Genomic DNA, 107,314 nt, shown 5'->3' on the forward strand with positions numbered 1-107,314 from the left:
CCGCTGAAGTCACTGGTTTACGTTGCCGCTTTTGCGCCGGATTCCGGCCAGTCGACGGCAGAACTGGCAAATAGCTTCCCTGCTCCGCCAGGGAGCGCCAGCCTCGCTAAAACGGCAGAGGGGTATTTATATCTGCCGACAAAAGCGGTCAGCGAGAATTTTGCCCTTGACGTGAAGGACGTTGAGCGCAGCGTGATTGCCGCGACGCAGAGCCCCATTAAGGCCAATGCGTTTGGGGAGAAAGTCGCGCATGCCGCCTGGCATGACAAACCGAGCTGGTATGTGGTCAGCAAAAATGACCGGATGATCAATCCTGAGCTTGAGCGCGCAATGGCGAAGAAAATCAACGCCAACACCACGGAGGTTGCGGCAAGCCATGTATCGATGGTCAGCCAGCCGGACGTTGTTACCCGTACGATTGAACAGGCGTTATCGGGTCAACAGTGATAAAAAAAGCCCGCATGATGAACGGTCCGACTTCGGGCCACGCCATCCTATGGGCTTTATGTACTTCCGGCTCCTGTAACGGGGTTATGTGCGGTTTTGTCACAAACGCGCCTTCGCCCTCACTGAACCATCAGAAGCTATACGTCACCTTCAAACTTCCCACAGGAGACGTTTTTCGCTGAACAATGGGGCTATCGCCCGCCTCTCCCGTCAGCTGCGTAACGCCAGCTGCGGCAAGCAGGCTCCAGCGGGAGGTGAGCTTATGGGTCCAGTCCAGGTTCAGCGAATAGGCGTATATGCCCGATCCGGCATCATGTCGGGCAAATCCCGATGCGGCCGACTGGGCGGCGCTGACCCCGTAGTACGTTTGCATGTACTTGCTGGATCCCCAGCTGCCGGTCAGCGCCAGCGTCACCGAGTTTTCAGGAGAGGTGTAGAGCGGGCTGGCAATGCCAAAGTGCACAGCCTCACCGTTGTCTCTTTCCGAAACCGGGACCTCAGCCTGCAGCTGCACGTTAAGCCAGTCAGTTATCCTGTACCCCAGCCCCGGCACAACGACGACCGAGCCTTTGATGTCACCCATCCCCCGCAGGTAGTCGCTGCCGGAGGCGATTGAATCGCTGCTTACGTCGCGATCCTTACGTCCTGCGCGATAGCTCAGCGCAGCGCTGTAATCCAGGTTGCCAACGCGGTTGCCGTAGCCGAGCCCGCGGGTGGTACTGATAAAGAACCCATTTGCCATCGCGTAATCAACCACCTGAGCCGCAGTAACGCGGCTCTTATCCGAACCGGAATAGCGTGGCGCAACATCCACGCCGCCCCCCAGGGTTAAAACGTTGCCCTGGCGCTGCCCGGCCGCCAGCGCCGGGGTAGCCAGTAACGCCAGGACGGCCCCCGACAGGATGCTTTTCACGCTGCGACCGATGAGTGAACGGGGGAACCTGTGACGCAGTTTGCAGTTTCTCATTAAAGAAGCCCTTTTGGATTCAGATGGTTACGATTCAGGCGGTGTTAAACGCCAGCGCGCTCATTCTGAATACCCTCCCTAAGGTTCTTATGAGCCGAAAATGAAGAAACGCTGAAGCACGTGCTGGTTATGTAAAGCTAAATGATTTCCTGATACCGTTTTTTTCTTAAGCTGTTCCTCATCCACTGCTGATACCGTTACCTTTGTGAAAATTCTACTAATTGAAGACGACCTGGATCTCGGCAACGGCGTACGTTTCGCCCTTGCAGATCAAGGATTTGATGTCATATGGGTACGCCGGAAAGAGGATGCGCTGCATCAGCTTGAGCTCTGCGTGCCGGAACTTATTCTGCTCGACCTGGGGCTGCCCGATGGCGATGGCATGAGCCTGATGACGCGCCTGCGTCAGCAACTCCGGGGGATGCCCGTCATTATCCTGACGGCGCGAGGCACGCTGCAGGACCGCCTGTGCGGGCTGGACGCGGGCGCGGACGATTATCTGGTCAAACCTTTTGTTCTCGCCGAGCTGCTGGCACGCGTGAGAGCCCTTGCGCGACGCAGTTACGGTTTTGAAAATGAGGCAATAGAAATTCGCGGTTTGTCGCTTCATATTCCGACGCGTCGCGTAACGGTGAGCGCACGCCACGTTGAGCTGACGGCAAGCGAATATGCGCTGCTTGAAACGTTAATGCTGCGCGCCGATCGCGTGCTTACGCGGCGGTATCTGGAAGAGAGGATATTCGGCACGAAAGAAAATCTCAGCAACGCGCTCGACGTGCATATGGGTAACCTGCGGCGAAAAATTGGCGATGGCTTTGTGCGAACGGTGCGGGGCGTAGGGTACGTCATTGATACCGTACCGGTTCAGAAGGCGGCAGGTTGATGCGTAATTTTTGGTACCGCCTCAGGCTCCCTACGCTGGTCAGGCGAATGCTGGTCGCCCAGATGCTGCTGCTTACGTTGCTCTGGTGTTTCTTTTTAACCTTCATTTTGCTGGAGGACCTGCGCAGCCCTCCAATACTCACGGGCAGTGAGACTTACGAAACCCTCTTTTCCCTGGTTGAGAGCATGGAGGATAGGCCGCAGGCGCGTAATGAGGTGCTGGCCGCGTTCAGCAAGGCGCTGCGGGAGGGGTATGGCGGCGGTGAAGATCCGGAACTCGCTATCAACCTGATCGTTCGCAAGCATAATGAGATTATTTTTTCTTCGCGTGGCGCGCCAACGGAGGTGAAAAATAGCCGCCTGGGGGAAATGCAGCGCGTCCGGACCGGAGACCACACCTGGACGAGCCGCACGCTCAAATCTGCGCGCTCCGACTTGGAGGTCACCCTTTTCACCCCGGCCGGCAGCTGGAATTTCTTTATCTACCTGAACTCGCGCGGCTATTACGTCATGCCGCTGCTGGTATGCATCCCTTTTCTTCTGTTTCCCGCGTGGCTGTCAATCCGCATCGCGATGCGCCCCTGGAACAGGGTAGTGAATGAAATTTCATTGCGCACGCCAGACGATCTCTCTCCCTTAAAAGCCGTTCCCAGGCACAGGGAGCTGCGCCAGACGGTGGACGCGATTAATGACTTTCTCGCCAGGGTGCGGGAAAGCGCCGAAAGGGAAAGGGTGTTTATTGCCGATGCCGCGCACGAGCTGCGTACGCCGCTGGCCGCGATGCGAATCAACGTCGAGGCGCTGCAGTCCTGGGTCATCAGCGAAAGCCAGCAGGAGCTGCTTGCAGGCATTGTTCGCAGCAATAGCCGTGCTGCTCGTCTCGTCAATCAGCTTCTGCTGATGAAGCACAGCGAAGCGCACATCGACACGGTAATGGAGCCTGTGCCGCTGACAACGCTTATTCAGGAGCGAATGGCCGCACTGGAGCCGCTGGCATCGGCACGCGGGATTGAGTTTGAATTCTTCGCCGACGATGAAATCCATGTCGCAGGCATTCGGGAACTTCTGGTGTCGCTGATCGACAATTTAATTGAGAATGCCGTGAAGTACAGCCCTGAGGGTGGACGCATTGAGGTACAACTGCAATCGCGTGATACGTCCGCTCAGCTGCGCGTCTCAGACGCGGGCCCCGGTATCCCGGTTGAACTGCGGGAGCGCGTGTTCGACAGATTTTTCCGCGATCCTAATCAGACCCAAAGCGGGAGTGGACTGGGGCTTGCCATCGTCAAAGCCGTTACGCAGCAACACAACGGCAGGGTCAATCTGAGTACGTCAGCCGAAGGTGGTCTTATGGTGACCGTTGATTTCCCGAATCCGTCGTTCGCATGAACGTAAACCCGGCGCTACACGTCCTGACATGTGTCAGCGCAGCGTTACTTCACGTATGCCGCAGATTGCTTCAATAAAATTACCGTATTTGTTATATTGTTACTTACTGATTATTCACCTCTGCGGTGCCAAAAAGAACAAGATTCACCGCAACCCAGGACAGAAAAATGTTAGATTACCGCTTCCCGACAGCTTTGCAGATGGTTCTCAGCGTAGCGATGGCGGAGCAATCGGGTGAACGTTCGACGAGTGCAATCCTGGCTTACGGCCTGGAAGCGAATCCGAGCTTTATCCGCAAATTAATGGTTCCTCTCGCCCGCGACGGCATTATCGTCTCCACGCTTGGCCGCAACGGCTCTATTCACCTTGGCCGCCCGGCTGAAGAGATCACCCTGCGTGATATCTACCTTTCCGTCACTGAAGATAAAAAGCTGTGGGCGTCCCGTCCTGACGTCCCGGCCCGCTGTGTGGTCAGCGCCAACGCCTGCTGGTACTTCAAATCAATCGCTGATGAAGCGGAGCAGGCTTCGTTAGCGGTTTTAGCGCGCCATACCGTCGCCAGCGCGCTGGAAGAGGTGAAAAAAGCCGATACCAGCGGGTGCGATCCGGTGCCGGAACTCTGTACGCAGCATAAAAAAGCGCCTTAATCCTGACGGATTGCGAAAAAAAAGCCGCCTTCACAATGAAGGCGGCTTTTTGTTATCTGCTACGTCCTACGCAGGCAACACCTCTCTTTCCGCTTTGCCGCGCGTCACGAACTTACGCAGCGTCACGTAAAAGACCGGCGTCAGGAACAGACCAAACAGCGTCACGCCCAGCATCCCGGAGAAGACGGTGATCCCGGTGACGCCGCGGACTTCTGCCCCTGCCCCGTGACCTAGGATCAGTGGAATGGTCCCGGCAATAAAGGCGATAGAGGTCATTACAATCGGGCGTAAACGCAGGCGGCACGCCTCCAGCGCAGCCTCCATGATGCCTTTGCCCTGAATTTCCAGCTCGCGGGCAAACTCCACGATAAGTATCGCGTTTTTACAGGCCAGCCCCATCAGCACGACCAGCCCCACCTGCACGAAGACGTTGTTATCGCCCCCGGTCAGCCAGACGCCGAACAGCGCGGAGAGCATCGTCATCGGCACGATAAGGATCACCGCCAGCGGCAGCGTCCAGCTTTCATACAGCGCCGCCAGCACCAGGAACGCCAGCAGCACCGCGACCGGGAAGACGATCAGCGCCGTATTGCCCTGGGTGGCCTGCTGGAAACTCAGGTCCGTCCATTCAATATTCATCCCGTTCGGCAGGATCTGCTTAGACATGGCGTCCAGCTGCGTCATCGCCTGCGCGGAAGAGAGCACGCGCGGGTCAGCATCACCAATAAGATCCGCCGCCGGGTAACCATTATAGCGGATCACCGGGTCCGGCCCGTAGGTGGTCGTGATTTTCACCATACTGCCAATCGGCACCATTTCGCCCTGGTCATTGCGTGTGCGTAAATTCGCGATATCTTCCACGCTGTCGCGGAACTGCCCGTCGGCCTGTGCCATTACGCGCCAGGTCCGTCCAAACTGGTTAAAGTCGTTTACATATGACGAGCCCAGATAGGTTTGCAGCGTGCCGAAAAGATCGGTAAGCGATACGCCCTGCGCTTTCGCTTTATCACGGTCAACCTGCACATCCAGCTGCGGAACGTTAGCCTGGTAGGTTGAGATGGGGAAATGCATACCCGGCGTCTGCATAATCGCCCCGGACATGGTGTTCACCGCGTTTTGCAGCGCGCCATAGCCCAGACCAGCACGGTCCTGAATGTACAGCGAATAACCGGACCCTTGACCCAGCCCTAAAATCGGCGGCGGCAGAATCGAGAAGCCAAAGCCCTGCTGGATTTGAGCGATTTTCGCATTGATCTCCGCGTTAATTTCCGCCGCACTATGTTTACGCTGGTCGAACGGCTTCAGGCCAAAGAAGACCGTCCCGGTGTTCGGCGTATTGGTGAACTGGAGCGCGTTCAGGCCAGGAAACGCGACCGCATAATCCACACCTTCGGTATTCATCCCGATTTCGCTCATTTTGCGGATCACCGCATCGGTACGCGCCAGCGACGAGCCTTCCGGCATTTTCACGCCGCCGATCAGGTACAGCTTATCCTGCGTCGGAATAAACCCGCCGGGTACGACTTTAAACATCACACCCGCGGCACAAAGCAGCAGCAAATAAACCGCAAAAACTGCACCGCGTCGGCCAAGCGTTTTCCCTACCAGTCCCTGATAGCCGGTCGAGCTGCGATGGAAAAAGCGGTTAAACGGACGGAAAATCCAGCCGAACAGACGATCGATAAGCCGGGTCGGGAAATCTTTCGGGGCACCATGCGGCTTCAACAGCAGCGCGGCCAGCGCCGGAGAAAGCGTCAGCGAGTTGATCGCGGAGATCACCGTGGAAATAGCTATCGTTACCGCAAACTGTTTGTAGAACTGGCCGGTCACGCCAGAGAGGAACGCCATCGGCACAAACACTGCACACAGCACCAGCGCAATGGCGATAATCGGCCCGGACACTTCACGCATCGCCTGATGCGCCGCCGCAAGCGGGGCGAGCCCCTCTTCGATATTTCGCTCGACGTTCTCCACCACCACGATGGCATCATCCACCACGATACCGATGGCCAGCACCAGCCCGAACAGGCTCAGTGTATTCAGCGAGAAGCCCAGCAGGTAAAGAATGCTGAAGGTACCCACGACCGATACCGGCACCGCGATCAGCGGGATGATCGACGCGCGCCAGGTTTGCAGGAACAGGATCACCACCAGCACGACCAGCACCACCGCTTCCAGCAGCGTTTGTACAACCGCACGGATCGAGTCGCGCACAAATACCGTTGGGTCGTAAGGTGCCGCCCACTTCATATCGTCCGGAAAACGGGTGGACAGTTCGTCCATTTTGGCGCGCACCGCGTTAGACAGATCGATGGCGTTTGCCCCCGGTGACTGGAAGATACCAATCCCGACCGCGTCTTTATTGTTCAGCTGGGAGCGCAGCGCATAGCTGCCGGAACCCATCTCGATACGCGCCACGTCGCGCAGGCGGACGACCGTGCCGTCCTGCGTTGTTTTCAGGACAATATTGCCAAACTCTTCTTCGGTATGCAGACGGCCCTGGGCGTTAATGGAGATCAGGAAATCGCTCTCTTTCGGCAGCGGCTCGGCGCCAAGCTGCCCGGCGGAGACCTGTACGTTTTGCTCCTGCATCGCCGTCACCACGTCCGAGGCCGTCAGTCCGCGCGCCGCCACCTTGTTTGGATCCAGCCAGACGCGCATCGCGTATTCACCCGAGCCGAAAATCTGGATCTGACCCACGCCGGGCAGACGCGCCAGCTCGTCCTTCACCTTCAGCGTGGCGTAGTTACGCATATACAGTGAATCGTACTTACCGCCAGGCGAAAAGAGATGCACCACCAGCGTCAGCGTTGGCGACTGTTTCTGAGTCGTGATGCCCAGACGCCGAACGTCTTCCGGCAGACGCGCCTCGGCCTGTGCAACGCGGTTTTGCACCTGTACCTGCGCCTGATCCGGGTCGGTACCCGGACGGAAGGTGACGGTAGTCACCAGCACGCCGTCGGAGCCCGCGACGGATTTCATGTACATCATGTTTTCAACGCCGTTGATCGCCTCTTCCAGCGGCGTCGCCACGGTTTCGGCAATCACTTTCGGGTTGGCGCCCGGGTACTCGGCGCGCACCTGCACGCTTGGCGGCACGACATCAGGATATTCGCTCACCGGCAGCAGCGGGATGGCGATTAATCCTGTGATAAAAATCAGAATCGACAGTACGGCGGCAAAAATCGGCCTGTCGATGAAAAAACGGGAAAAGTCCATGGATTGGATTCTCAGGTAAGGGATCAGTTGAGGGCGGCGCTGGCGGTCATGGCAACGGTTTTCGCGTTAACCGGCATACCCGGCATAAACACTTTTTGTAAACCATCGACGATGACTTTATCCCCGGGTTTCAGCCCCTGCTGTACGATACGTAAACCGTCGGCCAGACGCCCCGGCGTAATGTCGCGGCGCTGCGCTTTCCCGTCTTTATCAACGACATAAACATACTTACGATCCTGATCGGTCAGCACCGCCTTATCGTCAACAAGCGTGGCTTTAAATTCCGCACTGCCCGGCAGGCGCACGCGTGCGAAGAGTCCCGGCGTGAACTGACGCTGTGAGTTATCCAGCAGCGCGCGCATGCGGATTGTACCGGTACTCGGCGTGAGCTGGTTATCCAGGAAATCCACTTTGCCCTGATGGGGATAGCCCTCCTCACCCGTCAGACCAATCTCCACCGGCAGCGCCGTGTGGTGACTGGACGCCCCCTGCCCGCTGCGGGCCAGGTTCTGATAGTGAAGATAGGTGGACTCGTCCACGTCGAAGTAGACGTAAACCGTCTTCTGTGAGACCAGGGTGGTGAGCACGCTGGCGCTGTCACCCGCAGTCACCAGGTTACCGCTGGTGATCAGCGCCCGGCTGGCGCGACCGTCGATAGGCGCGGTCACTTTGGTGAAGTCGAGGTTGAGCTGCGCGGCATCAACCGCCGCCTGCGCCGCGCGAATATCGGCCTGCGCCTGGGTAGCGGCGGAACGGCGCTGCTCCCACTCTTCACGAGATACCACGTTGGTATTGACTAATTTATCGGTACGGTTAGCCTCGCTTCGCGCCAGGCTGGCCTGCGTTTTGGCTCTCGCCAGGTTCGCCTGCGCCTGTTCCAGCGCCGCGCGATAGGTTCGGTCATCAATCGTGAACAGCACCTCGCCCTTTTTCACCTCCTGGCCGTCGGTGTAATTCACTTTATCAATGTAGCCGGAGACGCGTGGGCGCAGCTGAACGCTTTCCACCGCTTCAATGCGACCGTTAAAGCTGTCCCACTGGCTAATGGATTTCACCACCACGTCAGCTGCGCTGACGACGGGCGCTTGCGGTGCGGCATTTTGCGCGACGCTGTCATCGCACCCGACGAGAAGCGCGGAGAGTAAAACCACCCCCGTCGCGCTCAGATGAAAGTAACCCCAGGTTTTTTGCAGGCTCATTATTTTTATTCCGGTTATTGTAGCCGCCGGGCAAGACGCAGCGGGAGGCGCCGCGCCACTTCCTTTGTCCGGTCTGGCTTAAGGCCATTTGTGTCGTTCATCGCCACAAAACTGTAACAGTTGCGAATACACTATCGCGGCGATTGTAGGAAGGCGCTTAATTAAGTGCAAGAATAATTGTTGCACTTTATGTGCTATTTGCGGCGAAGGTAAATCACGGGTTTTGAGAAGGGATTTAAATGTAACAATAAAACTTGCAATTAATATCAAAACGGGCCACCTTTAAGTGCAACAAACAAAGATGCTTTTAATGCGTGGCGTAGGGGGAAGCAAGATGAACACGGGTGCATTCATTCACGATTTGCTCGACTGGATCGACAACAACCTTGATAGCCGCCTGGACATTGAAACCGTCTCCAGGCGAGCCGGCTATTCGAAATGGCATCTCCAGCGGATCTTCAAAGAACATACCGGCTCCCCTCTCGCCGAATATATTCGCGCGCAAAAGCTGCAAAAATCGGTTGAGCGCTTAGCCCAAAGCGATGAACCGATTCTGAACGTGGCGATCGCGCTGGGCTTTGACTCTCAGCAGTCCTTCAACCGCAGCTTTAAGCGTCAGTATGGTCAGGCTCCAGGGGCATGGCGACGCAGTATCGGCTGCCGTGGATCCCGACAGATGAGCCAATAATTCACGTCCCGTTCGGATATCAGTTACAAAAGAAAAACCCTCTGTAAAAGGGGGGTTTATCAGTCTTAACTGCTTATGACTTGCAGAAAGGTTTACGGGCTTATTCCTACTCAATCATATCAGCTCAGTCCTTGCATTTTGGCTTTACGCTATTCTCGATAATCGGCTTTCTTATATATTGTCCTTAATCTCGTTACGTCGAGATTCCGAGCACAACTGTAGGGATGATTTTTGTCGGGATTATCTGTGGAACTTCACTTTATATTTTTATGAACACATCCCTTAAAACGATCTACTATCGGGTGTAGCTGTAAAATTGATATAGATCTACTTTCCAAAGGCAAGCCAACCTTTTTTAGAGTAAAATAATTAAATGCGCACTTTATGTATATTTTATTTTAAAAATACACGCACTATATGCAGATAATTTTCATAAGCATCTATAAAGAAAAGAGAGATACATGACTTTGCATGGAAAGTTTATTATAAATGATGCTGATTACTCACCACTTGAATTTGATGGTGTTGGAGTCTTTATGGCTTTTTCTGGTAACGGTGCATACAGAAACAAAGGAGCATGTGGCATCATTCCTAACGTTGGACCGCTACCAAAAGGTAAATATTATATAGTAGACAGGCCTAAAGGAAGTATGGCTAACAGATTTAGAGCCTGGGGAGTCGATACATATAAAAGCACTTTTAGTTATCATGTTGATCATTCTGAATGGTTTGCTTTATTTCGCGACGATGGGAATATAGATGATTCTACATTTTACAAAAGCGTAGCCAGAGGTGGATTTAGGCTACATCCCGGTCAGGTATCAGAAGGGTGTATAACTTTACCAAGCCAATCAGATTACAATAGATTAAGAAACGCACTATTAAGAACAAAGACAGCAAAGGTTAAAGGTCTTGATTTAGAATCCTATGGAACAATTGAGGTCATTATTGGTGGTTATCAGAAAACTTGTCCTTAGTTCTGTTAGAATGGTTCTTTTCATCGGCATATTCGCTATTGTTTCATGGTTAGATGTTTGCTACTTAACTGAACATCCATTAATAAGTCACGAAACAGCTATTAGAATTTCCTATTTAATTAGCAACAACCCAACACCCGAAGATATCTATTATAGTTATGATTATGTATTAATTTCATTCAACACTCTTACCTCTCTCTTTTTCTACATCATAACAATGAAGTTTATTAAACTAATAAGGAGTAAATAAAATGCCTATCCCTCCCTATCTTTGGCTAAAAGATGATGGTGGTGCAGATATCAAAGGCTCTGTAGATGTTCAGGATCGTGAGGGCTCTATCGAGGTAATCAGTATGGGTCATGGTGTTAACCTTCCCGTCGATACTGCCAATGGAAAGATCACCGGAACACGCCAACATTCATCATTTAATTTTGAAAAAGAAGTCGACAGTTCCAGTCCCTATCTCTACAAAGCAGCAGCTACAGGGCAAACATTAAAAAGTGCAGAAGTAAAATTTTATCATATCAATGATGCGGGCCAGGAGGTGTATTATTACACCGTATTAATGGAAAATGTAAAAATAACGGGTGTTAATTGTGGTGTGCCCAATGTTAAATTATCAGGCAATGATAAGTTAAATCATATGGAATCCGTCTCTATGCAATATGAAAAAATCACATGGCGTATTGTAGATGGGAATATCCAATTCTCTGATTCATGGTACGAGAGGCCAACAGCATAAATTTCTGTTACTTTCTGCGCCACAGTGCGTTCTGAAATTATGCTCTTCGTTGCTAACGCTGCCAGAAAGTGCCAGACATAAAAAACAAAAAAGCCCGCAGTTACGCGGGCTTAGAGATACTTTACTGCATTTACCTACAGGCTGTAGCCAGACGCGAAATCATTCCCACTCTATTATCAATAGAGTGATATTTCCCTTATACATCAAAAACATGAATATCACCAACATCATGATACCATGGAGAATACCATGAAGTATAAGCCACAGCCATATTCTCCCCTTTAATGCCTTAACCGACGACGGATACCGGCTTCAGTATCGTGTTGCTCAGCTTCACGCTCATACGTATTGACCATCGACATCAGCAACGATGACGCCACGAAGGGATGCGTAAATTGCAAGGTGTCGGCCCAGACGCGATACTTGTCTGCAAGCTCCCGCTCCTGACCACCGCCTTCCCCGCGCCAATGGACGCCGCGCGCGTTGTATAAACCCGTATGTGCGCCGCTGCTGATGTCCTCAGACCGTAGATCCTCCATCACATCGCGAACAGCTTCGTTCGGCCACGCGCCATCCTCGCCAGCCGGTGCGTTAGAGAATAGCTTTCCAAGGCACACGTCCGCGATCTCCGCGCGGTCAAGTTCAGCACAAGACCGCCTTACCGTTGCCACCCATTCTGCGAGCTTTTCCTGCTGTTCCTCTTTAGTTGCTTTATCTTGACCAGGGATACGTTCAATGGCTTCAAGGAGGCGGTACCCGCGCTGTGCCATATGCTCGCGACCTTCTGTAATGCGAAACTCGGCGGGATCTTCGCCACGATCCTTGCGCTTATAGGCCCACACTACAGCCTGCACGAATAGTTCAGGATGTTCCTCAATGTAGCGCTCAAGGTTTGGAATCTGCTGCTGGTCTCCCCCTCGGAAAGAGCGAGCCAGAACCTCTAAATATGCGAATTCCAGTCCAGCTTTTTCCTCTAGAGTGAGGTCTGAGTTGCGATTGAGAAGCTGGAAGGCGCGCCGCACATCGTAGTCGTGCAGCTGGTACTCCCCAGCTTTATCCTGACTATTTTTCGCCATGGCAGATAGAGTCTGCACTAGGAGAGATGGGTGTATTTCTTCAAGCTTGAAATGTATTGATGCGAAGGCTGCCCTCGGACGTTCGACTTCAAGCAGGCGGCGAACGCTCTCATTGTTTTCCTCAGGCGAGTCAAAAACATATTGTGGAACTACTTCAACCCAGTAACGACTCCGAGCTTCAGCCGAAAGTTGATCTACAAGCACCCACGTAGAAACCCGGTAAGGTGAAAGCAACAAGAGACGGAGCGTTTCCTCTTCGACCACTTTATCCCGCAGGCCCGCATATATGGCCTTTCTCCTATCCTCGTCCAACGACCAGAGCGCGCCGGCGACAATGCCATCACGACCCGAATAATTTTCTGCCGGACGCAGGCATTGCAAGATCAAATCTTCAATCTGCTCGTCGGTAAGTATGCCGGACACCAGGTGAGCACCGATTTGGCGTTGGGAATTTCCTTTTTCAGAGAGTGCGAGAATGCCCGGAATACCTCGTTCTTGCACAATGTCTGTCAGGGCTTCAACGCGGAGCTTTTCTATGCGTTGCTCACGCGCTCGGAAGTCCATCTCGTCTCCTGCGAGTTCGTCTGCCGACTCCTCAACCCATCCCTGCCGAAACAGCCATTCATACTTATTCACAATGTCCTTGGGCTGCAACTCCGCATAGACTGCCTTGGCTTTCTCCGTCAGGCTCGCTTGGCCTTCCTCATTGACCTTTTTACGCCCCCGGCGAGAGAGAACAGTCACACGAATTTTCTCGCGGATCTTCGCAACTTCCTCGTCAAGCGCGCCCGAGTTGCGCCACTCGTCGATAATCTCCCATACGCGCGCCTGATCCTCCGCCGCGAGTGCATGCAGCCTTGACACAAGGTCGCATAACATCTCGACAGTGTAGGACGGCCTGCTTAGCGCGACTTTTACCATCTCTCTGACGAATGCATGGATTGGTCCCCATGTTTTGAAAGGCTCCCCAAACCCGTAGCCGTCAGGACGCCACTTCGGCTTATGGCTATAGCCGCCGACGCCACTGCCGTAATCACCGAACTGCTGGAGGCAAACCCTCCACCCGACCGCCGGGTGCTTATCCAAAAGCATGCTGACCGCCTTCAGGCGCATCTCGTGGTTTGCCGCCGTCTGCGGCATCCATGCACGAAGAATGGAGCCAAGCGATTCGATAGGCTTATTTGCCCAGTTATCGTTAATCTCTACCTCAGAAAGCTGGCCCAGAATCTTCACTACCCGCGGAAAGGTGGTCGGATTCCAAGCAAGTCCTTCGAGAGCCCAAAGCAGTCCAGTGCGCGGACATGAGCCAAAAAGCCCGGTATCGGTAGGCCTCAGCAAGCCCATGACTTCGGACTTTTCTGCTCGCAGATCACGCTCGATGATATCAAGAAACTCGGCGGGAGCAGCTTCTGCATAAAGTGGAAGGTCGCGCCCATTAGCCTCTAGCTTTCTAGTCGTTACAGGCACAAGAAGATCACGCACGATTTTCGCGGCTTCAAATTCCCCATCAAAGCCAAGGTGCTTCCCGAAGAGATTCTTGCCGTACACAGCCAGCAAAACCAAAGTCTCGGAAACGCCTTCTCGCACAGCCCCCGAGAACTCTCGTCTTTTGCCATGAATGGCCGCCGCCCAACGATCTTTCTCGGGCAAGTCGAGGGCAGGATCATCTTCACCCAGTACAGTCCGCGCAACGTCAAGAAAGCGGTCAAGATCAGCCTTGGAGACCGTGCCCGCAATTGCGAAGAGGGAGTCAATTTTCGAAATCACCCCCCGATACCCACCAATTGACCAGACTGGAGAATCGTTGAGCCGCAACAAATCAAGAATGCGCTTTTCCAACACCTCAAAAGGTGCCTCAGCCAGATGGGACAGGATAGTTTGATCCGCCTTGTTCTGAGCGTCCCATGCGCCGACAAGAACAAGCGGAACAATCCCCGATGCGATTCTTGGATCTTCAGCCCAAGCAGGTGTGTGGATTGCCGGAATATTCGAGAGTTGACGTCGAAGAACCGTCAACGAACGCCCCGAGGCGTTAGTTAGTTTCGCTATGTCATCGCGCGATTTTCCCATCGCTTCCAGAGCTTTAGTGAACGGCTCGAACCCGAGCGGCTCCAACACGACATGAGGCTCCACGCTAGTAGCATTGCGGGGATAAACAACAATGGTTCGCAGCGATGTGCTGTAGGGCCCAAGCTCACGCTCCACTTCCCGCGTATGGGCTACTGCAATGAAATCGGTAGTGCCTTGGGCGAGTTTCGGGAGTACTCCTGCCTTGTCAAATACCAACACCCGATCCCTATACTGTTCAAACTCGGGGGGGGCCAAGACTTGATTTAAAAACGCCAGCGCCTCTTCAACGGAGTCAGCCGCTATTACTAAGGGATTCGCATCGTCTTTCGCCAGGAAGGATTTGATCTTGCCGTTCCACGCCTCATTCGCCGTAGTAAAAAGAGAAGGATGAAGCGCGGGGGCCGCTACGTTTGCCCAATCGCTCCAGCAACGCTCTAAGGTTCTGACACCATTAGAAGGACGATCCGTCTGGTTCGCAAACCAGGTCTGGGCCGCGAGTGATTGCTCCATCCACTGCTCAAGATCACTGGCGTCGTATGCACGAATGTCTTTCCAAAGCTTTTTGCTCTTCATATCCGCGACCCAGGCCGTCTTACCCGGCCACCGCCTTGGAGTGACAAAGACAAACGTAATATTTGCCCTTTCAGCGCTCTTGATAGCCCGGACGCTTTTTGCAAAATCCCCGTCTGCCTTGGCCTTGATGTCCGCGGTGACACCGAACTCCCACCCAGAGGCACCAGAAGGTATCCAAGGTGTGCCGGAACTGGCCTCAATGAAGCCATCCCAGCCGGCACGCTCGGCATCGTCGTTACCGGGGAAATCTACTTTCTGAAGATCACGTCCCGTGGAGTGAATGAGCGTTCGCAGCAGCACCGACAGCTTAGTGCGCGCAAGAATTGTCGTTGTGAACCAATTTACGAGATCGTTGGCTTGGACATTTAAAAAAGAGGGCACGTAAGTACGCGCCTTTTGAGCTGCGCCTGCCGTTTTATCACCCTGCGCGTCATATTCTGTCTGCAAATCGAGAATGGCCTTGGCGGAAATCCCGAAAGCACGTTCAAGACGTGCTGCCATATCGGGCGTTGCAGATACCTTCCCATTGAGAAAATTCGATAGGCCCGGGCGGCTAACGCCGATCAACTTCGCCACCTCAGTAACCGTGAGCCCACGAGGATCAAGGACGTTTTTCCGAACATAGGAACCGGGATGAAGGGGGAGGGAATCATCAGTCATGGTCGCTGCCTCTATGTAAAGTGTGACGTTACACTTTACACATTAAGTTCAAAAACGGTTCATTGCAATGTCTTTATGCAGCTCTTCCCGTAATCATCCTCCAAGATAGCGGCTCGCCAGCGTAGCTTTTGCCCATTCGATAAGCAGCAATGCCTTCCTTACTTACGTATCGAGCATGTCCCACTCATCACCCAAGACCCATCGCAGGGCAGAAAGCTTCCCATTGAGCACCCCCCATTCAAAGTCGCTCCAAGGCCCAGTATCTTCATATTTATCCCTGACTCGTTGAGCTGCAATTTTTGCTTGGTCGAGGGTATCTTCGTGAATCACATCATTGCCGTGGCGTTTTGTGCCAGCGGGGATTACCTCTATATCACCATTATCTAGGTGATACATCATGTTCATATGGCGGTTGTACCAAACTTTATCGAAGAGCTCGTCCATCGCAGACATGATTTCCTGAAGCCCACGAGTTTCGTCCTCCCAAGCAAAGCTATTCTCATAGTGAAATTCTTCAAGATCGAGCAGATCCTCGATGGCAGCGCTCGTGGCGTTAAAGAATAAAGAGCTGTTGCCGTCAAAAATATCTGCGAAATCGTCGTGTGGCTGCCTGTGGTCTTTGCCGGAAAAATCCGTCACATTGTGAGTGACAAATCTAAAGGTCTCGTACTCACTTATATGCGACAGCCGAAACTCTTGGAAAGTTTCTGCTAACATTGCATCAGCCACACTATTCTTCTGCTTATGGAACGGTGCCTTCTTAGCGATAGCCCGCTCTGCCGCTCTTATTTTTGCGGCATCAGAGATTATAACTTCGTGGGCCATGTCAAAAAGTTTGGTAACACGATTTACTGTATTTTGATTAACTTCGGAAAGAATAGGCAATCTGTGATTAACATCATCTAAGGTCCTGAGCGCAGTATCTTTACCTTCACCGCCAAAAGACTCAACTACCCCTTTAATTACTCGAAATTCACTGGAGAGTCGTTTTCGCGTAGCCTCAATCACCCTTTCTTTATTTCGTTCGTACTCGGCACGTATCAGATCGGGCAGTAGTATTTTGATACTCCCATCCTCTACCAGATGCTCGATGGCAGTAAGCATTGGCAATTCAGCTTTTTTAGAGGAAATATCAAGCCAAACACATGTATCGAGCATTATTAGATGCATTAAAGCTCCCAAAAGTCATGAAAGTCAAAGACCTATACTATATAAGATCGTTACCTGATAATCGAAGGTGTTTCAAGATGCTATGACTTGAAGAACTACTGTCATGACACTTGAGGGGCTTTGGTATCGTCCATAATGCTTCACTAAAATTGATCTCGCTCCAGGTCGCGTTAGTAAGCTCGCTTTTACGTACCATCGTTAACAGCAAAAGTTTAACCGCTGCTCTGATTGATGGCGTCGTTCCTACCCGTTCCATATACCGATACATCAGACCGATTTCAACTGGCGTCAATGCCCTGTCACGAGGCTCAAATTTCGCTATGCTTGCAGGCCGTACCAGATCAGCTGGATTCTCCACCTTCTGACCGCGCTCAATAGCCCAGCGATAGACTTGCAATACAATCTCTCTGGCGTGTACAGCTGTCGCCGGTGCCCCTCTCTCGACAATGTTATCGGTTAATGCACGTAAGTCTTCATGTGTAATCTCGCTAAGTTTCTGCTGGGCAAATTTTGACTTCAACTCCCTTTGATATACCGAACGCCGCATATCACGTGTCGATTCAGCCATTTGATAACCGCGTAACCATTTCTCAGCCCACGCACCAAAAGTCTCAGCATCTTTGATACGCGCTTTATCTCTGGCTTTTTCCCTAGCAGGCGATCTTCCACTGGCAACAATTTTTTTGGCTTCATTGAGCCGTTCACGCGCTTCTGCAAGCGTGATCCCTCCAACACCATAGCGGCCAAAAGTAACGGTCTCCTGTCTTCCGTTTATTGAATAGTTATAACGAAATGAAATAGTTCCAGCCGGAGTGACCGCAACATACAGACCATCACGGTCATTAACTTTATAGAGTTTCTCCTTCGGCTTAAGGTGACGCAGCCTGGTGTCAGTCAACATGGTTTATTGTTTTCCTTTATCAAAAAATACCATGTTGTAAAAAATCCAGAAAAGTCATTTAACTCTCTGTTTTTAATTGAGTTATAAAAAACAAATACCATAACTCAACCGAAATTTATCACATGGTACTTTTTCAAACCTGAATTCAAAACCAGAGAGTACCATCAAAAATTCCATTGAAAAAACCGTGCTTCCCGTTGCTAACGCTGCCAGAAAGTGCCAGACATAAAAAACAAAAAAGCCCGCAGTTACGCGGGCTTAGAGATACTTTACTGCATTTACCTACAGGCTGTAGCCAGACGCGAAATCATTCCCACTCGATCGTCGCCGGTGGCTTGCCGCTGATGTCATACACCACGCGGGAAATGCCGTTCACTTCGTTGATGATGCGGTTAGACACGCGGCCTAAGAAGTCATACGGCAGGTGCGCCCAGTGCGCGGTCATGAAGTCGATGGTTTCCACTGCACGCAGGGAAACAACCCAGTCGTACTTACGTCCATCGCCCATTACGCCTACAGAACGAACCGGCAGGAACACGGTGAACGCCTGGCTTACCTTGTTGTACAGGTCAGCCTTGTGCAGCTCTTCGATGAAGATCGCGTCCGCACGACGCAGCAGGTCGCAGTACTCTTTCTTCACTTCGCCCAGCACGCGTACGCCGAGGCCCGGGCCCGGGAATGGGTGACGGTAGAGCATATCGTACGGCAGCCCCAGCTCCAGACCGATCTTACGCACTTCGTCTTTGAATAGCTCACGCAGTGGTTCAACCAGGCCCATCTTCATCTCTTTCGGCAGGCCGCCCACGTTGTGGTGAGATTTGATAACGTGCGCTTTACCGGTCGCGGAGGCCGCAGACTCGATCACGTCAGGGTAGATAGTGCCCTGCGCCAGCCATTTCACGTCTTCCAGCTTCAGCGCTTCTTCGTCGAACACTTCCACGAATACGCGGCCGATGATTTTACGTTTCGCTTCCGGATCGTTCTCGCCTTTCAGCGCGTCCAGGAAGCGCTGTTCGCCTTCCACGTGAACGATGTTCAGACCGAAGTGGTCGCCGAACATGTCCATGACCTGCTGGGCTTCGTTCAGACGCAGCAGGCCGTTGTCCACGAAGACGCAGGTCAGGTTTTTGCCGATGGCGCGGTGCAGCAGCATCGCGGTCACGGAGGAGTCCACGCCGCCGGAGAGGCCGAGGATCACTTTGTCATCACCAACCTGCTGGCGGATACGCTCCACGGCGTCGTCGATGATTTTTGCCGGAGTCCACAGGGCTTCACACTGGCAGATATCACGCACGAAGCGCTCCAGCATGCGCATACCCTGACGGGTGTGAGTCACTTCCGGGTGGAACTGCACGCCGTAGAAGCGTTTTTCTTCGTTCGCCATAATCGCGAACGGGCAGCTTTCGGTGCTGGCTACGGTCACGAAGTCCGATGGGATGGCGGTGACTTTGTCGCCGTGGCTCATCCACACGTCCAGCAGCGGTTTGCCGTCTGCGGTCAGGGAGTCTTCGATACCGCGCACCAGCGCGCTGTCGGTGACGACTTCTACCTGCGCGTAGCCGAACTCACGCTCGTTAGAGCCTTCTACGTGGCCGCCCAGCTGCATCGCCATAGTCTGCATGCCGTAGCACACGCCGAACACCGGTACGCCCGCTTCGAATACGTACTGTGGCGCGCGCGGGCTGTTCTCTTCGGTGGTGCTCTCCGGGCCGCCGGACAGGATGATGCCGCTTGGATTGAACTCGCGAATCTGTGCTTCCGTAACATCCCACGCCCACAGTTCACAGTAAACGCCCAGCTCACGCACGCGACGCGCCACCAGTTGAGTGTACTGAGAACCAAAATCGAGGATGAGGATGCGATGTTTATGAATGTTTTCCGTCATTGACGCTAATTCCGAGGCAAGTGAAACAGATTAAATAAATCGCCCGACACGAGGTCGGGCGAAGAAAATCATGATCCCAGACGGTAGTTCGGGGACTCTTTGGTGATCGTCACGTCGTGCACGTGGCTCTCCTGGATACCCGCACCGCTGATGCGTACGAATTCCGCTTTGGTACGCAGCAGGTCAATGGTACCACAGCCGGTCAGACCCATACAGGAACGCAGGCCGCCCATCTGCTGGTGGATGATCTCTTTCAGACGGCCTTTATAGGCCACGCGGCCTTCGATGCCTTCCGGTACCAGTTTGTCAGCGGCGTTATCGGTCTGGAAGTAACGGTCGGAGGAACCTTTGGACATCGCGCCCAGGGAGCCCATACCGCGGTAGGATTTATAAGAACGGCCCTGGTAGAGTTCGATTTCGCCCGGGGATTCTTCGGTACCAGCCAGCATGGAGCCTACCATCACGGCTGCGGCACCTGCGGCGATCGCTTTGGCGATGTCGCCAGAGAAGCGGATACCGCCGTCCGCGATAACCGGAATACCGGTGCCTTCCAGCGCTTCAACCGCGTCAGACACCGCGGTGATCTGCGGAACGCCCACGCCGGTGACGATACGGGTAGTACAGATAGAGCCAGGGCCGATACCCACTTTCACCGCGCTGCAACCGGCTTCCGCCAGCGCGCGAGCACCTGCGCCCGTAGCCACGTTACCGCCGATGATCTGGAGATCCGGGTATTTAGCACGGGTTTCACGAATACGTTGCAGAACGCCTTCGGAGTGGCCATGTGAGGAGTCAATCAGCAGCACGTCAACGCCCGCGGCAACCAGCGCGTCAACGCGCTCTTCGTTACCTGCGCCCGCGCCAACCGCAGCGCCGACGCGCAGACGGCCATGCTCGTCTTTACAGGCGTTCGGTTTACGTTCTGCTTTCTGGAAATCTTTAACGGTGATCATGCCACGCAGGTGGAAGTTCGCATCCACAACCAGCGCTTTCTCAACGCGTTTTTCGTGCATTTTCGCCAGCACCACGTCGCGGGTTTCGCCTTCGCGAACGGTCACCAGGCGCTCTTTTGGTGTCATATAGACGCTGACAGGCTGGTTCAGGTCAGTCACGAAACGCACATCACGACCGGTGATGATGCCCACCAGCTCGTTGTCTTCGGTCACAACCGGGTAACCTGCAAAGCCGTTACGCTCGGTTAGCGCTTTCACTTCGTGCAGGGTGGTGGTTGGCAGAACGGTCTGAGGATCGGACACGATACCGGATTCATGTTTCTTCACGCGGCGAACTTCTTCCGCCTGACGCTCGATAGACATGTTTTTGTGGATAAAGCCAATGCCGCCTTCCTGTGCCAAAGCGATAGCCAGACGCGCTTCAGTCACGGTGTCCATTGCTGCGGAGAGCATAGGAATGTTCAGACGAATGGTTTTCGTCAACTGCGTGCTGAGGTCGGCAGTATTCGGCAGAACGGTGGAATGAGCGGGAACGAGGAGGACGTCGTCAAACGTCAGTGCTTCTTTAGCGATACGTAGCATGGGCAATATCTCTGACCTGGGTGGTTAAATATTGCCGTGGCATTATACAGAGCGTAACCGATTGCATCTACACTTTTTTGAAAAAAATGCTTGCGATCGCCTCTCAGCAGGTTACTATCGACTGAATAACTTGCTGATTTAGAATTTGATCCCGCTCACATGTTATCCTCTCAATCCCCCTCAATTTATACTGTCAGCCGCCTTAATCAGACGGTGCGTTTGCTGCTTGAGCAGGAAATGGGACAGGTCTGGATCAGCGGTGAAATCTCTAACTTCACACAGCCTGCTTCCGGTCACTGGTACTTTACGCTAAAAGACGACACCGCTCAGGTGCGCTGCGCGATGTTCCGCAACAGCAATCGTCGCGTGACGTTCCGCCCTCAGCATGGCCAGCAGGTTCTGGTTCGCGCCAACATTACCCTGTATGAGCCGCGCGGCGATTATCAGATTATCGTCGAGAGCATGCAGCCCGCCGGTGAAGGCTTGTTGCAGCAGAAGTACGAGCAGTTAAAAGCCATGCTTTCGGCTGAGGGATTGTTTGACCAGCAGTTTAAAAAGCCCCTGCCCTCACCTGCCCACTGTGTTGGAGTTATCACCTCGAAAACCGGCGCGGCGCTGCACGATATTTTGCACGTCCTGAAGCGCCGTGACCCTTCCCTGCCCGTCATTATCTACCCAACTGCCGTTCAGGGTGACGATGCGCCGGGGCAGATCGTGCGCGCGATTGAGCTGGCGAATGCGCGTCAGGAGTGCGATGTCCTGATCGTCGGGCGCGGCGGCGGCTCGCTGGAAGACCTGTGGAGCTTTAACGACGAGCGCGTGGCGCGGGCAATCTTTGCCAGCCTTATCCCTGTGGTGAGCGCCGTCGGCCATGAAACGGATGTGACGATAGCCGATTTTGTCGCGGATTTACGCGCGCCCACGCCGTCCGCGGCGGCAGAGGTGGTCAGCCGTAATCAGCAGGAGCTACTGCGCCAGATCCAGAACGGGCAGCAGCGCCTGGAGATGGCGATGGACTACTTCCTCGCCAACCGTACCCGCCGCTTTACCCAGCTTCATCATCGTCTGCAACAGCAGCATCCGCAATTGCGTCTGGCGCGTCAGCAAACCGTACTGGAGCGTCTGCGTCAGCGGATGAACTTCGCGCTGGATAACCAGCTTAAGAAAGCGATATCGCGCCAGCAGCGCACGACTCAGCGTCTGAACCAGCAGAATCCGCAGCCAAAGATTTATCGCGCACAAACGCGGATCCAGCAGCTTGAGTTCCGCCTCGCGGAAAATATCCGCTCACGCCTGAGCGCCACCCGCGAGCGTTTTGGCAATGCGGTCACCCATCTGGAAGCCGTCAGCCCACTCTCCACGCTGGCCCGCGGCTATAGCGTGACCACCGCGACGGACGGCAAAGTGCTGAAGCAGACGAAGCAGGTTAAAGCAGGGGATGTGCTCACCACCCGGCTTTCTGACGGCTGGGTCGAGAGTGAAGTGAAAGAGATCAAACCGGTGAAAAAAACGCGTCAGCGTAAAAGCGGATAAATCTTCACCGGTTACAAACTATACTGCTGCTATTGCCTTTTTTAATAAGGAGAGCAGCATGCCCCATCTACATAGCGTCATCCCTCCGTATATTCTTCGCCGTATTATCGAAAGCGGTTCTGAGCCGCAGCAGCGCTGCGCCCGTCAGACCTTAACCCACGTCCAGACGCTGATGGCCCATATGCCGGGCAAGCCCGCCGCGCCGCATGTGAATAAAGCCGGTCAGCTTGAGCGTGACACCTACGATGCGAAACAGACCCAGGAGCTGCCGGGTACGCAGGTACGCTATGAAGGCCAGCCCTCCAACGGAGATGTGGCGGTGGATGAAGCGTACGATTATCTGGGTATTACCCATGATTTCTTCTGGAAGGAATATCAGCGCGATTCGCTCGATAACAAAGGGCTGATCCTCACCGGCACCGTGCACTATGGCCGTGAGTATCAAAACGCCTTCTGGAACGGCCAGCAGATGGTCTTTGGCGATGGCGACGGGGAAATCTTCAACCGCTTTACCATTGCCATCGACGTGGTAGCGCATGAGCTTAGCCACGGCGTGACGGAGACCGAAGCCGGACTCATCTACTTTGAACAATCGGGCGCGCTGAACGAGTCGTTATCCGACGTGTTCGGTTCGCTGGTGAAGCAATACCATCTTAAGCAAACCGCCGATCGGGCAGACTGGCTGATTGGTGAAGGGCTGCTGGCGGAGGGCATCAACGGGAAAGGGCTTCGCTCCATGTCTGAACCCGGCACGGCCTATAACGATCCGCTGCTCGGTAAAGATCCGCAGCCCGGGCATATGAAAGATTTCATCAAAACGCGCGAGGATAACGGCGGCGTACACCTTAACTCCGGTATCCCCAACCGCGCGTTTTACCTGGCCGCAACGGCGATCGGTGGCTACGCCTGGGAAAAAGCGGGTTATGCCTGGTACGACACGGTTTGCGATCGCAACCTGGCGCAGGATGCGGATTTTGATGCCTTTGCAAAACTGACGATAGCGCACGGCGAGAAACGCTCCGGTAGCGACGTTGGGGGGGCTATAAAACAAGCCTGGGAACAGGTAGGAGTGCTGTAATGCAGGTTCCGGAACTGACGGATGACGCCGTGGTTGAGCTGGCCCGGGAAGGCGGCGTCGCTTTTATCCCTAAGCTGAGCGGCCAGCGCACCATTGCGCTCTCCTCGCTTAATGAGGCCCAGCGCCAGCGCCTGGTGAGCATTCTGGAGCAGGCTTTCCCGCGCGGCCAGCCGCCCGGACAAGCCTCTTCCCCCGGCAGAGGTGACCAGCGCTATTTCCGCATCCAGATTATCTGGACCGGCCAAAATCAGGCGCACTACGCCGATATCATCGTGCTGGTACCCGAGCAGGAAGCACCCGAGTCGCTGGTGGAACTGTGGCAGAAAGGTGAAGGCTGCGTGTGCGATTAACCTTCAGCCCGAACAAACTCCACGCGTTTTTTAGAGATAAGACCGTGGCCGTTCTGGCAAAAGTAATCCACCGCACCGCAGGCCTTGAGTACCTGAAGCGGTTGATGGCAGTCAGGGCAGCGCGCTTCGAGGGGAATATCGTTATTGCAGCTGTCGCAGTGCGCGATACCGTTTTGCGGCTCGAGCGCTGCGTGGCAATCCGGACAGGTTATCGACATGCTCTCTCCTGTTGAGTTGGGCCGGGGCTGGATAACTGCCCCGGCAGGCTGAATAGTATCAGGCTTCGGTAGCCGGTTTTGTCTGCACATTTTCCAGCATGCGACGCACCGGAACAATGAGGACGATCAGCACCGCAGCACAAATCAACAGCGCGATGGAGCAACGGGCAAAGAGGTCCGGCAGCATATCCAGCTGGTCGGCCTTCACGTGACCACCAATCAGGCCCGCAGCCAGGTTACCCAGCGCACTGGCGCAGAACCACAGGCCCATCATCTGACCGCGCATTCTTTCCGGCGCCAGCAGGGTCATGGTTGCCAGACCAATCGGACTCAGGCACAGTTCCCCGAGCGTCAGCATCAGGATACTGCCCACCAGCCAGAACGGAGAAACCCCTGCTCCACCGTTGCTCAGCACGTTCTGTGCCGCCAGCATCATCAGGCCGAAGCCCGCCGCCGCGCACAAAATACCGATCACGAACTTGGTGATACTGCTCGGGCGAATATTATTGCTCGCCAGCTTCGGCCATGCCCAGCTAAATACCGGTGCCAGCAGAATGATGAACAGGGCATTAATCGACTGGAACCACACCGCCGGGATCTCAAAATCACCGATCATGCGGTTAGTGTAGTCGTTGGCGAACAGGTTGAAAGAGGTTGGCTTCTGCTCGAACGCGGACCAGAAGAACGCGGCGGAGACCAGCAGAATAAAGCATACCAGCAGCCTTGCGCGCTCTTTGCGATTCAGCCCGGCGAAGATGAACAGGTAGATGAAGTAGAGCGCGACGGAGGCGGCAATCACATATACCAGCACGCTGGCCACCGCGACCGGATTAATCACAATCACGCCCTGGGCAATCAACGTGACGATGATTGCAACACCCACAGCCAGCGCCAGCAGCCAGGCACCCACGCCGTTACGTTTCACTACTGGACTGTTCCAGGTGGAGTCCAGACCGACTTCGCTGTCGTAGCGCTTCATGGCCGGAACGGCAAACACGCGGAAGATAATCAGGGCGACCAGCATCCCGATACCGCCGATACCAAAGCCCCAGTGCCAGCCGTGGGTTTTAATCAGCCAGCCGGAAATCAGAGGAGCAATGAACGAGCCCATGTTGATGCCCATATAGAACAGCGAGAAACCGCCGTCACGACGCGCATCGCCCTTTTTGTAGAGGGTACCGACCATGACCGAGATACAGGTCTTGAACAGGCCGGAGCCGAGCACGATGAACATCAGGCCGATGAAGAACAGGTTGTCGCCCATAATGGCCGACAGGGCAATCGACAGGTGCCCAAGCGCAATCAAAATCGAACCGTACCAGACGGCCCGCTGCTGGCCGAGCCAGTTATCCGCCAGCCAGCCGCCCGGCAGTGCGGCGAGGTACATGGTGCCCGCGAAGATGCCGACAATCGCCGAGGCGTTTTCACGCGCCAGGCCCATCCCCCCGTCGTACACGGTGGCGGCCATAAACAGGATCAATAGCGGGCGAATACCGTAAAACGAGAAACGCTCCCACATCTCGGTGAAGAACAGCGAACCGAGCGGATAAGGATGGCCGAAGAAGGTTCGGCTCTCTTTTTGATTAACAGAGGATTGCATAATTCTCCCGAAAAGGTATGTGTCGTGCTTGTAAACACCAGCATGTACGCCGAACGGTTACGTATCCGATCGATTTTTTACATGCGGCGAAATGTTGGTTAACCATTTGATAACCAGGCGCTAGTTTTGTCTAGTACCGAACCCTGGACTTTAAGATGAAAATTCGACGATTGTCTACTTTCTTAGATATAAACATGGTTAAAAGCGAATAGTGATTGACATCACACAGGGAAGGCAGACCTTTTGAATGAGCGAAAAAAACCCGCGACAGGCGCGGGTTTTAGTGAGTTCGGTAAGAATTATTTGCTTTTCTTAATGTGCTTAATCAAACGCTTACGCTTACGCATCTGGTTCGGCGTCAGGGTATTACGTTTATTCGCAAACGGGTTTTCCCCTTCCTTGAACTGAATACGGATAGGCGTACCCATCACGTCCAGCGACTTGCGGAAGTAGTTCATCAGGTAGCGTTTGTAGGAGTCCGGCAGGTCTTTCACCTGGTTACCGTGGATCACCACGATAGGCGGGTTATACCCCCCGGCGTGGGCATATTTCAGCTTCACGCGACGGCCACGCACCAGCGGCGGCTGGTGATCTTCTGCTGCCATGTTCATGATACGGGTCAGCATCGCCGTGCTCTGGCGGCGGGTAGAGCTGTCATAGGCTTCACGAACGGATTCGAACAGGTTGCCTACGCCGCTGCCGTGCAGGGCAGAGATGAAGTGAACGCGGGCAAAGTCGATAAAGCCCAGACGGAAGTCCAGCGTCTCTTTCACCTGTTCGCGTACTTCATTGCTCAGGCCATCCCACTTGTTGACGACGATAACCAGTGAGCGCCCGCTATTAAGAATAAAGCCGAGCAGAGAGAGATCCTGATCGGAGATACCTTCACGTGCGTCAATAACCAGCAGCACCACGTTGGCGTCTTCAATCGCCTGAAGTGTTTTGATCACCGAGAATTTTTCCACTACATCGGTGATTTTCCCGCGCTTACGCACCCCTGCAGTGTCGATAAGTACGTACTCACGTTCATCGCGCTGCATTGGAATGTAAATGCTGTCACGCGTTGTGCCTGGCATGTCGTAAACCACCACGCGCTCTTCGCCCAGAATACGGTTAGTAAGCGTAGACTTACCTACGTTTGGGCGACCAACGATAGCCAGCTTAATCGGCAGATCCTGCGGGTTGAAGTCATCTTCCGGCTCTTCCTCGCCTTCCTCTCCGGCTTCAAACTGTGCCCAGTATTCGGCGTCTTCGTCCACCTCTTCCGGCGGGTTTACTTCATCAACCCACGGCAGCAGAACGGTTTCCAGCAGGCTGGTGACGCCACGGCCATGCGAGGCCGCGATAGGATAAATATCACCCAGACCTAAAGACCAGAAATCCGCAACGGCCTGATCGGCATCAATGCCGTCAGTTTTGTTCGCCACCAGGAAGGTTGGCTTTTCGCGTGAACGCAGATGTTTAGCGATAGCAGAATCCGCGGGCATCAGGCCAGCGCGCGCATCCACCATAAACAGAACCACATCCGCTTCTTCGATAGCCAGCAGAGATTGCTCTGCCATGCGGGTTTCTACGCCGTCTTCCGTACCGTCAATACCCCCGGTATCGATACAGATGAACTCGCGTCCTTCCACCTCTGCACGACCGTACTTACGGTCACGCGTCAGCCCCGGGAAATCCGCAACCAGCGCATCACGGGTGCGTGTTAAACGGTTAAAAAGAGTGGATTTTCCAACATTAGGGCGCCCGACAAGCGCGACCACAGGTACCATGTTTGAAGCCTCATAAAATTCAAAATAACGTCGCTTTCGCAGCGTTTTTAAAAATGTCAAAACGGCTCCTGAGTGAACAGGAGCCGTTTAGTATACTACAACCGCCGTGTAATTAACGCGTGATCGCGTACAGCGTGCCGTCTTTTGCCTGAATCAGCAGTTTGCCGTCAGCCACAACCGGGTCGGTCAGGAAGCCTGAGCCGTCCACTTTCTGCTGCGCCACGAAGCGGCCATTCTCTGGATCGATCCAGTGCATATAGCCTTCGCTGTCGCCCACCACCAGGCTACCGTTATACAGTGCCGGTGCGGTCAGCAGACGGTGCAGCAGATCGCTCTGCGTCCACAGCGTCACGCCACCTTCGGTGCTCAGCGCCAGCAGACGGTCGTTCTGATCCACCATATAAATACGGTTGCCGTCGACAATGAAATCGTTCACGGAACCCAGCTCACGTTTCCACATGATCTGACCGCTACGCAGGTCCAGCGCCGTCAGGTTGCCGTTATACGCCAGCGCGTAAACCACACCGTCAACGATGACCGGCGTGGTGTCCACGTCACTCAGACGGTCGATTTCAGTTGAACCGGTCGCCTGGGAAATACGCTGCTGCCAGATCATCTGGCCCTGCTGCATCAGTACTGCGCTGACACGACCGTTGTCACCACCCACAATGGCGGCGCCAAATGCAGTCGCCGGAGCAGATTCACCACGCAGAGACAGCGCTGGCATATCCAGGTTAACCGTCCATTTTACCAGACCATCGGCTTCGTTCAGCGCCTGCAACTGGCCGTTGCTGGTATGGATCAACACCAGGCCGTCGCTGACAACCGGACGTGACAAGGATTCACCGGCAACGCTGGTCTGCCATGCAACCGAACCGTCGCTGGCATTCAGCGCGTAAACCTGCGCTTTTTCGCTGCCCACATACACGTGACCGCCGGCAACGGTCAGGCCGCCAGAAAGCAGCGCAGGTTTACGGGAGAACCAGCCGTCTTTTTCCGCCAGGTTAATGGACCACACTTCTTTTCCGTCATCAGCGTTCAGCGCTTTAACGGTGCCTTTGCGATCGGCCGCATAGACCACGCCGTCAGCAAATGCCGGGTGCAGGTTGGAATAAAAATCGCCAATACCATCACCCACGGAGGTGTCCCAGGCGGTGGACGGAGTGAACTGGTTTTCAACCGTCGGCAGCGGGGACATTTTGACAACGTCTTCTTCGCCACTGAACAGTGAACAACCACTCAATAACGTAACAGAAAGCAGTCCTGGCAGAAGTAATTTACGCAATTGCATTGGGTCCCTCTCAGACGGACAAATTATTTATTTTCATCTGCATCATTTCGCTCAGCGCAGGTGAAGCTTTACTATCCACGCCAGCTTGCCACGCTTTACGCGCGCCCGCTTTATCACCCTTACTCAGCAGTGCTTCACCGCGAAGATCGGCGACAATAGCGGCAAAGCCATCACCTTTGATGGTATCAAGCGTTTTCAGCGCGTCGTCGGCTTTTTTCTGCTGAACCTGAATACGTGCCAGGCGCAGATTGATCACCGCTTTCAGATTTTCGTCACTGGCAGCAGCAAGCCCCTGAGACAGTTGCGCAGCGGCTTTGTCCAGTTCGTTTTTATCAACATACTGCTGAGCCACTTCCAGCGCAGCCAGCGCACCGTAGGTGTTTTTGTTGTCAGCGGCAAATTTCTCCGCAGCCGTCAGCGTTTGCGGCTGATCGGCACGGATTGCGCTAACGGTGTTTTCGTAGTTCAGGGATGAACCGCGAGCAGAGTCAGCCTGATGATTGTTCCAGTAACGCCAGCCAACCAGCGCACCAACACCTAAAATAACCCCTACAACCAGTGCCTTGCCGTTTTCAGCAAAGAAGCGTTTAACCGCATCAACCTGGTCGTGTTCGTTCTCGTACATTTCCACGCAGTCCTTCTCCTTAGCCCAATAGAGTGCGCAAGTGCGCCGCAACGCCATCCTGCGTTACCGTAGTTTGCTCACCAGAGCGCAGGTCTTTAACCACCACTTCGCCGTTGGCCACTTCGGACTCACCCAGCACCAGTGCAATACTTGCGCCCCACTTATCGGCACGAGCAAACTGTTTTTTAAAGTTGCCGCCGCCGTGGTTGGTCATCAGCTTTACGTCCGGCAGCGCATCGCGCACGCGTTCGGCAAGCTGCATCGCCGCAGACTGTGTATCCGCAACTGAGGCCACCAGGTATATATCGACAACAGGATCGGCTTTAAATTCCGGATTAACTGCCTGAACCAGCAAAACAAGTCGCTCAAGGCCCATCGCGAAGCCTACAGCCGGTGCTGCGCGACCACCCAGTTGCTCGACCAGTCCGTCATAACGACCGCCAGCACAGACGGTGCCCTGCGAACCGAGGCTGGTGGTGACCCACTCAAATACGGTGCGGTTGTAGTAGTCCAGACCGCGCACCAGACGCTGGTTAACGGTATAAGCAATGCCCGCCGCTTCAAGCAGCTTGCACAGGCCAGCAAAGTGTTCGCGGGAATCCTCATCCAGGTAGTCACCCAGCGCTGGCGCATCGTTCAGCAGCGCCTGTACGTCAGGATTTTTGGAATCGAGTACGCGCAGCGGGTTGCTGTACATACGACGCTTACAGTCTTCGTCGAGCTTCTCTTTGTGTTGTTCCAGGAACGCCACCAGCGCATCGCGATAGTTCGCACGCGCTTCCAGAGAACCGATAGAGTTCAGCTCCAGGGAAACGTGCTCAGAAATACCGAGCGCACGCCACCAGCGGGCAGTCAGCATAATCAGTTCGGCATCGATATCTGGTCCTTGCAGACCAAACACTTCCACGCCAAGCTGGTTGAACTGACGGTAGCGGCCTTTTTGCGGACGTTCGTGGCGGAACATCGGGCCGATATACCACAGGCGCTGCTCCTGATTGTACAGGAGACCATGTTCGATGCCGGCGCGTACGCAACCCGCCGTCCCCTCAGGGCGCAGGGTCAGGCTGTCGCCGTTGCGGTCCTCAAAGGTATACATCTCTTTTTCAACCACGTCGGTTACTTCGCCGATCGCGCGTTTGAATAACGGGGTCTGCTCTACAATCGGCAAACGAATTTCGCTGTAACCGTAGCTGCCGAGCACCTGCTTCAGTGTGCCTTCAATGCGCTGCCAGATGGCGGTTTCGCCAGGCAGATAATCGTTCATGCCGCGGATGGCTTGAATGTTTTTTGCCACGTTTATTCTCTTTCTATATACAAAAAAGAACCCAAAGAATGGGTTCAATCATACATGGGAAGCAGCCTGCTTCCCATCACGTTATTTTTCAACCTGCTGAACGCTGATGCGCTGCGCTTCGTCCATCATCGTCGCTTTTGCGCGAATGCGGGCTTCAAGCTGGTCGATCATATCACTATTATCCAGACGATCTTTACGAACGCCATCTTCATAGAGACCACTTTTCTTGTTACCGCCGGTAACGCCCAGCGTGGACACCAGCGCTTCACCCGGACCGTTCACCACGCAGCCGATGATGGAAACGTCCATCGGGGTGATGATGTCTTCCAGACGCTGCTCCAGGGCATTCACGGTGCCGATCACGTCAAACTCCTGACGTGAACAGGTTGGGCAGGCGATGAAGTTGATCCCACGCGCGCGGATACGCAGTGATTTCAGGATGTCGAAACCGACTTTGATCTCTTCCACCGGATCGGCGGCCAGGGAGACGCGTAACGTGTCACCGATGCCTTCAGAGAGCAGCAGGCCGAGACCAATTGCCGATTTTACTGAGCCGCTGCGCAGCCCACCCGCCTCGGTGATGCCAAGGTGCAGCGGCTGATCGATCTGTTTTGCCAGCAGACGATACGATTCAACGGCCAGGAAAACGTCAGACGCTTTCACGCTCACTTTGAACTGATCGAAGTTAAGGCGATCCAGATGATCGACGTGACGCATGGCGGATTCGAGCAGCGCCTGCGGCGTCGGCTCACCGTACTTTTCCTGGAGATCTTTTTCCAGAGAGCCAGCGTTTACGCCGATACGGATTGGAATGTTTTTGTCGCGGGCGCAGTCAACCACCATGCGAATGCGCTCTTCGTTGCCGATGTTGCCTGGGTTAATACGCAGACAATCGACACCGTATTCAGCGACTTTCAGCGCGATACGGTAATCGAAGTGAATATCGGCAACCAGCGGAACGCTCACCTGCTGCTTGATCAGTTTGAACGCCTCAGCGGCGTCCATGGTCGGCACTGAGACGCGAACAATGTCCGCGCCGACGCGTTCTAATGCTTTGATTTGATTAACCGTCGCTTCTACATCCGTAGTACGCGTATTGGTCATCGACTGGACGGCGATAGGCGCCCCATCGCCGATTGGCACGTTCCCAACGTAAATCCGTTTCGATTTTCTACGTTGAATAGGAGCCTGGTTATGCATGTAAAATCTCCCGCATTGCCCGTCTGTTACTGTGCTGCTGATTGTTCGGCATTAACGGTAAGACGCGCAACCTGGTTAGTTCTGATAAAGCGGCTCAGATCGACAGGTTTTCCTTGATACTGGATCTGTACCGCTGCCGGTGCGCCGATTTTAAGCTTGTATGGTGCCTGGCCCGTTAGATTTAACGTGCCATCTTTACGTTGCAGGCCGCTGAACAGCTTTTTACCTGTCGCGTCAGTCACTTCCAGCCAGCAATCAGCCGTGAAATTCATCACCAGCGCATTCGGGTCAACGGCAGGTGCCGCCGTACCCGCCGGGTCAGTTGGCAGTGACGCTGCGGTGTTATCTGCCGGTGCCGTTGCCGCAGGGGCGGTATCAACATTGGCCTGAGAAGGTGATACGACCGCGTTCTGATCCTGGGCCTGGGTGGCTGGTGCGGTATTCGCCGTCGCTTCTGGCGTCGCCGCTGGCTCGGTTGCAGGCGTGCTGGTTGCTGCCGCCTGAGGTTCGCTGGAGGTCGCAGCCCCTTCGGTGCTCAACGGCACGCTTTGCGCGCCGTTAGTACCAGATTGATTAAGCTCAGCGGAGGACTGATCGGCCATGGTGGTGATCTCTTCCTGTTGCGCTTTGTGGTTTTGCCACCACCATGCGCCCGTCAGGCCGACAACCACGAACAGGACCAGCCAGGTAAAGCTCATCAGCCAGCCATCGCGTTTTTTACGACGTTTACCCAAAGAGAAGCTTTGCATCGGCGCAACTTTTGCCGCACGCACAGGCGCCTGCTTCTCCATCATCGGCAGTAATTCGTCTTCAGGAATATGAACCAGTTTGGCGTAAGAACGGATATAACCGCGCAGAAACGTTGAAGCCAGATCGGCGGGCGCCTTATCTTCTTCAATGTCGCGAACGGTGGAAACCTTCAGGCACAGGCGTTCTGCAACGGCTTGCTGGCTGAGTCCGAGTTGTTCACGGGCGTTGCGAAGACGAACGCCAGTGGAGAGTGCTGCATTTTGATCGTGAGTGGCTTCAGTATTCATTCGCTACAACTACTGGTACGTGAAAATAAGGGTTCAGGTGCCGGTGAGTCACAATGCCACCCGCACCGCGAAACTTTAGGTCAGTTAACCTGGAACAAACAGTATAAGACTGTCGGGCCGCAGATGACAGCGCTGGCAGGCCTTCACGCTAAACTGTTGTTACGTCGTTACATACTGCCCGAAAGTCGTATGAAACGCACCGTAATTATTAATCAGTCGTGATGATTGTGGCTGGTTATTCAGTAAATTAATGCTTCACGGCGCAAAAAATGCGCCGTGTTTGCATAATAATCAAACGGTTTTAACCGCGATTGACTCACCCTGCATACGCTTACGCAGCGTACGTTTGGTACGGTCAATAACGTCACCCGCCAGCTGACCACAGGCTGCGTCGATATCGTCGCCACGCGTTTTACGTACGATGGTGGTGAAACCATACTCCATCAGCACTTTTGAGAAGCGATCGATACGGCTGTTCGAGCTACGGCCATACGGCGCGCCCGGGAACGGGTTCCATGGGATCAGGTTGATCTTACATGGCGTATCTTTCAGCAGTTCAGCCAGCTCATGTGCATGCTCGGTACCGTCGTTAACATGATCCAGCATCACGTATTCAATGGTCACGCGGCCCTGGTTAGCGTTGGATTTCTCCAGGTAACGGCGCACGCCAGCCAGGAAAGTTTCGATATTGTACTTTTTGTTGATCGGCACAATTTCGTCACGGATGGCGTCGTTTGGCGCGTGAAGGGAGATGGCCAGCGCAACGTCAATCATGTCACCCAGTTTGTCCAGCGCAGGCACAACGCCGGAAGTAGAGAGCGTAACGCGGCGCTTGGACAGACCAAAACCGAAATCGTCGAGCATGATTTCCATCGCCGGAACGACGTTGGTCAGGTTGAGCAGCGGTTCACCCATCCCCATCATCACCACGTTGGTGATTGGACGTGTACCGGTGACTTTCGCTGCACCCACGATTTTCGCGGCACGCCAGACCTGGCCGATAATTTCCGATACGCGCAGGTTACGGTTAAAGCCCTGCTGCGCCGTAGAGCAGAATTTACACTCCAGCGCACAGCCCACCTGAGAAGAGACGCACAGCGTGGCGCGATCGTCTTCCGGGATATACACGGTTTCAACACGCTGATCGCCAACGGCAATGGCCCACTTGATAGTGCCATCTGAAGAGCGCTGCTCTTCCACCACTTCCGGTGCGCGGATTTCCGCCACTTCTTTAAGCTTATTGCGCAGCACTTTGTTGATGTCCGTCATGTCATCAAAGTTGTCGCTGCAATAGTGGTACATCCATTTCATGACCTGATCGGCACGAAACGGCTTCTCGCCCATCTCTTTAAAGAACTCGCGCATCTGCTGACGGTTCAGGTCCAGCAGGTTAATTTTTCCATTTTTATTGGGAACCGCAGGAATGGCGACTTCGGAGGTATTCACTAATTCAGACATAATTTTTTCCGGCCTCGTTGTTACACGTTGTGGCCCTTGGTGGGTTGAAAAGAAACGCCCCGGTAAGCAGTCTGCTCGTCCGGGGCGTTGCATTGTACAAAGTCTGGCGCAGGGATGCCACGTTTGCACGCGGCATTTACGAAATTATTAGCGAGTGCGCGGGCACACTTCGCCTTCTGCAAAGAAGAACGCGATTTCGCGCGCAGCAGATTCAACAGAGTCGGAACCGTGGGTGCCGTTCTCGGTGAAGCTGTCTGCGTAGTCAGCGCGCAGAGTACCTGCCAGCGCGTTGTCCGGGTTGGTTGCACCCAGCAGATCGCGGTGACGCTGTACCGCGTTTTCGCCTTCCAGTACGGATACCACGATTGGGCCAGAAGTCATGAACTCGACCAGACCGTCAAAGAATGGGCGACCTTCGTGCTCAGCGTAGAAACCGCGAGCCTGTTCAACGGTCAGGTGCAGCATTTTGGTGCCAACGATCTTAAACCCTGCTGATTCAAAGCGAGCGAAGATGCTGCCAATAACGTTTTTTGCCACCGCGTTTGGTTTGATGATGGAAAAAGTACGTTCAATAGCCATTGATAACCTCTGTAAAATGTTCTGTTGTTTTTGCATACCTGAGTATGGTGTGGCGCGGATTATAAAGAGCAATAGCGCCATTGCCTATGGTTATGCATAACATTTTTTTAAAATGAGACGAAGATTAGCAACAGCTCGTATTTCGCATGCCGTACTGATGGTGAAAACAGAGCGGACACTGCTTTTCATCAGAACTAAATGACCAGAAATGGCGGTGGCACGTCAAACAAACGGCTTCATATGCCGGTATGGTCACGCTTTTCGCTGTCCCGTCTGTTTGCGTCACGTTTATCGCCGCATGCTGGCATACCGCTTCGCAGCCGCCACACCCCGTACAGCGTCCGGTTTCCACGACCAGTTCAGCGTTCTCAAACCGAATCGCGTTTTCCGTACAACTCCGCCAGCACGCGCCGCAGAGTACGCAGGATTCGGTATCGAGAGTTATCTCTGCCTCGCTAAACGCAGAAAACGCCCTGCGCCGTTCTCGCTGACCGGGCACGACGCAACAGACCCGGACATCCTCACGGGGAACGTGCATCAGCGCACGCCGGGCGGTATTTACCTCGTTGACGGGTATATGTTTAAACGCCCACGCTGCTTCACCACGTCGACGAAGCGCCAGATTCAGCCGGGCAATCGCCAGCAACCAGTCAGGATTCTGCTCCGCGTCGATACTGATAAAACGAACGTGGTGCTGCGCGTGCCACAGCAGAAGCTCATTCACCCCTGGCGCACGGTCAGTAAAAGGCCCAACAAGCGTATCGCCACACAGAAAACGTTTTCGCGGCGTGATGCCGGTGATGGCTTCAGCGGGGCAGACAAACAGGCAGTCACCGCATTCAATACAGCGGCTGTCATCAACCGAGACGCCGGTGTCGTTAAAAGAAAAAGCCTGCACGGGACAGACGTCCGCGCAGGCGCAGCAGGAAGAGTGGCGAAAACGGCGACGCACGCACGCATGCGTCACGTCCATCGCCGGGGCAAAGGTTAATCCGCCCATCAGCCAATACTGAAGAAAACAAAGCGCAGCATTAGCTCACCCACAATCAGCAAGGCGCTGCCCAACAGCATTGTGCCTCGCGCCGCTTTTAAGCCGCCCGCAGCAAAGCACAGCATACCCGCAACGGAAACGCACCAGCTCAGCAGATGCACGGTTCGCAGTTGCTCCAGCATTTGTAACGGTGCGTGTGGGAACGTCACAACGGTGTTGTCCATAGCCGTAATATCTGCCAGCCAGACGGGCTGCATCACCAGACGTGCAATCACCAGCAGCGTGATAATGACAATCGCCGTTCGCACGCGAGTCTGGGAACGTGCCCCAACGGCCATGCAGGCTGAACCGATAATTCCCACCGAACCGATAAACAGCACCAGGGTATTAATGTGATGCCACGTCACCACGGATGCATGCATGTAGATCTGCGCCATGCAGAACACATCCACCAGCCCGACAAGACCTGCCACAACCAACAGCGGCTTCCAGCCTGGTTTTTTGACAAACATCAGCAGCGTTGCGAGGCCAAGTGCCGCAAGATAAAGACTGGCAAAGATAATCTCACGGCTCAGCCAGGAGCTGGATACGTGACGCAGCGCGTTGAACGCATTAAGTGGATAGCCCATGTGCAACGCGGAGGCGAGCAGACCGAGGCTGGCCAACACAAACGCTCCGGCAGCCGGCAGCAGCACGCTGCGTTGCGTGCTTCCGAAGGCCAGCCACAGCGTAACGCCAACCGATCCTTGCAGGAACAGCGTAAAAATCAGCAGCGGTAACTCATGCATGACGTTTCCCCTCTTTCTCTGCGCCCTGATGCGCTTTGATCACCAGGTTCGGTTTGGTGATGGAGGAATCAGGCAAGCCTTTCACATCACAGACCGCACCATACTTCGCCCGCAGTTCATCAATCGGCCCGAATTTAATCGCTTCGAGAGGACAGGTTGCCACACAGACAGGCTGTTCCCCCTTCGCCTGTAGATCCACGCAGAAATCACATTTGGACATCTGCCCGGTCTGCTCGTTGAGCTGTGGCGCGCCGTAAGGGCATGACCACGCGCAGTAGCCGCAGCCGACGCACTTATCAGTATCTACGCGCACAATACCGTCCCCCGGACGCTTATGCATCGCAGTGGTCGGACAGTTTTTGGTGCAGATTGGGTCGGCACAGTGGTTACAGGAGATAGAGAGCGTGTAGGCAAAAACGTTATTGCTGACGCCACCCTGCCCGGTCGGGATAAAGCTCCCGCCATTAACTTCGTACACGCGACGGAAACGACGTCCGACCTCAAGGTTGTTTTTATCTTTGCACGCCACCTGACATGCTTTGCAGCCCGAGCAGCGAGAAGAGTCGATATAAAAACCCAGCTGTTTGTCGCTTACCGGTGCGTAATGTTTAAACTGACTCATGCTTTAGCTACCTCCACCAGCATGGTTTGATGGGAATTCCCTTTCGCAAGCGCGGTAATACGTGCGGAACTGAGCACGTTCGCGCAGCCGCCCTTATCAATACCCTGCTCGTCCGGCTGCCACCAGGCACCTGCCTGCATGGCCACAACGCCTGGAATGATGCGCGGCGTGACCTCCGCCGGGATCTCGCAAATGCCGCGCGCGTTATGAATACGCACGGTATCTCCCTGCGCAATGCCGCGTTTTTGCGCATCCTGCGGGTTGATCCACAGCTTTTGCTGCTGCGCCTCAATTAACCACGGGTTGGCGTACTGGGTGGAGTTAGCGCGGTTTTTTCCTTTCCAGGTAATCAGCTGGAGCGGGAAGCGTTTCGCCAGCGCGTCTTCCGGCCCTTCATGGGCAGGCACGTAGTGCGACAGCGCCGGAATTTCCGGGTGATGCATGTCGTACAGACGCTTCGAGAAGATCTCAATTTTTCCGGACGGCGTCGGAAACGGATGATTCTGCGGATCGCGAATGTTGTCTTCAAAGGCGACGAACGGCGCGCTTTTGAAAAGGTGCTGACGCGTCTTCTGTAGCGTCGCGAAGTCCGGCAGGTTTTCGTCAGGCATGGAAAGACGCGTCTGCTCCCAGATGTGCTCAATCCACGCTTTTTCGTCACGCCCTTCACTGAACGCGGGTTCGACGCCAAGCTTAGCGGCGACCTCCCGCAGCCAGTCGTAGTCTGAACGGCGTTCAAATTCAGGTTCAATGAGCTTTTCTGACAGGATCAGATAGCTTGCCGTGCCCCAGGTTTCGCCGATATTCCAGCGTTCCATAAAGCTGGTTTCCGGCAAAAGAAGGTCGGCGTATCGGGCGCTCGGCGTCATAAACAGATCGCTTGCGACGATAAACTCAATTTTCGACTCGTCTTCCAGGACACGGGTTGCCTGATGAAGATCCGGGTTCTGGTTAGCCAGATAATTTCCCGCCAGCGAGAACAGGATGCGGATATTGCTGTCCAGCTTTTCGGCATCCTTCAGGCCGACGTCCGCGGTGACCTGAGAGGCATCGTCGGCGGCCTGCACCCAGTTCATCACCGATATTTTGGCTTTGACCGGGTTGTCCGGCATTTCTGGTCCGGCGGCAAATTTCCGGTTTGCGCAGCCGCCATAGCCCGCTGCCCAACCGCCTTTCACCCCGACGTTACCCGTGAGCGTAGCCAGCAACGTCGAGCCGCGCGCGGTGCGCTCGCCGCAGTTATGACGCTGCGGTCCCCAGCCCTGGATCAGCGCAGCGGGTTTGGTGGTTGCGTAGTCGCGCGCCAGTTGCCGAATTGTTTGTGCAGGCACGTGAGTGATTTTCTCTGCCCACTCGGGCGTTTTCGCCACGCCATCTTTTGCGCCGCTCAGGTAAGCCATCAGGGATTCATTGGCCGGAACGCCTTCTGGCATAGTGTCTTCGTCAAAGCCCAGGGTGTAGCGCTGAATAAAGTCGCGATCGTGCAGGTTCTCCGTGACGATCACATACATCATCGCGTCCATCAGGGCGTTGTCCGTGGTGGGAAGCAGCGGGATCCACTGATCGGCCAGGGAGGAAACCGTATCGGAATAGCGAGGGTCGACAACAATAAAGCGAGTGCCGTTTTGCTTCATCTTCTGGTAGAAGTGGTTGCTGTGACCAAAGATCGTTTCCGTCGGGTTATGTCCCCAGAGGATGACCAGTTTGGTGTCCAGCAGCGTGTCCAGAGAACTGCCGCTGGCAGCGGTGCCATAGGTATACGGCGTTGCTGCCGCCGTGTTACCCATACTGACCGAGTGATAGCTTTCGAGATAGCCGCCGGTTAAGTTGAGCAGACGACGAACCATTTTATCGCCGGAAAAAGTCCCGCCGGACACAGCGGTGCCCACATGAACATAGCGTGAAGCCGCACCGTATTTTTGCGTAATAGTTTTTAATTGATTCGCAATAAGGGTGGTGGCTTCATCCCAGGTAATACGCTCGAATTTTCCTTCGCCACGTTTCCCTACACGTTTCATTGGGTATTTCAGCCGATCGGGATGGTAAACAAATTTCCGATAAGCCCGGCCACGCACGCAGGCGCGCATTACGGGCATTTGCGGATCCAATGCGTTATCCGGACGCGTAGAAATTCGGGTCACAACGCCCTCACTGACGTGAGCACGAATATCACACTTGCCGCCGCAGTCAAACGTACTACAGGTTTGCACCACTTTTTCTTCAGGCGTAGTGTCTGAAACCGCCGCGCCCTGTGCCTGTACTTTGCCGGTTTTGACGACAAAAGGCAGAGCGGCGAGCGCCGATCCTGCCTGAATAAACTGACGCCGGGATATGGCGGGAATAGTCCCCTCTCCCTGATGTTTATTTTTTTCCATTGCTCGTTCCTTAAAATAAAAACGCATTCTCGTTTTTTTTCAGGAACGGATATTGATAATTATCAAGCTAACTCTTGAGGAGTAACACTTAGCGATCTAACTCAAAATTGACCGTCGCCGTTTGTCCTGTTTCATCTAATACAACTAACTGATATTTACCCGACAAATATAATTGCAGTGAATAATTCTTCTGATGTCCGTCCAGCGGTTCTCCATTCAAAAACCACCATCGTTGCCCCTCCCCGCCGCTGGTTGAAACGAACAGGGTCATATTTTTCTCACCCGGAAGACGTTTAATTACCGCCCCTTCTCTGACGCCTGACAACATCAGCGGCGCCGCATTATGATTATCCAGCGGAGGGCAAACCGCTGAACGGGCGGGGAGACGAGCGGCCCGTTTTTCGGCAGCAGGCAGCCAGGGCTCCAGCGGCAGCGGCCAGACATCCAGCACTTTTTCTGTCGCATCAGGACAATCCGCTGCGACGCGTTTGCCTTCTTTATCCAGCCAGACCGGGAAACGGATCCCGCGAATACCCTCTTGTTCCGGCAGCAGCAGCGTAGGCGGTTCACTGCCTTCCAGCAGCCAGGTTGACAGCCGACGCCGACAGTTTTCGTTCCCTTCAGGCAGGGACTGGCCCCCCGGCCAGCAAATCACGCCCCGTCCTACGCTTGCAGGACGCGGATCGCGCGGCAGACGGGCTTCATCCACCATCGAGCGGGACTGAAGCATGTTATTGACCTGATTCAGGAGCGGAACTGCGCTGGCGAAACCAAACTGCCCGGCAACGGGCGTGCCGTCCGGACGTCCGGTCCAGATTCCAATGACATACCGGGCGTTCAGCCCGATGGCCCAGGCATCCCGGTAGCCATAGCTGGTGCCCGTTTTCCACGCCAGCGGCGCAACCTGGGGCAGCGCACTGTCCGGCAGGGGCTGTGCTTCACTGGCGAGAATGCGACGAATGATCCACGCCGCCCCCTGCGACAGGAGCGGACGTTCGATCAGCGGATCGCCCGGCTGTAAACGCAACCGGCCCGCCTGACCCTGCCGCGCAAAGGCACTGTAGGCGGCAGCGATATCAGCCAGGCGTGCCCCTGCGCCCCCCAGGATCAGGGAGAGGTTGGGCTGCGCCCCCGCGGGGAGTATGAGCGGTAATCCCGCGTTGCTCAGCATGCCTGCAAAACGTTTTGGGCCGTACGCTTCCAGTACCTGCACCGCAGGCAGGTTGAGGGAACGCACCAGGGCTTCGCTCATGCTGACCGGCCCATGGAAACCGCTGTCAAAGTTGCCGGGGCGATAATCCCCCGTTTTTCTTGGAACATCCTGTAATAACGAAGCGGGATGGATCAGGCCATCGTCCAGCGCCATGCCATAGATGAATGGCTTGAGGACCGATCCCGGCGATCGGATCGCATTGACCATATCCACGTGACTAAAGCGACTGTCATCATTGATATCTACCGAGCCTACCCAGCCACGCACTTTCATGGATGTATGATCCACGACGATCATCGCCAGTGAATTGCGGGCAGGCAGGCGCGATTTCCAGTTCATTGCCAGCTCTTCAAGCTGTCGTTGCAAAGCTGCATCCAGCGTGGTGACTATTTTTGTGTCGCGGCTTTTACTCAACATCATGCGGGAAAAGAGCGGCGCCAGCTGCGGCATCTGCCGGGGGGCCAGCCAGACCGCCTCTTCACGGGACTCTTTCACCTGCTTCTCAGACCAGACGCCCTGAGTCAGCATGCGGTCGAGCACTTTGTTCCGCGCCGCTTCGGCACGTTCCGGCCAGCGGTCGGGGCGCAGACGGCTGGGTGCCTGTGGCAGTACAGCCAGCAGCGCCGCGTCGGAATAGCTCAGCTGAGACGGCGGTTTGCCAAGATAAGTCCAGCTTGCCGCGCCCACGCCTTGCAACGTGCCGCCAAACGGGGCACGGTTGAGATACAGCGTCAGGATTTCACGCTTGGAGAGATGCCACTCCAGCTGCATCGCCCGCCACAGCTGACGAATTTTACCGCCAAAGGTACGCGGATGCGGATCCAGAAGACGTGCCACCTGCATGGTAAGCGTGCTCCCGCCAGAAACCACTCTCCCGGCGGTGAGATCCTGCCAGGCGGCACGCAGTACAGAAAGCGGATTGACGCCAGGGTGATCCCAGAACCAGCGATCTTCATACTGGATCAGCGCCTCAAGATAGCGTGGGGAAACCTCTTCAATGGTAACCGGATAGCGCCAGATGCCTTCGCTGTCGGCAAAACGCCACAACGGAACACCCTGCTCATCCACCACCACTCGCGCAGGGTTGACCTCTTTCAGGGGCAACGGCCACACGCGGTCAGCGGCGACAATCAGCCCCCCTAAAAAGAGAAGCGCTCCCGCAAGCCACAGCCAGCGGGAGCGAATCAGGCGTGCTATCTGCATCTTACGGAACAACGATCAGCGGGCCACTGGCCGCCCCCGTTGCCCGCCACTGCGGAACATACATGGACTCGACCATAGGAACAGGCACCTGGTAGGTTCCCGGCGTAACGGCACGGGCCAGGTAAACCAGCGTGACCGGCTGACCTTCATTGACCGGCACGGCGGCCACAAAGCGATCGTCGCGGAATTCCATGTGCTGAATATCAGACTGTTGCATCTGATTCAGCAGGTTTTGCACTTCACTGCCGCTGTCCTGCAAGCTGGCGCTGCTGCTCGCCAGATTCTGGTTTTCCAGCTCCAGACCTGCCGGGAGCAGATCCACCACCAGCGCATCCGGTACGTTCTGGCTTGCCTTCACTTCCAGCCACACCAGAACCAGCTCACCGCTCTTAAGTGAAGAGAGCGACTTGCTGCTGCCGTCTGTCGACAGGATATGACGTTCAATCTGCAAGACGTGAGAAGATGGCTGGGGCGCATACTCCGGATAGCCAGTAGTGTCCAGTCGTACCCACAGCGGCGTCGTGCCGGTATTCGTCACCTGCAAGGCACCAGGCTGGTCGCCGTTCAGGTTTTCTACCTGCGCTTTATCACTGCTCTGGGTCTGTTCAGAGAGGGTGGTCGTTGCCTGCCACGCGCCTGACAAGGTTTGCAGTGAACGTCCAGCCAGGAACAGCGCATTGCTCTCCTGGGTTGACAGCCAGCGCTGGCTGAACGCGTCTTCAGATAACGCGTTCAACAGCCTGTTTTGCGCATCCGGCAGCAGCTTGTACTCTTCCAGCAGGGAGAGCATCAGGGCATTATCACGCAGCTGGCTGCCGTAATCCGCCATCCAGTTTCGGCTGTCGTTACGGGGTGTTTTGAGAGCCAGATCCAGCGCCTGCTGGCTGCGCGGTGTATCCCCCATCAGTTTGAGTGCCATGCCCAGCTGCATCAACGGAAGCCCGGAAGCGGCCTGAGCGTGGCGATCCCAGATTTCACGCAATGCACCGAGCGGCGCTTTTTGCTGACGAGCCAGCACCAGCGAAGCATACGCCTGGACAGCAAATTTGCTGGCCTGGGTGTCGTCGCTGTAGCGGATGGACATCATCCCCGGATCCTGTAAATAGCGCAGCAGTCGGCTGTTGGCGTTATTCACCGCCTCGGCAGGCACGCTGTAACCCTGCTCCCCTGCCCGCACCAGGAAGTCCGTAACATAGGCGGTCAGCCAGTACTCTTCCGGGCCGTTTTTATCCCACAAGGCAAAACCGCCATCGTCACGCTGCATTTGCAGCAGACGGGAGATGCCGATATCAATGGCCGCACGGCGTTTATCGTCGGTGTCGCCTTTAATGCCCAACGCCGTAAGCTGTGCCGCGTTGGTGTAGAGGGACGGGAACAGGCCGCTGGTGGTCTGCTCAAGACATCCGTATGGATAGGCCTGAAGTTCACGAATGTAGCGCGCCAGGTTCAAAGGTGGTTTACCGCTGAGCAACAGCTGTCCCTGTAGCGTGGCAGGCGAGAAACCGTCGATATGCTGTGCTGGCGCGCTCCAGGATTCGCCAGGGTTCAGCATCGTGCCCGTATTCACCGTTTGCGCCGGGAATGCGGGGCGTACACCAATTTTCCAGCTCTTCTGCTGCGGCGCAAACGTCTCACCAGGGAGCTGAAGCCCCGTCACCTGAGCAGTTACTTCACCATCGCCATAGCCTTCCAGCGCGCGCACCGGAATAAACAGAGTGCTACGAGCGCCAGGCGGCAGCTTAACCGGCTCTGGTTGAGCACCTTCGAGCGACACCTTACCGGTTGCGGTTAACGCAATGTTCAGCGTTTGCGGCTGGTCAGTAAGGTTGGTCAGGTCCAGCGTCAGGCGAGAGGTATCGCCACTTGCGAGGAATCGCGGCGTGTTAAGCTCGGTGATAATCGGAGCCGCCACAATGATTTTGCTTTCGCTGCTGCCGAAATCGTCTTCCGTCCAGGCCTGCGCCATCAGACGCAGTTCGCCGTTAAAATCGCCAATCGGCAGCGTGATGGTGCCTTCACCGTTGGCATCAAGCCTAACCGGCTGCGCCTGCTGAGCAATAATGGTGACATGGTTCACCGGTGGCTTACCGCCGCGTTTCAGTTCATCGCCGTCTCCGCCAAAGCGCAGTGCGGCCAAACGTCCCTGACCTTCAATCACCTGGCCATAAACATCATAGATGTCCGCGCCATAGCGCTTCTGACCGAAGAAAGCTTCCCACGGATCCGGCGTGACGTAGTCGGTAATGTTCAGCACGCCGCTATCAACAGCCGAGACCAGCACGTTCACCTTCTGTGGCACAGCCCCCTCTTTTACGCTGGCTTTCACTTTCACAGAAAGCGTCTGGTTCGGACGCATTTTTTGTGGGTTATCAAGTGCGATGCTCAGGCGACGATTTTCGTCCCCCATTGGCAGATGCAGCAGACCAACCGCGCGTTTTGGCGTGGCAGATTTAGATTTATCGCCAGGACGAACCACCAGCGTGCTGAGGTAGAGATCGTGACGTTTCCAGGCCTTATCCACCGGAATGGCGAGATCCAGACCGTTAACCGGTACGTCGATCTCTTTCCACCACAGTGGCCCTTCGCTGGATTCGATCATTGCATAGCCCTTGCCTGCGGCCGGCGCTGCAATATGCAGGTTGATGGTATCGCCTGGCTGATAGGATGGCTTGTCCAGTTTCAGCGTCACACGATCCGGGCGTGCAGCACCCGTGCCATCGCTGTTATCCTGCCAGCTGTACCCCGCCCAGAAGCGCACGCTGCTGACCATGTTATCAGGGGCTTTCACTTCCAGACGGTATGAGCCCCACTCCACCGGGAAGGTGACTTTACCGGTTTCATCGGCCTTGAGGTTAAGTTCCTGCTCGCCCTCAACCAGATCTTTTTGATCAAACTGAGACTGCCAGCCCTCGCTCTCGGACCAGTTCCAGAAGTAGTCGCGACGCTCACGGACCAGACGCACCTGCAGACCAGATACCGCTTTTTTCGCCCCGCTGGCATCGGCATAGACGATGTCAAAGCTGGCGTTGCCGTTCTCGTCGACAATCGGCTGGTTGACGGTGGTATCGGTGCGGTAGTCGTACACGGCCTTGCTGGCGAACTGTGGGCGGATCCCCGGAAGTTCAGCCGCAGGCCAGATAGCCTGCTCGGCGCGTCGCGTTACCGGACGCCCGCCTGATTCCAGCAGGCTGGCTTGCAAAATCAGTTGCAGCGGCGAGTGCACCTCTTTCCACTGGCTTTCGGTGGTAACCTGTCCGCGCCCCTGTTCGTCCAGCGTAAGCTGCACTTCATCCAGGCTGCGGCTCAGGTTCTCCTCGGCAATATCACCGAACTGGAAGCCAGGCAGTGCAGGCACCGCGTCACGTAGCGGACGCAGGAAAAGCTGGCCTTGCAGAGAATTACCGTTAGCCGGCGCGCCATACAGGTAATAGCCCACAACGTTAAAGTCCACATCCTCCTGCGGGGAAACCGGCGTTTTTTGCCCGGTCAGATTCAGCGCCATACGCTCAGGCATAAAATCTTCGACGTGGAAATCCCACATGCGCTGCTGGTTATCCCCCGTATTCGCGCGAATATGCCACATGCCGGTCTGGGCGCCGCTATCAAGCGAATAGTTGAAGCGATAAAGGCCGTTCTCAGGTTGCACAACGACCGTACGCGCTACCTGGCCGTCCGAACGCAGCACGTCAAGTTTTACCGGCTGCTCGGGAAGCGGTTTGCCATCGCTGTCGCGAAGCAGGCCGTTAAGGATCACCGTTTCACCCGGACGATAGAGATCGCGCGGGCCAAACATAAAGAACTGTTTGCTGTAACCCGGGTTACCGGCGATATCAAACTCCGCCAGATCCAGCGCCGGAAGTTTGAGATCAAGAAGCGTGGTCTGGCCATCTTTACTGGCCAGGATCAGCGCGGCTTCTTTATCGGTTTCCAGTTTCGCATGACCATCGGCGTCGCTGTTCGCCTCGGCCAGGGTCTGTCCTTTATCGTTCAGAAGGGTAATGGTCACGCCTGACTGCGCCGCACCGTTTTCAAGACTCTGGGTGAAGATGTCCAGACGGTTATGATAACGATGAGCGGACAGCCCAATATCACTTAAGGTAAAGAGCGTCGCGGCGTTACTGTAGTTATAGTGACCGGCCTGATTCATCACGGCGATATAGACGCCAGACTGCTGGAGCGGCTTAATATCTTTGAGCGGCAGGAGCAGTTTTTCACGCGTGTTGCGCGCCGGGTTGAGGTCGAAACGGCCGGTGTAGACCAGTTCCGCCATCTTCAGCAGGTTGTCAGATTCCCAGTTGGTCAGCGAGTTACGGTACTCCCACTGGCTGACAAACGAGGCCAGCGACTCCGGCTTAACGCGGTAGAAGTTCACGTCCACATTGTTGACGTTGAGCGCCATCACCGGCAACCCTTCCACCACTTTACCCGGCAGCAGCGATCCGCGGCTGGCGAATCCGACCGTCGGTTCAACATCCCGGGTGGTGATCGCTTTTTCATAGTCAATGCCGAATGTCGCTTTGTTCAGCGCCAGCAAATTACGCTCGACGGTGACGACCAGATTACGATTCGGCTCCAGATGGCGCAGGCGCAGCTCTTTCAGATTGGGGGCCAGTTCCCAGGCGCCGTCCACTTTGCCACTTTTTTTATCCACCACATGCACCGTTTTCGCAAAATCCTGGCTGGGATCCAGCGGTACAGAGAAGGTCAGAACCAGTGTCGCAGCACCGTCGAGTTGCACTTCAGAGGCATCCAGCAGCGTCAACGCCTTACCCTGACTCTGCGCGGCCAGCTTAGCCAGCTTTTCAGGATCCGGTTTTGCCGGGGTTTTCTGTTCTGATGTAGTAGACGCTGCGGGGGCAGCGGCCTGAGGTTTGTCATCGCTGTTATCACAGCCGGCAAGCGTAAAGGTGGTGAGCAGCGCGAGAGAGATCGCAGCTAAGCGAAACGGTTTCATCCTATGTCCCTGGCCTGAGGGGCCTGTTGGTCGTCGTCCGGATAAGTATTATCCGCAAGTTTCGTTAATACAAAAAGTCCAATTTTATAATCTGGAAAGCGCCTCGCAGAATGGCATCGTACTCGCATGCGAGGGTGGAACCGTGATCACACAGCGTAACGTAACATGTTACCTTTCGCGTCATTTGTTTTTAAAACAAGAAGATAGCTGGATAAGCTCGCATCATGCCTGCTAGTTTTATGACCATGACGCACCCCGAGTGCGCGGTTCAATAAGAGAGAAAGCCATGAAACGAGCCGTGAACGCCCTACAAAATTTCGGAAAATCACTTTACGGACCTGTACTTATCTTACCCATCGTCGGTCTGTTTATCGCCTTTGGGAATGTGCTGGGTAACGGCAATCTGGCCGAGTACCTGCCGTTTCTCGGCCATCCGCTGATCCAGAGTGTCGGCCAGCTGATCGCCAAATCTGCCGTGTCGGTGCTGGTCAACCTGGCGCTGGTGTTTGCCGTCGGGATCCCCATTGGCCTGGCAACCCGAGACAAAGGCTACGCGGCGCTGATTGGGCTGGTGACCTTTATCGTATTCATTAACGCGATGAACGTGACGTTACAGCTTCAGGGAGAACTGGCCCCTGCAGAGCAGATGAAAGCCGCCGGACAAAGCATGGTTCTGGGCGTCCAGGTGCTGGAGATGGGCGTTTTCGCCGGGATCCTGACCGGGGCGCTCTCCGGTTATCTGTACAACAAATATTCCGGTGTCCAGTTTAACGGCGCGATGGCGATATACTCCGGCCACTGCTTTGTCGCGATTGTGATGTTGCCAGTCTCTATGCTGCTCGGCGTGGTCATGAGCGAACTCTGGCCGTACGCACAGCATGGAATAAGCGCCCTGGCGCTGGCGATCAAAGGGTCCGGTCCGTTTGGGGTGGCGATCTACGGTTTCCTTGAACGCATTCTGGTGCCGACGGGCCTGCATCATCTGGTCTATACGCCGTTCCTGTATACCGAACTGGGCGGTACGCAGGAGGTGTGCGGTACGGCTTACCAGGGCGCGCGCAATATCTACTTCGCCGAGATGGCCTGCCCGGACGTGAAGCAGCTCAGCAGCACCGTGGTGTGGGATGCTCGCGGCATCAGCAAGATGTTCGGCCTTCCCGCCGCCGCGCTGGCGATGTACATGACCGCGAAGCCAGAGCGTAAAGCGATTGCGAAAGCCATTCTGATCCCGGCGGCGCTGACCTCGCTGCTGGTCGGCGTAACCGAGCCGATCGAGTTCTCTTTCCTGTTTGTCGCCCCGCTGTTGTTCGTGGTGCATGCGGTGCTGACCGGCATTGGCATGATGCTGTTCACCCTGTTTGGCGTTCACGCCATCGGCGCCAACGGAATTATCGATTTTATCCTCTACAACCTGCCGCTCGGCACGGAAAAGTCCAACTGGCCCATGTACATCGTGGTCGGGCTGATCATGTTCGCCCTTTATTTCGTGGTGTTCCGCTTCCTGATCCTGCGTTTCAACATGAAAACGCCCGGTCGTGAAGATGACGATCGGGAGACGCGCCTCTACAGCAAACAGGAATACCAGGCGAAGGGAAATAACGACGGGCTGGGCGAATCGATCGTCGTCGGTCTGGGCGGTCGGGAAAACATTCAGGTGGTTGATAACTGCTACACCCGCTTACGCGTCACGGTGAAGGACGTCGCCATCATCGACGAACCGCGCCTGAAAGCGACCGGCGCGAAAGGGATTATCAAACAAGGTAACAACGTTCAGGTGGTCTACGGGCTGCATGTCAAAAAAATGCGAGAAGCCGTTGAGACGTTTCTCTGAAAGGAGCTAAAGATGTTAACACCCCCATTCATTCTGTCGATTGCTGGCGGCGGCAGCACCTACACGCCAGGTATAGTGAAAAGCCTGATGGTACGCCTGCACGATTTCCCCCTGGCAGAGATTCGCCTGTATGACATCGACGAGGCGCGCCAGAACACCATTGCGCCCGTGGTGGAAAAGGTCATTCGCGACCACAGCCAGAGCATCAAATTCACGGTCACCAGCGATCCGGAGGTGGCCTTCAGCGGTGCGCATTTTGTTTTTGCTCAGATGCGCGTCGGACAGTACAAAATGCGCGAGCAGGATGAAAAAATTCCGCTGCGCCACGGGGTGGTCGGCCAGGAAACCTGCGGACCCGGCGGGCTGGCATATGGCCTGCGTACGATCCTGCCGATGGTAGAGCTGATCGATAGGGTGGAACGCTACGCGCACGAAAAGTCGTGGATCGTGAACTACTCCAACCCGGCGGCGATCGTCGCTGAGGGCGTGCGTCGCCTGCGCCCCAACGCACGCGTGCTGAACATCTGTGATATGCCTGTCGCCGCGATGCGCAATATGGGCGCCATTCTGGGCGTGGACCGTCATAAACTGGAGGTGGACTATTTTGGCCTCAACCACTTCGGCTGGTTTACCAGCGTGCTGGTGGACGGCGAGGACAAGCTGCCGGAGCTGCGTAAACATATCGCGAAGTTTGGCCTGCTGACGGAAGACGCGGCCAAAACCGACCCGCAGCACTCGGATCCGTCATGGGTGAAAACCTGGCGCAACATCAAGCCGATTATGGATAACTTCCCGGAGTACCTGCCGAACCCGTATCTACAGTACTACCTGATGCCGAACCAGATTGTGGAGCATCAGAACCCGGACTATACCCGTGCCAACGAAGTGATGAACGGACGTGAGAAAAAGCTGTTTGCCGCCGCCGAAGAGTACCAGCGCAGCGGGATCTTACCGGACGCCTTCCACGTAGGTGTTCACGGCGAATTTATCGTCGATGTCGCCTGCTCGCTGGCATTCAACCTGCGCCAACGTCATCTGGTGATGGTGGAAAACCGCGGGGCGATTACCAATCTGCCGTACGATGCGGTGGTGGAAGTACCTGCCTATATCACCTCCGAAGGGCCGGAGCCTGTCCGCGTGGGTCAGGTGCCGTTGTTCCACCAGACGCTCCTGCAACAGCAGCTCGCTTCTGAACAGCTGCTGGTGGAGGCAACCATCGAAGGCAGCTACGAGAAAGCGTTGCAGGCGTTTACTCTGAACCGCACCGTGCCGACCATGGAGCACGCGAAAGCGATTCTGGATGAGATGATCGAAGCCAACCGCGACTACTGGCCAGCGCTGCAAAAGGCATGGCAGGACGGTGAAGCGGTGAAAAAATAGGGGCTTGCTCGCGAGTTGAACGTGGTTAACTTGTCGGTGTCAGAAAAAACACCGACAATCCTTTTTTACGGAAAAGAATGGAGGCAACCATGTCCACCTCATATTTTGTCGCCGCCGACTGGCTGATTGAGCACGGCGACGACCCGGAAGTTCAGATTATCGACGCGCGCATGGCCCCTCCGGGCCAGGAGCATCGTGACGTTCCCGCTGAATATCGCGCAGGGCACCTGCCTGGCGCGGTTTTTTTCGATATCGAAGCTCTCTCCGATCACACCTCTCCCCTGCCGCACATGCTGCCTCGTCCGGAAGCGTTTTCCGTGGCGATGCGCGAGCTCGGCATCAGCAAAGACAAACACCTCGTTGTTTACGATGAGGGTAACCTCTTCTCCGCCCCGCGGGCGTGGTGGATGCTGAGAAACTTCGGCGTGGAAAAAGTGTCGATTCTGGCGGGCGGGCTTGCGGGCTGGAAGCGCGACGAGCTGCCGCTTCAGCAGGGCGACGTGACGCTGCCGGAAGGCGAATTCGATGCCACGTTCGACGCACACGTGGTGAAACGCCTGACCGACGTGCTGGTCGTGAGCCATGAAAAAACGGCGCAAATCGTCGATGCCCGTCCTGCTCCGCGCTTCAACGCTGAAGCGGATGAGCCGCGTCCGGGGCTGAAGCGCGGACATATCCCGGGGGCGCTGAACGTGCCATGGGGCGATCTGGTGTTTGAAGGCGAGCTGAAAACCACCGATGAATTGCGTGCCATTTTTGAACGTCAGGGCGTGGATTTGCATCGTCCGGTTATTGCCAGCTGCGGCTCCGGCGTGACGGCCTGCGTGGTGATCCTGGCGCTGGCAACCCTTGGCGCGAATGACGTGACGCTGTATGACGGCGCCTGGAGTGAATGGGGTGCACGGGACGATCTGCCGGTAGAACCGGCGAAATAATGGATAACCGCCTGGCAACGCTGTTAACACGCGGGTCGTCACTGACCCGCGCGGAATATCGCGTCCTCGCCCACCTCACTGAGCATCCGCTGCTGGTGGGCAATATCACGGTGCGCGAGCTGGCGCTGGCGACATTTGTTTCCACCGCGACGATTATGCGGCTGTGCCAGAAGCTGGGCTTCAGCGGATTTAGCGAGTTTATCTGGCACTGCAAGCAGCTGCTTTCTGACACGCCGCGGATCACCGTACAGTCTTCGCAACATGCAGAAATGCCCGCGCTTTTTGCCCGGTTCATTGCCAACTATCAGCAGACCTTCCAGTGGGTTACCCAGGACAAACGCCAGCAGTTTGCCAGCCTGCTGCGCCAGAAAGAGAGCTTCTTTCTCTACGGCGCCGGGTTTTCATATCTTTTTGCCGAGTACCTGACCAAGAAGTTGCAGGTGCTGGGAAAAACCGCGTTCATCTCCGGACCGGGGGACAGCCGGAATATTTTTCTCAGCAACGCCGCACGCTATCAGGTATTTATTGCCGTTTCGCGCAGCGGCGAAACGGAGCAGGTGCTGGATAAAGCGCGGATCGCCAAAAACGTCGGCATGACGATCGTCGCGTTTACCCGCGCGTCGGCCAATACGCTGGCAGGTATGGCCGACGTGCATTTTGCCCTCTATGACGAAGCGGTACATTTCGCCGCCGAAGCCGCAGGGGTGACGTCGTTTGAGTCGAATCTGGTGCTGCTGATGGATTTACTGTTGCTGGAAGCAACGGGGTGAAGGTCACCCCGCCGTAATCAGATAATGCGGTTAGTCTTGAGATCGCGCAGGAAGCCGCCCCAGCGACGCTCGTAGAACGGAGTGATGTGCTCGGTAATAAAGTGGCTGATGCCCTGCTCACCTTTCTTCACCTGACAGATATCAATCGGCTCATCGCCCGGGAGCGTGTCGGTCGCTACGCTTCCCGCCGCCTGGATGATCTCGTCGATATCGCCATCGGCCTCAATTCCAATCAGCAGAACAGGCTTTTCGTCAGCGCTCTCTTTGATGGAGCAGAGGAACGCGCGTTTTACCGGCTTGATGGTTTTAAACAGCGTGGTCAGGGAGTCAATCATCTGCGCGGGCGGCTCGGCCACTTCAGACAGTAGCAGCGTTTCGCCCCCTTCCAGCACCTCCTGGGTGCTGAGCGGGTTGCCCTCGTCACCAATCAGATGGCTGATTTCACGCGGAGTGAACTCTTTCCCTGTCGGCAGTTTGGCGTTGAGGAACAGCGTCTGCCCCAGGGTCATTTCGAATAGCGTGCGCACCGGCATCACCACGAACGCCTGTTCGTCTTCTACCGCTTCCTGCAAGGCCTCGAGCGAGGTAAAGAACGGGATCACCGACGTGCCGTCGTCTTTCTCCCAGTGCAGCAGATCCAGGGCGCTGTCTTCGACAACCTGCTCCCCTTCTGCTGCGGTGCCCGGCACCCAGACGGTGGATTCCAGCAGCGTGCGGAAAAAGGCCGGACGGTGGGCGGGCTCGGTCGCCGCCTGCTCCAGCAGGGTTTCTAATTCGTTTTTGGTTTCTGACATAGTTTGGCTACTTCACAATTGCCCGGCGGCGCAACGCTTGCACGGGCCTACGGGTTTTGTAGGCCGGGTAAGCGTAGCGCCACCCGGCAAAAAAGATCACTCAGCCGTCAGCAGGTTCGCCACGGTACGCACACCCAGACCGGTTGCGCCTGCTGACCACTGCTCAACCGCCGCTTTACGGTAGGTTGCGGAGCAGTCAATGTGCAGCCAGCCTTCATGGTAGTTCTCAACGAAGTGAGACAGGAAGCCTGCTGCTGTGCTGGCTCCCGCCGGGTACGCCGCGCTCGCGGTGTTGTTCAGCTCGGCGAAGTTAGACGGCAGCTGGCTGCGGTGGAACTCGGCCAGCGGCAGACGCCAGAACGGCTCGTTTTCCGCCGCCGCGCTGGCCAGCAGGCGAGCGGCCAGCTTGTCGTCGAAGCTGAACAGCGCGTGGTAGTCGTTACCCAGGGCCGTTTTCGCCGCGCCGGTCAGGGTCGCCATGTCGATAATCAGCTCCGGCTTCTGCGCAGAGGCGTCGATCAGGCCATCGGCCAGCACCAGACGGCCTTCGGCATCGGTGTTCATCACCTCAACATTTTTACCGTTGCGGTAGCGAATGATGTCGCCCAGCTTGAAGGCATTGCCACTCACCATGTTATCCGCGCAGCACAGGTAGAGCTTCACGCGCTTGTTCAGACCACGGGTGATGGCGAACGCCAGCGCGCCGGTAATGGTCGCCGCGCCGCCCATGTCGGACTTCATGGAGTCCATGAACGCGCTCTGCTTCAGGCTGTAACCGCCGGTATCGAAGGTGATACCTTTCCCGACCAGACAGGCAAAGACCGGCGCTTCTTTATCGCCGGTTGGGTTGTAATCCAGCGCCAGCAGGACCGGAGGACGCTCGGAGCCACGACCCACGGTGTGGATACCCATGTAATTTTGTTCGCGCAGGTCTTCACCTTTGGTGATGCGGTAGGACATCTTGTCGTCCGCCACGCCGCACAGCAGGTCAACCGCGCGCTGCGCCAGCTGCTCAGGCCCCAACTCTTCCGCCGGGGCGTTGATGGTGTCGCGCACCCAGTCGATAATTTTCAGGCGGCTTTCCAGCTCTTTATGACCGGCTTCATCGAGGTTCGCCCACTCAATTTTACGGGTGCCTTTCGGGCCTTTGTAACCCGCCCAGAAAGCCCAGCTGCGGTCTGTGTCCCAGCCTTCGCCAGCCAGAGTGACATGCTTAATGCCCAGGCCGTCAATTTTACGCGCGGCGCGCTGGATCAGGCCCAAATCATCGTTACCCGTCAGGTGCAGGGTAATACCGTCGTTATTGATGCTCCAGGTGGCTTTCTCGCCCCAGCGTGCGTCGGCTGGCTGCGTGGAGAGCGTAATCTTCATCGCTTCGGTCATTTTATTTGTCCTTATTAGCAAACGGGCCGCCTGAAGGCAGCCCGTTAAGTGATTTACTCTGCTTCATCTAACCAGACTAACAGAATCGCCTCCAGAATTTTTTCATTGGATGCGTTTGGATCGTCGTCAAAATCCTCTAAATCGCAGATCCACTGATGCATGTCGGTGAATCGTACGGTCTTCGGATCGAGATCCGGGTTCGCGTCGTAGAGCGCTTCGCCGATTTCACGGCTGTCTGTCCACTTCAGTCCCATATTAATGCTCGCGTGCGTGGTTGATGGTGTAGCGTGGGAATTCCACGACCAGATCTTCATCGGTCACCGCCGCCTGGCAGCTTAAGCGGCTGTCTGGCTCCAGACCCCATGCTTTGTCCAGCATGTCGTCTTCGTCTTCGGTGCTCTCGGCGAGAGAATCAAAACCTTCACGCACGATGCAGTGGCAGGTGGTGCAGGCACAGGATTTTTCACAGGCGTGTTCCACTTCGATACCTGCACGCAGGGCTACATCGAGAATGGTTTCACCGGTCTTCGCTTCCAGAACAGCGCCATCCGGACAGAGGTCCGCATGAGGCAAAATAACAATCTTTGGCATATTAAACCTCGTCCACGGACTGGCCTTTCAGCGCGACGCGGACAGATTTGTCCATGCGGCGAGCAGCGAAGTCCTGGGTTTGTTTATCAACGTTTTTAATGGCTTCTTCTATTGCGTCAGCGTCATTGCCTTCGGCGACTACGCTTAAGCGCGCGGCAGCCTCGTCAATCACCTGGCGCTCAGCGGCGCTTAACAGCGCGGCGTCGGCAGCGAGCGCGCCGTTCAGGCTCTCCAGCACGCGTGCGGCTTCCACTTTTTGTTCCGCCAGCATACGCGCCTTCACATCCTGCTCGGCGTAGCTCATTGAGTCCTGAATCATGGAGGCGATTTCGCCATCGGTCAGGCCGTAGGACGGCTTCACCTGAATGGACGATTCGACGCCGGTGGATTTTTCCATCGCCGTCACGCTCAGGAGACCGTCCGCATCCACCTGGAAGGTGACGCGAATATGCGCCCCGCCCGCCGGCAGCGCCGGAATTCCGCGCAGCGCAAAGCGCGCCAGAGAGCGGCAGTCCTGCACCAGCTCGCGCTCGCCCTGCATCACGTGGATGGACATCGCGGTCTGGCCGTCTTTGAAGGTCGTAAACTCCTGCGCGCGCGCCACCGGAATGGTGGTGTTACGGGGAATGACTTTCTCCACCAGGCCGCCCATGGTTTCTAAACCCAGAGACAGCGGGATGACGTCCAGCAACAGCATTTCGCTGTCCGGCTTGTTGCCGACCAGGATATCGGCCTGGATAGCGGCACCCACGGCAACCACTTTGTCCGGGTCGATAGAGGTCAGCGGCGTGCGGCCAAAGAATTCCCCTACGCGCTCACGTACCAGCGGCACGCGGGTTGAGCCGCCAACCATGACCACTTCCAGCACCTCGTTAGCCTCAACGCCCGCATCTTTCAATGCGCGACGGCAGGCCAGCAGGGTACGCTTAACCAGAGGCGCAATCAGTTCGCTGAACTGGTCGCGGGTGATCTCACCCTGCCAGCCTGCGACGTTCACGCTGACGGACTGCGCATCGCTCAGGGCGATTTTGGCGTCGATGGCCGCATCCAGCAGTTCACGCTGGACGCGCGCATCGCTGCGATCGCTGATGCCCGCCTGCTCGCGGATGTAGTCCGCCAGCAGATGGTCGAAGTCATCGCCGCCGAGCGCGGAATCCCCGCCGGTGGCCAGCACTTCGAACACACCGCGGCTTAAGCGCAGGATAGAGATATCAAACGTCCCGCCGCCGAGATCGTAAACCGCAATCACCCCTTCCTGACCGGAATCGAGGCCGTAGGCAATGGCTGCCGCTGTCGGTTCGTTCAGCAGACGCAGCACGTGCAGGCCCGCCAGACGCGCGGCGTCTTTGGTGCCCTGACGTTGTGCATCGTCGAAGTAGGCCGGAACGGTGATTACCACGCCGTCCAGATCGCCACCGAGCGTCGCCGTCGCGCGCGCCGCCAGCGCTTTGAGGATGTCAGCGGAAACACGAATCGGGTTCAGCAGACCGGCAGATGTCGCAATCATCGGCAGGCCGTTTTCGCTGGCCTGTAACTGGTACGGCAGATGCGGATAACGGGTCTGGATATCCGCCAGCGAGCGGCCCATCATGCGCTTAACCGAGCTGATGGTGTTAGCCGGATCGCGCGCGGCATTGGCGCGGGCATCAAAGCCGACAGCGTGACCCTGCTGCTGGTAGTGGACCACGGAAGGCAGCAAATGGCGGCCCTGCTCGTCAGCCAGCGTTTCCGCCTGGCCGCTACGCACGGTCGCCACGAGAGAATTGGTGGTGCCCAGGTCAATACCGACCGCCAGACGACGCTGGTGCGGTGCGGCGCTTAAGCCTGGCTCACTAATTTGTAATAAGGCCATAATTGCTTCCGAAATTAAAAATCGAGCAGCTTTTCTTCGAGTTGTTCAGCACTGCTTCGCAGTTTATCGAGAAAACGGAGTTTGCGCACAGTGTCTGCCGCCACGTCCCAGGTCTCGTTGTTCAGTTGCTCAACCATCTGCTGATGGCGGGTATCGAACATGCCCTTTACGCGCTGGAGAAAACGTTCCAGACGCGCTTCGTCTTTAGCCTGTTCAATTTCATCCAGCTCTTCGCGAAGCTCCAGCTGCTCCATCAGAAACGCGGTGTCGCGCACGGTATGCTGTTCGCTCGCCAGATCAAAACCGTGGAGCGAGAGCAGATATTCTGCACGCGCCAGCGGATGACGCAGCGTTTGCCAGGCCTGGTTGATGGTTGCGGAGTGTGATACCGCAGCCAGCTGCTCTGCCTGCGTCCCGCTGGCGAATTTATCCGGATGGTACTGACGCTGGAGATCCTGAAAACGGATCGTCAGCGCCTGGAGATCAATCGGGTATTGAGCGGGTAGTCCGAAGAGAGTGAAGTAATCCATAACAATCTCAGGGGTAGCCTGTTAGAACAAACCCCACGCGTAGCACAGCCACGGTGGGGTTATACCTTCTTACTTCGCGCTGCAGATGCGTTGTCTGCGCTCGTTCACCCCAGTCACTTACTTAAGTAAGCTCCCGGGGCTTCACTCGCTTGCCGCCTTTCTGCAACACGAATTAATCGGTATAACAGCGGAACGCGGTTAAACGTGGAAGCTTTCGCCGCAACCACACTCGTCTTTGACGTTCGGGTTCGTAAATTTGAACCCTTCGTTCAGGCCTTCTTTTACAAAGTCCAGCTGAGTGCCGTTGAGAAATTGCAGGCTTTTGCCATCGACCACCACCTTCACGCCCTTGTCTTCAAACACGGTGTCATCAGATGCCGGTTCGTCAACAAACTCCAGTACGTAAGCCATACCAGAACAGCCGGAGGTACGTACGCCCAGTCGCAGGCCAAAGCCTTTACCACGGTTCGCCAGAAAAGAGCTTACTCGCGCGGCAGCGCTGTCGCTAAGGGTAATCGACATACTCAAACCTCAATTATTTTGCTTCACGTTTGCTTTTGTAATCCGCAATGGCGGCTTTGATCGCGTCTTCTGCCAGAATTGAACAGTGAATTTTCACCGGCGGCAGTTCGAGTTCTTCAGCAATGTCCGTGTTTTTGATTGCCTGTGCTTCGTCCAGAGACTTGCCCTTCACCCACTCGGTGACCAGGGAGCTGGAGGCGATAGCAGAACCGCAGCCGTAGGTCTTGAAGCGCGCGTCTTCAATGATACCTTCATTGTTGACTTTAATCTGCAACTTCATCACGTCGCCACACGCTGGCGCGCCAACCATACCGCTACCGACAGATTCGTCGCTGTTGTCAAAAGAGCCAACGTTGCGCGGGTTCTCGTAATGATCGATAACTTTTTCGCTGTATGCCATGATTGAATTCTCCTTATGTACCGATTAGTGATGTGACCATTCAATGCTGTTCAGATCCACGCCCTGCTTGAACATTTCCCACAGTGGAGAAAGGTCGCGCAGACGGCCGATGGAGTTACGAACCAGTTTGATGGTGTAGTCAATCTCTTCTTCGGTAGTGAAACGACCTAAAGAGAAACGGATAGAGCTGTGTGCCAGCTCGTCAGTCATGCCCAGCGCACGCAGCACGTAGGATGGCTCCAGGCTTGCAGACGTACAGGCAGAACCGGAAGAAACGGCCAGGTCTTTCAGCGCCATGATCAGCGACTCGCCTTCAACATAGTTGAAGCTGACGTTGAGGATGTTCGGCGCGCCCTGCTCGAGATCGCCGTTCAGATAGACTTCTTCCATATCCTTCACGCCGTCCCAAAGACGGTTACGCAGCATACGCAGGCGTGCCATCTCGCTTTCCATCTCTTCTTTCGCGATGCGATACGCTTCGCCCATGCCCACAATCTGGTGAACAGGCAAAGTACCGGAACGCATGCCGCGCTCGTGACCGCCGCCGTGCATCTGTGCTTCGATGCGGATACGTGGCTTACGACGAACGTACAGCGCGCCGATCCCTTTCGGGCCATAGATTTTGTGACCGGAGAAGGACATCAGGTCCACTTTCAGCTGGCTCAGGTCGATAGGCAGTTTGCCCACGCTCTGGGTCGCATCCACGTGGTAGATGATGCCGCGCGCACGGCACATTTCGCCGATGGTGGCGATGTCCTGCACAACACCGATTTCGTTGTTAACGTGCATGATGGAAACCAGAATGGTGTCATCACGCATCGCCGCTTCGAGCTCTTTCAGGTCGATGATCCCGTTGCTCTGCGGCGCCAGGTAAGTCACTTCGAACCCTTCACGCTCCAGCTGACGGCAGGTGTCCAGCACGGCTTTGTGTTCGGTTTTGCTGGTGATGATGTGCTTGCCTTTTTTCTGATAAAAGTTGGCTGCACCTTTGATCGCCAGGTTGTCGGATTCGGTCGCACCGGAGGTGAAAACAATTTCACGCGGGTCGGCACCGACCAGGTCAGCAATCTGATTACGGGCGATATCAACCGCCTCTTCAGCATGCCAGCCAAAACGGTGTGAACGGGAAGCTGGGTTACCAAAGTTTCCGTCCAGGGTCAGACACTGCATCATTTTCTCGGCAACACGCGGGTCCACCGGCGTGGTTGCGGAGTAGTCGAGATAAATCGGTAATTTCATTGCTCTATAAACTCCGTACATCGCTTCAATGCAAGGAATCAGGCAACCGGCTGGATGTACGACCGAGTACGCGGGGTGTGACCACCCCGGCCTGATTCTGAATACTTATCTTTTTAATTACGCGCGCAGTTTAACGTCGATGGCGTCCTGCGTGCGGGTGCTGCGTTGTGAATCCTGACTGTGCTGACGACCAGAAACATCCAGAACTTCCTGGTTATTAACCAGCTCACCCAAGGTGATGTTATTCAGGAAGCCGGTCAGACGGTCGCTCAGATCGCGCCACAGCGCGTGGGTCAGGCATTTATCGCCGCCCTGGCAGCCGCCTTTGCCCTGGCAACGGGTCGCATCAACGGATTCGTCAACTGCGCTAATCACTTCGCCAACCGCAATACTGCCCGCGTCTTTACCCAGCAGATAACCGCCGCCCGGGCCACGAACGCTGGACACCAGTCCATTTTTACGCAGTCTGGAGAACAGCTGTTCCAGATAAGAGAGGGAGATCCCCTGTCGTTCAGAAATATCAGCCAACGGAACCGGGCCCGCTTCGGAGTTGAGCGCAACGTCCAGCATCGCGGTCACGGCATAACGCCCTTTAGATGTCAGTCTCATGTCTTACTTAACCTCAAACTCGCCCCTGCCCGGGGTTTTTTATTGTAAAATGGGGGTATTGCATAGCAGGGCCAAGTCTGACATTCCTGACTAAATTGGTCAACTATTTACTTGACTGTTTTAGTCAGGTATTTAACCTTCTGTGCCTTCATAACAAAGGTGCGGACTGATGCCCTCACCCCGGCCCTCTCCCACAGGGAGAGGGAGAAAACACACTGCACTACTCTTTATTCTTCTGCTCAATCGACGCCAGGATCCCGCGCAGGATGTTCAGCTCCTGGCTTTCCGGACGCGCGCGGGTGAACATACGGCGCAGCTTGTTCATCACCTGTCCCGGGTGACCTTCGCGGATAAAGCCGGTAGAGAGCAGCGTCTGCTCCAGGTGGCCGTAGAAGCGCTCAAGATCGTCCACCAGCGGGTAGGCCGTCTCTTCTTTAGGTTCGACCGGTTTTTCCTGCGTCGCCAGCCATGCCATGCGCACTTCGTAGGCAATCACCTGCACCGCCATCGCCAAGTTCAGCGAGCTGTATTCCGGGTTTGCGGCAATCGCCACGTGGTAGTGACACTTCTGTAGTTCCTCGTTGGTCAGGCCAACGCGTTCACGACCAAACACCAGCGCAACCGGCGCCTGTTCCGCTTCTGAGATACTTTTCAGGCCGCATTCGCGCGGGTCCAGCATCGGCCAGGGCAGCGTACGGGAGCGCGCGCTGGTCCCCACCACCAGACTGCAACCGGCCAGGGCTTCGTCCAGGGTGTCCACAATCTGTGCATTCCCGATCACGTCGCTGGCGCCGGCCGCCAGCGCAATAGCCTGAGAGTCTGGTTTCACCAGCGGGTTAACCAGCCACAGGTTCGTTAAGCCCATGGTTTTCATAGCGCGGGCCACAGAGCCCATGTTGCCGGTGTGCGATGTTTCGACCAGCACGATTCGAATGTTTTGCAGCATAATTTTTAGATGTCTGGATTCAGTGTCTGAAGAATATTCGGGCATATTATCATAAACGAGAGACATAATCCGATCCCGCTGCTATACTCTGCGCCGATTTTCCTGTTCTTTAACATCCAGTGAGAGAGACCGATGCATCCGATGCTGACCATCGCCGTGCGCGCAGCGCGCAAGGCGGGTAATGTAATTGCCAAACACTACGAAACCCCAGACTCCGTAGAAACCAGCCAGAAAGGCAGCAATGATTTCGTGACTAACGTCGATAAAGCCGCCGAAGCGATTATTATCGAAACGATCCGCAAATCTTACCCGCAGCACACCATCATCACCGAAGAAAGCGGTGAACATGAAGGTACCGATCAGGATGTTCAATGGGTTATCGATCCACTGGATGGCACCACCAACTTCGTTAAGCGCCTGCCACACTTCTCTGTGTCTATCGCAGTACGCATCAAAGGCCGTACTGAAGTCGCCGTTGTTTACGATCCAATGCGTAACGAACTGTTCACCGCGACCCGCGGTCAGGGCGCGCAGCTGAACGGCTACCGTCTGCGCTGCAGCAATGCACGCGATCTGGACGGCACGATTCTGGCGACCGGCTTCCCGTTCAAGGCGAAGCAGCACGCAACCACTTATATGAATATCCTCGGCAAACTGTTCACCGAATGCGCGGACTTCCGTCGCACCGGCTCTGCTGCACTGGATCTGGCCTACGTGGCGACCGGCCGCGTTGACGGTTACTTTGAGCTGTCACTGAAGCCGTGGGACTTCGCGGCGGGCGAGCTGATCGCACGTGAAGCTGGCGCGATTGTTTGTGACTTCACCGGCGGCCATAACTATATGTCTACCGGCAACATCGTTGCAGGTAACCCGCGCGTTGTTAAAGCCATGCTGGCAAACATGCGTGAAGAACTGAGCGATGCGCTGAAGCGTTAATCCAGTCTGTTAAGCCCGGTGGCGCTACGCTTACCGGGCCTACAAACCCCTCAGGTATGGCTAAAAAGGCCGCAACCCCCTTCCCACCGGCACCGCACTTATCCACATCGTGACCGCAGCCACCAGCAGAATCACCCCGCCCGCCAGCGCAAGCGTCGTCCAGCCAACCTGTCGCCACAATACCGGCGTTTTATTGCCGCTGAGTTTTACCGCCAGCTGACGGAAGCTGTGCACCAGCAAGGCTAACGAAGAGATAGTCAGAGATGTTCCCGCCGCCATCGCCAGCGCCGAGATCATGCCCCAGCCAAATACACCTATCACTTTGCTGAACAACAGCACCATGATTGCGCCCGAGCACGGACGCATCCCCATTGAGAGAACAATCATCAGGCGCGCACGCCAGTCGTCACCATTCTGTAATTGTTCCTGCGTCGGCAGATGCTGATGCCCGCACCCGCAGTTTTCATGGTGAACGTGATGCGGCGTAAAGATTTTGAATTTTGGTTTTTGCAGCAACGCGCGCAATTTTTTCAGCGCCCGCCAGCAGAGAATCAGCCCCAGTAAGCCTACCAGCGCGTAACTTCCCTTCTCCAGCCAGAAGCTGCTCATATGCAGCTGGCGGGCCGGGAGCTGTAGCAGCGAAAGGACGACCACGACCAGCGCAATTGCCACACCGCCCTGAAGTAACGAGGAAGCCAGCGTCAGGCCGATACTCGATTTCAGCTTCGACGGATGGGTGGCAAGCCAGGTCGTGATGACGATTTTGCCGTGCCCCGGCCCCAGGGCATGCAGCACGCCATAGATAAAGCTGAACGCCAGAAGAGAGCCGCCCGCTTTGGACGGATTTTCCGCCACGGCTTTCAGCAGCTCGCTCATCTGCTGATTAACTTCCCGCTGCCAGAGGATACTTTTCATCATCACCTGCGGCCATGCCTGCCACAGCCAGAGCGCGCCGCCAGACGCTAACAGCGAAAAGAGCGCCAGAGGCCAGAGGTGCAGCCAGCGACGCGGCTTACTGACGGGGGAGGAGATCACTGACATTGTAACGTCACCTCCTGCGCAAACTGTTTTCCTAATTCCATGTCTTCTGGAGGCGCATCTTCTTTATCAAGGGAAACAGCAAAGTTCAGCGTCTCTTCACTGGGCGTCGGCGTGTGCACGGCAATTTTGCAGCTTTTTTGCAATATTTCTGGCAACTGTACGTCGCTGTCCTGGGCGTAATGCATATCGACATAGTAGGTTGGGTCAAACGTGGAAAACCTGTACTTCTGCCCGGCCAGCGGCTGAGGGTGCGCCAGCGGAAGGATAAACGTCAGCACCGCCTGATGGCCGTCGCGGGTCATACCGTACTCCGTGGGACGGTTAAGAAATTTCACCTTTTGTCCGTTGTGCCAGAACTCGGTGAAGTAGTGCTGACCCAGCACGTTGGCCATGACTTCCGCCGCCAGCTTTTTCCAGATCTCGTCGCCGGGCTTTGCGTTTCCGGCATCGTACAGCAGGTCGGCGGAGGTGATTTCATCCATCGTCCAGCGCATCTTCAGGCCGCTGAGCTGTGTGCCGTCCGTCACCAGTTCGGTTTTCAGGCTGATAAAGCTGTGAGGATGTGCGCTGGCGGCGGAGGTGATAACCGCCAAAAATAACGCTGTCACGCTTTGTTTAACTGTTTGCATCAATTCCTCACGTCAAAAATTCTGTGATGTTCGCCAGCAATCCTGAATGAAAGGCCTGCCGGCGCGCTTTTCAGCGCCCATCCTTTAGCTATTCTTATCAAACATTCACACTGGATACCCGACAGATGATGACGACGCTTGAAATTCCATCTGTGCTTTCCAGTTCGCAGCGCCGTTGCCAGGTGCTTTTGATGCTTTACCTGCCCGATGCTGCCGTCACCGCACAGAGCATAATCGCTGCCAACGGCGTGGACGACGTCCTGGCACGGCAAGATATAGCCGAGACGCGCGATGAAATCCAGCGCTATCATCGGCTTGATATCGTCACGCACCATGACGGTTGCTACCGTATTGAGGGCTCCGCCCTGAATCAGCGTTTGTGCCTGCTGCACTGGCTGCGCAGGGCGCTTCGGCTGTGTCCACATTTTGTCGCCCAACAGTTTACCCCTGCCTTAAAAACCGCGCTCAAACAGCACGGCATTGCCCGCCCGCTTTATGACGATGCGAACCTTCGGGCGCTTATCAACTTTTGCGCGCGCAAGCTTCAGCGCCAGTTTGAGTCCCGCGACGTACAGTTTTTACAGCTTTATCTGCAATATTGTCTTATTCAGCATCATCTGGGCAATACGCCGGAGTTTTCACCCGTTCAGCGCAGCTGGACGCAATCGAGAGGGGAATACTTTACGGCGCAGGAAATTGTCCGTCACTGGAAACGGCGCGTCCCGCAGGGAACGCACAGTGATGAACAGCTGTTCCTGGCGCTGCTGTTTATGATGCTCCGCACACCCGACCCGGTACTGGATAAACACCAGCAGGATCAGCGCCTGCGTCGGGCCATCGTGCGTATGATTGCCCGTTTCCGGGCGCAAACCGGGATGAACTTCAGCGATGAGCAAGGGCTGACCGATCAGCTGTATATTCATCTGGCTCAGGCGCTGGACCGCTCCTTATTTGACATCGGCATCGACAACAGTCTGCCGGAAGAGATCCACCGTCTATACCCCCGGCTGCTGCGCACCACTAAAGAGGCGCTGTTTGAGCTGGAAGCCGAATTTGGCCTGCGATTCTCCGGTGAAGAGATGGCTCTGGTGGCAGTGATTTTTGGTGCCTGGCTGATGCAGGAAACCGATCTTCATGAAAAACAGGTAGTCCTGTTAACGGGGGAAGATAAAGCCTGCGAGGAGTTAATTGAGCAGCAGCTTCGCGAGCTGACGCTGCTGCCGCTCAATATTCGTTATCTTAGCCTGGAAGCGTTTAAGAAGGAGGGCGCCCCCCGCGAGGCGGCGCTGGTTATTACGCCTTATCCAACCGCCCTGCCGCTGTTCTCGCCGCCGCTCATTCATGCCGTTGAGACCCTGAACACGCAGCAGCAGGAACATATTCGCGTTATGCTCGAATCTTAGTTACGTGCGAGCAGCGACTTTAGGGCGGATGACAATGGCCGGTAAAGCGACCAGCGCCATCACCCAGAACACACCGTGGCCCAGGTGCTGATAGAGGAAACCGGCAAATACGGTCATCACCGCAATACTGCCGCCCATCGCCACCGCTGAATAGACTGCCTGAAGACGAATAACGTCACCACCCTCTCGCGCCGCGATATAGCGCATCGCCGCCAAATGGCAGACGGTGAAGGTTCCGCAGTGCAGAATTTGCGCCACAATCAGCCACGGCAGCTCCGTCGTCCAGCCCATGATGCCCCAGCGCGCTACGCCGCAAACGGCGGAAAGCAGCAGCAGGTCACGCGCCCCGAAACGACGGAACAGTTTTTGGCTCAGCGCGAAGATAATGACCTCCGCAACCACGCCGAGCGACCACAGGTAGCCTACCGCAGAAGCCGAGTAGCCCGCCCCCTGCCAGTAGATGGCGCTGAAGCCGTAATAGGCCGCATGCGCCCCCTGAAGCAGACAGACGCAGGCCAGGAAACGCCAGCTTTGCGCCACCAGCGAGCGCCAGGCGGGCCAGCCGGCGCTCTCCTGATGGCGGCTTTCGCCCTGCGGCATCACCGACGGACGCAGCAACATACCGAGCAGCATCGAGGCGATGCCGAGCGTTAACAGCGCCAGAATGGCGCGATAGTCATAGAGGCTGACCAGTTTCCCGACCAGCGCAGAGCCGATCACGAAGGCAATCGATCCCCACAGGCGCACGCGGCCATAGTCCATGGTGATCTGCTTTTGCCAGGTGTTCGCCAGGGCATCCGTCAGCGGCACCAGCGGGGAGAAGAACAGATTAAAGCCAACCATCACCACCATCAGCCAGGCAAACTGGTGGCTGACCCAGAAGCAGGCCGCAAAGACCAGCGTCAGGAGGGCCAGAATTCGCACCGCTTTAATCAACAGAGAGGGATCGCTGACGCGAGGCGCTATCAGCAGGCTACCCAGGAAACGTGCCACCAGCCCCGCGCCCAGCAGGATGCCGATGGTCTCAGGCGTCAGACCAATTCCCTTGAGCCAGACGCTCCAGAAAGGCAAAAAAATACCGTAACTAAAGAAATAGGTGAAATAGCTAAGCGCCAGCCAGCGCGTGGAATGCAAGACCATGAATCCCTCCCGAAATGGAGGCGATAGTCTGGCGTTAATCCCTGACTTTAGCAAGTCGTTAGCGCGCTATAAATTAACCAAAAATTAACATCATCACCAGCTGTACAGCGTATGGCGAGAGCGGTAAAACTGTATTACGTTTATAAGACATCGCCTGAAGAGGTCGTTTGCCATGAACAGCTTACGTTATTTCGATTTCGGATCCTCTCGTTCTCTCCTGCTTTTAATTGCCCGCATTGCTATCGTAGTCCTGTTTATTATTTTCGGTTATCCCAAGCTGACGGGGTTTAGCGGCACCGTTCAGTACATGACGTCGCTCGGCGCCCCCATGCCCATGCTGGCCGCGATTATTGCGGTGGTAATGGAAATCCCCGCCGCGATTCTGATCGTTCTGGGCTTTTTCACCCGCCCCCTCGCGGTGATCTTTGTCTTCTATACGCTGGGAACGGCGGTGATTGGACACCACTACTGGGATATGACGGGCGATGCGGTCCTGCCAAATATGATTAACTTCTATAAAAATGTGAGTATCGCTGGCGCCTTTATTTTGCTGGCGATTACCGGGCCGGGGGCCATCTCCCTCGACCGACGTTAGCCCATAAAAAAAGGCCGCATGAGCGGCCTTTTTCAGTTCTGAAACGCAGAGAATTATGCGTACACCGGGAAGCGTGCGCAGATGTCCAGAACTTTACCTTTAACGCGCTCGATAACCGCGTCGTCATTGATGTTGTCCAGAACGTCACACATCCAGCCCGCCAGCTCTTTCACTTCCGCTTCTTTAAAGCCACGGCGAGTTACGGCCGGAGAACCGATACGGATACCGGAAGTCACGAACGGGCTCTTCGGATCGTTTGGCACGCTGTTTTTGTTCACGGTGATGTTGGCGCGGCCGAGGGCTGCGTCAGCTTCTTTACCGGTCAGGTTCTTATCGACCAAATCCAGCAGGAACAGGTGGTTTTCAGTCCCACCGGACACCACTTTGTAACCACGATTCAGGAACACTTCCACCATCGCTTTGGCGTTTTTAGCAACCTGCTGCTGATAAACCTTGAACTCTGGCTCCATCGCTTCTTTCAGCGCGACGGCTTTCGCGGCGATAACGTGCATCAGCGGGCCGCCCTGGGCACTTGGGAACACGGCGGAGTTCAGCTTTTTGTACAGCTCTTCGTCACCGCCTTTCGCCAGGATCAGGCCACCGCGTGGACCCGCCAGGGTTTTGTGGGTGGTGGTGGTCACAACGTGCGCATGTGGAACCGGGTTCGGGTAAACGCCAGCGGCAATCAGACCGGCAACGTGCGCCATGTCGACGAACAGGTACGCGCCGATGCTGTCAGCGATTTCACGCATTTTTGCCCAGTCAACGATGCCGGAGTAAGCAGAGAAGCCACCGATGATCATCTTCGGCTTGTGCTCTTTGGCCTGCTTCGCCATGTCTTCGTAGTCAATTTTACCGGACTCATCAATACCGTAAGGGATGATGTTGTACAGTTTGCCAGAGAAGTTAACCGGAGAGCCGTGAGTCAGGTGGCCGCCCTGCGCCAGGTTCATACCCAGAACGGTATCGCCCGGCTGCAACAGCGCGGTGTAAACAGCGAAGTTAGCCTGAGAGCCAGAGTGCGGCTGGACGTTCGCGTAGTCAGCGCCAAAGAGTTCTTTCGCACGGTCAATCGCCAGCTGCTCAACGATATCAACGTATTCGCAACCGCCGTAGTAGCGCTTGCCCGGGTAACCTTCAGCATATTTGTTGGTCAGCTGAGAACCCTGCGCCTGCATCACGCGCGGGCTGGTGTAGTTTTCGGAGGCGATCAGTTCGATGTGCTCTTCCTGACGTACTTTTTCCTGCTCCATAGCCTGCCACAGTTCGGCATCATAATCGGCAATGTTCATTTCACGCTTTAACATCCGCATCTCCTGACTCAGCTAACAAGTAAATTTTTGGCCTGAAAAGGCAGTCCTGTTGGACGACGGGCAACAGTATAACTGAATAGTTCTGCGATAACAGGTCTTGACAAACGATTTTACGCAAACGTTTACCTCCACGCCACGCAAGGGTTTGAGCAATAAAGCTCTCGCCATTTTCAACGGATTTCTTTTCAGCTTTGTGATGCATATTTTTCACGATGCAAAGAACCATTTACATTGCAGGGGTATTTTTATAAGATGCATATAAAATACATCATTAAAGTAACATCAGAAGGAAGCTGCTATGCTCGACGCCCAAACCATCGCTACCGTGAAGGCCACAATCCCCCTGCTGGTTGAAACGGGTCCTAAACTGACCGCTCATTTCTACGATCGCATGTTCGCGCATAACCCGGAGCTCAAAGAGATTTTCAACATGAGCAACCAGCGTAACGGCGATCAGCGCGAAGCGCTGTTTAACGCTATTGCCGCCTATGCCAGCAACATCGAAAACCTGCCGGCTCTGCTGCCTGCGGTGGAAAAAATCGCCCAGAAGCACACCAGCTTCCAGATCAAACCTGAGCAGTACAACATCGTGGGCAGTCACCTGCTGGCAACCCTGGACGAAATGTTCAGCCCGGGCCAGGAAGTGCTGGATGCCTGGGGTAAGGCATACGGCGTGCTGGCAAACGTGTTCATCAACCGTGAAGCGCAGATCTACAGCGAAAACGCCAGCAAGAATGGCGGCTGGGAAGGCACGCGTGCTTTCCGCATCGTTGAGAAAACCCCGCGCAGCGCACTGATCACCAGCTTTGAGTTTGAGCCGGTGGACGGCCAGCCAGTTGCCGATTACCAGCCGGGGCAGTATCTGGGCGTCTGGCTGAAGCCTGAAGGCTTCCCGCACCAGGAGATTCGCCAGTATTCCCTGACCCGCAAGCCAGACGGCAAAGGCTATCGCATTGCGGTTAAACGTGAGGAAGGCGGTCAGGTATCCAGCTGGCTGCATAACGTCGCCAGCGTGGGTGATATCGTTCATCTGGCCGCGCCAGCGGGTGATTTCTTTATGGCGGTGGAATCGGGTACCCCGGTGACGCTGATTTCCGCAGGTGTTGGTCAAACGCCAATGCTGGCGATGCTGGATACGCTGGCAAAATCAAACCACAGCGCGCAGGTTAACTGGTTCCACGCGGCCGAAAACGGTGATGTGCACGCCTTTGCAGATGAAGTGAAAGCGCTCGGAGCGGGTCTGCCACACTTTACCGCGCATACCTGGTATCGTTTACCCACGGAAGCTGACCGCGCAGCGGCACGTTTTGACAGCGAAGGCCTGATGAATTTAGGGCAGCACGAAGGGGCGTTTAGCGCACCGGGGATGCAGTTCTACGTGTGTGGGCCGGTAGCGTTTATGCAGTATGCCGCGAAGCAGCTGGTAGACCTGGGCGTGAACAAAGACAACATTCATTACGAATGTTTCGGCCCGCATAAAGTGCTGTAATCGCCCGGCGGCGCTGCGCTTGCACGGACCTGCGAAGGGTTCTGTAGGCCGGGTAAGCGCAGCGCCACCCGGCAAGAATGTTAAATCGCCGCGTCGTCTTCTTCGCCGGTACGGATACGGATCACGCGCGCCACGTCAAAGACGAAGATTTTCCCGTCGCCAATTTTACCGGTCTGCGCCGTGCGGATGATGGTATCCACACAGGTATCGACGATATCATCGCTCACCACGATCTCGATTTTCACTTTCGGCAGAAAGTCCACCATGTACTCTGCGCCACGGTATAGCTCGGTGTGGCCCTTCTGACGACCAAAACCTTTCACTTCAGTTACGGTCATCCCGGTGATGCCTACTTCTGCCAGCGCTTCACGTACATCATCCAGTTTGAAAGGTTTAATAATCGCATCAATTTTTTTCATGGTGGGTCCTTAAACTCTTGCCAGTAAGCAGCCTCGTAATCGGTTGCTCACAGTATCATATTCAGGCGAATTTTGCGGTATTACTCTTTAAAATCGTTCGCTTCCAGCTCGTGGCGTGAGAGCAATTTATAGAACTCGGTACGGTTACGCCCGGCCATGCGCGCCGCGTGGGTCACGTTGCCTTTGGTGATTTGCAGCAGCTTGCGCAGATAGTTCAGCTCGAACTGATTTCGCGCTTCCGCAAACGTCGGTAAGGCCGTGTTTTCCCCCTCGAGCGCCTGCTCCACCAGCGCATCGCTGATCACCGGCGATGACGTCAGCGCCACGCACTGCTCAATCACGTTCACCAGCTGGCGTACGTTACCCGGCCAGCTTGCGGTCATCAGGCGTTTCATCGCATCGGTGGAGAACGCGCGCACAAACGGTTTGTGGCGGTCAGCGGCCTGGCGCAAAAGGTGATTTGCCAGCAGCGGGATATCTTCCGCACGCTCGGCCAGCGCCGGGATTTTCAGGTTGACGACATTCAGTCGATAGTAGAGATCTTCGCGGAACTCGTTGCGCGCCATCACCTTGGGTAAATCACGGTGGGTGGCGGAAATAATACGCACGTTGATATCGATATCGCGGTTGCTGCCAAGCGGACGCACTTTCCGCTCCTGCAACACGCGCAGCAATTTGACCTGCAGCGGCGCGGGCATATCGCCAATTTCATCAAGGAACAGCGTGCCCCCCTCAGCCGCCTGGAACAGCCCTTCACGGCTGCTCACCGCGCCGGTAAAGGCGCCGCGGGCATGGCCGAAGAGCTCTGATTCGAGCAGCTGTTCCGGCAACGCGCCACAGTTAATGGCAATAAAAGCATTTTTACTGCGCGGGCTGGCGTTGTGGATCGCCTGGGCGAGGATCTCTTTCCCGGTCCCGCTCTGGCCGTTGATCAGCACGCTAACGTCGGATTGCGCCACCATCCGCGCCTGTTCCAGCAGGCGCAGCATTACAGGGCTACGCGTCACGATGGATTCACGCCAGGCGTCGTCGCCGGATGGCGCTGCGTGCTCAAGGGCGCTGTCGATCGCTTTATAGAGGGCGTCTTTATCCACCGGTTTGGTGAGGAAGCTGAATACCCCCTGCTGCGTCGCGGCCACCGCATCAGGAATAGATCCGTGAGCGGTGAGGATAATCACCGGCATCCCGGGCTGCTGCTTCTGGATCTCCGTGAACAGTTGCAGGCCATCCATTTCATCCATGCGCAAATCGCTGATCACCAGATCGATTTTCTCACGGCTGAGCACCTTCAGCCCCTCCTGCCCGCTTTCAGCGGTGACCACGCTGTAGCCTTCGCTGACCAGACGCATCCCCAGCAGCTTTAACAGCCCGGGATCGTCATCCACCAGTAACAGATGGGCAGGTTTACGGCTTGTCATGGCTTCACATCCTCTTGTTTCGGCGTCTCACTGTCTGGCGTCGTGGCAGAGTTGCCTTTCGACCCATCGGGCAGATAGCTGCCTGCCGGCTTACGCGTCGAGAGCTGTCTTTCGATATCGGTCAGATTTTCGAGCTTGCGGGTGGTGGTTTCCAGCTGCTCGCGCAGCGACTCCTGCTGCTGGCGAAGCGCATCAAGCTCGCTGTCGCTTGACTGCTGCAATTTGCTGTAGCGGAAACGCTCTTCAGACAGCTGTAATTGCAGGGTTTGTCCGTCCCGCCAGAGCTGATAGACCGGGCGCACCTGCGGGGGAATATTGATCACGTAAGTATCCAGCCGCGTCACGTTGGCGCGGCGTTCGACAGGCGTGATTCTGGCATCCGCCATCACGATCCCGCGTTTAAACGCGTCCTGCCAGGTATCGTCCACCAGCATCGCCGCCTGGGCACGGGCCTCGGCGGGCGCCAGCCGCTGGGCGCAGTCTATTCCGCGCAGCCAGAACAGCGGATTGGATTCAACATCACGCCCCGACAGGCTCCAGATATCATCGCAACGTGTCGAAAGGAAATCAGCCAGCTGTTTTTGCGGCCATTTATCTTCCTGTTTGTGGCTAATTGCACTTTTCGGTGCATGGGTTACACAGCCTGCCAGCAGTAAGCAGGGCAGGCTGAGGCGCACATTTTTGCTGGAAAACACCGCGCGCAGTGCGCGGTAAAAGACGTGTGACATACTCACCAGGTTGTTATTCATTTCATTGATTTTTCCGGCTCAAGAGGCAGTTCGATACGAAAACAGACATCGGCGCGTTCATCACTCACGATGTTAAGCTCACCCTGCATGCGTCGTATGCAGTCGCGGGCAATACTCAGCCCCAGACCACTTCCTTTTACCGCACCTTTTCGCTGATGACTCCCCTGGAAGAAGGGTTCAAAGATCAGCGTTTTTTCATCATCCGGAATCGGGCTTCCGGTATTCGCTACGTCAATAAATACCCGCGAACCGTTGTTATTGCTTCTGATATAAATGGTACCGGATTCAGTACCATAGTGCACCGCATTGGAATAAAGATTATCCAGTACGCTCATTAACAGCATCGGTTCTGCAAGACAGGCTGGCGCGTTGAGTTCCACCTGGGTATGCATCATTTTAGCTCTTGCTGGCAGGCTATGGGCGGAGATCACCATGTCCACCAGCGGTTCAATCTCAACGCTTTCAAGCACCACAGCACCATCCGCCAGCTTGCGGTTATAGTCCAGCAGTTGTTCAATAAGCTTTTGTAAATTGCGGCTGCTGGCATCCAGAATCGCCACGATCTCTTTTTGCTCAGGGGTTAACGGCCCCGCCACTTCGTCGGCCAGCAGTTCCGTACCTTCACGCATGCTGGCCAGCGGCGTTTTGAGTTCGTGTGAGATATGGCGCAGGAACTGGTGGCGCTGCGATTCCAGCCATGCCAGGCGCTCTGAAAGCCAGATGATGCGTTGACCGACCGAGCGCAGCTCGCGCGGGCCTTTAAAAACGACCGTATCCCCGAGAGATTTACCCTCCCCCAGGCGGTTAATCATCCGCTGGATCCCCTTCACGGGGCCGATGATCATGCGGGTAAAGAGCAGCACCAGCCCCAGGCTGACGAGGAACAGCACCAGCGCCTGCCAGCCGAAGAACTGGCCGCGCTCGGCAATCTCCTGCTGGAGCTGCTGACCACGGGAAAAGATAACCGTACGGGTGGACTGAACCATCTCCGTATTGGCGTTCGCGAAGGCTTCAAGTCGGGCGGCGGCGGCGGCATCAGGACCGCTGTTTTTGCACTGGAGCTGCGCCAGATCGTTCAGATCCTGACGCAGCGCCTGATAGAGTTTGTCATCTGGCAGCACCCCGGCGTGGGCGTCCAGCATTTCGCTGTAGCGTTTACGCTGGTTCTGATAGACCCTCTCCAGCGTGCGATCGTCCAGCACGCAGTACTGGCGATAGCTACGCTCCATCTCAAGCGCGGCGTTGGTCATCGCCTCGCTACGGCGAGCATCAATAAGCGTGGTGCGGTTAGTCAGGGCCGCCTGTGCACTTAACGCGTTCAGGCTTTGCCAGGCCTGCCAGGCCAGAACCAGCAAAGGTAGCAGGATCAGCAGGAAGGCCATCATAACGAGCTGTCGCAGGGAGCGAGGGAAAGCGGGCCAGCGTTTCAACACATTACTCTCTTCATCCGGGTTTGAGGAGAGCGTAACTGAGTCTGCCCTTCAGATACAACAAAGCCGGGTAAAAACCCGGCTTTGTCATGGAATAAGGCGGTGCCTAACTCGACGTTTCGCCCTGGCCTGATAAAGCATTGCAATAATCAGTAGTTGGACGGCAGGCACCTTTTTGTGCGTCATTCGAAGTTTATGTAGCACGTCCCGAAGGGGCTGACATAAGAGGGTGAATGAGCCACTGGTTACTATTATGCAACACGCGTGCCAGATTGCAAAAATTAATGCTATCCTTATGATTAGTAATATTTTTATTATCAAAACGTATTGATTGTTACGTGAATGATTTCCAGGCTAAGTGTCGCTATTAAGCAACACCTTAACGGGAACCTGTCCTGCCGCATATAAATCAATAGGTTAAATGTCTCCTTTTGGAGACACTCGGACCAGAGAGTTGTCGCGATTTTGCGACAGAGACAAAAAAGCCCGGTGGCGCTCGCGCTTACCGGGCCTACAGTCAGGGCGTAGAAACTTAACCTAGTTGTTTACGTGCGTTGCGGAAAATGCGCATCCACGGGCTGTCCTCGCCCCAGTTTTCCGGGTGCCAGGAGTTGCTCACGGTACGGAAGACACGCTCCGGGTGAGGCATCATAATCGTCACCCGACCGCTTTCGCTGGTGACCGCGGTAATGCCATTTGCCGAACCGTTCGGGTTAGCCGGATAGGTTTCGGTGACCTTGCCAAAGTTATCAACAAAGCGCAGCGCCACCAGTCCTTTGCTTTCAAGCTGAGCCAGGTGCGCCGCATCACGGACTTCAACCTGACCTTCACCGTGCGAAACCGCGATTGGCATCTGCGAACCGACCATCCCCTGCAACAGCAGGGACGGGCTTTGGGTTACTTCTACCAGGCTGAAGCGCGCTTCAAAGCGGTCAGACTGGTTACGCACAAAGCGCGGCCAGGCTTCGCTGCCCGGGATCAGCTCGCGCAGGTTAGACATCATCTGGCAGCCGTTACACACCCCCAGCGCCAGCGTCTGCGGACGGTGGAAGAAGGTTTCAAACTCGTCACGTACGCGGCTGTTGAACAGGATGGACTTCGCCCAGCCTTCGCCCGCGCCCAGCACGTCACCGTAGGAGAACCCCCCGCAGGCTACCAGTGCCTGGAAATCATCCAGCCCGGTACGCCCTGCCAGCAGGTCGCTCATGTGGACGTCGATGGCGTCAAAGCCCGCCCGGTGGAAGGCCGCTGCCATCTCAACGTGGGAGTTAACGCCCTGTTCGCGCAGCACGGCCACTTTAGGACGCGCACCGGTCGCAATGTACGGCGCGGCAATGTCTTCGTTGATGTCGAAGGTGAGCTTCACGTTCAGGCCAGGATCGTTGTCGTTCGCCTTCGCGTTATGCTCCTGATCGGCACATTCCGGGTTGTCACGCAGGCGCTGCATCTGCCAGGTGGTTTCCGCCCACCACATACGCAACGTGGTGCGGCTTTCGCTGAACACCGGGTGGCCGTCGGCTTCAATCACGAAACGGTCGCCCTGCACCGCTTTACCGAGATAGTGCACGCAGTCTGCCAGACCGTGCTGCGCCAGAATCGCTTCCACCGCGTCGCGATCTGCGGCGCGTACCTGAATGACCGCGCCAAGCTCTTCGTTAAACAGCACCGCCAGGCGGTCTTCACCAAGCGTTGCAATGTTTGCTTCAACGCCGCAGTGGCCAGTGAAGGCCATCTCTGCCAGCGTCACCAGCAGGCCGCCATCGGAACGATCGTGGTAGGCCAGCAGCTTACGCTGCGCCACCAGCGCCTGAATTGCGTCGTAGAAGCCTTTCAACTGTGCGACGTCCCGCACGTCGGCTGGCTTTTCGCCGAGCTGGCGGTAAACCTGCGCCAGCGCGGTGGCGCCGAGCGCATTGTGGCCTTTGCCGAGGTCAATCAGCAGCAGGGCGTTATCTTCGGTCGCCAGCTGCGGCGTAACGGTATGACGCACGTCTTCCACGCGCGCAAACGCGGTGATCACCAGCGACAGCGGAGAGGTCATCTCGCGCTGCTCGTTACCTTCCTGCCAGCGGGTTTTCATCGACATGGAGTCTTTACCCACCGGAATGGTCAGGCCGAGCGCAGGACACAGCTCTTCACCCACCGCTTTCACCGCTTCGTACAGGCCGGCATCTTCGCCAGGGTGACCGGCAGCAGCCATCCAGTTCGCGGAAAGTTTGATACGTTTGATATCGCCAATCTGCGTCGCGGCGATGTTGGTCAGCGCTTCACCGACCGCCAGACGGGCAGAGGCAGCGAAGTCCAGCAGCGCCACCGGGGTGCGTTCGCCCAGGGCCATCGCTTCGCCGTAGTAGCTGTCGAGGCTTGCGGTGGTCACGGCGCAGTTAGCGACCGGGATCTGCCACGGGCCGACCATTTGATCGCGCGATACCATACCGGTCACGGTACGGTCGCCGATGGTGACCAGGAAAGTTTTCTCTGCTACAGCAGGCAGGTGCAGCACGCGGTTAACCGCTTCCGCCACGGTAATGCCCTGACGATCCAGCGCTTTACCCGCCGCTTTGCGGGTTGTTACGTCGCGGGTCATCTTCGGCGTTTTACCGAGCAGAACGTCCAGCGGCAGATCGATCGGCTGGTTGTCAAAATGGGTATCACTGAGAGTCAGGTGCTGCTCTTCGGTCGCTTCACCAATGACGGCATACGGCGCGCGCTCGCGGCGGCACAGCTCGTCAAACAGCGGCAGCTGATCGGCGGCAACCGCCAGCACGTAGCGCTCCTGGGATTCGTTACACCAGATTTCCAGCGGGCTCATGCCTGGCTCATCGCTCAGGATATCGCGCAGGTTGAAGCGCCCGCCGCGACCGCCGTCGCTCACCAGCTCCGGCATGGCGTTAGAGAGTCCACCCGCGCCCACGTCGTGGATGAACAGAATCGGGTTGGCTTCGCCGAGCTGCCAGCAGCGGTCGATCACTTCCTGACAGCGGCGCTCCATTTCCGGGTTGTCGCGCTGCACGGACGCGAAGTCGAGATCCGCATCAGACTGGCCGGAGGCCATAGACGAGGCTGCCCCGCCGCCCAGACCGATGTTCATGGCCGGGCCGCCGAGCACGATCAGCTTCGCGCCGACGACGATCTCGCCTTTCTGCACATGATCGGCGCGAATGTTGCCGATCCCGCCCGCCAGCATGATCGGTTTGTGGTAGCCGCGCAGCTCTTCGCCGTTGTGGCTGTCCACTTTCTCTTCGTAGGTACGGAAGTAACCGTTCAGCGCCGGACGACCAAATTCGTTGTTGAACGCCGCGCCGCCCAGCGGGCCTTCGGTCATGATATCCAGCGCGGTCACGATGCGCTCTGGCTTGCCGAAATCTTCTTCCCACGGCTGTTCAAAACCCGGGATACGCAGGTTGGAAACGGAGAAACCGACCAGACCCGCTTTGGGTTTCGCGCCGCGACCGGTCGCACCTTCGTCACGGATCTCACCGCCGGAGCCGGTCGCCGCACCCGGCCACGGAGAGATGGCCGTCGGGTGGTTGTGGGTTTCCACTTTCATCAGGATATGCGCAGGCTCCTGGTGGAAGTCATAGCGCCCTGCTTCGCGGTCGGCGAAGAAGCGGCCCACCTCGGAACCTTCCATCACCGCGGCGTTGTCTTTATAGGCAGACAGCACGTGGTCAGGGGTTTGCTCCATGGTGTTTTTGATCATTTTGAACAGCGACTTCGGCTGCTGTTCGCCGTCGATAATCCAGTCGGCGTTGAAAATTTTGTGGCGGCAGTGCTCGGAGTTGGCCTGCGCGAACATATACAGTTCGATGTCGTTCGGGTTGCGATTCAGCTTAACGAATGCATCCTGAAGGTAGTCGATTTCATCTTCTGCGAGCGCCAGACCAAGACGCAGGTTTGCGTCGATCAGCGCCTGACGCCCCTGCCCCAGCAGATCCACGCTCTGTACCGGCGCAGGCTGATGGTGGGAGAACAGTTTCTGCGCATCATCCAGAGAGTCAAACACGCTCTCCATCATGCGGTCGTGCAGCTCCGCTGTCACGGCCTGCCACTGCGCGTCGCTCAGGGTTGACGCTTCCACATAGTACGCCACGCCGCGCTCCAGACGGTTAATCTGGCTCAGGCCGCAGTTGTGAGCGATGTCGGTGGCTTTGGAAGACCAGGGGGAGATGGTGCCAGGACGTGGCGTGGCGAGGATTAATTTGCCGGTCGGCGTATGGCTGCTCAGGCTTGGGCCATATTTAAGCAGACGTTCCAGCTGTACGCGCTCCTCTGCATTCAGGGGGGCATTCAGGTCAGCAAAATGGACATACTCAGCGTAAATATTGCTTACCGGAAGGTCGGCCGCCTGAAAACGTGCCAGCAGTTTATTAATACGGAAGGCAGACAGTGCAGGCGAACCACGCAGAATTTCCATCATAAGTCTCTCGTCTTCGAAGCGCCGGGGCGCTTACAGTGTGCGCAAGGGGGGGAAAACGGGCGTCATTATAGAGAATCCTGAGCGCCGACGAAACCGTTTGCGTCGAAATAAAATCATCCTTTTTGTTTAACAATAGATGTGACCTGTCTCTCTAATTGGTTGCCAACTGGCGCTACTTTGCGCAAAATGCCGCTCAATCAATGGCAAACTCTACTCTTAACATGACTACAGCACACTGAGGCAACCGGCGTCGCAGAGAATTAACTAATTGAAAAAATTAAAGATTAATTATCTGCTCATCGGCATTGTTACGTTGCTGCTGGCAGTGGCCCTCTGGCCGTCTATCCCCTGGTTCGGCAAAGCCGAAAACCGTATCGCCGCCATTCAGGAGCGGGGGGAGTTGCGCGTCAGTACCCTCTCCTCTCCGCTTATATACGACGATATCAACGGTAAAACCATTGGTCTTGATTACGAACTGGCACAGCTGTTTGCGGACTATCTGGGCGTGAAGCTTAAAGTCACCGTGCGGCAGAACATCAACCAGCTGTTTGATGATTTAGACCATGACCGTGCCGATATTCTCGCCGCAGGTCTGGTGTACAACAGCGAACGCAGCAAAAATTATCAGCCGGGCCCGACCTATTACTCCGTGTCGCAGCAGGTGGTTTATCGTGTGGGTAGCTTGCGCCCGCGCTCACTGGCCGACATTACCGACCAGCAATTGACCATTGCGCCAGGCCATGTGGTGATTGACGATCTGCGGGCGTTGAAAGAGAAAAAATACCCGAACCTCAGCTGGACGGTCGATCCTAAACTCGGCACTACCGAATTGCTGGAGCAGGTAAAAGATAAAAAGCTGGCCTATACCATTGCTGATTCGGTGGCGATCAGCCTTTTCCAGCGCGTTCATCCTGAAATCGCCGTGGCGCTGGATGTGACCGATGAACAGCCGGTAACCTGGTTTACCCAGTTAGACGACGATCAAACCGTCTCTGCGGCTATGCTCGATTTCTTTAATTCCATCAATGAAGACGGCACCCTGGCGCGTCTGGAAGAGAAATATCTCGGTCACGGTGACGATTTTGATTACGTTGACACCCGCTCCTTCCTGCGCGCGGTGGATAGCGTGCTGCCGGACCTGCAACCGCTGTTCGAGAAGTACGCTCAGGAGATTGACTGGAAGTTACTGGCGGCAATTTCCTACCAGGAATCGCACTGGGATGCTCAGGCCACCTCCCCCACGGGCGTGCGCGGGTTGATGATGCTGACCAAAAATACCGCGCAGAGCCTCGGCATTAGCGATCGAACCGATGCGGAACAGAGCATCAGCGGCGGCGCGCAATATTTACAGGATATGATGGCGAAAGTGCCGGAGACGGTTCCTGAAGGGGAGCGGATCTGGTTTGCGCTGGCCGCCTATAACATGGGTTATGCCCATATGCTCGACGCGCGGACGCTGACGGCAAAAACCAAAGGTAACCCGGACAGCTGGTCAGATGTAAAACAGCGCCTGCCGCTGCTTAGCCAGAAACAGTGGTACCAGAAGCTGACGTACGGCTATGCGCGCGGGCATGAAGCGTATGCCTACGTGGAAAATATTCGTAAGTATCAGATAAGCCTGGTGGGATATCTGCTGGAGAAAGAAAAAGAGGCGGCCGAGGCGCAACAGCTGGCTGAAAGCTATCCGGTGGTCGCACCGGACGAGCTTAATCACCCTGCGGTTTCAATTCTGCCTTTTGTTGCTTTTTCTGCAGCCGACGCATTCGAAAAAAGTCACTTAACAGACCCGAACATTCTGGTGCAAGTACCCCGCCGATAGTTTTCACCTGGTGGTTCATCCCCGGATGCCCAAGCACGTCCATCAGTGAACCAGCAGCGCCCGTTTTTTCATCCCGCGCGCCAAACACCAGCGTACCGATTCGGCTATGCACCATCGCCCCGGAGCACATCACGCACGGTTCAAGGGTGACGTACAGGGTGGTATCAAGCAGACGATAGTTTTGCAGCACCAGTCCGCCCTGACGCAGCGCCATAATTTCAGCATGCGCGGTAGGATCGTGACGGCCAATCGGACGGTTCCACCCTTCACCAATTACCTGATTGTTATGGACCAGCACCGCGCCCACGGGAACTTCGCCCTCTTCCCAGGCGCGCTGAGCCAGCGCCAGCGCGTGGCGCATCCAGTATTCATGATTGTGTTCAGGGTTGGACAAGGGCTGATACTCCAGTCGAAAAGCGGGCGGCATTATACACAGCCGGTACAGATAAGACTATTCGAGTTGCTGAAGTTCGCCCAGAGGCGTGACGCGCCAGCGGTGCTGGCAAAAATAGAGCAGCGGGTTGTCCTGCTTGCTGTCGCTGTAGCCGCTGTACAGACGCAGCGGCGTACCGATGCGTTTCTCCAGCTGCACCACTTTTTCATGTCCGAGGCAACGCAGGGTAAGCACCCAGCCGCCGTAGCCGCGCGCGATCTGCGTGGCGATAAGGTTTACGCGCGGCAGCCAGGGCGTATCAAAATAGACCTGCTCCACCAGCGTCTGCGGGGAGCCGGTAATCAGCCAGATATCGGCATCGTTGGCGTCGAGATAGCTGGTCAGGCGCGCCTGGACCACGGGAAACGCGGCGACGTGCCCGCGAAACCAGTGGGCAAAATCCTGCACAAGCTGCTTAAGACGCGCTTCGCTATGACCAAACGTGCATCCCCAGAGCAGCAGGCTCATCGGCCAGCGCGCTGAACGGCCTTTCACCATTAGCGCGATGCCAATAACGGGTAACAGGGGCAATACCAGCAACGCGTTAAGGGGCTGGCGCCGCAGCAGATAGCGCATAAAGGTGCCGAACATATCCTGCTGATGCAGCGTTCCATCCAGATCAAAAAAGACAACGCGACGCTCGTGATTTGCCAAACCTTACTCCTCTGGGTCGTTGAATCCTAATAGCCAGGTAAACAGGAACCCGGCGATCACCGCTACCAGATAGCCTAACAGATAGAGCATCACTTTTCCGGTCACGATGGTTAATGCCAGCGGTAAACCGGAAATCCCGAAGGTGATAACGGTCGCCACTTTCCAGTAGCTAATCAACGCCCCGCCCACCGCGCCACCGAGACAGGCGGCCAGGAACGGCTTGCCCAGCGGCAGCGTAACGCCGAAAATCAGCGGCTCGCCGATACCGAGCAACCCGACCGGCAACGCCCCTTTAATGACCTTTTTCAGACGTGCGTTGCGGGTTTTCATCAGCACCGCGATGGCCGCGCCGACCTGCCCAACGCCCGCCATCGACAGGATCGGCAGCAGGGCGTTATAGCCGTGCGCCTGTACCAGTTCGACGTGAATCGGCACTAGCCCCTGATGCAGACCGGTCAGCACTAACGGCAGGAAGGTTCCGGACAGCACAGCCCCCACCAATAACCCACCGCGATCGATAGCCAGAGACGCGCCGTGGGCGATGGCTTCAGAGATGGCGCCGCCTAACGGTTGCAGCGCCACAATCGCCACGCTCCCGGTAATCAATGTGGTCAGCAGCGGGTTGAGGATCAGCTCAATCGAGCCTGGCAGCACCGCGCGCAGCTTTTTCTCGATCCAGCACATCAGAATGACCACCAGCAGCACGGCAATCACCCCGCCGCGGCCAGGCTGAAGCGCCTCGCCAAACAGCGTAATCTGCGCCAGCTGCGGGCTGGAGAGGATACCCGCCATAACGCCGCCCATCGCCAGCGAGCCGCCAAACACTTTGGCCGTGTTCACCCCCACCAGAATGTTCATGATGGCAAACACCGCGCTGCCGAAAATCGCCAGAATACCCAGCAGGTTCGGATACTGCGTGGCAAAATCCCCGACAATATCCGGACGCTTAAGAATATTGATAATCCCGGTGATCAGCCCCGACGCGATAAACGCCGGGATCAGCGGAATAAAGACGTTAGCCAGTTGGCGCAGCGCATCGCTCATAGGGGCTTTGTATTTGGCTTTCGCCTGCGCTTTGGTGCGTTCCGCATCGTCAAAGGCGGGAGCCGTTTCACCGCCCGTCATCAGGGCGCGCATGGCATCTACCACCTGCGCCGCTTTGCCCGGACCGACAATCAACTGGTGCTGTTGCCCCTGCTTAACGTACCCGCTCACGCCGGGAAGCTGCTTAAGGCGCGTCAAATCAAGCTGTTCGTCGTTATGCACCTCGACGCGAACACGCGTCATACAGTTCTCAAGACGCTGAATATTTTTTTCCCCACCGATCCCGAGCAGGATGTCGCTGGCGAGCGCTGCTGTTTTGTCCATACACGCCTCTTATTGGTGTTCTAATGCCGCCCGTAAAAACCCGTGATGGGCTTCGAGTCTGGCTCTGGCCGCGGCTGCATCCAGCCCGGTTAATATCATCAGAATGGCGGGTTTTACATCGTGATCGGTCTGCTGAAGCACCTTTTCCGCCTCTTCACGACTGGCACCTGTCGCTTCCATCACCATGCGACACGCTCTGTCCACCAGCTTGATGTTAGTGGCCTGCATATCCACCATCAGGTTTTGGTAGACCTTGCCAAATTTCACCATCGCGCCGGTGGAGATCATATTGAGCACCAGCTTCTGCGCGGTACCCGACTTCAGCCGTGTGGAGCCGGTGAGCGCTTCCGGCCCGACGACCGGAGAGATGGCAATGGCGGCCACCTGCGCAATCGGCGAGCCCGGGTTACAGGAGATGGCCACTGTGGTGCACCCGGTCTGTCTGGCATATTCCAGTCCACCAATGACGTACGGCGTACGACCAGAAGCCGCCAGCCCGACCACCAGATCCTGCGCGGTCAGGTTTAGCGCCCTGAGATCATCTTCCCCAAGCTGTTTATTGTCTTCTGCCCCTTCTACCGCTTTCAGCAGCGCGCCGGGGCCACCGGCAATCAGGCCAACGACCAGCCCGTGCGGAACGCCAAAAGTCGGCGGACATTCTGAGGCATCCAGCACCCCGAGGCGCCCGCTGGTTCCCGCTCCCATATAAATAATGCGTCCTCCTGCTTTGAGAGCGTCGGCAGCGGCGTCTACGGCTTTTGCTACCTCAGGCAATGTCTCTTTGACTGCCAGCGCGACGAGGGTATCCTGTTGATTAAAGCGGTTTACCAGCTCCAGCGTGGACAGTGCATCAAGATCCATGGTTTGCGGGTTACGCGTTTCAGAAACAAGAGAGCCAAGATTCATGTTATTTACCTCTGGAATTTTTAATTCATAATAAACGCACTATAATGGAATATAAAATTCATTCAGGCGAGCAAAATTCGTATTTGCGCGGGTAATCACATTTTCGCCAGGAGACCGTATGAACTGTTTAATTCGTATTCGTCAGCGCTACGCAGGGTTTGCCCAGAGTGATAAAAAGCTGGCGGATTTTTTACTTTCTCAGCCCGATCGCGCGCGACACCTCAGCTCCCAGCAGCTGGCAGGCGAAGCCGGAGTGAGTCAGTCGAGCGTGGTGAAATTCGCCCAGAAAATAGGCTATAAGGGCTTTCCGGCGCTAAAGCTGGCGATCAGTGAAGCACTGGTGAGCAACCCGAATCCGCAGTCAATGCCGGTGCATAACCAGATCCGTGGCGACGATCCGATGCGTCTGGTGGGCGAAAAGCTGATCAAGGAGAACGTGGCGGCAATGCATGCCACGCTGGATGTGAACACGGAAGAGAAGCTGCTGGAAAGCGTAGCCATGCTTCGCGACGCGCGGCGCATTGTGTTGACCGGGATCGGCGCCTCCGGACTGGTTGCGCGTAACTTTGGCTGGAAGCTGACAAAAATCGGCTATAACGCCATCGTTGAACACGATATGCACGCGCTGCTGGCGACCGTGCAGGCCATGGATCCTGACGATTTACTGCTGGCCATCTCCTATTCCGGCGAGCGACGTGAAATTAATATGGCCACTGACGAAGCCCTGCGCGTAGGGGGAAAAATTCTGGCGATTACCGGATTTAGCCCGAATGCGCTCCAGCAACGGGCAACCCGCTGCCTGTATACCATTGCCGAGGAACAGGCCACTCGCAGCGCGGCGATTTCGTCGACGAGTGCGCAGATGATGCTGACGGACCTGCTGTTTATGGCGCTGGTTCAGCAGGATCTGGAGCGTGCGCCAGAACGTATTCGGCACAGCGAAGAGCTGGTAAAAAAACTGGTTTGAACAACGAATGAGCGTATAATGCCCGCCCTGTTTGTGATGTTTCTGAGAATTTCCTGATGGCGCTGTTAATCACCAAAAAATGCATCAACTGCGATATGTGCGAACCCGAATGCCCGAACCAGGCGATTTCGATGGGCGACAGCATTTATGAGATTAACAGCGACCGCTGCACCGAATGCATCGGCCACTATGAAACGCCGACCTGCCAGAAGGTGTGCCCAATTCCCAATACGATCTTAAAAGATCCGGCACACGTCGAGAACGAAGAACAGTTGTGGGATAAGTTTGTCCTGATGCACCATGCGGACAAAATTTAACTCTCAATAATCACCGTCGCACAGGCATAGTGGCGTTCATCTGCAAGCGTTACGTGCATGTGCGCCACGCCCAGCTTTTCCGCCAGCTTAAGCGCCTCGCCCCATAAACGCAGACGTGGCTTACCCAGCTCATCGTTAAACACTTCAAACTGGTTGAACGCCAGGCCGTTACGAATGCCCGTGCCGAACGCTTTCGCCGCCGCCTCTTTTACCGCGAAGCGCTTTGCCAGAAAGCGCACCGGCTGTTGATGCGCCTCCCAGATAGCCCATTCGTTATCGCTCAGCACGCGTCTTGCGAGGCGATCGCCGCTGCGGGCGATCACCGCTTCAATGCGGGCTATTTCAACGATGTCGGTGCCTAAGCCCAGAATAGCCATTACTGACGCGCTTCCAGCATCAGGCGCTTCATCTCGGACACCGCCTCTTTCAGGCCGCTCATCACCGCACGACCAATAATGGCGTGGCCAATGTTCAGCTCATGCATTTCCGGCAGGGCAGCAATGGCTTTTACGTTGTGATAGGTCAGTCCGTGTCCGGCGTTCACCTTCAGTCCCAGGCTCGCGGCGTAGGTTGCCGCTTTGGCGATTCGCTCCAGCTCTTTCGCCTGCACTGCGTCGTTTTCGGCATCGGCATAGCAGCCGGTGTGAATTTCAATATACGGCGCGCCCACGTCGGCAGCGGCTTTAATCTGGGTGAAATCGGCGTCGATAAATAAAGATACCAGGATACCGGCATCCGCCAGGCGTTTGCAGGCATCGCGCATTTTGTCGAGCTGCCCGGCCACATCGAGACCGCCTTCGGTGGTCACTTCCTGACGCTTTTCCGGCACCAGGCAGCAGAAATGCGGTTTGGTCTCGCAGGCAATCGCCAGCATCTCTTCTGTCACCGCCATCTCCAGGTTCATGCGGGTATCCAGCGTCTGACGCAGGATGCGCACGTCGCGGTCAGTGATGTGGCGACGATCTTCACGCAGGTGGACGGTAATGCCGTCGGCGCCAGCCTGCTCAGCGATAAATGCCGCCTGAACCGGATCGGGATACGCGGTACCGCGTGCATTACGTAACGTGGCGATGTGATCGATATTGACGCCTAACAGTAATTCAGCCATGACAATCCTCGGTATTTTTGGTCATTTACCTTCTCCCTCTCCCTCCGGGAGAGGGCTGGGGTGAGGGGTAAAACATTAGCGTTTCGGCATAAACTGCCTGAATAATTCGCGGCTCTTTAAAGGTTTGCCCCCAAGATACGGCTTGAGCGCGATTCGGGTAAAGCGTTTTGCCGCACGCAGGGTGTCGGCGTCCGGGAACTCGCGTTCATACAGTGCTCTGAGCTGGCGCCCGGTAAAAGTGCTGTTATCGACGACGACACTGGCAATAAAGCCCTTTTCCTCACGATAGCGATAGGTCATGGTGTCTTCTACCTCGTCCCCGCTCCCCGCACAGTGCAGAAAATCAACGCCGTAACCAAGGTGCCCGAGCAGCGCCAGTTCGAAACGACGCAGCACAGGCTCAGGGGTGCCGGTTGCGCCAGCAAGTGCCTGAATACAGTGCAGGTAATCAAAGAAAAGTTCAGAGAAGCGGGTCTCATGTTCAAGAACCCGTGAAATGAGTTCGTTGACATACAAACCGCTGTAGAGCGTGATACCAGAAAGAGGAAGCGCCAGGGAGACGGCTTCAGCACTGCGCAGGGTTTTGACTTCCCCTCGCCCGCCAAAGCGGACCAGCAGCGGGGTGAAAGGCTGCAAGGCACCTTTCAGATTAGAACGTCTGGAACGTGCGCCTTTGGCAACAAGGCGCACGCGACCGGACTCTTCCGTGAAGACGTCCAGCATCAGGCTGGTTTCGCTCCAGGGACGACTATGCAGGACAAAGGCGCGCTGCCATCCATCCATATGCTCGTCGTCTTAGGTTACTGATCTTCGCCGTAACCGAGGCTGCGCAGCGCACGCTCATCATCGGCCCAGCCAGATTTCACTTTCACCCACAGTTCCAGGTGAACCGGTGCTTCAAACATGTCCATCATGTCTTTACGGGCTTCGATTCCGATAGTTTTGATCTTGGCACCTTTATTGCCGATCACCATCTTCTTCTGCCCTTCTCGCTCAACGAGGATCAGACCGTTAATATCGTAGCCGCCACGCTCGTTGCTCTGGAAACGCTCGATCTCCACCGTTACAGAGTACGGCAGTTCAGCGCCCAGGAAACGCATCAGCTTCTCACGGATGATTTCAGACGCCATAAAACGCTGAGAGCGATCGGTGATGTAGTCTTCCGGGAAGTGATGAGTCGCTTCCGGCAGATGTTTACGCACGATACCCGCGATGGTATCGACGTTCAGACCCGTTTCCGCAGACAGCGGGACGATGTCCAGGAAGTTCATCTGGCTGCCCAGCCATTGCAGATGCGGCAGCAGATCGGCTTTTTCCTGCACGTTGTCCACTTTATTGACCGCGAGGATCACCGGCGTTTTGCCGTCACGCAGCTTGTTCAGGACCATTTCGTCGTCCGGCGTCCAGCGGGTGCCTTCCACAACGAAAATCACCAGCTCTACATCGCCAATGGAGCTGCTCGCCGCCTTGTTCATCAGACGGTTGATGGCACGCTTCTCTTCCATGTGCAGGCCCGGGGTATCGACGTAGATCGCCTGATAAGCGCCTTCAGTATGGATACCGACGATGCGGTGACGCGTGGTCTGCGCCTTACGCGAGGTAATGGAAATCTTCTGTCCAAGCAGATTATTCAACAGGGTGGATTTACCAACGTTCGGACGTCCGACGATGGCAATAAATCCGCAATACGTTTTTTCTTCGCTCATTCCAGCTCCAGCATTTTTAACGCCTGTTCGGCGGCAGCCTGTTCAGCCTTACGACGGCTTGAACCCGTGCCGACCACCGGTTCACTCAGGCCACTGACCTGGCAATGGATGGTAAATTCCTGATCGTGCGCTTCGCCACGTACCTGCACCACCAGATAGGATGGCAGCGGGAGGTGACGACCCTGCAAATATTCTTGCAGACGCGTTTTCGGATCTTTTTGTTTATCGCCCGGGCTGATTTCGTCCAGACGGGTCTGATACCAGTTCAGGATCAGCTTTTCTACGGTCTGGATATCGCTGTCCAGGAACACGCCACCGATTAAAGCCTCGACCGTATCGGCAAGAATGGATTCACGACGGAACCCACCACTTTTCAGCTCACCCGGCCCCAGACGCAGACACTCACCCAGCTCGAACTCGCGTGCGATTTCAGCGAGGGTGTTGCCGCGCACCAGCGTGGCACGCATGCGGCTCATATCACCTTCGTCCACACGCGGAAAACGATGATAAAGCGCATTTGCAATCACGAAACTTAAAATAGAGTCGCCTAAAAACTCGAGACGCTCATTATGTTTGCTGCTGGCACTGCGATGGGTTAATGCCTGTTGCAACAACTCCTGATGATGAAAAGTGTAGCCCAGCTTCCGTTGAAGCCGATTAATTACGATGGGGTTCATGCGATACCAATAAATGAATGCGTCAAAAATGCAGCACACGAAACCGACCTGAGAAAACCAACGCGGTTTCGTGTGCCGTGGCACCCTTGCAGGGCCAACCTTAAACTTCGGGGGAATATTCTATACGCAACGACAGGGGATGTCGTTAGTTCAAAGAGATTTATCGCTGAAATAATTCACGTAGCGGCGAATAAAAGCCGCTACGTGTTATTTTTGACGAAAATTAATGAATTCCGCCAATACGATTCAGGCGAACGCCGGTCGGCCACTCGCCTTCCTGCTTCTCGAAACTCATCCAGATAGCGGTTGCTTTACCGACCAGATTCGCTTCCGGCACAAAGCCCCAGTAACGGCTGTCCGCAGAGTTATCGCGGTTGTCACCCATCATGAAGTAGTGTCCCGGCGGCACAATCCAGGTCGCCAGCTGCTGGCCTGGCTGCTGGTAGTACATTGCTAGCTGGTCCTGTGCGATTGGCACGGTCAGAATGCGGTGAGTGACATCGCCCAGCGTCTCTTTGCGTTCAACCAGACGAATACCGTTCTCTTTGGTTTCACCTTTTGGCACCTGGAAGAATCCGCTGGTCGCTTCACCGCCATTACGGCGGGCGAAGGTCTGCACAAAATCACCTGGCTCAACGTTGGAGTAAGTGACTGGCAGCGCATTTTCACATGCAGTTCCAGAGCTACAGCCTGGCTGAATCCTCACTTCCTTCGCTATCGGATCGTAGGTTACTTTATCGCCCGGCAGACCTACCGCGCGTTTAATATAATCCAGCCGTGGATCTTCCGGATATTTAAACACCACGATGTCGCCACGTTTCGGATGACCCGTTTCGATCAGCGTTTTCTGGTAGATCGGATCTTTGATGCCATAGGCAAACTTCTCAACCAGAATGAAATCACCGATCAGCAGCGTTGGCATCATCGATCCTGACGGGATCTGGAACGGTTCATAAATAAATGAACGCACCACCAGCACAATCGCCAGCACCGGGAAGACCGATGCCCCTGTTTCCAGCCAGCCCGGTTTTGGGCCGACTTTTTTCAGGGTTTTCGCGTCCAGCGTATCGCCCGTGGCTGCCTGCGCGGCAGCCTGACGTTCACGGCGTTTTGGGGCGAAGATAAACTTATCCAGGCACCATAACAGACCTGTTACCAGGGTAGCGATGACCAGGATCAGGGCAAACATGTTCGCCATGCCAACTCCTTAAGGTTATTTACCGTTTCCGTCTTTACCAACATGAAGGATGGCAAGGAATGCTTCCTGCGGCAGCTCAACGTTACCGACCTGCTTCATACGCTTCTTACCTTCTTTCTGCTTCTGCAACAGCTTTTTCTTACGGCTGACGTCGCCGCCGTAGCACTTAGCCAGAACGTTTTTACGCAGCTGCTTCACGGTTGAACGGGCAATGATGTGGTTACCAATGGCCGCCTGAATCGCAATGTCAAACTGCTGACGCGGGATCAGCTCTTTCATCTTCTCAACCAGCTCACGACCGCGGTACGGTGCGTTATCGTTGTGGGTGATTAGCGCCAGGGCATCAACACGCTCGCCGTTGATCAGCACGTCCACGCGAACCATGTTGGAGGCCTGGAAGCGTTTGAAGTTGTAGTCCAGTGACGCATAGCCACGGGAGGTAGACTTCAGACGGTCGAAGAAGTCGAGCACCACTTCCGCCATCGGAATTTCATAGGTCAGCGCCACCTGGTTACCGTGGTACACCATGTTGGTCTGCACGCCACGCTTCTCAATACACAGGGTGATCACGTTGCCGAGGAACTCCTGCGGCAGCAGCATGTGACACTCTGCGATAGGCTCGCGCAGTTCCTGAATATTATTCAGCGGCGGGAGCTTGGAAGGGCTGTCGACGTAGATCACCTCTTTCGACGTGGTTTCTACTTCGTAGACAACCGTCGGGGCGGTGGTGATCAGATCCAGATCGTATTCACGCTCCAGACGTTCCTGAATGATCTCCATGTGCAGCAGACCGAGGAAGCCACAGCGGAAGCCGAAGCCCAGCGCCGTTGAGCTTTCTGGCTCATAGAACAGGGAAGCATCGTTGAGGCTCAGCTTTCCGAGCGCATCGCGGAAGTTTTCGTAATCGTCAGAGCTGACCGGGAACAGACCCGCATAAACCTGCGGTTTCACCTTTTTGAAACCTGGCAGCGCTTTATCTGCCGGGTTACGTGCGCCGGTCAGGGTATCGCCCACTGGCGCGCCGAGGATGTCTTTAATTGCACAGACCAGCCAACCCACTTCGCCGCATTTCAGTTCGGTACGGTCAACCTGTTTTGGCGTGAAGATGCCCAGACGGTCAGCGTTGTAGACCTGCCCGGTGCTCATAACCTTGATTTTGTCGCCTTTACGCATGGTGCCGTTTTTAATACGCACCAGCGAGACAACGCCCAGGTAGTTATCAAACCAGGAGTCGATGATCAGCGCCTGGAGCGGCGCATCCGGGTCACCTTCCGGCGGCGGAATGTCACGCACCAGACGTTCCAGTACATCCGGAACACCTACGCCGGTTTTTGCCGAGCAGCGCACTGCATCGGTCGCATCGATACCGACGATGTCTTCAATTTCTTCCGCTACGCGCTCAGGATCGGCGGCTGGCAGGTCGATTTTATTCAGAACCGGCACCACTTCGAGATCCATTTCCATGGCGGTATAGCAGTTTGCCAGCGTCTGGGCCTCTACGCCCTGCCCGGCATCCACCACCAACAGCGCGCCTTCGCAGGCCGCCAGCGAGCGTGACACTTCATAAGAGAAGTCAACGTGCCCTGGGGTGTCGATAAAGTTCAGCTGGTAGGTTTCACCATCGGAAGCCTTATAGTCGAGCGTCACGCTCTGGGCTTTAATGGTAATACCGCGTTCGCGTTCCAGGTCCATGGAGTCCAGAACCTGGGCTGCCATTTCACGATCAGACAGGCCACCGCAAATCTGGATAATACGGTCAGACAGCGTCGACTTACCGTGGTCAATGTGAGCAATGATCGAAAAGTTACGTATGTTCTTCATATAGTTAAATAATTATGCCTTACGAATTCCTGGAGGCCGCTGTTCTTAGCCTGACGTTTTTCAGTGCGAAAACGCAGCATTCTACACTACAACCTCGTCTGCTGGAAATGCACTTAGAGTCAGGTATAGCGCGAAGAGACGGCGTTTACTTTATTGCGATGTAAATAATAATAAAGCCCGGCAGATCACCGGGCCTCAGAAGAGAGCGTCTCAACACGAAGTTGGTCGGGTGCCAGTGCAACGCTGAGAATGACGGGCTGCCAGGCTTCCCGGGCGGTAAGCCTTGGGGAAACGCCTTTAGCAAGCCAGAACCCGCCCACACCGCCCAAGGCGGCACCGCACATGGCGGCCAAATCTGTGCCGAACAGCATCTGGAAAACCCCGCCCATCACAAACAGTCCGGCGAGCGGAGAGAGGTAAACCAGTATGGCGGAAGTGAGCAGGCTGCCTTCAGCGATGCCGAGCTCCACTTTTTGCCCTGCCACCAGCGGCTGATCGCTCGACACAGCAATAGTGTGCGACGTTTGCGGCCCCAGCTTATTCAATACGCGGCTGCCGCAACCGGCTCGCGAAGCGCAGCTGCTGCATGATGCTTTAACGTCACAGCTGACAAGCGCTACGCCATCCTGCCAGGATACGACCGTCGCCCACTCTTTAATCATTGCGCAGCCCTGAATTTAATGCTGTCTGAAATACGTTTTGCTGTTGGCGGCGGTAATTCACCAACAATGGTAATTTCCGCATTATCGCGTACCGTCGTGCTAACCGTCCGGCGACCGGTACGGAGCATCTGTTCGGAACTGTTCGCCGTAGCGCGATTGATATTCACCGAGAAGCTAAATAGCCCATCGGAATAGAGGCGCGACTCAACCGGTGTTTCGATAGTCGGCAGCTGGCGACGGCTGCTGGATACTTCGCTGAATCCTTGCGGGATCCAGGAAGGTACCCAGTTGAAATTGACAGAATCGCCGGCAGGTACGGAAAGCAAAGGCGGCAGGCTGGCTTTGGCCAGATTCTGCATACTGTTGCCAACCTGACCGTTCACGTCGAAGGAGATCACGCGGAACTGCTCCAGCGTTTCACCGTCGCGATCGAGCAGATCAACGCGCATCGGCAGCTTCGTCTCTGCGTCAATCCAGACGATATAGCTGTAACGTGTCCCATCCCGCGCGACTACGCGGATCACTTCGCACAACCTGTCGGCAATACGCGTTCGCCCCACCGAGATAAAATCATAGTAGGGGGCGAGACGTTTAAAATCGGTGTAAATGAGCGATGGCAGGGAATCAACGATGTAGTCACCATTGAGCGTAAACGGCTCAAGGCCTGGCTCGAAATAACTGATTTCGTTCCCACGCTGGACCACTTCCCGACGCGGGCCATCCATCTGTAAAAGCTGGGCGAGCGGCTGATTATCAAGGCGGGCGTGGCGATAGCGTAACGATTCGACACCCTGCTTATTGATGCTAATAAATGCCAACTCGTAATTGAGTGACTGGCTGGCCAGATTCATTTGCTGCAACAACGCCCCGGATGAAACATCAGCCGAGGCGTTAGCAGAGAAGAACAGGCTACCCGCCATCAAAGACATGGCGAACCAAAGTTGCTTCATTACTGCGATTGCGTTCCTAAAGTTTGGTTTCCTGGCACCTGCACAGCAGCCTGCTGGGTTTGGGCCTGCTCAAACTGAAGCTGCTCGGAGTGCAGACGACGCTGCAACTCGTAATCCTGCAACATCGCATTAATGCGACGACGCTGCTCCTGTACCTGCTGTTGCTGTCCGCCGCTTGCGGAGGCATCTGCCGGTACGCCCAGGCTAACCGGACTGGCTTTACCCATCATCGGCAGCGTATTGAACACTGGCGCTTCAGGCTGCTGACTGGCTTCAGACTGGGTATTATAGTGCTGGACCCCAACGATAACTGCAAGCGATACACACGCAGCGACTCCCATCTGGGTGAGCTGGCTGGCCCATGGACGCACCTTGTGCCAGAACGGCATTTTCTGCCACTGGTGAGGTGCAGGCTGCGCTTCAGGAATAAGCGGCGTGGTCTGATGAACAGGTTCGTTCTCAATGGCCGCCATAACGCGTGCTGAGATATCGAAATGGAGAACATCGCTGGTATCACCCCGCAGAGTGTCGCGGATAAGATGATAGTTCTCCCAGGTCTGTTGCATTTCGGGAGAATGAGACAACTCATCGAGCAGCTCACTATCCAGCATTTCACCATCCATTAAAGCGGAAAGTTTTTCTTTCTGCATGCCTAATACCTTTTCCAGTATCCCGCTATCGTCAACGCCTGATAAGCGGTTGAACTTTATTATCAATGGCTTCTCGCGCACGGAAAATTCGTGAACGAACCGTGCCGACCGGACAATCCATGATGGCGGCTATCTCTTCATAGCTTAGGCCATCCAGCTCCCGTAACGTAATTGCCATGCGTAAATCTTCCGGGAGCGACTCGATCGTGCGAAAAACGATTTGTCTCAGTTCTTCTGACAACATTAAGTTCTCAGGGTTCGAAATTTCTTTCAGCGCGCCGCCACTTTCGAAGTTTTCTGCATCGATAGCGTCAACATCACTTGAAGGCGGACGACGCCCCTGAGCAACCAAATAATTCTTAGCCGTATTGACTGCAATACGATACAGCCAGGTATAAAAAGCACTATCCCCCCGGAATGAATCCAGCGCGCGATAGGCCTTAATAAAAGACTCTTGTACCACATCAGGAACATCGCCTGACGGTACATAGCGGGAAACCAGACTCGCTACCTTATGCTGGTAGCGCACCACCAGTAGGTTAAAAGCTTTCTGATCTCCCTTCTGGACCCGTTCAACCAGGACCTGGTCCGTTAACTGCTCGCTCATCCGAGGTAATGTCTCCCCAAACCAAATTCCACGCGTTATCGAAACGCCACTCTAACAACATTGCACTTTGAGCAAGCACCGAATTAGAGCGTCTGTTCTTCAATAAGTTCCGTAACGCCTTTGTTTTTGTTCATCGCGCCGCAGACCGTTCATTTTCTCTCATTATAAGTCTGTTCACGATACGCACCCGCTTTCTGACAAGAATCATTAACTTTATCGTCAGAAGAGTAACGCAACACAGGCTTTATTTCACCACAAAATCTGAAGCTAACGATCTGCTTCGCAAAATAATTCCAGTCATTTAGCGATGATTTAACTTCCGGCCATCCGTTTAGTCATTGCAACACGCTTCAAAAAAAACGTGCGATAACTCGCATCACAATGCTATTCTGCCCAGACCATGTTTAGTAAATTAAACAAACATCATGAATACAACGCCTGAACTCCATTGTGATGTACTGATTATCGGCAGCGGTGCTGCTGGCCTCTCCCTCGCGCTGCGCCTGGCGGAACATCAGAACGTAATCGTGCTGAGTAAAGGGCCGATGAGCGAAGGTTCCACCTTCTATGCACAAGGCGGTATTGCCGCCGTGTTTGATGAAACGGACAGCATTGCCTCACACGTAGAAGACACTCTGATTGCCGGTGCCGGGATCGTGGATGAGCATGCCGCAGAGTTTGTCGCCAGCAATGCCCGCCACTGCGTGCAATGGCTTATCGACCAGGGCGTGCTGTTTGATACGCAGGTTCAGCCTAATGGTGAAGAGAGCTATCATCTGACCCGTGAAGGCGGGCACAGCCATCGCCGTATTCTGCACGCTGCTGATGCAACAGGAAAAGCGGTTGAAACCACATTGGTCAGCAAAGCCCTCAGCCATCCCAATATTCGGGTGCTGGAGCGCAGTAACGCCGTCGACCTGATTATTTCCGATAAAATTGGCCTGCCCGGCACGCGCCGTGTTGTCGGCGCATGGGTGTGGAATCGGAATAAAGAGAAGGTGGAAACCTGCCAGGCTAAAGCCGTTGTGCTGGCGACCGGCGGCGCCTCCAAGGTTTACCAGTACACGACTAACCCGGATATCGCCTCCGGAGACGGTATCGCCATGGCCTGGCGCGCAGGCTGCCGCGTAGCGAATATGGAGTTTAATCAGTTCCATCCTACCGCCCTGTTCCACCCGCAGGCACGTAACTTCCTGTTAACTGAAGCGTTGCGCGGCGAAGGCGCGTATCTCAAGCGACCGGACGGTTCCAGGTTTATGCCGGACTTCGACCCCCGAGGTGAACTTGCCCCGCGGGATATCGTGGCCCGCGCCATTGACCACGAGATGAAGCGGCTTGGCGTGGACTGTATGTATCTGGACATTAGCCATAAACCGGCAGACTTTATTCGCCAGCACTTCCCGATGATTTATGAAAAGCTGCGGAGTCTGGGTATCGATTTAACCCGCGATCCGGTGCCGATTGTGCCTGCCGCCCACTATACCTGTGGCGGGGTGATGGTTGACGATCATGGTCGTACCGACGTGGATGGTTTGTATGCGATCGGCGAGGTCAGTTACACCGGCCTGCATGGTGCGAATCGCATGGCATCAAACTCATTGCTGGAGTGTCTTGTGTATGGGTGGTCGGCTGCGGAAGATATAACCAAACGCATGCCCTATGCACGTCCAACAACGCACCTGCCAGCATGGGATGAAAGTCGGGTAGAGAACCCGGACGAACTGGTGGTTATCCAGCATAACTGGCACGAGCTGCGGCTTCTCATGTGGGATTATGTCGGGATTGTACGCACAACGAAGCGTCTGGAACGCGCGTTACGCCGCATCATGATGTTGCAGCAGGAAATTGATGAATATTACGCCAACTTCCGCGTTTCCAATAATCTGCTGGAGCTGCGCAACCTTGTGCAGGTTGCCGAGCTGATTGTACGCTGTGCGATGATGCGCAAAGAGAGTCGTGGCCTGCATTATACGCTGGACTATCCCGACCCGCTGGAAACGTCCGGCCCGTCTGTGTTGACGCCGCAGGTTCACATAAACAGATAAAAGGCCTGGGTCAGGGCAGTGTAATCTTCGGAATAACGCTGGTCTGGCCCGCGAATAACCATCCTGTCGGTAAAGCACTCCCCCTCTTTCGGCGAGAGCGCCAGCAACACACGGTGCGGTAAGCGACCTTCCGTATCCGAAATATCGGTACGAAGACGCAAACTCCAGCCGATATCCCGAGCGATCTCAATGAAGGTGTTACCCGTGCTTTCGGGCAAGACCACGCAGAAAAATCCCTCTTCCGAGATGAGTTCCGCCGCGCTGGTCAGTAGCGCCTTGTGATCGAGCGAGCCGGTGTAACGTGCCTGCTCGCGTTCCGGCGTTCCACACTCCACACCTGGTGTGAAATACGGCGGATTGCTGACGATCAAATCGTAACGCGCAGTCTGCTCCGGTGCCCAGGTCAGGACATCGGCACATTCCACCCTGATCCGTTCTGCCCACGGAGAATCGGCAGCGTTTTCGCTTTCCTGCTGGGCCGCCTGAGGATCAAGCTCAACGGCGTCGATCGTGACGTGTTCTTCGGTACGCTGCGCCAGCATCAGCGCCTGAAGTCCGCTGCCCGTACCAATATCCAGAATGCGTTTTACACCTGCGACAGGGGCCCATGCACCCAGTAAAATACCGTCTGTACCGACTTTCATTGCGCAACGATCGTGCGCCACAAAAAATTGTTTAAACGTAAAACCATCGCGGCGCAACTGCGCTTTGAGTTGAGACATGTCAGGGCAACCTTCTGTGTGAAACTGGAGTAGCATAGGGGAAAGCGAAGTGGTCGAAAAGCGATATCCATACAAACAGATGAAGATTACAGCCGTAACGTCTATAATCAGCGCCCCACACAGAGGTAGAACATGACTGTAACGACTTTTTCCGAACTTGAACTCGATGAAAGCCTGCTCAATGCTCTTGAGAGTAAAGGCTTTACACGCCCGACCGCCATTCAGGCCGCGGCCATTCCGCCTGCGCTTGAGGGCCGCGATGTGCTCGGTTCTGCGCCAACCGGCACGGGGAAGACAGCAGCCTACTTGCTGCCTGTGTTGCAGCATTTGCTCGATTTTCCGCGTAAAAAATCAGGGCCGCCGCGCATTTTGATCCTGACCCCGACCCGTGAACTGGCGATGCAGGTTGCCGAACACGCGCGTGAGCTGGCGGCGAACACCCATCTGGATATCGCGACCATCACTGGCGGCGTAGCGTATATGAACCACGCCGAAGTGTTCAGCGAAAACCAGGATATCGTTGTCGCGACGACAGGCCGTCTGCTGCAATACATAAAAGAAGAGAACTTCGACTGCCGGGCGGTGGAAACGCTGATTCTCGATGAAGCTGACCGCATGCTGGACATGGGCTTTGCCCAGGATATCGAACACATCGCGGGTGAAACGCGCTGGCGTAACCAGACAATGCTGTTCTCGGCAACCCTTGAAGGGGATGCCATTAAAGATTTCGCCGAACGTCTGCTGGAAGATCCGGTGGAAGTGTCCGCTACGCCATCGACGCGTGAGCGTAAGAAGATCCACCAGTGGTACTACCGCGCAGATAACCTTGAGCATAAAGTTGAGTTGCTGAAACATCTGCTGAAGCAGGAAGAAGCAACCCGTACCATCGTCTTCGTACGTAAACGCGAGCGCGTGCATGAGCTGGCAGAAATGCTCCGCAACGCTGGCATCAACAACTGCTATCTCGAAGGTGAAATGGCACAGGTTAAGCGTACCGAAGGGATTAAGCGCCTGACCGATGGTCGCGTGAATGTGCTGGTTGCAACCGACGTTGCCGCGCGCGGGATCGACATCCCGGACGTGAGCCATGTGATCAACTTTGATATGCCGCGCAGCGGTGATACTTACCTGCACCGTATTGGTCGTACCGGCCGTGCGGGCCGCAAAGGGATTGCTATTTCTCTGGTAGAAGCGCACGACCATCTGCTGCTCCAAAAAATTGGCCGCTACGTTGATGAGCCGCTAAAAGCTCGTGTGATTGACGAACTTCGTCCGACGACACGTGCACCGAGTGAAAAAATGACGGGTAAACCGTCCAAGAAAGCGCTCGCGAAACGTGCTGAGAGAAAAGAGAAAGAAAAAGAGAAGCCGCGCGTGAAGCAGCGCCACCGCGATACCAAAAATATTGGTAAGCGCCGTAAGCCAAGTTCTGCTGCGCCAGAGACAAAAACTGAAGAGTAAAAAAAAGCCGGGACATTCCCGGCTTTTTTATTCCACCCCCGAAGCTGAAACCTTACAGGCTTTCAGTAAAGGTACGGGCGATAACGTCGCGCTGCTGTTCCGGAGTCAGAGAGTTGAAACGCACCGCATAGCCAGACACACGGATGGTCAGCTGCGGGTATTTTTCTGGGTTCTCAACAGCATCCATCAGCGTTTCACGACGCAGGACGTTAACGTTCAGGTGCTGACCACCTTCCACGCGCACTTCTGGTTGCACTTGCATTGGAATTTCACGGTATTCAATTTCGCCCAGTTTGCTCACCGGAACGATTTCGTCTTCCGCAAAACCTGCTTTCGCTACTACACAGCGCGCTTCGTTTTTCTCGCTGTCCAGCAGCCAGAAAGAGTTCAGCAGATCGTCATTTGCAGCTTTAGTAATCTGGATACCTGTAATCATGTGTTGCCTCCCTTAGGCTACATTAACTGATGCTGGCCTTTTGCGGCCAATTGGTAAAACCATTGTTTGTTGTGTGTATATATAACATTCAGACCCGGGTGATTTATTGATTTAAATCAACAAAATCACTAACCACATAAAGAGTGTGGTCTGAATTTTTTGTTTTAGATCAATTTTAATGATTTACCAATTCAACTTACCCTGCCTGGTTTTCAACATAAATTGAGACACTTAGCCGCTTTTCCGCGGGTAATTTTGCTCACCAGGCATTAGCAGGTAAGCTAGGCAGAGAATGAAATTCGCAGGAGAGCGAGATGACAACACCTTTAACCTGGCATGACGTGCTGGCAGAAGAGAAGCAGCAGCCCTATTTTATTAATACCCTCAGTACCGTTGCGGCTGAACGGCAGGCCGGCCAGATAATTTATCCACCGCAGAAAGATGTATTTAACGCCTTTCGCTACACCGAACTGAGCGACGTGAAGGTGGTTATACTGGGGCAGGATCCGTACCATGGTCCCGGGCAGGCTCACGGACTGGCATTTTCCGTGCGTCCGGGCGTGGCCATTCCCCCTTCTCTGCTGAATATGTATAAAGAGCTGGAAGGAACGATTCCGGGTTTCACCCGCCCTAATCACGGTTATCTGGAAAGCTGGGCGCGCCAGGGCGTGCTGTTGCTGAATACCGTATTAACCGTCCGGGCGGGTCAGGCACACTCCCACGCCAGTCTGGGATGGGAAACCTTTACCGATAAGGTTATCAGCCTAATCAATGAGCATCGTGAAGGCGTCGTGTTTTTACTCTGGGGTTCACATGCCCAAAAGAAAGGGGCGATTATCGATCGTCAGCGCCATCACGTACTGAAAGCACCGCACCCGTCGCCGCTGTCTGCGCATCGCGGTTTCTTTGGCAGTAACCATTTTGTTCTGACGAATGAGTGGCTGGAAAAGCGTGGCGAAAAGCCGATTGACTGGATGCCTGTGTTACCGGCAGAGAGTGAGTAGGGTTTGAATGTGCCGGGTCAGGCCCGGCACATATAAGGCTTATGCCTTGTTCTGACGCCACCATTCGGCCAGCAGCACGCCGGTCGCAACGGATACGTTCAGGCTTTCAACGTTGCCAGTGCCGTCGATAGAAACGCTCATGTCAGCGCTGGAGAGTGCCGCATCAGACAGACCATCGCGCTCCTGACCTAACACCAGCACCATTTTGCGCGGCAACGTCGCTTTAAACAGCGGCGTAGCGGCACGGCTTGAGGTGGTGACAATGGTGTAGCCCGCGTTACGGAATTGCTCAAGGGCCTCCAGCACGCTGTCGCCGGTGATCGGCTGAACATGCTCAGCACCGCCTTCCGCGGTACGGATTGCCGCACCGGATTCCAGCAGCGCGGCATCCTGCAACAGAACGCCTTTCACGCCAAAGTGCGCGCAGCTACGCATCATAGCGCCCAGGTTATGCGGGTTACCCACATCTTCCAGCGCCAGCACACAGTCATCGGCATCCGCCTGGCTGACCCACTGCTGCACGGTGGTGCCGTTACGTTTTTTGATCAGGAAGCAGACGCCGCCGTGGTGTTCAGTCCCGGACGCTTTTGTCAGCTCGGCATCGTCAACCACGTGGTAGGCTTTACGGTTCGCCGCCATCCAGCGCAGCGCTTCTTTAAAGCGCGGGGTCACGCTCTGGATAAACCATGCGCGAACGATACACTCCGGGCGGCTCTGGAACAGGGCCTGACAGGCGTTCTCGCCATATACACGGGTTTCTTCCGCACGCTGACGACGCAGCACTTCCGGATCGATAAAGCTTTTTCCGCTGATACCGCCGTGATCGGCTTTTTCGGTCGCCTCTTCACCGGGCGCGCGCGAAACGGTACGCCATGGCGATCCACCGTCGCGGACAAAATCATCGCGTTTGCGATCGTCACGCTTACGGTCATCACGTTTGCGGTCATCGCCGCGGTTATTTCTGTCATCGCGGGCGGGGCGACGGCCACCGTCTGCACGAGAAGACGCCGGACGCCCGCCACCTTTTCCGGTACGCGGATTTTGGGTGCGTTTATCAGAGTCATCATCACTGCGGACATACATCACTTTGACCTTGCCGCTTTTGTTTTTCATTTCGTCGTTCATGCTTTTCTCCACCAGCGCTGCGCGAAGCGCGCAGATTACCCGATGTGCAAGCTCATAGCCATAATTTCGTACAAAAGCCTGTGACTATTGTTCCCATTGAATAAAACGCGTTGTCGATTTATACAGGCTCACTGATAATATGTAACATATCAGAAACATTATCGGCGTTCCGCCGTTGTTCCACGGCTCTATCAGAGGTTAGTTATGAATACCGTATGTGCCAACTGTCAGGCTTTAAACCGCATTCCGGACGATCGGATGGATGACGGTGCGAAATGCGGGCGTTGTGGCCACGAATTATTTGATGGCGATGTCATTAACGCGACGGGTGCTACGCTGGACAAACTCCTCAAGGACGATCTGCCGGTTGTGGTCGATTTCTGGGCACCGTGGTGCGGCCCCTGCCGTAACTTTGCACCCATCTTCGAAGACGTGGCTGAAGAGCGCAGCGGGAAAATGCGTTTTGTTAAAGTGAATACCGAAGCGGAACGTGAACTCAGCGCCCGTTTTCGCATTCGCAGCATTCCAACCATTATGATTTTCAAAAATGGTGAAGTGATCGACATGCTCAATGGTGCAGTACCGAAAGCGCCTTTCGACAGCTGGTTAAACGAATCCCTGTAACATTCGCGGGGCATATCTTGTGCCCCGTTCTCTCCTCTGCGAAAATGGGGTTTTTCCTGCCTTTTCGCCCATGACTGATAACGCTGTACTTCAATTACGCGCCGAGCGCCTTGCGCGCGCCACCCGCCCTTTTCTGGCCCGAGGCAATCGTATTCGCCGCTGCCAGCGCTGCCTTTTACCGCTGAAAGTGTGTCTGTGCGAAACGCTTGCACCGAGCGAGGCGAAAAGCCGCTTTTGTCTGGTCATGTTCGATACCGAACCGATGAAGCCCAGCAACACGGGGCGTTTGATCGCCGATATTCTGCCCAATACCGCAGCGTTTCAGTGGTCGCGCACTGAGCCACCTCAGGCTCTGCTTGACCTGGTGGCAAACCCTGACTATCAGCCCATGGTCGTTTTCCCGGCATCATATGCAGGCGAACAACGCCAGGTGCTTACGGCGCCACCATCCGGTAAGCCGCCGCTGTTTATTATGCTCGACGGCACCTGGACCGAAGCAAGAAAGATGTTTCGCAAAAGCCCTTATCTTGATGCGCTGCCGGTGATTTCCGTCGATCTGTCGCGCGTTTCGGCCTATCGCTTACGAGAAGCGCATGCCGAGGGTCAATATTGCACCGCTGAAGTCGCCATTGCGCTACTGGATCTGGCGGGCGATACCCAGGCGGCCAGCGCATTAAGCTCCCACTTCTCCTGCTTCCGCGAACGTTATCTGGCAGGAAAAACCGTTCATAAGGGTAGCGTCACAGCAACAGAGACAGAAAGCGTTTAAAATCATCAGGTCGCTTGCATTCACAGGAGGCCTGCATGAGCCAGAGAGGGTTAGAAGCGCTACTCCGTCCGAAATCCATTGCCGTTATTGGCGCCTCGATGAAACCGGACCGCGCAGGGTATCTGATGATGCGTAACCTGCTGGCTGGCGGGTTTAACGGCCCGGTCATGCCCGTTACGCCCGCTTATAAAGCGGTACAGGGGGTGCTGGCGTGGCCGGACGTGCAAAGTTTACCGTTTGTTCCCGACCTCGCCGTGCTCTGTACGCATGCGAAACGAAACCTCGAATTGCTTGAGTCGCTCGGTCAGAAGGGCTGTAAAACCTGCATTATTCTTTCCTCGCCTCCTGAACAGCAGCCCGAACTGCTGGCCTGCGCCAGCCGCTACCAGATGCGCATTCTTGGTCCAAATAGCCTCGGTCTGCTTGCGCCCTGGCAAGGGCTGAATGCCAGTTTTTCCCCGGTTCCGATCCGTAAAGGCAAACTGGCCTTTATTTCACAGTCGGCAGCGGTATCCAATACCATCCTCGACTGGGCGCAGCAGCGTGAGATGGGCTTTTCCTATTTCATCGCCCTCGGCGACAGCCTGGACATTGACGTTGATGAGCTGCTGGATTTCCTGGCGCGTGACAGCAAAACCAGCGCTATCCTGCTCTACCTTGAACACCTGAGTGACGCCCGTCGTTTTGTGTCGGCGTCGCGTAGCGCATCGCGTAATAAACCGATTCTGGTCATCAAAAGCGGGCGCAGCCCCGCGGCTCAGCGCCTGCTGCAATCCCATTCCGGGATGGATCCCGCATGGGATGCAGCGATCCAGCGCGCCGGTTTACTGCGGGTACAGGATACGCACGAGCTTTTTTCCGCCGTCGAAACGTTGAGCCACATGCGTCCCCTGCGCGGTGAAAAGCTGATGATTGTCAGCAACGGAGCCGCTCCCGCCGCCCTGGCGCTGGACGAGCTCTGGCTACGCAACGGCAAGCTGGCCACGCTGGGTGAAGAGACGCTCCAGCGCCTGCGGGACGCGTTACCGGGAAGCGTTGTTCCCGATAATCCCCTCGATTTGCGCGATGATGCCAACAGCGATCGTTACATTAAGGCGATCACGATTTTGCTGGATAGCCAGGACTTTGATGCGCTGATGATTATCCATTCGCCCAGCGCGGTTGCGCCAGGCAGCGAAAGTGCACGAACGCTGATTGAGGCTGTCCGAAACCATCCGCGCGGCAAATACGTCACCCTGCTGACCAACTGGTGCGGCGAGTTCTCCTCGCAGGAAGCGCGACGTCTGTTTAGTGAAGCCGGGTTGCCAACCTACCGTACGCCAGAGGGCACCATAACCGCGTTTATGCATATGGTTGAGTACCGCCGCAACCAGAAGCAGCTGCGTGAAACGCCTGCCCTACCGGGCAACCTCACAGCAAATTCGGTGGACGTACACAGTTTATTGCAACAGGCCATCGAAGAGGGCGCCACTTCGCTTGATACGCATGAAGTGCAACCCATTCTTGGCAGCTATGGGATGCAAACACTGCCGACCTGGATTGCCGGTGACAGCGCTGAGGCGGTACATATCGCTGAGCAGATTGGCTATCCGGTCGCGCTGAAGCTGCGCTCCCCCGATATTCCGCACAAATCGGATGTTCAGGGCGTCATGCTGTATCTGCGCACCGCGACAGAAGTACAACAGGCCGCGGATGCCATTATCGATCGCGTTAAAATGACGTGGCCACAGGCCCGGATCCACGGCCTGCTGGTGCAGAGCATGGCTAACCGAGCAGGTGCGCAGGAGCTGCGCGTGGTCGTCGAACACGATCCGGTTTTTGGTCCACTCATTATGCTGGGTGAAGGCGGCGTTGAATGGCGGCCAGAAGAACAAGCGGCTGTCGCGCTTCCACCTCTAAACATGAACCTGGCGCGTTATTTGGTTATTCAGGCCATCAAAAGTAAAAAAATCCGCGGCAGAAGCGCTCTGAGGCCGCTTGATATCGCCGGGTTAAGCCAGTTTCTGGTGAAGGTCTCCAACCTCATTGTTGACTGTGCGGAGATCCAGCGCCTGGACATCCACCCGCTCCTCGCTTCCGGAAATGAATTCACTGCCCTCGACGTGACGCTGGAAATTGCGCCATTTGTCGGTGACCGGGAAAGCCGTCTCGCCATTCGTCCTTATCCTCTCCATCTGGAAGAGTGGGTGGAGATGAAAAATGGAGAGCGGGCACTGTTTCGCCCTATCCTGCCGGAAGACGAGCCGCTGCTGCGAGCGTTCATCTCGCAGGTGACGAAAGAAGATTTGTACTATCGCTATTTCAGCGAAATTAATGAATTTACCCACGACGATTTAGCCAATATGACCCAGATCGACTACGATCGAGAAATGGCGATTGTGGCGGTCCGCCGTTCCGCAGAGGGAGAGGAGATCCTCGGCGTGACGCGTGCCATTTCCGACCCGGATAACGTGGATGCGGAGTTTGCCGTACTGGTGCGTTCCGATCTTAAAGGTTTGGGTTTGGGCAGACGGCTGCTCGAAAAACTCATTGGTTATACGCGCGATCACGGATTGTCACGGCTCAATGGCATTACTATGCCAAATAATCGGGGTATGGTGACCCTGGCGCGGAAGCTCGGTTTTGACGTTGATATCCAGCTGGATGAAGGCATTGTCTCTTTGTCCCTCAGCCTGACTTCGACGGATAAACAAGAGTAAGCTGCTGGAAATGTTACCCACTTTTCCCGGCACTGGGGTATCATTGTCCGCTTATGTTGTTTGCCTGGTACAGACAACCCTTCAATGAACAGAGAAGAAACGCACTGTGATGTTGTCAAAATTTAAGCGTAATAAACATCAACAACACCTTGCTCAACTACCGAAGATTTCTCAGTCAGTTGATGATGTAGAGTTCTTTTATGCTCCCGCTCATTTCCGGGAGACGCTTCTTGAAAAGATTGCCAGCGCTACGCGACGTATTTGCATTGTGGCGCTCTATCTTGAACAAGATGAAGGTGGGCGTGCGATCCTGAACGCGCTCTATGAAGCGAAACGTCAGCGTCCGGAACTGGATGTTCGCGTGCTGGTTGACTGGCACCGTGCTCAGCGTGGCCGTATTGGTGCGGCTGCCTCGAATACCAATGCTGACTGGTATTGCCGCATGGCCCAGGAAAATCCGGGTATTGATATCCCGGTATATGGCGTACCGGTGAATACCCGTGAAGCGCTTGGCGTTCTTCATTTTAAAGGATTTATCATTGATGACAGCGTCCTTTATAGCGGCGCCAGTCTGAATGATGTGTATCTCCATCAGCTCGATAAATACCGTTACGATCGCTACCATCTTATCCGTAATCCGCAGATGACCGACATCATGTTCAACTGGGTTGATAAAAACCTGGTTCATGGCCGGGGTGTGCACCGTCTTGACGATCCTCATCGCCCGAAAAGCCCGGAAATCAAAAACGACGTTCGCTCCTTCCGCCAGGAGCTGCGCGATGCGGTTTATCGTTTCCAGGGTGATGCCAATAATGAAGAACTGTCCGTTACGCCTCTGGTAGGCCTGGGTAAATCCAGCCTCCTGAACAAGACTATCTTCCATTTGATGCCGTGCGCGGAGCATAAGCTCACCATCTGCACCCCGTACTTCAACCTTCCCGCCGTTCTGGTGCGTAACATCATTCAGCTGCTGCGTGATGGTAAAAAGGTGGAAATCATTGTCGGGGATAAAACGGCAAACGACTTTTTCATTCCGGAAGATCAGCCTTTCAAGATCATCGGCGCACTGCCTTATCTCTATGAGATTAACCTGCGCCGCTTTCTGAGCCGTTTACAGTACTATGTGAACACGGACCAGCTCGTCGTGCGCCTCTGGAAAGATGAAGATAACAGCTATCATCTCAAAGGAATGTGGGTTGATGACGAGTGGATGCTGCTGACCGGTAATAACCTGAACCCACGCGCCTGGCGTCTGGATTTGGAAAACGCCATTCTGATTCACGATCCTCAGCATGCGTTAGCCGCGAAACGCGATCGTGAGCTGGAGCTTATACGCACGCATACCACAGTGGTTCGTCATTATCGCGATCTGCAAAGCATCGCTGATTACCCGGTGAAAGTTCGCAAGCTGATTCGCCGTCTACGTCGGATCCGTATCGATCGCCTCATCAGCCGCATTCTGTAATACACGAGCCCTGTCATCGACGGGGCTTTTTTTATGGAGCCTGTTAATGCGTACGCCTTGCCTGATAATCCCTCTTTTGCTGACAGGTTGCAGCCATATGGCTAATGATAACTGGTCGGGTCAGGATAAAGCTCAGCACTTTCTGGCGTCTGCAATGATGTCCGCTGCGGGTAATGAGTATGCGCTGCACCAGGGTTATAGCAGGGATCGTAGTGCCACAATAGGCCTGATGTTCTCCATCAGCCTGGGGGCATCAAAAGAACTTTGGGATAGCCGCCCCTCGGGAAGTGGCTGGAGCTGGAAAGATTTTGCCTGGGACGTAGCCGGGGCAACAACCGGCTACGCCGTCTGGCAGATGGCGCATTATTAAAGGCGGATACCTTTTCCTTTGCGATGCAGCATCAGCGAGACAATAAACGCCAGCGCCCCCATAACGGTGACATACCAGAAGAAGGTCGTTTCACTGCCCCATGACTTAAGGGATAACGCGACATACTCTGCCGAACCGCCGAACAGGGCGTTTGCAACCGCATAAGAGAGGCCTACGCCCAGCGCCCTCACCTGTGCGGGAAACATTTCCGCTTTCAAAATGCCACTGATTGCCGTGTAAAAACTGATAATAATGAGCGCCACCATGATTAAAGCGAAAGCGGCATACGGAGAGGTTGTATGCTGTAGCGCCGTCAAAAGCGGAACGGTACCCAGGGTGAGCATGCCGCCAAAGATCAGCATGGAGGTACGGCGACCAATTTTGTCCGACAGCGCGCCGACAATCGGCTGGATGAGCATAAAGACGAGTAACGCCACCGTCATGACGACACTCGCAACGTTTGCATGCATGCCCGTGGTGTTAACCAGATATTTTTGCATGTAGGTGGTGAAGGTATAGAAGCTTAGCGAGCCTGCGGCGGTAAAGCCTAATACCATCAAAAATGCTTTGCGGTTACGCCACAGCCCTTTCATCGAACCAGCTTCTTTCAGCGCCCTGACCTCCTGTCGGGAGGTTTCATCAAGCTGACGGTGAATCGCCACGGGTTTAACAGACACCTCAGAGTCATTTAAGATGGCTTAAAGAGAGGTGCCCATGAGCGGTAAGCGTTATCCCGAAGAGTTTAAAACTGAAGCAGTCAAACAGGTTGTTGATCGCG

General features: G+C 55.5%; 89 protein-coding genes and 4 pseudogenes (1 of these 93 cut by a window edge). 30 read left to right on the forward strand and 63 right to left on the reverse strand.

Annotation, left to right across the window (positions count from 1 at the left end; translation table 11 throughout):
• Nucleotides 1-447: pseudogene (locus C3451_RS03745) on the forward strand (alpha/beta hydrolase) (it extends 299 nt beyond the left edge of the window).
• Between the two features lie 130 nt (nt 448-577).
• On the opposite strand, the gene C3451_RS03750 reads toward C3451_RS03745, so the two are convergent.
• A complete protein-coding gene (locus C3451_RS03750; RefSeq protein ID WP_045621476.1) occupies nt 578-1,414 on the reverse strand; it encodes a MipA/OmpV family protein in 837 nt (278 codons plus the stop codon).
• A gap of 205 nt (nt 1,415-1,619) precedes the next feature.
• Between C3451_RS03750 and C3451_RS03755 the strand changes: the two genes are divergently transcribed.
• The 3 genes from C3451_RS03755 to C3451_RS03765 all read left to right on the forward strand — a co-directional run bounded on the left by C3451_RS03755 (nt 1,620) and on the right by C3451_RS03765 (nt 4,332).
• On the forward strand, nt 1,620-2,297 hold the full coding sequence (locus C3451_RS03755) for a response regulator (protein WP_045621477.1): 678 nt from the start codon (nt 1,620-1,622) through the stop codon (nt 2,295-2,297).
• Complete coding sequence (locus C3451_RS03760; protein ID WP_063139282.1) at nt 2,297-3,685, forward strand: ATP-binding protein; 1,389 nt, start codon at nt 2,297-2,299, stop codon at nt 3,683-3,685. The genes C3451_RS03755 and C3451_RS03760 overlap by 1 nt, the downstream gene beginning before the upstream one ends.
• A 167-nt stretch (nt 3,686-3,852) precedes the next feature.
• Nucleotides 3,853-4,332, forward strand: a complete 480-nt coding sequence (locus C3451_RS03765) for an Rrf2 family transcriptional regulator (RefSeq protein ID WP_003860591.1) — start codon at nt 3,853-3,855, stop codon at nt 4,330-4,332.
• Nucleotides 4,333-4,398: 66 nt separating this feature from the next.
• Here the strand turns inward: C3451_RS03765 and oqxB are convergent, their stop codons facing one another.
• Together oqxB and C3451_RS03775 are read right to left on the reverse strand one after the other, a co-directional pair.
• Entirely contained in the window at nt 4,399-7,551 is a 3,153-nt protein-coding gene (oqxB, locus tag C3451_RS03770; RefSeq protein ID WP_045621480.1) for a multidrug efflux RND transporter permease subunit OqxB, read from the reverse strand.
• Between the two features lie 23 nt (nt 7,552-7,574).
• Nucleotides 7,575-8,750 carry an efflux RND transporter periplasmic adaptor subunit gene (locus C3451_RS03775; RefSeq protein ID WP_045308556.1) on the reverse strand — a complete coding sequence of 392 codons (1,176 nt, stop codon included), beginning with the start codon at nt 8,748-8,750 and terminating at the stop codon, nt 7,575-7,577.
• A 334-nt stretch (nt 8,751-9,084) separates the two neighbouring features.
• Between C3451_RS03775 and C3451_RS03780 the strand changes: the two genes are divergently transcribed.
• From C3451_RS03780 to tssD, 3 genes are all read left to right on the forward strand, one after another.
• The gene (locus tag C3451_RS03780; protein ID WP_006811509.1) at nt 9,085-9,438 is read left to right on the forward strand and encodes a helix-turn-helix domain-containing protein; all 354 of its coding nucleotides are present in this window, start codon (nt 9,085-9,087) and stop codon (nt 9,436-9,438) included.
• Nucleotides 9,439-9,899: 461 nt separating this feature from the next.
• Nucleotides 9,900-10,415 (forward strand): DUF2778 domain-containing protein, encoded by a 516-nt coding sequence (locus tag C3451_RS03785; RefSeq protein WP_023300701.1) that lies wholly within the window; start codon nt 9,900-9,902, stop codon nt 10,413-10,415.
• Nucleotides 10,416-10,666: 251 nt separating this feature from the next.
• On the forward strand, nt 10,667-11,158 hold the full coding sequence (gene tssD, locus C3451_RS03790; protein WP_063139283.1) for a type VI secretion system tube protein TssD: 492 nt from the start codon (nt 10,667-10,669) through the stop codon (nt 11,156-11,158).
• Between the two features lie 281 nt (nt 11,159-11,439).
• Here the strand turns inward: tssD and C3451_RS03795 are convergent, their stop codons facing one another.
• The 5 genes and pseudogenes from C3451_RS03795 to guaB form a co-directional block, all read right to left on the reverse strand.
• A complete protein-coding gene (locus tag C3451_RS03795) occupies nt 11,440-15,537 on the reverse strand; it encodes a HigA family addiction module antitoxin (protein WP_124304235.1) in 4,098 nt (1,365 codons plus the stop codon).
• Nucleotides 15,538-15,699: 162 nt separating this feature from the next.
• Nucleotides 15,700-16,695, reverse strand: a complete 996-nt coding sequence (locus C3451_RS03800) for a PIN domain-containing protein (protein WP_233161282.1) — start codon at nt 16,693-16,695, stop codon at nt 15,700-15,702.
• Between the two features lie 130 nt (nt 16,696-16,825).
• Nucleotides 16,826-17,608, reverse strand: a pseudogene (locus tag C3451_RS03805) (integrase family protein); the annotation flags it as partial.
• Nucleotides 17,609-17,915: 307 nt separating this feature from the next.
• On the reverse strand, nt 17,916-19,493 hold the full coding sequence (gene guaA, locus C3451_RS03810; protein ID WP_006811514.1) for a glutamine-hydrolyzing GMP synthase: 1,578 nt from the start codon (nt 19,491-19,493) through the stop codon (nt 17,916-17,918).
• Nucleotides 19,494-19,561: 68 nt separating this feature from the next.
• Nucleotides 19,562-21,028, reverse strand: a complete 1,467-nt coding sequence (gene guaB / locus C3451_RS03815) for an IMP dehydrogenase (protein WP_003860601.1) — start codon at nt 21,026-21,028, stop codon at nt 19,562-19,564.
• 159 nt (nt 21,029-21,187) lie between these two features.
• Between guaB and xseA the strand changes: the two genes are divergently transcribed.
• From xseA to C3451_RS03830, 3 genes are read left to right on the forward strand one after another with little or no spacing between them, the layout of a single operon-like run.
• Nucleotides 21,188-22,561 carry an exodeoxyribonuclease VII large subunit gene (gene xseA, locus C3451_RS03820; protein WP_045621484.1) on the forward strand — a complete coding sequence of 458 codons (1,374 nt, stop codon included), beginning with the start codon at nt 21,188-21,190 and terminating at the stop codon, nt 22,559-22,561.
• Between the two features lie 58 nt (nt 22,562-22,619).
• Nucleotides 22,620-23,639 (forward strand): M4 family metallopeptidase, encoded by a 1,020-nt coding sequence (locus C3451_RS03825; protein ID WP_045621485.1) that lies wholly within the window; start codon nt 22,620-22,622, stop codon nt 23,637-23,639.
• Nucleotides 23,639-23,989, forward strand: a complete 351-nt coding sequence (locus C3451_RS03830) for a protealysin inhibitor emfourin (protein WP_023300706.1) — start codon at nt 23,639-23,641, stop codon at nt 23,987-23,989. The genes C3451_RS03825 and C3451_RS03830 overlap by 1 nt, the downstream gene beginning before the upstream one ends.
• Here C3451_RS03830 and C3451_RS03835 read toward each other — a convergent pair.
• The 16 genes from C3451_RS03835 to C3451_RS03910 form a co-directional block, all read right to left on the reverse strand.
• Nucleotides 23,986-24,207 carry a zinc ribbon domain-containing protein gene (locus tag C3451_RS03835; RefSeq protein ID WP_023300707.1) on the reverse strand — a complete coding sequence of 74 codons (222 nt, stop codon included), beginning with the start codon at nt 24,205-24,207 and terminating at the stop codon, nt 23,986-23,988. The two genes, C3451_RS03830 and C3451_RS03835, sit on opposite strands and share 4 nt — an antisense overlap.
• A gap of 58 nt (nt 24,208-24,265) precedes the next feature.
• On the reverse strand, nt 24,266-25,807 hold the full coding sequence (locus tag C3451_RS03840; protein ID WP_023306697.1) for a peptide MFS transporter: 1,542 nt from the start codon (nt 25,805-25,807) through the stop codon (nt 24,266-24,268).
• A gap of 299 nt (nt 25,808-26,106) precedes the next feature.
• Entirely contained in the window at nt 26,107-27,579 is a 1,473-nt protein-coding gene (der, locus tag C3451_RS03845; RefSeq protein ID WP_022648998.1) for a ribosome biogenesis GTPase Der, read from the reverse strand.
• A 112-nt stretch (nt 27,580-27,691) separates the two neighbouring features.
• Nucleotides 27,692-28,870: an outer membrane protein assembly factor BamB gene (gene bamB / locus C3451_RS03850; RefSeq protein ID WP_022648999.1), complete on the reverse strand. Its 1,179-nt coding sequence runs from the start codon at nt 28,868-28,870 to the stop codon at nt 27,692-27,694.
• 10 nt (nt 28,871-28,880) lie between these two features.
• Entirely contained in the window at nt 28,881-29,501 is a 621-nt protein-coding gene (locus C3451_RS03855) for a YfgM family protein (RefSeq protein ID WP_032622338.1), read from the reverse strand.
• A gap of 13 nt (nt 29,502-29,514) precedes the next feature.
• Complete coding sequence (gene hisS / locus C3451_RS03860; RefSeq protein ID WP_124304236.1) at nt 29,515-30,789, reverse strand: histidine--tRNA ligase; 1,275 nt, start codon at nt 30,787-30,789, stop codon at nt 29,515-29,517.
• 81 nt (nt 30,790-30,870) lie between these two features.
• Nucleotides 30,871-31,989 carry a flavodoxin-dependent (E)-4-hydroxy-3-methylbut-2-enyl-diphosphate synthase gene (ispG, locus tag C3451_RS03865; RefSeq protein WP_003860619.1) on the reverse strand — a complete coding sequence of 373 codons (1,119 nt, stop codon included), beginning with the start codon at nt 31,987-31,989 and terminating at the stop codon, nt 30,871-30,873.
• A 26-nt stretch (nt 31,990-32,015) separates the two neighbouring features.
• Nucleotides 32,016-33,026, reverse strand: coding sequence for a cytoskeleton protein RodZ (gene rodZ, locus C3451_RS03870; RefSeq protein ID WP_045621487.1), 1,011 nt, complete (start codon nt 33,024-33,026; stop codon nt 32,016-32,018).
• Nucleotides 33,027-33,317: 291 nt separating this feature from the next.
• A complete protein-coding gene (locus tag C3451_RS03875; RefSeq protein WP_003860623.1) occupies nt 33,318-34,484 on the reverse strand; it encodes a bifunctional tRNA (adenosine(37)-C2)-methyltransferase TrmG/ribosomal RNA large subunit methyltransferase RlmN in 1,167 nt (388 codons plus the stop codon).
• Nucleotides 34,485-34,631: 147 nt separating this feature from the next.
• Nucleotides 34,632-35,063: a nucleoside-diphosphate kinase gene (gene ndk, locus C3451_RS03880; RefSeq protein WP_003860625.1), complete on the reverse strand. Its 432-nt coding sequence runs from the start codon at nt 35,061-35,063 to the stop codon at nt 34,632-34,634.
• A 124-nt stretch (nt 35,064-35,187) separates the two neighbouring features.
• Nucleotides 35,188-36,063, reverse strand: a complete 876-nt coding sequence (locus C3451_RS03885) for a 4Fe-4S binding protein (protein WP_045621488.1) — start codon at nt 36,061-36,063, stop codon at nt 35,188-35,190.
• Nucleotides 36,063-36,842, reverse strand: coding sequence for a DmsC/YnfH family molybdoenzyme membrane anchor subunit (locus C3451_RS03890; protein WP_032623777.1), 780 nt, complete (start codon nt 36,840-36,842; stop codon nt 36,063-36,065). Before C3451_RS03890 ends, C3451_RS03885 begins: the two co-directional genes overlap by 1 nt.
• Nucleotides 36,835-37,464, reverse strand: a complete 630-nt coding sequence (locus C3451_RS03895; protein ID WP_022649006.1) for a DMSO/selenate family reductase complex B subunit — start codon at nt 37,462-37,464, stop codon at nt 36,835-36,837. The genes C3451_RS03890 and C3451_RS03895 overlap by 8 nt, the downstream gene beginning before the upstream one ends.
• On the reverse strand, nt 37,461-39,839 hold the full coding sequence (locus C3451_RS03900) for a DMSO/selenate family reductase complex A subunit (protein WP_022649007.1): 2,379 nt from the start codon (nt 39,837-39,839) through the stop codon (nt 37,461-37,463). The genes C3451_RS03895 and C3451_RS03900 overlap by 4 nt, the downstream gene beginning before the upstream one ends.
• Nucleotides 39,840-39,927: 88 nt before the next feature.
• On the reverse strand, nt 39,928-42,255 hold the full coding sequence (gene pbpC, locus C3451_RS03905) for a peptidoglycan glycosyltransferase PbpC (protein WP_063139286.1): 2,328 nt from the start codon (nt 42,253-42,255) through the stop codon (nt 39,928-39,930).
• A gap of 1 nt (nt 42,256) precedes the next feature.
• Nucleotides 42,257-47,209, reverse strand: a complete 4,953-nt coding sequence (locus tag C3451_RS03910; protein ID WP_045621492.1) for an alpha-2-macroglobulin — start codon at nt 47,207-47,209, stop codon at nt 42,257-42,259.
• A gap of 286 nt (nt 47,210-47,495) precedes the next feature.
• Here C3451_RS03910 and C3451_RS03915 point away from each other — a divergent pair, with 286 nt between their 5' ends.
• From C3451_RS03915 to C3451_RS03930, 4 genes are all read left to right on the forward strand, one after another.
• Nucleotides 47,496-49,040 carry a PTS transporter subunit EIIC gene (locus tag C3451_RS03915; protein ID WP_038416508.1) on the forward strand — a complete coding sequence of 515 codons (1,545 nt, stop codon included), beginning with the start codon at nt 47,496-47,498 and terminating at the stop codon, nt 49,038-49,040.
• A 12-nt stretch (nt 49,041-49,052) separates the two neighbouring features.
• Nucleotides 49,053-50,420 (forward strand): 6-phospho-alpha-glucosidase, encoded by a 1,368-nt coding sequence (locus C3451_RS03920; protein WP_045621493.1) that lies wholly within the window; start codon nt 49,053-49,055, stop codon nt 50,418-50,420.
• An 89-nt stretch (nt 50,421-50,509) separates the two neighbouring features.
• A complete protein-coding gene (gene sseA / locus C3451_RS03925) occupies nt 50,510-51,355 on the forward strand; it encodes a 3-mercaptopyruvate sulfurtransferase (protein WP_045621495.1) in 846 nt (281 codons plus the stop codon).
• Nucleotides 51,355-52,125 carry a MurR/RpiR family transcriptional regulator gene (locus C3451_RS03930; RefSeq protein WP_045621497.1) on the forward strand — a complete coding sequence of 257 codons (771 nt, stop codon included), beginning with the start codon at nt 51,355-51,357 and terminating at the stop codon, nt 52,123-52,125. Before sseA ends, C3451_RS03930 begins: the two co-directional genes overlap by 1 nt.
• Before the next feature lie 17 nt (nt 52,126-52,142).
• Here the strand turns inward: C3451_RS03930 and sseB are convergent, their stop codons facing one another.
• The 11 genes from sseB to trmJ form a co-directional block, all read right to left on the reverse strand.
• Nucleotides 52,143-52,919, reverse strand: a complete 777-nt coding sequence (sseB, locus tag C3451_RS03935; RefSeq protein WP_032623766.1) for an enhanced serine sensitivity protein SseB — start codon at nt 52,917-52,919, stop codon at nt 52,143-52,145.
• Nucleotides 52,920-53,015: 96 nt separating this feature from the next.
• Entirely contained in the window at nt 53,016-54,302 is a 1,287-nt protein-coding gene (pepB, locus tag C3451_RS03940; protein WP_045621499.1) for an aminopeptidase PepB, read from the reverse strand.
• A gap of 53 nt (nt 54,303-54,355) precedes the next feature.
• Complete coding sequence (gene iscX, locus C3451_RS03945; RefSeq protein ID WP_003860650.1) at nt 54,356-54,556, reverse strand: Fe-S cluster assembly protein IscX; 201 nt, start codon at nt 54,554-54,556, stop codon at nt 54,356-54,358.
• Nucleotide 54,557: 1 nt separating this feature from the next.
• The gene (gene fdx / locus C3451_RS03950; protein ID WP_003860652.1) at nt 54,558-54,893 is read right to left on the reverse strand and encodes an ISC system 2Fe-2S type ferredoxin; all 336 of its coding nucleotides are present in this window, start codon (nt 54,891-54,893) and stop codon (nt 54,558-54,560) included.
• A 1-nt stretch (nt 54,894) separates the two neighbouring features.
• Nucleotides 54,895-56,745, reverse strand: a complete 1,851-nt coding sequence (gene hscA / locus C3451_RS03955) for a Fe-S protein assembly chaperone HscA (protein WP_045621501.1) — start codon at nt 56,743-56,745, stop codon at nt 54,895-54,897.
• A gap of 14 nt (nt 56,746-56,759) precedes the next feature.
• On the reverse strand, nt 56,760-57,275 hold the full coding sequence (gene hscB, locus C3451_RS03960; RefSeq protein WP_022649017.1) for a co-chaperone HscB: 516 nt from the start codon (nt 57,273-57,275) through the stop codon (nt 56,760-56,762).
• A gap of 198 nt (nt 57,276-57,473) precedes the next feature.
• Nucleotides 57,474-57,797 carry an iron-sulfur cluster assembly protein IscA gene (gene iscA, locus C3451_RS03965; protein WP_003860659.1) on the reverse strand — a complete coding sequence of 108 codons (324 nt, stop codon included), beginning with the start codon at nt 57,795-57,797 and terminating at the stop codon, nt 57,474-57,476.
• Between the two features lie 13 nt (nt 57,798-57,810).
• Nucleotides 57,811-58,197, reverse strand: a complete 387-nt coding sequence (gene iscU / locus C3451_RS03970; protein WP_003860661.1) for a Fe-S cluster assembly scaffold IscU — start codon at nt 58,195-58,197, stop codon at nt 57,811-57,813.
• A gap of 24 nt (nt 58,198-58,221) precedes the next feature.
• Nucleotides 58,222-59,436 carry a cysteine desulfurase gene (gene iscS, locus C3451_RS03975; RefSeq protein ID WP_045621503.1) on the reverse strand — a complete coding sequence of 405 codons (1,215 nt, stop codon included), beginning with the start codon at nt 59,434-59,436 and terminating at the stop codon, nt 58,222-58,224.
• A gap of 117 nt (nt 59,437-59,553) precedes the next feature.
• Entirely contained in the window at nt 59,554-60,045 is a 492-nt protein-coding gene (iscR, locus tag C3451_RS03980; protein WP_003860665.1) for a Fe-S cluster assembly transcriptional regulator IscR, read from the reverse strand.
• 220 nt (nt 60,046-60,265) lie between these two features.
• Nucleotides 60,266-60,991 (reverse strand): tRNA (cytosine(32)/uridine(32)-2'-O)-methyltransferase TrmJ, encoded by a 726-nt coding sequence (gene trmJ / locus C3451_RS03985; protein WP_015572157.1) that lies wholly within the window; start codon nt 60,989-60,991, stop codon nt 60,266-60,268.
• A 132-nt stretch (nt 60,992-61,123) separates the two neighbouring features.
• Between trmJ and suhB the strand changes: the two genes are divergently transcribed.
• A complete protein-coding gene (gene suhB, locus C3451_RS03990) occupies nt 61,124-61,927 on the forward strand; it encodes an inositol-1-monophosphatase (protein WP_022649020.1) in 804 nt (267 codons plus the stop codon).
• A gap of 60 nt (nt 61,928-61,987) precedes the next feature.
• Here the strand turns inward: suhB and C3451_RS03995 are convergent, their stop codons facing one another.
• Together C3451_RS03995 and C3451_RS04000 are read right to left on the reverse strand one after the other, a co-directional pair.
• Nucleotides 61,988-62,968: a nickel/cobalt transporter gene (locus tag C3451_RS03995; protein ID WP_045621505.1), complete on the reverse strand. Its 981-nt coding sequence runs from the start codon at nt 62,966-62,968 to the stop codon at nt 61,988-61,990.
• Nucleotides 62,959-63,597, reverse strand: a complete 639-nt coding sequence (locus C3451_RS04000; RefSeq protein WP_022649022.1) for a DUF1007 family protein — start codon at nt 63,595-63,597, stop codon at nt 62,959-62,961. The genes C3451_RS03995 and C3451_RS04000 overlap by 10 nt, the downstream gene beginning before the upstream one ends.
• Before the next feature lie 125 nt (nt 63,598-63,722).
• Here C3451_RS04000 and csiE point away from each other — a divergent pair, with 125 nt between their 5' ends.
• On the forward strand, nt 63,723-65,000 hold the full coding sequence (gene csiE, locus C3451_RS04005; protein WP_032623757.1) for a stationary phase inducible protein CsiE: 1,278 nt from the start codon (nt 63,723-63,725) through the stop codon (nt 64,998-65,000).
• Here the strand turns inward: csiE and C3451_RS04010 are convergent, their stop codons facing one another.
• Nucleotides 65,001-66,140, reverse strand: a complete 1,140-nt coding sequence (locus tag C3451_RS04010) for a 3-phenylpropionate MFS transporter (RefSeq protein WP_003860673.1) — start codon at nt 66,138-66,140, stop codon at nt 65,001-65,003.
• 172 nt (nt 66,141-66,312) lie between these two features.
• On the opposite strand from C3451_RS04010, the gene C3451_RS04015 reads away from it, so the two are divergent.
• Nucleotides 66,313-66,735: a DoxX family protein gene (locus C3451_RS04015; protein WP_038416512.1), complete on the forward strand. Its 423-nt coding sequence runs from the start codon at nt 66,313-66,315 to the stop codon at nt 66,733-66,735.
• Between the two features lie 53 nt (nt 66,736-66,788).
• Here C3451_RS04015 and glyA read toward each other — a convergent pair whose 3' ends face one another.
• Nucleotides 66,789-68,042 carry a serine hydroxymethyltransferase gene (glyA, locus tag C3451_RS04020; protein ID WP_003860678.1) on the reverse strand — a complete coding sequence of 418 codons (1,254 nt, stop codon included), beginning with the start codon at nt 68,040-68,042 and terminating at the stop codon, nt 66,789-66,791.
• 304 nt (nt 68,043-68,346) lie between these two features.
• Between glyA and hmpA the strand changes: the two genes are divergently transcribed.
• Nucleotides 68,347-69,537 carry an NO-inducible flavohemoprotein gene (gene hmpA / locus C3451_RS04025; protein WP_032623756.1) on the forward strand — a complete coding sequence of 397 codons (1,191 nt, stop codon included), beginning with the start codon at nt 68,347-68,349 and terminating at the stop codon, nt 69,535-69,537.
• Nucleotides 69,538-69,617: 80 nt separating this feature from the next.
• Here the strand turns inward: hmpA and glnB are convergent, their stop codons facing one another.
• The 5 genes from glnB to purL form a co-directional block, all read right to left on the reverse strand.
• Nucleotides 69,618-69,956, reverse strand: coding sequence for a nitrogen regulatory protein P-II (glnB, locus tag C3451_RS04030; protein ID WP_003860685.1), 339 nt, complete (start codon nt 69,954-69,956; stop codon nt 69,618-69,620).
• Nucleotides 69,957-70,036: 80 nt separating this feature from the next.
• Nucleotides 70,037-71,374: a two-component system response regulator GlrR gene (gene glrR / locus C3451_RS04035; RefSeq protein WP_015572150.1), complete on the reverse strand. Its 1,338-nt coding sequence runs from the start codon at nt 71,372-71,374 to the stop codon at nt 70,037-70,039.
• Nucleotides 71,371-72,123 (reverse strand): two-component system QseEF-associated lipoprotein QseG, encoded by a 753-nt coding sequence (gene qseG, locus C3451_RS04040; protein ID WP_032623754.1) that lies wholly within the window; start codon nt 72,121-72,123, stop codon nt 71,371-71,373. Before qseG ends, glrR begins: the two co-directional genes overlap by 4 nt.
• Complete coding sequence (gene qseE, locus C3451_RS04045) at nt 72,120-73,553, reverse strand: two component system sensor histidine kinase QseE/GlrK (RefSeq protein WP_038417062.1); 1,434 nt, start codon at nt 73,551-73,553, stop codon at nt 72,120-72,122. Before qseE ends, qseG begins: the two co-directional genes overlap by 4 nt.
• A gap of 532 nt (nt 73,554-74,085) precedes the next feature.
• Nucleotides 74,086-77,973 (reverse strand): phosphoribosylformylglycinamidine synthase, encoded by a 3,888-nt coding sequence (purL, locus tag C3451_RS04050; RefSeq protein WP_045621509.1) that lies wholly within the window; start codon nt 77,971-77,973, stop codon nt 74,086-74,088.
• Between the two features lie 268 nt (nt 77,974-78,241).
• Between purL and mltF the strand changes: the two genes are divergently transcribed.
• Nucleotides 78,242-79,792: a membrane-bound lytic murein transglycosylase MltF gene (gene mltF, locus C3451_RS04055; RefSeq protein ID WP_032623752.1), complete on the forward strand. Its 1,551-nt coding sequence runs from the start codon at nt 78,242-78,244 to the stop codon at nt 79,790-79,792.
• Here the strand turns inward: mltF and tadA are convergent.
• The 4 genes from tadA to murQ are packed head-to-tail and all read right to left on the reverse strand — an operon-like array spanning nt 79,680 to nt 83,153.
• Nucleotides 79,680-80,219 (reverse strand): tRNA adenosine(34) deaminase TadA, encoded by a 540-nt coding sequence (gene tadA, locus C3451_RS04060; RefSeq protein ID WP_023300729.1) that lies wholly within the window; start codon nt 80,217-80,219, stop codon nt 79,680-79,682. The genes mltF and tadA overlap by 113 nt on opposite strands.
• A gap of 24 nt (nt 80,220-80,243) precedes the next feature.
• On the reverse strand, nt 80,244-80,879 hold the full coding sequence (gene yfhb / locus C3451_RS04065) for a phosphatidylglycerophosphatase C (RefSeq protein WP_124304237.1): 636 nt from the start codon (nt 80,877-80,879) through the stop codon (nt 80,244-80,246).
• 3 nt (nt 80,880-80,882) lie between these two features.
• Nucleotides 80,883-82,247 carry a PTS transporter subunit EIIC gene (locus C3451_RS04070; RefSeq protein ID WP_023306720.1) on the reverse strand — a complete coding sequence of 455 codons (1,365 nt, stop codon included), beginning with the start codon at nt 82,245-82,247 and terminating at the stop codon, nt 80,883-80,885.
• 9 nt (nt 82,248-82,256) lie between these two features.
• Complete coding sequence (murQ, locus tag C3451_RS04075; RefSeq protein WP_023306721.1) at nt 82,257-83,153, reverse strand: N-acetylmuramic acid 6-phosphate etherase; 897 nt, start codon at nt 83,151-83,153, stop codon at nt 82,257-82,259.
• 118 nt (nt 83,154-83,271) lie between these two features.
• On the opposite strand from murQ, the gene C3451_RS04080 reads away from it, so the two are divergent.
• Entirely contained in the window at nt 83,272-84,120 is an 849-nt protein-coding gene (locus C3451_RS04080; RefSeq protein ID WP_045621512.1) for a MurR/RpiR family transcriptional regulator, read from the forward strand.
• Nucleotides 84,121-84,176: 56 nt separating this feature from the next.
• On the forward strand, nt 84,177-84,437 hold the full coding sequence (locus C3451_RS04085; protein WP_023300734.1) for a YfhL family 4Fe-4S dicluster ferredoxin: 261 nt from the start codon (nt 84,177-84,179) through the stop codon (nt 84,435-84,437).
• Here C3451_RS04085 and acpS read toward each other — a convergent pair.
• From acpS to rpoE, 11 genes are all read right to left on the reverse strand, one after another.
• Entirely contained in the window at nt 84,434-84,814 is a 381-nt protein-coding gene (gene acpS / locus C3451_RS04090) for a holo-ACP synthase (protein ID WP_015572144.1), read from the reverse strand. The two genes, C3451_RS04085 and acpS, sit on opposite strands and share 4 nt — an antisense overlap.
• Nucleotides 84,814-85,545, reverse strand: coding sequence for a pyridoxine 5'-phosphate synthase (gene pdxJ, locus C3451_RS04095; protein WP_063139288.1), 732 nt, complete (start codon nt 85,543-85,545; stop codon nt 84,814-84,816). The genes acpS and pdxJ overlap by 1 nt, the downstream gene beginning before the upstream one ends.
• Nucleotides 85,546-85,620: 75 nt before the next feature.
• Nucleotides 85,621-86,328: a DNA repair protein RecO gene (gene recO / locus C3451_RS04100; RefSeq protein ID WP_015572142.1), complete on the reverse strand. Its 708-nt coding sequence runs from the start codon at nt 86,326-86,328 to the stop codon at nt 85,621-85,623.
• A 17-nt stretch (nt 86,329-86,345) separates the two neighbouring features.
• Nucleotides 86,346-87,251 (reverse strand): GTPase Era, encoded by a 906-nt coding sequence (era, locus tag C3451_RS04105; RefSeq protein ID WP_022649038.1) that lies wholly within the window; start codon nt 87,249-87,251, stop codon nt 86,346-86,348.
• Nucleotides 87,248-87,928 carry a ribonuclease III gene (gene rnc / locus C3451_RS04110; protein ID WP_003860711.1) on the reverse strand — a complete coding sequence of 227 codons (681 nt, stop codon included), beginning with the start codon at nt 87,926-87,928 and terminating at the stop codon, nt 87,248-87,250. The genes era and rnc overlap by 4 nt, the downstream gene beginning before the upstream one ends.
• A gap of 223 nt (nt 87,929-88,151) precedes the next feature.
• Entirely contained in the window at nt 88,152-89,126 is a 975-nt protein-coding gene (gene lepB / locus C3451_RS04115; protein ID WP_022649040.1) for a signal peptidase I, read from the reverse strand.
• 15 nt (nt 89,127-89,141) lie between these two features.
• Nucleotides 89,142-90,947, reverse strand: a complete 1,806-nt coding sequence (lepA, locus tag C3451_RS04120) for a translation elongation factor 4 (RefSeq protein WP_022649041.1) — start codon at nt 90,945-90,947, stop codon at nt 89,142-89,144.
• A gap of 185 nt (nt 90,948-91,132) precedes the next feature.
• On the reverse strand, nt 91,133-91,609 hold the full coding sequence (rseC, locus tag C3451_RS04125) for a SoxR-reducing system protein RseC (protein WP_022649042.1): 477 nt from the start codon (nt 91,607-91,609) through the stop codon (nt 91,133-91,135).
• Nucleotides 91,606-92,559 (reverse strand): sigma-E factor regulatory protein RseB, encoded by a 954-nt coding sequence (gene rseB / locus C3451_RS04130; protein WP_022649043.1) that lies wholly within the window; start codon nt 92,557-92,559, stop codon nt 91,606-91,608. The genes rseC and rseB overlap by 4 nt, the downstream gene beginning before the upstream one ends.
• Nucleotides 92,559-93,209, reverse strand: a complete 651-nt coding sequence (rseA, locus tag C3451_RS04135; protein WP_022649044.1) for an anti-sigma-E factor RseA — start codon at nt 93,207-93,209, stop codon at nt 92,559-92,561. The genes rseB and rseA overlap by 1 nt, the downstream gene beginning before the upstream one ends.
• 31 nt (nt 93,210-93,240) lie before the next feature.
• A complete protein-coding gene (rpoE, locus tag C3451_RS04140; RefSeq protein WP_006176728.1) occupies nt 93,241-93,816 on the reverse strand; it encodes an RNA polymerase sigma factor RpoE in 576 nt (191 codons plus the stop codon).
• 425 nt (nt 93,817-94,241) lie between these two features.
• Here rpoE and nadB point away from each other — a divergent pair, with 425 nt between their 5' ends.
• Nucleotides 94,242-95,861, forward strand: a complete 1,620-nt coding sequence (gene nadB / locus C3451_RS04145; RefSeq protein WP_023300738.1) for an L-aspartate oxidase — start codon at nt 94,242-94,244, stop codon at nt 95,859-95,861.
• On the opposite strand, the gene C3451_RS04150 is transcribed toward nadB, so the two are convergent.
• Nucleotides 95,846-96,583, reverse strand: a complete 738-nt coding sequence (locus C3451_RS04150) for a tRNA1(Val) (adenine(37)-N6)-methyltransferase (protein WP_124304238.1) — start codon at nt 96,581-96,583, stop codon at nt 95,846-95,848. The genes nadB and C3451_RS04150 overlap by 16 nt on opposite strands.
• 132 nt (nt 96,584-96,715) lie before the next feature.
• On the opposite strand from C3451_RS04150, the gene srmB reads away from it, so the two are divergent.
• Entirely contained in the window at nt 96,716-98,044 is a 1,329-nt protein-coding gene (gene srmB / locus C3451_RS04155) for an ATP-dependent RNA helicase SrmB (RefSeq protein WP_022649047.1), read from the forward strand.
• A 52-nt stretch (nt 98,045-98,096) separates the two neighbouring features.
• On the opposite strand, the gene grcA is transcribed toward srmB, so the two are convergent.
• Nucleotides 98,097-98,480 (reverse strand): autonomous glycyl radical cofactor GrcA, encoded by a 384-nt coding sequence (gene grcA / locus C3451_RS04160; protein ID WP_022649048.1) that lies wholly within the window; start codon nt 98,478-98,480, stop codon nt 98,097-98,099.
• A gap of 314 nt (nt 98,481-98,794) precedes the next feature.
• Here grcA and ung point away from each other — a divergent pair, with 314 nt between their 5' ends.
• Entirely contained in the window at nt 98,795-99,484 is a 690-nt protein-coding gene (gene ung / locus C3451_RS04165) for a uracil-DNA glycosylase (protein ID WP_038416527.1), read from the forward strand.
• A gap of 39 nt (nt 99,485-99,523) precedes the next feature.
• On the opposite strand, the gene C3451_RS04170 is transcribed toward ung, so the two are convergent.
• Nucleotides 99,524-100,609, reverse strand: a complete 1,086-nt coding sequence (locus tag C3451_RS04170) for a tRNA/rRNA methyltransferase (protein WP_023300740.1) — start codon at nt 100,607-100,609, stop codon at nt 99,524-99,526.
• Nucleotides 100,610-100,813: 204 nt separating this feature from the next.
• Here C3451_RS04170 and trxC point away from each other — a divergent pair, with 204 nt between their 5' ends.
• From trxC to C3451_RS04195, 6 genes and pseudogenes are all read left to right on the forward strand, one after another.
• Nucleotides 100,814-101,233 (forward strand): thioredoxin TrxC, encoded by a 420-nt coding sequence (gene trxC, locus C3451_RS04175; protein ID WP_003860733.1) that lies wholly within the window; start codon nt 100,814-100,816, stop codon nt 101,231-101,233.
• Between the two features lie 70 nt (nt 101,234-101,303).
• Nucleotides 101,304-102,002, forward strand: a complete 699-nt coding sequence (gene tapT, locus C3451_RS04180; RefSeq protein WP_022649050.1) for a tRNA-uridine aminocarboxypropyltransferase — start codon at nt 101,304-101,306, stop codon at nt 102,000-102,002.
• A 35-nt stretch (nt 102,003-102,037) separates the two neighbouring features.
• Nucleotides 102,038-104,701 carry a protein lysine acetyltransferase gene (gene pat / locus C3451_RS04185; RefSeq protein WP_045621078.1) on the forward strand — a complete coding sequence of 888 codons (2,664 nt, stop codon included), beginning with the start codon at nt 102,038-102,040 and terminating at the stop codon, nt 104,699-104,701.
• Nucleotides 104,702-104,785: 84 nt separating this feature from the next.
• Nucleotides 104,786-104,827: pseudogene (locus C3451_RS24485) on the forward strand (hypothetical protein).
• A complete protein-coding gene (gene pssA / locus C3451_RS04190) occupies nt 104,811-106,166 on the forward strand; it encodes a CDP-diacylglycerol--serine O-phosphatidyltransferase (RefSeq protein ID WP_023306731.1) in 1,356 nt (451 codons plus the stop codon). The pseudogene C3451_RS24485 and the gene pssA overlap by 17 nt, the downstream one beginning before the upstream one ends.
• A 46-nt stretch (nt 106,167-106,212) precedes the next feature.
• Complete coding sequence (locus tag C3451_RS04195; RefSeq protein WP_022649053.1) at nt 106,213-106,536, forward strand: YfiM family lipoprotein; 324 nt, start codon at nt 106,213-106,215, stop codon at nt 106,534-106,536.
• Here C3451_RS04195 and C3451_RS04200 read toward each other — a convergent pair.
• Nucleotides 106,533-107,186 (reverse strand): annotated as a pseudogene (locus tag C3451_RS04200) (MFS transporter); the annotation flags it as partial. The gene C3451_RS04195 and the pseudogene C3451_RS04200 overlap by 4 nt on opposite strands.
• Between the last annotated feature and the right edge of the window lie 128 nt (nt 107,187-107,314).

Source organism: Enterobacter sp. 301B (assembly GCF_003850715.1).
GTDB lineage: Bacteria > Pseudomonadota > Gammaproteobacteria > Enterobacterales > Enterobacteriaceae > Enterobacter > Enterobacter intestinihominis.

Coding starts and splice junctions, on each gene's coding strand:
- C3451_RS03750 (WP_045621476.1), bottom strand. CDS start 1,414: ATGAGAAACTGCAAACTGCGTCACAGGTTCCCCCGTTCACTCATCGGT.
- C3451_RS03760 (WP_063139282.1), top strand. CDS start 2,297: ATGCGTAATTTTTGGTACCGCCTCAGGCTCCCTACGCTGGTCAGGCGA.
- C3451_RS03765 (WP_003860591.1), top strand. CDS start 3,853: ATGTTAGATTACCGCTTCCCGACAGCTTTGCAGATGGTTCTCAGCGTA.
- oqxB (WP_045621480.1), bottom strand. CDS start 7,551: ATGGACTTTTCCCGTTTTTTCATCGACAGGCCGATTTTTGCCGCCGTA.
- C3451_RS03775 (WP_045308556.1), bottom strand. CDS start 8,750: ATGAGCCTGCAAAAAACCTGGGGTTACTTTCATCTGAGCGCGACGGGG.
- C3451_RS03780 (WP_006811509.1), top strand. CDS start 9,085: ATGAACACGGGTGCATTCATTCACGATTTGCTCGACTGGATCGACAAC.
- C3451_RS03785 (WP_023300701.1), top strand. CDS start 9,900: ATGACTTTGCATGGAAAGTTTATTATAAATGATGCTGATTACTCACCA.
- tssD (WP_063139283.1), top strand. CDS start 10,667: ATGCCTATCCCTCCCTATCTTTGGCTAAAAGATGATGGTGGTGCAGAT.
- C3451_RS03795 (WP_124304235.1), bottom strand. CDS start 15,537: ATGACTGATGATTCCCTCCCCCTTCATCCCGGTTCCTATGTTCGGAAA.
- C3451_RS03800 (WP_233161282.1), bottom strand. CDS start 16,695: ATGCTCGATACATGTGTTTGGCTTGATATTTCCTCTAAAAAAGCTGAA.
- guaA (WP_006811514.1), bottom strand. CDS start 19,493: ATGACGGAAAACATTCATAAACATCGCATCCTCATCCTCGATTTTGGT.
- guaB (WP_003860601.1), bottom strand. CDS start 21,028: ATGCTACGTATCGCTAAAGAAGCACTGACGTTTGACGACGTCCTCCTC.
- xseA (WP_045621484.1), top strand. CDS start 21,188: ATGTTATCCTCTCAATCCCCCTCAATTTATACTGTCAGCCGCCTTAAT.
- C3451_RS03825 (WP_045621485.1), top strand. CDS start 22,620: ATGCCCCATCTACATAGCGTCATCCCTCCGTATATTCTTCGCCGTATT.
- C3451_RS03830 (WP_023300706.1), top strand. CDS start 23,639: ATGCAGGTTCCGGAACTGACGGATGACGCCGTGGTTGAGCTGGCCCGG.
- C3451_RS03835 (WP_023300707.1), bottom strand. CDS start 24,207: ATGTCGATAACCTGTCCGGATTGCCACGCAGCGCTCGAGCCGCAAAAC.
- C3451_RS03840 (WP_023306697.1), bottom strand. CDS start 25,807: ATGCAATCCTCTGTTAATCAAAAAGAGAGCCGAACCTTCTTCGGCCAT.
- der (WP_022648998.1), bottom strand. CDS start 27,579: ATGGTACCTGTGGTCGCGCTTGTCGGGCGCCCTAATGTTGGAAAATCC.
- bamB (WP_022648999.1), bottom strand. CDS start 28,870: ATGCAATTGCGTAAATTACTTCTGCCAGGACTGCTTTCTGTTACGTTA.
- ispG (WP_003860619.1), bottom strand. CDS start 31,989: ATGCATAACCAGGCTCCTATTCAACGTAGAAAATCGAAACGGATTTAC.
- rodZ (WP_045621487.1), bottom strand. CDS start 33,026: ATGAATACTGAAGCCACTCACGATCAAAATGCAGCACTCTCCACTGGC.
- C3451_RS03875 (WP_003860623.1), bottom strand. CDS start 34,484: ATGTCTGAATTAGTGAATACCTCCGAAGTCGCCATTCCTGCGGTTCCC.
- ndk (WP_003860625.1), bottom strand. CDS start 35,063: ATGGCTATTGAACGTACTTTTTCCATCATCAAACCAAACGCGGTGGCA.
- C3451_RS03885 (WP_045621488.1), bottom strand. CDS start 36,063: ATGGGCGGATTAACCTTTGCCCCGGCGATGGACGTGACGCATGCGTGC.
- C3451_RS03890 (WP_032623777.1), bottom strand. CDS start 36,842: ATGCATGAGTTACCGCTGCTGATTTTTACGCTGTTCCTGCAAGGATCG.
- C3451_RS03895 (WP_022649006.1), bottom strand. CDS start 37,464: ATGAGTCAGTTTAAACATTACGCACCGGTAAGCGACAAACAGCTGGGT.
- C3451_RS03900 (WP_022649007.1), bottom strand. CDS start 39,839: ATGGAAAAAAATAAACATCAGGGAGAGGGGACTATTCCCGCCATATCC.
- pbpC (WP_063139286.1), bottom strand. CDS start 42,255: ATGCAGATAGCACGCCTGATTCGCTCCCGCTGGCTGTGGCTTGCGGGA.
- C3451_RS03910 (WP_045621492.1), bottom strand. CDS start 47,209: ATGAAACCGTTTCGCTTAGCTGCGATCTCTCTCGCGCTGCTCACCACC.
- C3451_RS03915 (WP_038416508.1), top strand. CDS start 47,496: ATGAAACGAGCCGTGAACGCCCTACAAAATTTCGGAAAATCACTTTAC.
- C3451_RS03920 (WP_045621493.1), top strand. CDS start 49,053: ATGTTAACACCCCCATTCATTCTGTCGATTGCTGGCGGCGGCAGCACC.
- sseA (WP_045621495.1), top strand. CDS start 50,510: ATGTCCACCTCATATTTTGTCGCCGCCGACTGGCTGATTGAGCACGGC.
- C3451_RS03930 (WP_045621497.1), top strand. CDS start 51,355: ATGGATAACCGCCTGGCAACGCTGTTAACACGCGGGTCGTCACTGACC.
- sseB (WP_032623766.1), bottom strand. CDS start 52,919: ATGTCAGAAACCAAAAACGAATTAGAAACCCTGCTGGAGCAGGCGGCG.
- pepB (WP_045621499.1), bottom strand. CDS start 54,302: ATGACCGAAGCGATGAAGATTACGCTCTCCACGCAGCCAGCCGACGCA.
- iscX (WP_003860650.1), bottom strand. CDS start 54,556: ATGGGACTGAAGTGGACAGACAGCCGTGAAATCGGCGAAGCGCTCTAC.
- fdx (WP_003860652.1), bottom strand. CDS start 54,893: ATGCCAAAGATTGTTATTTTGCCTCATGCGGACCTCTGTCCGGATGGC.
- hscA (WP_045621501.1), bottom strand. CDS start 56,745: ATGGCCTTATTACAAATTAGTGAGCCAGGCTTAAGCGCCGCACCGCAC.
- hscB (WP_022649017.1), bottom strand. CDS start 57,275: ATGGATTACTTCACTCTCTTCGGACTACCCGCTCAATACCCGATTGAT.
- iscA (WP_003860659.1), bottom strand. CDS start 57,797: ATGTCGATTACCCTTAGCGACAGCGCTGCCGCGCGAGTAAGCTCTTTT.
- iscU (WP_003860661.1), bottom strand. CDS start 58,197: ATGGCATACAGCGAAAAAGTTATCGATCATTACGAGAACCCGCGCAAC.
- iscS (WP_045621503.1), bottom strand. CDS start 59,436: ATGAAATTACCGATTTATCTCGACTACTCCGCAACCACGCCGGTGGAC.
- iscR (WP_003860665.1), bottom strand. CDS start 60,045: ATGAGACTGACATCTAAAGGGCGTTATGCCGTGACCGCGATGCTGGAC.
- trmJ (WP_015572157.1), bottom strand. CDS start 60,991: ATGCTGCAAAACATTCGAATCGTGCTGGTCGAAACATCGCACACCGGC.
- suhB (WP_022649020.1), top strand. CDS start 61,124: ATGCATCCGATGCTGACCATCGCCGTGCGCGCAGCGCGCAAGGCGGGT.
- C3451_RS03995 (WP_045621505.1), bottom strand. CDS start 62,968: ATGTCAGTGATCTCCTCCCCCGTCAGTAAGCCGCGTCGCTGGCTGCAC.
- C3451_RS04000 (WP_022649022.1), bottom strand. CDS start 63,597: ATGCAAACAGTTAAACAAAGCGTGACAGCGTTATTTTTGGCGGTTATC.
- csiE (WP_032623757.1), top strand. CDS start 63,723: ATGATGACGACGCTTGAAATTCCATCTGTGCTTTCCAGTTCGCAGCGC.
- C3451_RS04010 (WP_003860673.1), bottom strand. CDS start 66,140: ATGGTCTTGCATTCCACGCGCTGGCTGGCGCTTAGCTATTTCACCTAT.
- C3451_RS04015 (WP_038416512.1), top strand. CDS start 66,313: ATGAACAGCTTACGTTATTTCGATTTCGGATCCTCTCGTTCTCTCCTG.
- glyA (WP_003860678.1), bottom strand. CDS start 68,042: ATGTTAAAGCGTGAAATGAACATTGCCGATTATGATGCCGAACTGTGG.
- hmpA (WP_032623756.1), top strand. CDS start 68,347: ATGCTCGACGCCCAAACCATCGCTACCGTGAAGGCCACAATCCCCCTG.
- glnB (WP_003860685.1), bottom strand. CDS start 69,956: ATGAAAAAAATTGATGCGATTATTAAACCTTTCAAACTGGATGATGTA.
- glrR (WP_015572150.1), bottom strand. CDS start 71,374: ATGACAAGCCGTAAACCTGCCCATCTGTTACTGGTGGATGACGATCCC.
- qseG (WP_032623754.1), bottom strand. CDS start 72,123: ATGAATAACAACCTGGTGAGTATGTCACACGTCTTTTACCGCGCACTG.
- purL (WP_045621509.1), bottom strand. CDS start 77,973: ATGATGGAAATTCTGCGTGGTTCGCCTGCACTGTCTGCCTTCCGTATT.
- tadA (WP_023300729.1), bottom strand. CDS start 80,219: ATGCCGCCCGCTTTTCGACTGGAGTATCAGCCCTTGTCCAACCCTGAA.
- C3451_RS04070 (WP_023306720.1), bottom strand. CDS start 82,247: ATGGACAAAACAGCAGCGCTCGCCAGCGACATCCTGCTCGGGATCGGT.
- murQ (WP_023306721.1), bottom strand. CDS start 83,153: ATGAATCTTGGCTCTCTTGTTTCTGAAACGCGTAACCCGCAAACCATG.
- C3451_RS04080 (WP_045621512.1), top strand. CDS start 83,272: ATGAACTGTTTAATTCGTATTCGTCAGCGCTACGCAGGGTTTGCCCAG.
- C3451_RS04085 (WP_023300734.1), top strand. CDS start 84,177: ATGGCGCTGTTAATCACCAAAAAATGCATCAACTGCGATATGTGCGAA.
- acpS (WP_015572144.1), bottom strand. CDS start 84,814: ATGGCTATTCTGGGCTTAGGCACCGACATCGTTGAAATAGCCCGCATT.
- pdxJ (WP_063139288.1), bottom strand. CDS start 85,545: ATGGCTGAATTACTGTTAGGCGTCAATATCGATCACATCGCCACGTTA.
- recO (WP_015572142.1), bottom strand. CDS start 86,328: ATGGATGGATGGCAGCGCGCCTTTGTCCTGCATAGTCGTCCCTGGAGC.
- era (WP_022649038.1), bottom strand. CDS start 87,251: ATGAGCGAAGAAAAAACGTATTGCGGATTTATTGCCATCGTCGGACGT.
- rnc (WP_003860711.1), bottom strand. CDS start 87,928: ATGAACCCCATCGTAATTAATCGGCTTCAACGGAAGCTGGGCTACACT.
- lepB (WP_022649040.1), bottom strand. CDS start 89,126: ATGGCGAACATGTTTGCCCTGATCCTGGTCATCGCTACCCTGGTAACA.
- lepA (WP_022649041.1), bottom strand. CDS start 90,947: ATGAAGAACATACGTAACTTTTCGATCATTGCTCACATTGACCACGGT.
- rseC (WP_022649042.1), bottom strand. CDS start 91,609: ATGATTAAAGAGTGGGCGACGGTCGTATCCTGGCAGGATGGCGTAGCG.
- rseB (WP_022649043.1), bottom strand. CDS start 92,559: ATGAAGCAACTTTGGTTCGCCATGTCTTTGATGGCGGGTAGCCTGTTC.
- rseA (WP_022649044.1), bottom strand. CDS start 93,209: ATGCAGAAAGAAAAACTTTCCGCTTTAATGGATGGTGAAATGCTGGAT.
- rpoE (WP_006176728.1), bottom strand. CDS start 93,816: ATGAGCGAGCAGTTAACGGACCAGGTCCTGGTTGAACGGGTCCAGAAG.
- nadB (WP_023300738.1), top strand. CDS start 94,242: ATGAATACAACGCCTGAACTCCATTGTGATGTACTGATTATCGGCAGC.
- C3451_RS04150 (WP_124304238.1), bottom strand. CDS start 96,583: ATGTCTCAACTCAAAGCGCAGTTGCGCCGCGATGGTTTTACGTTTAAA.
- srmB (WP_022649047.1), top strand. CDS start 96,716: ATGACTGTAACGACTTTTTCCGAACTTGAACTCGATGAAAGCCTGCTC.
- grcA (WP_022649048.1), bottom strand. CDS start 98,480: ATGATTACAGGTATCCAGATTACTAAAGCTGCAAATGACGATCTGCTG.
- ung (WP_038416527.1), top strand. CDS start 98,795: ATGACAACACCTTTAACCTGGCATGACGTGCTGGCAGAAGAGAAGCAG.
- C3451_RS04170 (WP_023300740.1), bottom strand. CDS start 100,609: ATGAACGACGAAATGAAAAACAAAAGCGGCAAGGTCAAAGTGATGTAT.
- trxC (WP_003860733.1), top strand. CDS start 100,814: ATGAATACCGTATGTGCCAACTGTCAGGCTTTAAACCGCATTCCGGAC.
- tapT (WP_022649050.1), top strand. CDS start 101,304: ATGACTGATAACGCTGTACTTCAATTACGCGCCGAGCGCCTTGCGCGC.
- pat (WP_045621078.1), top strand. CDS start 102,038: ATGAGCCAGAGAGGGTTAGAAGCGCTACTCCGTCCGAAATCCATTGCC.
- pssA (WP_023306731.1), top strand. CDS start 104,811: ATGTTGTCAAAATTTAAGCGTAATAAACATCAACAACACCTTGCTCAA.
- C3451_RS04195 (WP_022649053.1), top strand. CDS start 106,213: ATGCGTACGCCTTGCCTGATAATCCCTCTTTTGCTGACAGGTTGCAGC.